The following is a 109971-nucleotide window of genomic DNA, read 5'->3' on the forward strand; positions in this document are numbered from 1 at the left end:
CGAGGCCGCCTGCCGGCACCTGGCCGACATCACCGGCCTGCCGCTCGTCACCGCGGTGGACCTGATCGAGGCCACCCAGGACGTCGGCGCCTTCGTGCACCTCTCCGGCGTGCTCAAGCGCGTCGCGGTGAAACTGTCCAAAATCTGCAACGACCTCCGGCTGCTTTCCTCCGGCCCGCGCGCCGGCTTCGGCGAAATCAACCTCCCCGCCGTGCAGTCCGGCTCCTCGATCATGCCCGGCAAGATCAACCCCGTCATCCCGGAAGTGGTCAGCCAAGTCGCCTACGAGGTCATCGGCAACGACGTCACCATCACCATGGCCGCCGAAGCCGGCCAGCTCCAGCTCAACGCCTTCGAACCGATCATCGTCCACAGCCTCCACAAGAGCATCTCCCACCTCGAAGCCGCCTGCCGCACCCTCACGGCCCGCTGCGTCCGGGGCATCACCGCCAACACCGAACACCTCCGCCTCACGGTGGAACAGTCAATCGGCCTCGTCACCGCCCTCAACCCGCACCTGGGCTACGCCACGGCCACGGCCATTGCCCAGGAAGCCCTCGCCACCGGCAAGGGCGTCGCGGAACTCGTCCTCGAACACGGGCTGCTCACCGCCGAGCAGCTCGCCGACCTCCTCAGCCCGCAGCGGCTGGCCAACCTGAGCAAATAGCGCGCCCTCGAACCCCGAAGGAACCCCATGACTTCTCCCGAAACTGCCCGCGCCCAAAATCAACCGGCCCAACAGCGGCCAGCCGTCTCCGACCACACCATTCCGGCGCATGCCCATGCCTCCGAGGCAGCGCTGCACGCCGAGGACCAGGGCTACCACAAGGGTCTGAAACCCCGGCAGGTCCAGATGATCGCAATCGGCGGCGCCATCGGCACCGGCCTGTTCATGGGCGCCGGCGGCCGTCTCGCCACGGCCGGCCCTGCCCTGATCATCAGCTATGCCGTCTGCGGGTTCTTTGCCTTCATGATCCTGCGGGCGCTCGGCGAACTCGTGATGCACCGGCCGTCGTCGGGCTCGTTCGTCTCCTACGCCCGCGAATTCTTCGGCGAAAAGGCCGCCTTCGTCACCGGCTGGCTGTACTGGCTGAACTGGGCCATGACGGCGATCGTGGACATCACTGCCGTCGCGCTGTACATGAACTTCTTCAAGAAGTACTGGGCGCCGATCGCTGACGTACCGCAGTGGGCGTGGGCCCTGGCCGCCCTGATCCTCGTTTTGGGTCTCAACCTCATCAGCGTGAAGGTGTTCGGCGAGCTCGAATTCTGGTTCGCGCTGATCAAGGTGGTGGCGCTCGTGTCCTTCCTGATCGTCGGCATCTACTTTGTCATCTTCGGCACCCCCGTCGCCGGCCAGGAGGTCGGGTTCAGCCTGATCGCGGACAACGGAGGCATGTTCCCCAACGGCCTGCTGCCCGCAGTCGTGGTGATGCAGGGTGTCGTGTTCGCCTACGCCTCGATCGAGCTGATCGGCACCGCCGCCGGCGAGACGGAAAACCCGGAAAAAATCATGCCTCGGGCCATCAACACGGTGATAGTCCGTATTGCGGTGTTCTACGTCGGCTCGCTGGTGCTGCTCTCGCTGCTGCTGCCCTATAGCTCCTACAAGGCGGGCGAAAGCCCGTTCGTGACGTTCTTCGGCTCTATCGGTGTCGACGGCGTGGACGCCATCATGAACCTCGTGGTCCTGACCGCGGCATTGTCCTCGCTCAACGCCGGCCTCTACTCCACCGGCCGGATCATGCGTTCCATGTCCGTTTCAGGTTCCGCGCCGAAATTCGCCGGCCGGATGAACAAGTCCGGTGTCCCTTACGGCGGCATCGCCCTCACCGCCGGCGTGGCGGGCCTGGGCGTCGTCCTCAACGCCCTGGTCCCTGCCGAGGCCTTCGAGATCGTCCTGAACGTCGCATCGCTGGGCATCATCTGCACCTGGGCCATGATCGTCCTGTGCCAGATGCAGCTTGCCCGGCTCGCAGCCCGCGGGGAACTGCTCCGGCCCACTTTCCGGATGCCCGGCGCTCCCGTCACGGGCTGGATCACGCTGGCCTTCCTCCTGGCGGTCCTGATCCTCATGGCATTCGACTCGCCCGTGGGAACGTGGACCATCGCGTCGGTCGTGGTCATTGTTCCGCTGCTGATGCTCGGCTGGCGGCTCTGCCGGCACCGCATCCTGGAAATCGCCGCCGTCCGCGACGGCTTCACCGGACCATACCCGCTCGCGGCCGCCCGGCCCGCCGGGAGTGCCGGCGGAGATCCGGAGTAGCCTTCCGGCACTCCGCGTCCCCGTAACGCTACGTCCGCGCAACCTCTCCCGGAGGCTGTTCGCATATGCTCAACGGACAGATTCACACTGGCTCAGCGACGAACCACCCGGGAGACACCTCATGACCAACTGGCGAATCAGGGATTTCCATTCCGCCGATCTCGACGGCATCCTGCACCTCTGGGAGTCCCTCAAGGCCACCAATGTCGAACCGGTCTACGCGCTCTCCGAGGTGCTGGCGTCCTGCGAAAAGGACCATGCCGTCGTCGCCGTGCAGGGCGACCAGGTCGTGGGCGCCGCCATCGGACGGGCCGCCCACGACCAGGGCTGGATCGTCTTCCTGGCCACCCTCCCCGAGTACCGGGGCCGCGGGATCGGCACCTCGCTGCTGGCCGCCGTCGAGAACCGGATGGCGCCGCACGGGCTGAACAAGCTCTCCGCGCTCATGCCGGAATCCGAGACCCGGGTGGAGGCGTTCCTGGGCCGAGGCTTTGTGCTCAAGAAGAACCTGCGCTATTTCGAACGGAAGATTCCGGTGCAGCGCCAGGAACTCGAACCGCTCAGCCAGCTCGGAGGCCGGATCCTGGCCCGCGACCTATGGGGGAACGTCGCCGGCATGCGGAACGAGAAGGAGCTCCTAGAGCGCCGCCTGGTCCTGCCGCTGGCCGAGGCCGACCTCGCCGACGAGTACGGTGTGGTGCCGCCGCGCGCCGTCGTCCTCTTTGGCCCTCCCGGCACCGGCAAGACCACGTTCGCGAAGGCGATTGCCTCCCGCCTTGAATGGCCGTTCGTGGAGGTCTTCCCCTCCCGGCTGGCCTCCGATCCCAAGGGCCTGGCAGGGGCGCTGCGCGAGACTTTCCTGGAGATCGCCGAGCTGGAACACGCCGTTGTGTTCATCGATGAGGTGGAGGAGATCGCCGCCCAGCGGTCCGGCGAGCCGCCGTCGCCGCTGCAGGGCGTCACCAACGAACTCCTCAAGATCATCCCGGCCTTCCGCGAACAACCCGGCCGGCTGCTGGTCTGCGCCACCAACTTCATCCGCGCCCTGGACACCGCGTTCCTGCGCCACGGCCGCTTCGACTACGTCATCCCCATCGGCCTGCCCGACCGACAGGCCCGTGAGGCCATGTGGCAGCGGTTCATTCCCGCTACCGTGGTGGACGACGTGGACGTGGAGCTGCTGGTGGACCGGACCGAAGGATTTTCCCCCGCGGACATCGAGTACGCGGCCCGGAGCGCGTCCCAGCGTGCGCTGGAGAAGGCGGTGTACGACGACGGCGGGCTGGCTTCCAGCGGCAGCGCCGTCCTCCGCGACGCGGTTCGGAAGGGTCCCGCGACACAGGACTACCTCGACGCGATCGCGGACACCCGGACCACGGTCAGCGACGAGGTCCACCAGCAGTTCCTCGAGGACATCGACGCCCTGGGCCGGGTCTAACCCCCTAAGGCAACGCGGGGTCACAGGCCGAATTCGCCGGAAGCGCACGAAGTCGCCGTAACGCAACGGCGAACCCGCACGTATCGCGCGGGCTGGCCGTGAGACGGCTAGGACGAGGAGGAAACCGTGATCTTGTTTCTCACGATCGTGAGCGGCCTCGCCTGGACCGCGGTGTACGTCGATGCCATCCGAATCGGGTTCCGGGACAGAAGCTACGCGATCCCGGCCGCGGCGCTCGGACTCAATTTCGCCTGGGAGACCATCCATGCCACCCGCTCCGTTGCGACCGGCATATCCACCCAGGGGGTCTTCAACATCGCGTGGGCACTCGCCGACGTCGTGATTGTGTATACCTTCCTCAGGTTCGGCCGCTCCGAGCTGCCAGCGTGGGTGACGCGGAGGCTTTTCATCGGCTGGGCGCTCCTGCTGGGCGCCACGGCGTTCGCGGTTCAACTGCTTTTCGTGGTGGAGTTCGGCTGGGAAGACGCGCCGCGTTACGCGGCGTTCCTGCAGAATCTGCTGATGTCCGGGCTGTTCATCGCCCTGTTTGCTGCCCGCCAGGGACCCCGCGGCCAGACACTGCTGATCGCAGTGGCCAAGTGGATCGGGACCCTTGCGCCCACCATTGTGTTCGGCTGGTACGGCAACTCGCCGCTGATTCTGGGCGTCGGCGTCCTCTGCAGCGTCTTCGATCTGGCCTATATCGGCCTGTTGTGGCGGGCGAGGTCCCCAGCCAACGGACCGCGGGGTCAGCTATCGCCCATGGTGGGAGGCGGGATGGGCTCGGCGTGATCCCCCGTTTGCTGTCAGAGGCCGACGGCGGACACGGCTTCGGAACCGACCGGCGCAGGCCGGGCGCAGGCTCAGGCCCGGTGCGGCTCGGACTCGGGGGCCGCGGCGTGGGTCTCGCCAGGTCCGGCCGCAGGCTCGGCCTCGGTCGTTTCCTCGCTGGTGTCCTCGGTGGTGTCCTCGTAGGAGAGATTCTCGTAGTCGGTGTTGTCCGCCTCGTCGAGCAGATCGTCGAGTTCCGCCAGCAGCCACGGGTTGATCCGGGCCAGGATCTTGCGGGTTTCCTCCACCGGAACCGCGGCATAGAGCACCGGTCGGGCCTCGTTGTAGCGGGTGACCGGCGGCTTGTCCGGCCATTTCTCGGCCAGTGCCCTGACCCGCTCCGGCAGGGAGTTGTGGGCGTTGTCCGCGATCTTCACCAGGGTGGCGTCGTGGTCCTCGGCGATGTAGCGGATGCCGGCCTGGTAGTCGTCCGGGTTCTCGTGCAGGCGCTTGGTGACACGCTCAATGATGTCCACGGCCCGCTCGGTGACGCCCATGTCCAGCAGCGCCTGCCGGGTCATCGGGGTGTCCTCGGCGATGTCGTGCAGGTAGCCAGCAATCCTGATGTCGTCGTCGAAGTCCGCCAGGGCATCCCCGACCGCGATCACGTGCTCGCGGTACGGCCGCTTGAGCTTGTCCTTCTGGCGGTTGTGGGCCACTTCGGCGAGGATCTTTGCTGTCTCGACGGTGAAACTCGGCTGCGGGGTGGTCGCTTCCCTGAACTCTGGTTCTGACATGCTTCCAGCCTACGCGTCCGGCCCGGCCATCCCGGGCCAGATCCACGGCGCCCGCGGCAGCGCGGGGGGCTCAAACACGGCGAGTGCCTGCTTCAGCGGACCGGCCGGCAGCCCCAGGGATGCCAGCAGCGCGTCGCGCACCTGGCCCACCGGAATACCGGCGGCCGAAAGGTCCGCGAGTGTGACTGCCCCGTCACGTTTGGCCAACCGGGCGCCGTCGGCGCTAAGAACCAGCGGAACATGCGCATATTCCGGAACAGGCATATTCAGCAGCGATGCAAGGTGGGCCTGCCGGGGTGTGGAGGGCAGCAGGTCGTCGCCGCGGACCACCTGGTCGATGCCCTGGGCTGCGTCGTCCACCACCACGGCGAGATTGTAGGCGGTCACGCCGTCATTGCGGCGGAGCACAAAGTCATCCACCACGCCGGTGTAGCTGCCGTGCAGCACGTCCTGCACCGTCGCCGCGGTCACGGCGGACCGGAGCCGGACCGCCGCGGGACGGGCGGCGCGCCTGACCGCGCGTTCGGCCTCAGACAAGTTCCGGCAGGTGCCCGGATAGGCCCCCTGCGGAGCGTGCGGGGCGGACGGCGCCTCCTGGATTTCGCGGCGGGTGCAGAAGCACTCATAGGTCAGGCCGGCCGCGGTCAACCCGGCGATCGCCTCGGCGTAGAGGGGCCCGCGGTCGGTCTGGCGGACGATTCCGCCGTCCCACGTGAGGCCGATCGCGGCGAGGTCACGGAGCTGCTCCGCCTCGGCGCCGGCCCGGGCCCGGTCCAGGTCCTCAACCCGCATCAGGAACCGCCTGCCGGTGGACCTGGCGAAGAGCCAGGCGAGGATCGCGGTGCGGAGGTTGCCGACATGCAGTTCGCCGGAGGGGCTGGGGGCGAAACGGCCGGCAGAGGTCATGGCTCCAGCCTATGCGCCGCCAGCACAAGAGCCCCTCAGCTACCGATGACTTCGGAAATCCGACGTCGGTGGCTCAGGGGCTCTTGCCGTGCCGGACCCGGGGCGTTGCTCCGGGCCATGGCACTGCGAATGCGGGGATTGGTGCGGAAAGACGTTGGTGTGAACAAGAGTCAATCAGCAGGCGGGTTCCTTGCGGGAAGCCTCATCCAAGGTCCGGGTGGTGTGCCGGGGTACTTGTAGCCGTTGGGATCCGGCGGTGGCCTTCGTCCCTTTGTTGTCACTATTTCAACAGAAGTCCTACAGTTGGTGCAACGGACATCGCCTGCACTGGTCAATCTGATCAACTGCGGCCGGGGCGACAAACAGGAAGTGGTCACTTTGCAGGAACTCGACGCGACCGACCGGCGAATCCTCCTCGCCCTCGACCAGGATCCCCGGCTGCCCATCATGGTGCTGGCCCAGAAACTGGGCCTGGCCCGCGGCACCGTGCAGTCACGCCTGGAGCGGATGACTCTCTCCGGTGCGCTCCGGCCGAACAGCAGCCGGGTGCTGCCCTCCGCGCTGGGCCGCGGCGTGGCGGCGTCGGTCAGTGCCGAGCTGGACCAGAGCCACCTGAACGAAGCGATCGCTGCGCTGCGGAACATCCCGGAGGTGCTCGAATGCCACGCACCGGCCGGCGAGACGGACCTGCTGATCCGCGTGGTGGCGAAAAGCCCGGACGACTTGTACCGCGTCTCGGAGGAAATCCGGCTCTGCCCCGGAATCGTGCGGACCTCCACCAGCATGTTCCTGCGCGAGGTCATCCCCTACCGGACCACGGGCCTGCTGGGCACCTGAGCGTCGGCTCCGCCGAGCTAGACGGGCGGACCCGTGTTGGATTTCAGGTTCTTCATCACCAGCGTCGACGTCAGCCGTTCGACGCCGGGCAGCGACGTCAGCTCGCTGTCGTAGAAGCGTTGGTAGGCGGGCAGGTCCTCGGCGATGACCTTGAGCAGGTAGTCGGGGGAACCGAACAGCCGCTGCGCCTCGACGATATTCGGGTTGTCCGCGACGCGGTTCTCGAAAATCTCCATCGTTGCCCGGTCCACCTGGCGCAGCGTGACGAAGACGATCGCTTCGAACCCGAGCCCGAGGGCCGAGGGATCGATGTCGGCCCGGTAGCCGCGGATCACGCCGGCGGCCTCCAGGTCACGGAGCCGCCGGTGGCAGGGCGCCACGGTCAATCCCACCTTCGCGGCGAGCGCCGTCGCAGTCATTCGGCCGTCCTCTTTGAGGTAGCGCAAAATACTTCTGTCCAAATGGTCTATCACGCAATAATCTTACCCTTCAGCGGCATTTCTCCGCGAAAAAGGGGAACACTTTTGGCGGTTATTTTCCTAGACTTTTCCTGTACCCAGACCTCAGGAGACCGCCTTGAACCCCCAGCTTTTCCTCGCCTTTCTGCTGGTCGCCGGCGCCCTGGCCTGCACGCCGGGGGTGGACTGGGCGTATTCCATCACCGCGGGCCTGAAGCAGCGCAGTTTCGTGCCCGCAGTGGCGGGACTCTGCGGGGGCTACGTGCTGCACACGGTGCTGCTGGTGGCCGGTCTGGCCGCCCTGCTCACCGGGGTCCCCGGCATGCTGGGCTGGCTGACCGTCGCCGGCGCGGCCTACCTCCTGTGGCTCGGGCTGACGACCATCCGGACGTGGCGCGGGGCGAGCTTCGGCAGCGCGGAGCTGCGGGCACCGGCAAACCAGTTCCGGACCTTCCTGCAGGGCATCGGAACCAGTGGCATCAACCCCAAGGGCCTCCTGTTCTATGTGGCCCTGGTGCCGCAGTTCGTCAGCCCCGAGGCCTCCCTGCCCGTGCCCGTGCAGTCCGGCCTCCTCGGCCTGACGTTCGTCCTCCTGGTCGCCGTGGTCTACAGCGCCGTTGCCTTGCTGGCGCGCCGGCTGCTGCACTCCCGACCGGGGGCGGCGCGGAAAGTGACGCTCGCCAGCGGCATCATCATGGTGGCCCTGGGCACCGTCCTGCTGTCCGAGCAGCTTGTGCCGCTCCTGGGCCAGGTCCTGTCCCGGGGCTGAACTCAGCCGGCCGCCGCGCGCGGCATGTACCACTCGGTGAACGCTGTGGCGCGGCCGTCGCCCGCGAGCTGGATGATCCAGAGGTTGTCATAGCTCCGGCTGTCGCCGCGGTAATCGGTGCGGCCCTGCACGAAGGCCCTTCCGCCGTCGACGCCGAGGAGATTCCACTTGAACGTCCAGTCCCCCGGCTCGTCATGGCTGGCGATCCAGCGCTCCACGATCTGCTCGCGCCCGGTCCACGGATCGGGATCATCCGGGCGGGTGGCGTAGACGGCGTCCTCAGTGAACAGCGCCCTGATGTCCTCCGGCTCGTTCGACGTCCAGGCAACGATGTAGTGCTGCATCCAGCGCGCTGCCGCATCTCTCATCCCTCGGTTGTACTCCCTGTTTCCGGGGCCCCGCAAGGGTCATTTCGCCCCGGTTCAGTCGTCGTCGGCCCGGCCGTATTCGCGGTCCCAGAGCTCGTGGAGTTCCGCGTCCTTGCGGATGGCCCGGACCGTCTCCAGGTCTGATGACTGGCGGTGCTGCCAGTCCAGCCGGTTCAGCGCCTTCCGTCCGTTGTCCAGCAGCAGGAGCGCCCGGTCCGTGAGGGCATCGCTGCGGAGCGTAAAGTCGGTCGCGCGTCGGCGCAGGACCTCCTGCAGGGCGGCACGGGCGGCCGCATTGGCACCAAATTTCCGCAGAGAGCGTGCCCGCACCAGGAGCAGCGCCGCCGAGAGGTCGTCCCCGTTGAGCAGCCCCTCAGTGTCAGCCACCACCTCCTCGTGCCGTCCCAGCGAGGCGGCCAGCGTGCAGCGCGCCAGGGCCATCGGCAACGACGGCGGCAGTCCGTTCAGCGCCGCGAGGGCAGTCTCCGTCTGGCCGGTCTCGCGCAGTGAGTGGGACAGCGCCAGGAACACCGCTTCCTCGCTGAAAAGGACCGGAACCTCGACCCGCTCGGCGACGGCCACCCGAGTGATAACCCGGGCCAGGTAGGTGGCGGCGTAGCGGTTCGCATCGTCGTCGTTCCTGGTCAGCATCCCGCGCTGGAGCAGTTCGGCAGCGCGCAGGTGGCCGCCCTGGGCGTAGCTCTGCAGCCCTGCCATCAGGTAGCACAGCCCGGCCCACCCGGGGTAGGTGTGCGCCAGGGCAATCAGCCGGTTTGGGTCGGAGCTGCCGAAGATCGCGGAGTGCACGGCCTTCGCTGCTTTGCCCGGGGCCCTGCCGCCAATCTTCCCGAGCCGGGGCGCGCCGCCCTCCACGGGCAGAGCGCCGCGGGTCCGCCCGGCCAGGACTCCGGAGACCGCGCCGCCCACGCCCTCGGCGAGGCCGCGGACAGGAGTCCGGATGACCGGCGTGCGGAACGGCGCCAGGTCGCGCATGTCACGGTACAGGGCTGGGCGGGGTGCGGATTGTCCTGGTCCGGCGCTCATACATCCATGCTAGTAGGCGCGGGGAGGCCGCGGGCAGACTAGGCCGCGGCCGAAACCCACAGGCCGATCACCCAGGTGCTGCCGGCGAGGCAGGCGAGTCCGAACTCGACGATCATGCCCAGCCCGGTGGCCTTCAAGGCGGCCCAGCTGGAGGCTGCGGCCGTGCCGATGGCTCGCGTGCGGTGTAGTTCGCTGAGCAGCAGACCGGCGGCGAAACCGACAAACAGGCCCACCACCGGAATGATGAACATCCCCACGACACCGAGGACCAGGCCTGCCACCACCGAGCGGCTGGGAATGCTGTGCTGTTTAAGTTTCCGGCCGGTCAGGACGGCGCTGGCGGCCATTCCGGCCAGGACGAAGACCATGCCAATCGCGAACACCACCCAGCCGGTGGTTCCGGCGCCGCCCCAGATGGCCCAGGCCAGCAGGCTCAGTCCGATCAGGAAGCTGCCGGGCAATACGGGGATGACGGTACCGGCCACGCCCACCAGGATGGCGAGGCCGCACAGGATCGTCACAACAGACTCGGGGTTCATCGCCCCAGTCTATGGCGCGGAGGCGCGTGGTTCCGGCTGGCCCGGCGCCCGGCCGGCCCCATAAAGACGACGACGGCACCGCATCCCCCAAGGAAGCGCCGCCGTCGTCGTCTGTGCTGCTGTGGCTACTCGGCTTCAACCGCCGCGGCGACGGCGGCGGACACTGCCGGCGCCACCCTCGGGTCCAGCGGGCTGGGGACGATGTAGTCGGCGGAAAGGTCCTCGTCGGCCAGGGCGGCGATGGCGCGGGCCGCAGCCAGCTTCATCGCCGGGGTGATCCGGCGGGCGCCGGCGTCGAGGGCTCCGCGGAAGATGCCGGGGAACGCGAGGACGTTGTTGATCTGGTTCGGGAAGTCGCTGCGGCCCGTGGCGACGACGGCGGCGTACCGGCGTGCGACCTCGGGCAGGACTTCGGGATCCGGGTTGGACAGGGCGAACACGATCGAGTCCTGGCTCATGAGCTTGAGGTGTTCCTCGGCCAGCTGGGAGGAGGAGACCCCGATGAACACGTCGGCGTCCAGCAGGGCGTCGGCGGGTCCGCCGGAGACGCCGCGCGGGTTGCCGCTCTTGGCCAGCTCGGCCTTCTTGCTGGCGGGATCGGCGGCGATGTCCGCACGCTCGCTGTTGATGACGCCGCGGGAGTCCAGCAGCACGATGTCGCTGATTCCGGCGGTGAGCAGCATCTGTGCGACGGCGATCCCGGCGGCACCGGCGCCCGAGACGACAACGCGCAGCTTCTCGAGCCCGCGTCCGGTCACCTTGGCGGCGCCGGTCAGGGCCGCGAGGACGACGACGGCGGTCCCGTGCTGGTCATCGTGCATCACGGGGCAGTCGAGGGCCTCGATGAGCTTTTCCTCGAGCTCGAAGCAGCGCGGCGCGGAGACGTCCTCAAGGTTGACGGCGCCGAAGCTCGGGCGGAGCCGGACGAGGGTCTCGACGATCTCGTCGACGTTGGTGGTGTTGAGCACCAGCGGGATGGAGTCGAGTTCGCCGAAGGCCTTGAACAAGGCTGACTTGCCCTCCATCACCGGGAGCGAGGCGCTAGCGCCGATGTCGCCAAGGCCGAGAACCGCCGTGCCGTCGCTGACGACGACAACGAGGCGCTGGGCCCAGGTCAGGGTCTTGGCCAATTCAGGGTTGGCCGCGATGGCGCGGCTGACCTGGGCGACGCCGGGCGTGTAGGCGATGGACAGATCACGCTTGCTGGCGAGAGGCACGGTGCTGGCAATCGAAAGCTTGCCGCCCTGGTGGGATGCGAAAATTTCTTCGTCGCTGAGCGCTGCTACGGGCTCGGGGGACGTGGCGTCGGCGGGGTTAATCGTTTCAATGGACACTTCGTTGTCTCCTGGGGCTCACCGTGGGCGTACGGCACATGGAAGCTCAAGCACAGGGATGCTCAAGATGGTCTGGAGCCTCGGCAGCGACCCAGGGTTGGTGGGTCCGCGGTGAAGCTCCGGGTACTGCAGGCGGCTGGGCCGCTCCGGTTCTGCAATGGTAAACAGATCTCGCCGGCCGTGACGTGTCGCGCGACATACCGGAGCGGTCGGTTAAACGTTTATCCCAGCGAATTTGTGGCCTGGAGCACGAAAAAGAGCCAATACCGGCCGGTAAATTATCAGATTGGTCTAGACCAGTTACGCCGACCGGCGGGTGCATGTCAGCAGAAAACACGCTTTTTTGAGGTCCTCCTCGGCTTCGAAGAGGGACAGCCGCCGGCATCGGACGGACTGGACCAGTCCAGTGACGGTCAGCAGCAGAACCCGGGAGATGGCGGCGTCGCCGCTTACGGCCGTGACGGCTTTCTTGGCCGCGGAGTCGATCTCGCGGAGCAGCTTCGTGGTGTCCGTGTCCTTGGCATAGACGGCCCTGTTCAGGCACTGCTCCACGGCGGGCTGCATGAGGCGCATGTGGAAGATTTCCATCACGACGCCGACGAGCGCGTGGGCCGGCACGTCGCCCCCGGCATTCCGTGCCGGGCCGCCGGCGTTCCCTGCGGGCGGCTTCGCGGTTCGACCCGGGGATTTCTTCGCGGGTGCGCCTGCATGCAGTTCCGTCAACTGCTTACGGTAAAGCGCCAGCACCAACTGGGTGGCAGAGGGGAAATACCGGTACAGGGTGCCCAGCGGAACGTCGGCCTTGGCCGCGACCTCGGAGAGCACCACTGAGTCCAGGCCCTTGCGGGCGAACCCGGCGGCGACGTCGAGGATCCGGGTGTAGCGGAGACGCTGCCTTGGCAGGGAGGGCGGAGGGGCCATCGGTGGAAGTTCTGAGTGAAATTCAGGCATCAGCAGCGTTCCGGGGTCGGTTTTCTCGGCAGCAGGAAGGGATCTCCCACAGCGCTGCCGCGGCAATTCCCGTCCACTATACGTCACGCTCCCGGGCCGGAATCCAGTCATAAGAAGTGCCGGCGGCGGCAGGCCGGAGCCACTCAGCGGCGCGTTCTGGCTTAGTCGACGCCCTTGATTTTGACCACAAAGACGGCCCCCAGCAGTCCGATCACCGCGGCCGCCACGTACAGCGAAACGTAGCCTCCCCACAGCGTCACGAAGGGGAAAGCGATGAGCGGGGCGAGGACCTGGGGTAGGGAATTGGCGACGTTGAGGACGCCCAGGTCCTTTCCGCGGCTCAGTGACGTCGGAAGCACCTGGGTGATAAGGGCGAAATCCACCGCAAGGTAGCAGCCGAAGCCGATTCCCAGCACCGAGGCGCCCAGCAGCGCCCCGGTCCAGTTCGGCGCGAACGCGAGGATCAGCGAGGCCGCCGCGATGATGACGGAGGAGATGATCACGAGCGGCTTCCGCTTCCCCATCCGGTCGCTCAGCCGGCCGCCGACCACACTGGTCACCATCACCATCACCGCGTAGAGGCCGGTCAGGATCAGTACACCGAACTCCGGTGCGATGCCCTGCGTCTCCTGAAGATGGACGGCGTCCTTGAGGAAGAAGAGCAGATAGAGGGTGACCATGTGGTTGCCGATGTTCACCAGGAGCCGGGTCAGCCAGGCCCAGGCGAAGTCCGGGTAACGCACCGGGGAAATCCAGAAGCCCTTGGCGAAGCCGGCCAGGCTGAACGGCGGGCGTGCCCCCGCGGGGAGCGGGACGTCGTCGTTCTTGAAGAAATACAGCACGACGCCGGCCAGCAGCGCCACGGCGCAGAACAGGTAGCCGACGGCGAAGTTCCCGGTTACCGCCGCGGCGATCACCGCGCCGATGAGGATGCCGACTGTCTGGCCCATGGCGGCCAGGCCTCCCACGGTGCCGCGCTGGACCACGGGGACACGGTCCGGGATGGCGGCGGTAACGGCGGCATAGGCCCCGTTGCAGCCGGCCTGGACGAGGCACCAGAGCAGCGCCATGATGGCAACGTTCGGCGCCCCGGCGAGCGCGATCAGGGCCGCGGCGCCGAGGATTGCCCCGAAGAGGACCCAGGGCACGCGGCGGCCCAGGCGTGAAGTGGTGCGGTCGCTGAACGCACCGAACAAGGGATTGGCAACGAGTGAGACCGCCGCACCGGCTCCGGTTACGAGGGCGAGAATGGCCTCCTTGTCAGCTTCGCTGAACGCGGCGGCCTGCTGACCGAGGAGCACTTGGAGCGGGCCGAAGAAGGCAGCGTTGATTCCCACGTTGACGAGGACGACGCCGGTGACCCAGACGGGGCGGACTGCTCGTTCAGGTTCGGCGAGCGCCACCGCCGTCGGGCTTCCCGCGTTAAGGCTGCCGCGGGCTGGGTCCGGCGTTGCTCCGGACAGATCGGACAGGCTCATGTAATTCAGTTCCCCCCGGAAACGGCTGACGCACGCTGAAAATCAGTGTGGAGCCAGACTATCGTGGGGATCACGATCCGCCCCCCTATTTCCAGTAAGAGGAGACCCGATGGCCGCGTCCGCCGTTAATACCGCCGATCTCTACGACGAGCGGGGGGAAGAACTCGACTCCGTGGCCCTGCAGTTCCAGTCGCTTGGCGGCAACACGCACTTCAGCGGCCCGGTCCGGACCATCCGCTGCTTCGAGGACAACGCCCTCGTCAAGTCCACCCTCGCCACCCCAGGGGACGGCGCCGTCCTGGTGGTGGACGGCGCCGGCTCGCTGCGCACGGCCCTGATGGGCGACCTGATCGCGGCAAGCGCCGTCGCGAACGGCTGGGCCGGCGTCGTGATTAACGGCGCCATCCGCGACCGGACCGCCATCGCCGGGCTGCCGCTCGGCGTGAAGGCGCTGGGCAGCAACCCGCGCAAGAGCGCCAAAGCGGGCGCGGGCGAGAGTGACGTGGAACTGGAGATCGACGGCGTCGTCCTCCGGCCCGGCGCGACGATCTGGTGCGACCCGGACGGGATCCTGGTCGAGCGGTAATGCGCCGAGGTGACACTTCGCGCCCATGATTGGCAACATCATGGGCGCGAAATCTCACTTCGGCGTCCATCCCCGGGACAGGAGCGCGCGCCGGACCCTGCCGACGACGGCCGGGCGCTCTCCCGTCAGGTCATCCTTCGAGACCCTCACCTCGACCCAGCCCAGCCGGTCCGTGGTCCGCGCACGGTGGATGTCGCGCTGATGCTGGCCGGCCTCACCATGGTGGATCCCGTCATACTGCAGCGAGACACCGAATGCCGGATAGGCTGCGTCCGGCCACAACTCCGGGGTTCCCGCCGGGCCCCAGACCACGTGGTTGAGCTTCGGTTCCGGCAGGCCGCCGCGGACGACGGCGAGGCGCAGATGCGTCTCCGGCGGGGAATCCGCACCGACGCGCACGAACCCAAGGGCTTCCCGCGCCCTCCGGATGTTCCGGGCTCCGGGGTGTTGGAACAGCATCCGGTTCAGCGCCTCGATGCTCGACAGGGCGTCCCGGGGCGAGGGAAACTCCGGGCCGTGCTCGGAGACCAGGGAATCCCCGGCGGCCACGAGGTCGTCCAACGACAGAACCGCAGCCAGGTCCAGGAAAGTGCGTTTGGGCGAGGTCACCCGGACGCCGTCGAGCATCACAACGTCCCCGGGCCGGAGCGCGAGGCGGTGTCCCGCCACGTTCGCCCGTTTCGGGATGCTGCCGCCCCGCGGCCGGGCAAGGTGGATCCGCCAGTCGGAGTCTGCCCACAGGGGGAGGCCTACGCGCCATATCCGCGCCGCGGTGACGTGGCAGAGCACGGTGCAGTCATCGAGTTGGCAGTAGGCCCTCAGCGCTGCGGCGCCCTGTGCGCTGCTGCCGGCCGGGACCCGGATACCGCGGGACACGGTGATCAGGTCCCGGGCCCGGGTCCGCTTCCGGGGAATCCCGGCCTCATCCGCGGCCAGCACGGAGAACGAGCCATCCGCCAGGGCTGGTGGGAGTTCAAGTCGACGCATTACCTCATCATGATGAGATCCGGCGCAGCGCGTTTAAGTTATCCCCAGCTTGCCTCCACCTGTCCTCAACAGCGCCCGGGCCGCTTCTGCCGAGGTGAGATTTCGCGCCCATGGCTGGCCCGGACATGGGCGCGAAATGTCACCTCGGCGGCGGTCGGCGGAGGCGTCCGCCCGCGGCGCCCGCCAAACTGTATGTTTCGTCTCACTTTTTGGCCGTGTGACATGCACCGCTCTGGCTCGGTGTAAGACTTGGTAGCTGCGGCCGCAGGCCGTGGAACGCGAATGCCGAGGGAGCCAGATGACAACCACCCAAGACCAGACCGTAGCCAAGATCCCCCAGCGGGTCATTTGGCTGGCCGTGGCGGGCGCCGTGGGCGGCTTCCTCTTCGGCTTCGACTCCTCGGTGGTCAACGGCGCCGTCGACGCCATCAAGGACGAGTTCGCGCTGAGCGAGGCCGTGACCGGCTTCGCCGTCGCCGTGGCCCTGCTTGGCTGCGCCGCGGGCGCCTACCTGGCCGGGAAGGTCGCTGACCGCTACGGCCGCATCCCTGCGATGAAGATCGGTGCGCTGCTGTTCCTGATCAGTGCCATCGGGACCGGCTTCGCCGTCAGCGTGTGGGACCTCATCTTCTGGCGCCTCGTCGGCGGACTGGGCATCGGCCTGGCCTCCGTGATCGCCCCGGCCTACATCTCCGAGATCTCCCCGCGCCACGTCCGCGGCCGCCTGGCGTCGCTCCAGCAGCTCGCCATCACCACGGGTATCTTCGCGGCCCTGCTCTCGGACGCCCTGTTCGCGAACTTCGCCGGCGGCGCCGGCGAGGTTCTCTGGTTCGGCATTGAGGCCTGGCGCTGGATGTTCCTCGCCGGCGCCGTACCTGCCGTCGTCTACGGCTGGATCGCGTACACCCTGCCCGAGTCGCCGCGGTTCCTGGTCTTCCAGGGCAAGGACGAGGAAGCCCTGAAAGTCTTCCAGTCCATCGCCCCGAACGAGGACACGGACCGCCACCTGCGCGACATCAAAAAGGCCATCGAGGAAGACAAGGTCGCGGGCCAGAAGGGCTCCCTGCGCGGCAAGGCGTTCGGCCTGCAGCCGGTGGTGTGGATCGGCATCATCCTGTCGGTGCTGCAGCAGTTCGTCGGCATCAACGTGATCTTCTACTACTCCACCACCTTGTGGAAGGCCGTCGGATTCCAGGAGAAGGACTCCCTGACGATCTCTGTGGCCACCGCCATTACCAACATCCTCGTGACCCTCGTGGCGATTGCCCTCGTGGACAGGATCGGCCGCCGGCCCATCATGCTGGCGGGTTCCATCGGCATGGCCGTCTCGCTGGGCACCATGGCCCTCGCCTTCGGGTCCGCCACCGGAACCGGCGACGCGATTTCTCTGCCCGGTGCGTGGGGCCCGGTCGCCCTGGTGGCCGCCAACGTCTTCGTGATCAGCTTCGGCGCCTCCTGGGGGCCGCTCGTGTGGGTGCTGCTGGGCGAGATCTTCCCGTCCCGGATCCGCGCCCGTGCGCTGGGCCTCGCCGCGGCCGCCCAGTGGATCGCCAACTTCGCCATCACCCTGAGCTTCCCGGCCATGGCGGCGGCCTCCCTGCCCCTGACCTACGCCATGTACGCGATGTTCGCGGCGGCCTCGTTCTTCTTCGTGAAGTTCAAGGTCCCGGAAACCAACGGAATGTCCCTGGAGCATGCCGAGACCCTCTTCGTCCCGAAGGGCTCCGCGAAGGACTCCGGCAAGGCCTGAGCGGGCGCACTCCAGCGCGCAGTCCCGCCCCGCGAGGTGACAGATAATGCCCACGTTTCGGGGAAGCATGGGCATTATCTGTCACCTCGGCCGGCACTGGGGCTACAGAACGAGCTTCATGCCCTCGTGGCTCGCCGCGAAGCCGAGCCGTTCGTAAAACCGGTGGGCGGCCGTGCGGGACTTGTCCGTGGTGAGCTGCATCAGTGAACAGCCGCGGAGCCGCGACTCGTCCATGGCCCATTCCACCATCGCCGCCCCGACGCTCTGGCCGCGCAGCTCGCTCCCCACCCGCACAGCCTCCAACTGGGCGCGCCATGAACCCCGGCGGGACAGCCCGGGCAGGAAGCTCAGCTGGAAGGTTGCCACCAGGCGGATACCGGGCCCGTCCGCGGTCGCCAGCTCCCCCACGAGCAGGAGATGGGCCGGATCGGCGTCGATCGCGGCAAACGCCTTCTCGCAGGGGGCCAGATCGGACGGGTCCTCGCGGCTTGACCCGAGCTGGTCGTCCGCCAGCAGCCGGAGAATGTCGGGCAGATCGGCGCGTTCGGCATGGCGCAGGCGGAAAGTCCCGGTGTCGACGTCGAGGGTCAGCAATGGGGTCCGGTCAGGGAGGTTCGAAGTCACCAGTCCAGCTTGCCCTACCGCCCCGCGAGGTGACAGATCAGGCCCATGTTTCCGGCAAACATGGGCGTGATCTGTCACCTCGGCGGGTGAACCCGCTGAAAACACAGACGCCGACGCCGGAACTCGGGTGAGTTCCGGCGTCGGCGGCTATGCTTTCGCGATATTGGAAACGGACTAGACGGCTTCCTTGGCCTCGTCGACCAGGGCGGACACAGCCGCGAACAGCGGGTGGTCCGGGGCGAGGCCGGTGATCTTCGCGGTGGCCTCGTCCGCGCTGGAGGATGCCACGATCTGCCTGAGCTCCACGGCCTCGGCGTCGGCCGGGTCGTTGAAACGCAGGGCTGCGGCGATCGCCCCGAGCAGTGACTCCGGCACGATTCCGCGTTCGGCGAGCTCCGCGGCCGGACCGATGAAGCGTTCGTGCCGGCTGAGCTTGCGCAACGGCGCCCGGCCCACCCGGTTCACAGTGTCCGGCAGGTGCGGGTTGGAGAAGCGGCCCAGGATTTTCTGGACGTAGGCCTCCTGCTCGTCACGGTTGAAGCCGTGCTTGGCCACCAGCAACTCTTTGGTTTCGTCCAGGACGGCGCGCACATCGGCGGCGACATCCTGATCGGCCATGGCCTCGGAAATCTTCCCGAGCCCGGCCTCGAAACCGAAATAGGCTGCCGCGGCGTGCCCGGTGTTCACGGTGAACAGTTTCCGCTCGATGTAGGGCTCCAGCTCATCCACGAACGTGGCACCCGGTATGACCGGTACCGCAGCGCCGAACGGTGTCCGGTCGATGACCCATTCGTAGAAGGTCTCCACCGTGACGTCCAGGCCCTGCCCGGCTTCCTGGTTGGGCACGATCCGGTCCACCGCCGTGTTCGCGAACACGGCGGCGGCGTCGAGGGATCCCGCGGCCGGGTCCCACTGCGCCGAGACCTCGGACTTCAGGATGTCCGTGGCGTTGATGGCGTTCTCACACGCCATCACCTGCAGCGGAGCGAGACCGGGGGCCCTGGCGGCGATCCCCCGGGCGATCACCGGGGCCACGAATTTGAGGATATGCGGCCCCACCGCGGTGGTGACCACGTCCGCCGTCGCGATCTCCGCGATGACCTCCGCTTCCTGGCCGCCGGAGTTGAGCGCGCGGAAGTTCTCCACGGTGCGGACGGTGGGGTGCTCCCCCACCTCGTGGACCCGGTAGCTGTCCGCGGCGGCCAGTTGGGTGATCAGGTCCTCCGCGACATCCGCGAACACCACCTCATACCCCGCCTCGTGCAGCAGCAGCCCCACGAATCCGCGCCCAATGTTCCCGGCTCCGAAATGAACAGCCTTCACTATGAATTGACCTTTCCGAACAGGTCGAGGACTTCCTCGACCGTGGTGGCCGCCTCAAGCTGTGCCACCTGTGCCTTGTTGGTGAAGACCTTGGCGATGGAGGACAGGATGTGGAGGTGCTCGTTGTTGATCCCGGCGACGCCGACGACGAACTTCACTTCCTTGCCGTTCCAGTCGATGCCGTTCGGGTAGCGGATCACGGAGACTGCGGACTTCATGATGTGGTCCTTGGCGGCATTGGTGCCGTGCGGAATCGCGAGGTAGCTGCCCATGTAGGTGGACACGGATTCCTCACGTTCGTGCATGGCGTCCAGGTAGCCGGCGTCGACGGCGCCGCGGTCCAGCAGGAGCCGGCCGGCCTCGTCGATGGCGGCATCGCGGGTGGTGGCCGTGCCGTTCAGGACAACGCTCTCCGCCACCAGGACGCCGGCGGGGCCGGTTTCCTCGGGAGCTTCGGGCGCTTCGGGCGTTGCGGCGCCGGCCGCAGTGCCAGCCGCAGGGGCGTCGGCTCCAATCTCGGTGTTGCTTGACCTGACCAGTTCCACGATCTCGTCGTACTTGGGGCTGTTCATGAAGTTATCGACCGAGACGTGCACGGCGCTGGCGGTCACCGGCGTGGCCCGTTCAGTCAGGTCCTGGTGCGTGATGACGACGTCGTAGGTGTCACTGAGGTTGGCGATCGCGGAGTTGGTGACCTTGACGTCCGGGAAGCCGGCAGCCTTGATCTTGTTCCGCAGCACCGAGGCGCCCATAGCGCTGGAGCCCATGCCGGCGTCGCACGCAAAGACGATGTTCTTGACCGGCCCGGCGAGGACTGCGACGCCGCCGGCGGCAGCACCGGAGCCCGTGAGCAGGGAGGACACCGAGCTCTTTTTGCCCTTCATTTCCTCCATCCGGACGGTGGCGGCGCCCAGGGCATCTTCCTCGCTGGCGCCCACCGGGGTCTTGCTGGCCTTCAGGATCACCGAGGCGATCAGGAAGGACACGGTGGTGGCGAACAGCACGGAGAGGGTCACGCCGACGTAGCTGTCGCGGGCGGTGGCGGCGTAGACGGCGATGATGCTGCCCGGCGCGGCGGGCGACCGGAGGCCGGCCCCGGTCACCACGAGGGTGAAGATGCCGGTCATGCCGCCGCCGATTGCGGCGAGGATCATGATGGGCTTCATAAGCACGTACGGGAAGTAGATCTCATGGATGCCGCCAACGAACTGGATCACCGCGGCGCCCGGCGCGGACGCCTTGGCCAGTCCCGTGCCGAAGATCGAGTAGGCGAGTAGGATGCCGAAGCCCGGACCGGGGTTGGCTTCGAGCAGGAAGAGGAGGGACTTGCCCTGCTCGAGCGCCTGCTGCGTGCCCAAAGGCGTGAGGATGCCGTGGTTAACGGCATTGTTCAGGAACAGAACCTTGGCTGGCTCGATGAAGATGCTGGTGAAAGGCAGCAAGCCGTTGATAACGAGGAACTCGACCACTGCGCTGGCACCGTCGCTAAAGGCCTTCACCACCGGACCGACTACGAGCATGCCGACGATCGCCATGATGGCGGCCAGGATGCCGGCCGAGAAGTTGTCGATCAGCATTTCGAAGCCCGGCTTGACCCGGCCTTCCCAGATCTTGTCCAGCTTCTTCATGAGCCAGGCCGTGAGCGGGCCGAGCATCATGGCGCCGATGAACATGGGGATGTCCGTGCCGACGATGACGCCAGTGGTGGCCACCGCGCCCACGACGCCGCCGCGCACGCCGTAGACCATCCGGCCGCCGGTGTAGCCGATCAGGAGCGGGAGCAGGTAGGTGATCATTGGCCCGACGAGCTTGGCGAGCTCCTCGTTGGGCAGGAAGCCCGCCGGGATGAAGAGCGCCGTGATGATGCCCCAGGCGATGAACGCGCCGATGTTGGGCATGATCATTCCGGACAGGAACGTCCCGAATTTCTGGACGCCGACCCGCACGCTGGTACGGGGTTTCGCAACTGTCTCTGTTGCCATGTGATTTCCTAACCGTCATTTCCTGCTGCACCGCAGGATGGTCCGATGAATTCGCGAAAGCTAGCTGGTGGAGCTGGTGGAGATCCGGTGGAGCCATTCGAGGAAGAGCTTGAGTTCCGAGCTGGAGAGCTGGTCGGAGTGCGATGCCTGCAGTGCCGCGTTCAGGGCGATCGCCGCCACAACCACTGACGATTTCCCGGATGCTTCAGGACCGTTCTCCTTGGCCTGTTCCGAGGACACCGCAAAGATCATGGCGTCCCGGGTCATGGTGGACAGCTCGAGGTTGCGCTCGGGCGCCTTTTCCGTGATCAGCATGAGTGTCACCCCGACGTTGGCAGCCAGGATACTCCTGGCCGCTTCCCGCGGAGGGACGTTAATTTGGCCGGCGACGGCGGCCTTGTTCAGCATTTCCTCCATCAGGCCCTCGGCGTCGGCGACGACAGCCGGGCGGCTCTCCGGGCGGATATTGCCGAACATGACCAGGTACAGTTCCGGCTGGTTGAGTCCGAACTGCACGTGGTTGTCCCACATCCGCCGGATATCTTCCAGCGGATGTCCGGACGGCGCGAAGTCGCGTTCGCCCGCCACATACTCCTCAAAACCTGCCGCGACAACCGCGTCGAACAGCCCTTCCTTGTCACCGAAGTGGTGATAGAGGGTCGGCGCGGTGACGCCGGCCCGCTGGGTGATCTGGCGGGTGGAAACCGGGCCACCGGCGGAGTTGGCCAGCAACTCAGCCGCCGCACGCAGCAGCCGCGTCTTTGGCGGAAGCTGGCCATCGAAACTCATAACCGCTACCCTAGCACCTATAGCAACGCTATATGAAGTGCATCACATACAATTTTTTCAGGTACCGGATCCGCCCGCCGACGTAGCTGTCGGCAGGCCGGGCCGACCGTCCGATCCAGAAATCCGGGCCGGATCGTCCGGCCCGGATCGGACGACCGGCTCCGGCGGTACCTGACTCACCGGCTTACCGGCCCACGGCAGAGAATGAGGACCTTCAGTGCAGAACTTCCCAGGAGTAGGCGTCAGCCCCGGCCGCATCATCGGAACCATCCGGCAGATGCCCAAACCCGTCAGCGAACCGCCCGCCGGGGAGCAATTGCCGGCCGGCGTCACGGCCGAGGAGGCGACCGCGGCACTGAAGACGGCGGCGAAGGCCGTCCACGATGAGCTGAAGGCCCGGGCCGAGACGGTCAGCGGCGACGGCAAGGCCGTCCTGGAAGCCACGGCCCTGATGGCGACGGACACGATGCTCCTGAAGTCCGCCGCCAAACTGATCGGCCGCGGAGCCTCCGGCCAGCGTGCCATCTGGGAGGCCGGCGCCTCCGTCTCGGAAATGCTGCACAACCTGGGCGGCTACATGGCGGAGCGGGCCACCGACGTCCTGGACGTCCGGGCCCGGATCGTGGCCGAACTGCGCGGCGTCCCGGCCCCGGGCATCCCCTCCTCCCCTACCCCGTTCATCCTGATCGCCGAGGATCTCGCCCCGGCGGACACCGCCACCCTGGATCCGGAGAAGATCCTGGCGCTGCTCACCGCCGGCGGCGGACCGCAGTCCCACACCGCGATCATTGCCCGCTCACTGGGCCTCCCCGCCGTCGTGGCCGCGACCGGCGTCGACCAGGTTCCGGACGGAACCGAGGTCTATGTGGACGGCGCCGCCGGCCTGATCACCGTGGACCCGGATGACTCGCAGCGCGCCGCCGCCGAACACTGGGCCGCAACGGCCTCGCTGCTGGCGGACTTTGACGGCACCGGCGCGACGGCGGACGGCCACCTTGTACCGCTGCTCGCCAACGTCGGCGGGGGCAAGGATGCCGTGGCCGCAGCCAAGCTGAACGCGCAGGGGGTGGGGCTGTTCCGGACCGAGTTCTGTTTCCTGGAGCGGGACACCGAGCCCACCGTGGACGAACAGGCCGCCGCCTACAAGGGCGTCTTCGACGCGTTCCCGGGCAAGAAGGTGGTGCTTCGGACGCTCGACGCCGGCGCGGACAAGCCGCTGCCCTTCCTCACCGACGCCACGGAACCCAACCCCGCCCTCGGGGTCCGCGGGTACCGCACCGATTTCACCACGCCGGGTGTGCTGGAACGCCAGCTGCAGGCCATCGCCCGGGCCGAGCAGGAGTCCGAGGCGGACGTCTGGGTGATGGCGCCGATGATTTCCACCGCGGAGGAGGCTGCCCGCTTCGCCACCCTGTGCGCCGAGGCCGGGATCAAGACCCCCGGCGTCATGGTGGAGGTCCCGTCCGCGGCACTCACGGCCGAGGCCATCCTCCGGGAGGTGGCGTTCGCGAGCCTTGGCACCAACGACCTCACCCAGTACGCCATGGCCGCCGACCGCCAGCTCGGCCCGCTCGCGGCGCTGAACACCCCGTGGCAGCCCGCCGTGCTCCGGCTCGTCGGCCTGACCGTGGAGGGTTCCGTCGCGGAGGGCCACGACAAACCGGTCGGTGTCTGCGGCGAGGCCGCCGCGGATCCGGCCCTCGCCGTCGTTCTCACCGGGCTCGGCGTCTCGACCCTATCCATGACGGCCCGGTCCCTCGCCGCCGTGGCGGCCGTGCTGAAGACCGTCACTCTGGCCGAGGCGCAGGAACTGGCCAAACTGGCCCTCTCCGCACCGAGCGCCACCGAGGCCCGCGCCTGGGTCCGGGCGAAGCTGCCGGTCCTCGAGGAGCTCGGTCTGTAGCGCCACAGCAGGCAGAGGTGGTGTGGGGCCGATCAGGGGGCGCTAGGATGCACTCCATGACACTGATTGCTCCCCGGGTGACGTCCGTCCTTCCGGCTGAGGACGCGCAGAAACTCCGGTACGCCCTGCAAGGCAGCGACGACATCACGGTGTTCGTCGACGGCACCGTCCACCGGTTGCCGCCCCAGGCGCGGGACGCCGTCGTGGACCTGCTGGCGCGCTTCAGCCGGGGCGAGGCGGTGTCGGTCAGCAGCGTCGAGGAAATGCTGACCACGTCCCGGGCGGCCGAGCTGGCCGGGATCTCGCACACCTACCTGCGGAACATGACGGACCGCGGCGAAATCCCGGTGGAATACCGTGGCACACACCGGCGGATCCGGCTCGCCGACGTCATAGCCTGGCTGGAAAAGCAGAAGAAGAACAGTACCGCGGACGGTGCTCCGGGCCACGGGGATGACGGTGCCGCGGATGCTTCGTGACGGCGTGATAAGGATCAAACAACGATCCCGGCCCTGCGCGGAAACGCGGAGAAGGCCGGGGTTACGCTTGGCTTGTGGGTAAGTTCAGAGGGTGGCACATCGTGGCTGGCATTGCCGCCATGGTGCTCACGGGCATTCTCGGAAACTCCATGGGGCTGAACAATACCGCGGCTTTTATGTCCAGCTGTGTTGTGTTTGTGGCCGTCTCCATGTGGATGGACAGCCGGATCACGCTCCGCAGGAGACAACGAGCGCGGGAAGGAGCGCTGGATACGGCGCGAGAAAGCGGGCGGGAAGCAGTGCGGGAGGCCGACGATGCCGGCTCCGCACCGGATCGGCGACTCGAGGCCGAGCAGCCCAAACGCGAGGGCCGCGGCACCTAAGCCAGCGGGCTCCTATATCCTGGGGCGCGCTGCCCAGCGCCGCGCCTTCAGCGCCGCGTGGAGTTCCAGCCGCACCATCCCCTTGAGCGGGTCGACGCCGAGCAGCTGGCGTATCCGGCCGAGCCGGTTGTAGATGCTGCTCCGGTGCAGGTGCAGCTTGTCCGCGACTTCCTGGACTGATCCGTCATTGTCATAGAACAGCTCCAGCACCGGCAGCAGCTCCTGGTTCCGGTCGTGGTCCTCCAGGAGGCGGAAATAGACCGAGCCCGCGTCCGCCCACGCCCCCGCACCGCCGCCGGCCGAGGCCAGCAGCTGGTAGATCCCGGTGGCGCGGCAGTCCACGAGTTCTCCCAGCTGGGGATCCACCGCAGCGGCCTGCGCGGCCTGCCGGGACTGCCGGTACGCGTCGGCAAGTTCCCGCGGCCGCGCGAAGCCCTCGGAGGTTCCCAGGATGATCCGGTGGACCGGACGGCCGGTCCGCTTGGCCAGCTCCAGCTGGTAATGGACCAGCACCTGGGCGTGGTTGGCGCGGCCGGTCGATTCCCTGAACAAGACGACGGCGTGGGTCTCCGTGCCGGCGCTGAACAGTGTGGCGTCCACGCCGATGGTGGCCTGCAGGGCGGCGGAGCGGTGGACCAGCGTGGAAGCGATCGGGTCCGAGCCTTCCGCCCAGCCGTCCGCATCCAGTACCGTCACCAGCTGCCAGGGTCCGCGCCCCTGGACTTCCTTCCAGCCGGCGACGGCCGCGACGGCGTTGGACTCGCCGCGGCAGGCGGCCAGGAATTCCTGTTCGCGGCGGCGGCGGAACTCGGATTCCGCGGTGTTGGACTCCAGCAGCAGGGCCGAGAGCTGCTCCAGCTCGCGGGCAACCTCGGGCAGCTGGGCGAGGACCGTTGTCGCGTTCGGCTCATCGGCGTCGAGCTGGACCCAGAGGTATCCCACCCGGAAGCCCCGCACCAGCAGGGGAACGCAGACCCGGCCCAGCATTCCGAGCTCCGCGTTGGCCGGCACGACCACCGGGCGGACCGCCGTCGCGATCCCGTGCGAGAGCTGCCAGGCGCTGACGTCCACCGGGACGCGCTTGCTGAGCAGGAAGTTCACCCGGACCCGGTCGGCGTGCGACTGGTTTGAGCTGTAGGCGAGCAGTTGGCCGTCGAGATCCTCGAGTGAGAGCCCGCGGCCCAGTTGCAGTGCGACTTGCTCCACAAGCTGTTCGACGTCCTGCTGCTGCATGCTGCAACACTACTGCCGATGCCACCTCCCCTGGAAACGCCGCGGCGAACACCGCCCCAACGGACAGCAGGCGACACCTGACGCTTGCCGGGTCGACAAATGTCCAGTCCGGTATTTGGAAAAGCCCGGAATTCCGCGGAAAGCGGCCGTTGCCGCGAGGCGGCGCCTGTCACGTGCCTCACAGCCGGATTTATTCTGGAAGTACGACTTCCCCGAATACGCAGGCCCACAAGGCCGCCAGCATTGGAGCCCATAAATGATCATCGGTGTCCCCAAAGAGATCAAGAACAATGAATTCCGCGTCGCCATCACGGCCGCCGGCGTGCACGAATTCCGCACCCACGGCCACTCGGTCCTCGTGGAGCGCGGCGCGGGCCTGGGCTCGGGCATCACGGACGAGGAATATGCCATCGCCGGGGCCGAGATCGTCGTCGAAGCCGATGACGTCTGGGCCCGCGCCGACATGGTCATGAAGGTCAAGGAGCCGGTCAAGGCCGAATACCACCGCTTCCGCAAGGGCCTGATCCTCTTCACCTACCTGCACCTGGCCGCCGAGCCGGAACTGACCCAGCAGCTCATCAACTCCGGCGTCACCGCCATCGCCTACGAGACTGTCCAGGAGGGCCGCACCCTGCCGCTGCTCGCCCCGATGTCCGAGGTTGCCGGCCGTCTCTCCGTCCAGGTCGGCGCCACCTCGTTGATGGCTCCGGCCGGCGGCAAAGGTGTGCTGCTCGGCGGCGTACCGGGCGTCCGCCCCGCCAAGGTCGTTGTCCTCGGCGCGGGTGTTGCCGGCACCAACGCCGCCGCCATGGCCCTCGGCCTCGGCGCCGACGTCACCATCCTGGACATCAACATCAACCGCCTCCGCGAACTGGACGCCCAGTACCAGGGCCGACTGAAGACCGTCGCGTCCAACGCGTACGAGATTGAGAAGTCGGTCGTCGACGCCGACCTGGTGATCGGCTCCGTGCTGATCCCGGGCGCCAAGGCCCCGAAACTGGTCACCAACGAGCTCGTTGCCCGGATGAAGCCGGGCTCCGTGCTGGTGGACATCGCGGTGGACCAGGGCGGCTGCTTCGAGGATACGCACCCCACCACGCACCAGGAACCGACGTACAAGGTCCACAGCACGATCTTCTACTGCGTGGCCAACATGCCGGGCGCTGTGCCGAACACTTCGACCTACGCGCTGACCAACGTCACCCTGCGCTACGCCGTCGCCCTGGCCAACCTGGGCGTCAAGGCCGCGTTTGAACGCGATGCCGCCCTCGCCGCCGGCCTCAACATCGCCGGTGGCAAGGTGGCGCACCGCTCGGTTTCCGAGGCGCACAACCTGCCCCTCGTCGCCGACTGGCACGAGCTGGTCTCCGCGTAACACCCGCCGATTCCGGCATAGCCAGAAACCGCATCGGCTGCTCCGTAACCGCCCTTTGGGACCCCCAAAACGGCGGTTACGGAGCAGCCGATCGCTGTTTAACCCGCTTTAGCCCAGCGCCCGGGCCTGCTCGATCAGCCGCAGCACCTCGACCGGACCTGCCGGATCGACCGGGACCGGCAGCGCCGAGGCCGCCCCGCCGTCGTGGATCTTCGCGGCCAGCAGCCGGTAGAACTCCGGGTAGGCGCCGCGTTCGGTGGGCAGCCGGTCCAGGTGGCCGTCCCGGCCGAGCAGCCCGGCCCAGTCCAGGTCTTCGACCCCATAGTCCGGGTCCAGCGGGCTGCCGCCGGCCACGATGAAGGGCTCCTGCGGGTCCACGCCGTTTTTGGTGAAGCCGCCCGCAGTGCCCAGCAGCCGGAACCGCGGCCCCTGCTGGGCGCAGAGCATGTTCATCCACAGGTGGCTCGTCACGCCGGATTCGTGCTCCAGGGCCAGGAACACGTCGTCGTCGGTCATCTCGCCGGGCCGCCGCGCAGCCAATTCCGCGTGGGTGACCGTGGCCGGACCGAACAGCTGCACCGTCTGGTCCAGCAGGTGGGTGCCGAGGTCGAAGAGCACGCCCCCGCCGTCGTCCGCCGTCGCGGCCGCCTTCCAGGCCTTGGCGACCTCCGGGGACCAGCGTTCGAAGCGGGATTCGAACCGCGTCACAGTGCCGAGCGCGCCGCTCTCCAGCAGGCCCTGGACGGTCAGGTAGTCGCCGTCCCAGCGCCGGTTCTGGAAGACCGTGAGCACGCGTCCCAGCCGGGCCGCGAGCTGGATGAGCTCCTCGCCTTCGGCGCTGCGCACGGTGAACGGTTTGTCGACGACGACGTCGAGTCCGGCTTCCAGTGCGGCTTTCGCGAGCGGGTAGTGGGTGGCCGGAGGGGTTCCCAGGACCAGCAGGTCCAGTTCGCCGGCGAGCTCGAGGATGTCCGCCGGGGTGCCCACCAGGCGGGCGCCGGGGTACCGGGTCGAGGCGGTGGCCTGCCGGCCGGCGTCGGAGGTGGAGATCGCCTCGACGGAAAACGCGGGGTCTGCGGCGAGCAGCGGGGCGTGGAAAACGCTGCCGGAGAGGCCGAAGCCGGCGACGGCCGTGCGGATAGGCCGGCTGGAGTCTGTTGTCATGGTCCCACGCTACCCCCGCATCCCCATTCGACGCTCGCTCAGATTTCGCAACAATTCAGGCGACGCTCCCTCGAAACGTGAGGGAGCGTCGCCCAAAATGCTGCCAAAGGTGAGGGAGCGTCGGAAGGGGGTGGTGTTACTTCTTTTCCCAGCCGATGGTGGTCCAGTCCGGAACCTGGGAGAGGCTCTTGAACAGGGACGGGCCGTAGTTGGCCAGGCCGGTGCGCACGAAGGAGATCTGCGGACCGTTCATCACAACACCCATGGAGAAGTACTTCTCCATGTGCTTCTTTTCAACTTCCATGGCTGCCTTGTTCCGCTCATCGTTGTCGGCGATGGTGGAGAGCTTCTTGATCTCGGCGTCCAGCTCGGCATCGCCCAGTTCGTTCTCGTTCGTCTTGGAATCGTAGAACTGCTTGACGGCGTCAGTCGCGTCGGCGCCCACGGTGTAGCCGGAGACGCTCATGAAGAAGTCGCGGCTGCCCAGGACCTTGCCGAAGTCGGCGGAAGCGCGCTGGTCAATGCCGACATCCATGCCGCCGGCCTTGAGCTGGCTCTGCAGGGTCTGCGCGAACGCCAGGGTGGTGGGATCGTCACCGAAGTTGCTGATCTTGAAGGCGGCGGGGACGCCGTCCTTTTCCATGATGCCCGCGGCGTTGGCCGTGTAGCCGGCGTCGGTCAGGACCTTCTTGGCGGCCTCGGCGCCGGTTTCCTTGACCGGGTAGTTGTCCTGGTAGTGCTTGGAGAACGGCAGCAGCATCATCGATCCGGAGCTGGTTTCTTCCCAGTTCAAGCCGTTGAAGCGAACCTTGCGCAGGGCTTCGCGGTCGACGGCGGTGAAGATCGCCTTGCGGATGGCGGCGTCGGTCATCGGCGCCTTCTGCGCGTTGAGGTTCAGTCCACCGGCGAAGAGGCGCTGGCCGCGGCGGATCTCGGAGTCCTTGGTGCCGTCGAGCTGCTTGTAGGGGGTGATGGTGTTGGCGGATACGCCGTCGATTTCACCGTTCTTGAAGGCGGCGATGGCGGCGCTGCTCTCCAGCTGGCGGAAGACCACCTTTTCCAGGACCGGCTTGGTGCCCCACCACTTGTCGTTCTGGGCGAGGGTGACCGTCTTGGCGGCACTGTCGTACTGGTCGAGCTTGAACGGCCCGGCCATCCATTCCGGGTGCATGTCGCCGGTGAAGCCTTCGTTGAAGATTTCCGGGGTGTTCACGGCCGGGTGGATCAGCCCGGTGAACAGGGAATCCAGCGGGTAGACCGGCTGGGTGGTGGTGACAACAACTTCCTTGTCGCTGGACCCGGCCGTGACGGACTCGACGAACTCGTACGAGCCGGAGCTGACGATGTCGATGTCCTTGTTCTCCCCCTTGAGCATGTTCCAGGTGTTTTCGAAGGCCTTGACGTCGATCGGGGTGCCGTCGTTATAGGTGGCCTTCTCGTTCACCTTGATGGTGATGGTCTGCTTGCCGTCCTTGACCTCGCTCTTGACGTCCTCGCAGAAGTCCTTGTTCGGCGTGGCGGTGCCGTCGAAGTCGAAGTTCCAGCAGCCCCACGTGCCGGCCTGGTCGATCGGGCGGTGCAGGGCGGTGTTGTCCGCGCTGTTGCCGTTGTTGGAGAACCCGTTGAAGTCCGGACCGATGTTGCCCAGCGGCAGGGTGACGGTGCCGCCCGGCTGCAGGTCCTTGGCTTCCTTCGCGTTGATGCTGACCAGCTTGGCCAGGTCACTTCCCGCGTCCTGGCCCTTGGCGGTCTCCGGGCCCTGTGCAGCGCCGCCGCCACCGCCACAAGCGGTCAGCGCAAGCGCTGCAACGACGGCGGTAACGCCGCCGATCTTGGTCAGATTCTTCATGTGTTCCCCTTCATTCCTTTTGGTGCGGGTTGTGATGCGTGTAGCTGGTGGGTCAGGTGGTCTCGTGGACAACAAGCATGTCCGCGTCCAGTTCGCCGTCGGGATAGAAACAGGCGAATTGCTGGTCTGTGCGAGCCGCCGGATGGCCGGGGGCGGCCGGGTGTCCGGGGGCTCCGGCGCCGACGGTTTCCAGGGAGTCCGTGACTGCCAGCAGCCCGGGCTCCAGGGACAGGCACTTCTCCTGCTTTGCCGGCGGCAGTGCCGCGAAGACCGGGCAGCGCGTGGCGAAGTTGCAGCCCGTCGGCGCCTCCAGCGGCGAGGGCAGATCGCCCTGCAGGATGATGCGTTCGCGGGTGCGTTCCAGGACCGGGTCGGGGACCGGAATCGCGGAGAGCAGGGCCCGGGTGTAGGGGTGGCGGGGATTGTCGAAGACCCTGTCCACGTCGCCGATCTCCACGATTTTGCCGAGGTACATCACGGCCACCCGGTTGGAGATGTGCCGGACTACGGACAGATCGTGGGCCACCATCAGGTAGCTCAGCCCGAGTTCCGCGCGGAGTTGGTCCAGCAGGTTGATGACGCCGGCCTGGACGGACACGTCCAGGGCGGACACCGGCTCGTCCAGGACCACCAGTTTGGGGTTCACGGCCAGGGCGCGGGCGATGCCGATCCGCTGGCGCTGGCCGCCGGAGAACTGGTTGGGGAAGCGGTTGACGTGGTCCGGCTGGAGGCCTACGAGCTCCATCAGCTCCATGATCCGCTTCCGGATCTGGGGCTTGGCCATGCCCGCGTTCTCGAGCGGCTCGGACAGCACTTCAAAGACGGTGAAACGCGGGTCAAGGGCGCCGGTGGGGTCCTGGAAGACCATCTGGAGTTCCTTGCGCATGGCGCTCTTGGTTCTTGCGTCGGAGGCTTCCTTGTTGCTGAGGCCGCCGATGACCACCTCGCCGTCCTGGTCCTTGTGGAACTCCATGATTTCCAGCAGGGTGGTGGTTTTGCCGCAGCCGGACTCGCCGACGATCGAGAAGCACTCGCCCTCGCGGATGTCGAAGCTCAGCCCGTCGACCGCCTTGACGGTGCCGATCCGGCGTTTGAGCAGGGCACCCTTCATCAGCGGGAAGTGCTTCTTGACGTCCCTGAGCTCCAGCACGGTCCGGCGTTCCGCGCGCGGGATCGCGTCAAAGCGTGACACCGGAACCGCCGGGGCCTTGAAGACCTCGCGGACGTCCACTTCCAGGCCGAGGGAGTCGGTCTTGATGCAGGCGGCCATATGCGGCAGGCCGCTGTCAGGGCTGGTCCCGGCAACGGGCCACAGCTCCGGCTCGCCCTGCAGGCAGGCGTTGCTGACCAGCGGGCAGCGCGGGGCGAAGGAACAGCCCGTCGGCGGGTGGATGAGGTTCGGCGGGATGCCCTCGATCGGCACCAGCGAGGACTTCTCGGCCACGTCAACGCGCGGCACCGCGCCGAGCAGGCCCATCGTGTAGGGCATCCGGGGGTTGTAGTAGATGTCGTCGACGCTGCCGGTCTCCACCGGCTTGCCGGCGTACATCACCATGATGTCGTCCGCCATGCCGGCGACGACGCCGAGGTCGTGCGTGATCATCACGACGGCGGCGCCGGTCTCCTCCTGCGCGGTGTGCAGCACCTCCAGGACCTGCGCCTGGATGGTGACGTCCAGCGCCGTCGTGGGCTCATCGGCGATCAGCACGCGCGGGTTGTTGGCAATCGCGATGGCAATCATGACGCGCTGGCGCATGCCGCCGGAGAACTCATGCGGGAAAGCCTTGAGCCGGTCCTTCGGACTGGGGATGCCCACCATGCCGAGAAGCTCGACGGCGCGCGCCTCCTTGGCCTGCTTGCTCATGGTGGGGTTGTGGACCGTGAGCGCCTCGATGATCTGGTTGCCGACCGTGTAGACCGGGGTCAGGGAGGACAGCGGATCCTGGAAGACCATGGCGATGTCGTTGCCGCGGTGCCGGCACATGGCCTTGTCGCTGAGTCCCAGCAGTTCCTTGCCCTGGAGCCGGACCGAACCGGTGACCTCCGCCGTCGGGGGCAACAGGCCCAGGATGGCCATGGAGGTGACGGACTTCCCGGAACCCGACTCGCCGACGATCCCCAGCGTCTTGCCTGCGCGGAGGTCGAAGTCGATGCCGCGGACGGCGTGGACCTCCCCGTTTTCCGTGTTGAAGCGGACGTTCAGGTCCCGGACGGAGAGCACCGCATCCGCCGGGGCATCACCTGCGGCGTGCAGCCCGGCGATGTGGAGGCGCTCGACGGCGGAGAGGTCGGCAGCTTCGGTGCTGGCGGTCATTTCGTGGCTCATGTGGTCTTCTTCTGTACGGACTTCCGTGCCTTGCCGGACTGACTCTTCGCGGGGCCGCTCTTCTTGGCGCGGCCCACGGAGCTGGAGCTGGGATCGAACGCGTCACGCAGGCCGTCGTTCATCATGGCCAGCGACCCGGTCAGGAGGAACATCACGGTCAGCGGGACCCAGAACATCCACGGGAAGGTGGAGACCTGGGAGGTGGCCTGGCCGATCAGCACGCCCAGGCTGACGTCGGGGACCTTGATGCCGATCCCGATGAAGGAGAATGCCACCTCGGCCAGGATCGCGCCGGTGATGCCGCGGGTGATGTCCAGGACCAGCAGCGAGCCGATGTTCGGGACCAGGTGCCGCCAGACGATGCGCCGCGGCGGGATTCCCATGTACTGGGCCGCTTTGACGAAGTCGCGCGACATGAGGGACATCGAGAGCGAGCGGATGAGCCGGGCCGTGCCCATCCAGCTGAAGACCAGCAGCACGATGATCAGCAGGAGCCAGCTGGGCAGGGACTTTTGCAGGCCGTTGCCGCCGCCGCTCGTGGCCACGGCGACGACCAGCAGGGCCGGCATCATGATCAGGGCTTCGAGGACGAACAGCATGACCTTGTCCACCTTCCCGCCGAAGTAGGCCATGGTGCAGCCGTACACCGCGGCGATCAGGACCGAGACCAGCCCCACGACGAGGCCGATCAGGATCGAGATCCGGGTGCCCTCCACGGTCAGGGCGTAAAGGTCGATCCCGGCCTGGGAGGTGCCCAGCAGGTGCTCGGCCGACGGCGGCATGCCGATGTTGAACGGGTCGATCGTCTCCTTGTCCCAGCTGGTGAAGAGGCCGCCGACAAAGGAGAACAGGGTCAGGGCCAGGAAGATGACCAGCCCGACGACGGCTGTCTTGTTACGCAGGAAGCGGCGGAGGATGATCGAGGACTTCGCGATGACGACGTCGTTGTTCTCGATTTTCGCCTCGCCGGCGACGGCGGCCGGGTCGATGGTGTTGAGGTTTGTCATGGTTACTGCACCCGCACTCTCGGGTCGACCAGCGTGGTGGCGAAGTCCGCGAGGATCGCGCCGATCGCGAAGATCACGGAACCGTAGGCGAGGGTCGCCGTCGCGGCGTTGACGTCCTGCAGGGCGATCGCGTCAATGCTCCAGGAGCCGACGCCGTGCCAGGCGAAGATCTTCTCGGCGAAGAAGCCGCCGGCGAAGATCGCAGGGATGGTGAAGGCGATGCTTTGCGCGACGGGGATGAAGGACACCCGCAGTGCGTGGCGGCTGATGGCTTGGTTCCGGGTCAGTCCCTTGGCCCGCGCCGTCCGGACGAAGTCGGCGTTGACGTTGTCCAGGAGGTACTGGCGTTGGGCGATCTGGTAGGTGCCCCACCCCACGATCGTGATCGCGAAGGTCGGCACCGCGTAGTGCGCCAGCATGTCCACGAACTGCACCCAGCCGCCTCCCTCCAGCCCTGGCGTGGAGATGCCGGTGACAAAGAAAATGCGTTCCCCGACCGTCTCGTTGATGTTGATGGCACCGAGCTGCACCAGGAAGTAGGCGATCGGCGCGGGCACGATGTAGACGAGGTAGCTGTAGGAGGTGATGACCCGGTCCGATGCCTTGTACTGCCGCGCTGCCGTGTACACACCCAGGGCGACGCCGATGATCAGGGTCAGGATGATAGAGGCCAGGAACAGCCGGGTCGAGATCCAGACCCGGTCGCCGAATTCGGCGTTGATGAACGCGCCGTTGGGGCTGCGTCCCCAGTCCCAGCGGGTGACGATCGCCGTGAGCCACTCAACGTAGCGCTCCCACGCGCTGAGCTCCGGGTCGAGGCCCTTGAGCCGGAACGAGTTGGCCACCTGCTCGGGGGTGGGCCGCGGGATCCGCTCCTGCTCCAGCAGCGCCGGCTGCAGGGTGTTCACGGCCAGGAAGTACCCGGCGGTGGTCGTCAGGAAGATCATGAAGACATACGTGACGGCACGTTTGGCGAGGTATCGGAGCATGGGGCGGCTAGTTCTGGGTCGCCGTTGTGTGTGCGGGCGCTGCCGCCGCCGGAACGGTGTTCTCTGCCTCGGCGTGCGCAGGATTCCTGACAAGATTCACAACTGATCCTTCCGTAGTCCCCATCCGGCAGGGGGTCACCGCTGCCGATCCGGGATCTTGGCCAGCGGGTATCCGGCCCACCCGCAGGCCTTTCGGCAAGTCCTGGTGGACTATGTTGCGGGTCACATTCCAGAGGAAACTATCACATGCACACCGCCGCCGAACGCGTACGAACCCGGCATTCCGCGAGTCAGGTATCAGATCGTTATGAATAATTCCGGGGAATTGATTTGCTGGGCCCCGGCCGGAATCCGGGTGCGCCTAGGCCCCGCGGACCACGCGCGAGACGAGCTCGCGCCAGGATGCGGCGAGGCGCTCCGGGGCAATCTGGTGCACGCGGACGGAGTGCAGGATCCGTTCCGGTTCCAGGACGGCACTCAGTGAGGTGGCCATCAGCCAGGGGTCGGCCGTCAGGCCCGCTTCGCGCAGCAGCATCTCCAGATGCCGGTGCCAGAGCACGGCCGCCGGTACGTCGAACCGGTTGTAGGCCGACACGTCCGCGGCCCGGGCCAGCTCGCCGAATTCCAGCACCCAGGCGATCCGCTCCTCGCCGAAGGCGACGAGCCTGTCCAGCGGCGGAGCGCCGGGGCCCAGCGGCGGCGGGCCGAACATGAACCTCCCCTGGAACCCGGCCTCCGCGTCGCTGAGCAGGGTCATCATCAGCCCGGCCCTGCTGCCAAACCGGCGAAACACCGTCCCCTTGCCCACACCGGCCCGCTGCGCCAGCGTGCCCATGGTCAGGCCGTCCGCCCCGCATTCCTCGATGAGCTCGCGGGCAGCCCGGAGCAGCAGCTCGCGGTTGCGGGCTGCGTCGCGGCGTTCAGGCTCCAGGCCCGGGCGGATTGGGATCAGGCTCACAACGCACATTCTAGTCCCGGGGAATAGAAGCGGACCGCAGTCCGTTTTGATCTGTGAAGGCCAGAATGGCCTCCATCATCAGCCAGCCGCAGCATCACGCGGCGCGACACCTAGGAGTTCACATGTCCAAGAACACCGTTCTCACCCTGGTCGGCAGCCTTCGCGCCGATTCCACCAACCAGAAGCTGGCTGAGGCCATCCAGCTGAATGCCCCGGAGCAGGTGGAGGTTCTCATCCACGACAGCCTCGGCAACATCCCGTTCTACAACGAGGACATCGACATTGAAGGCCAGGTTCCCGCCGCCGCAGCAGCCCTGCGCGCCGCCGCGAACGACGCCGACACCCTGCTCCTGGTCACTCCGGAGCACAACGGCACCGTGCCCGCCTCGCTCAAGAACGCCATCGACTGGCTGTCCCGCCCCTTCGGCGCCGGCGCCCTGAGCGGCAAGCCGACCGCCGTCGTCGGCACCGCCTTCGGCCAGTTCGGCGGAGTGTGGGCCCAGGACGAGGCTCGCAAGGCCGTCGGCATCGCCGGGGCCCGGGTGCTCGGGGACGTCAAGCTGGCCGTCCCGGGTTCCATGGTGCGCTTCGCCGAGGTCCACCCCAAGGACGACGCCGAGGTTGTGGAGCAGATCAAGGCCGTCTTCGAGGCGCTGGAAGTGTCCCGCATCGCCTCCGCAGCGTAGTTCACCGCTCCACTCCGGACACCCCCGGCCGCCCTCCGGCGGCCGGGGGTGTTTCGCGTCCGCGGACTCGTAGGGGCGGTGAAAACAAACGTTTCCCCTGTAGCAACAAGGGTTGTATTCTGGGAGATGTGACCCACGAAACACTTGATGCCGCCGCAGAAGTACTCCCGGCCGAGGCAATTGACGCAATCGAACGTGCGGCTACGTCCGCCCACCGCCACGAGGACCTGTTCTCGGAGCGCGCAGCAAACATCAGGCAATCGGCAGTCCGCGATGTCTTCGACATCTCGATGCGCCCCGGCCTCGTCTCGCTGGCGGGCGGCAGCCCGTATCTCCAGTCCCTGCCACTGGAACGGCTGGGCCAGACTGCCGCAAAGATCATCGCCGAACAAGGGATGACCGCGCTGCAGTACGGCGGCGGCCAGGGCACCGAGGAACTCCGGACCCAGGTCTGCGAAGTCATGGCCGCGGAGGGAATCCTGGACGCCAAGCCCGAGAACGTCGTGATTACGGCGGGATCACAGTCCGCACAGGACGTGGCGACCAAGGTCTTCTGCAATCCCGGCGACGTGGTGCTCGTCGAGGATCCGACCTACGTCGGCGCGCTGAACACCTTTGAGGCGTACCAGGTCCAGGTTGCCACCGTCCCGATGGACGACGACGGCATCATCCCGGACCTCCTGGAGGCCAGGATTGCCGCCCTGCAGACTGCGGGCAAGAACATCAAATTCCTGTACACGATCCCGAGCTTCAACAACCCCTCCGGGATCACCCTGTCCGCCGAGCGGCGGCAGGAGGTGGTGGATATATGCCGAAATGCGAATATTCTGGTGCTGGAGGACAACCCCTACGGCCTGCTGCGCTTCGACGGCAAACCGCTCACCCCGCTGCGGGCCGCCAACCCGGACGACGTGATCTACATGGGGTCCTTTTCGAAGATCTTCGCGCCCGGGCTGCGGATCGGCTGGGCGCTCGTGCCGGCGCACCTCCAGCGCCGCTATTATCTGGCGTCGGAGGCTGTCACGTTGTGCCCGCCGACCCTCAACCAGATGCTCGTCTCCGCCTACCTCCGCGACTACGACTGGCGCGGCCAGATCGAGACGTACCGGGGGCTGTACAAGGAGCGCTGCGACGCGATGCTGGCCGCCCTCGACGAGTACCTGCCGCCGGGCCTGAGCTGGACCCGCCCGGAGGGCGGCTTCTTCGTCTGGGTCACGCTTCCCGATGGCGTGGACACCTATCCGCTGCTGAAGAAAGCGATCGACGCCGGGGTGGTCTTCATTCCGGGCGCGGCCTTTACCCATTCCGACGACCCGTCCAACAAGATCCGGCTGGCCTTCAGCGCCGTCCCGCCGGAGTCCATCCGCGAAGGGGTGCGCCGGCTGGCGCCGGTCCTGCGGGAAGCCATCGCCGCCCTGTAGCCTGAATCATCGGTGCACGGCCGAAGACTTTCGTTGACCCAAGGAGCACTTCATGACCGGAATTATTGTTGTCGGCGTCGACGGCAGCGAGACTGCCCTGAAGGCCGCGCACACCGCCCGTGACCTGGCCGCGTCGCTCGGGGCCACGCTGCATGTGGTCAGCGCGTTCGACAGCGACCGGACCGAGGTCTTCGGCAGCGGCAGTGACAAGTGGATCGTCTCCGACGCCGGGGAAGCCGAAAAGGTTGCCCGCCGCGTCGCCGACAGCCTTCGTACGCCCGCGGTTCACGTCACCTACGCCGCCGCCCGCGGCAAACCTGCCGAGGCCCTGATCGACGAAGCGGCCCGTTCCGGCGCCCAGCTTATTGTGGTCGGCAACCGGCGGATGAAGGGTCTGGGCCGCGTGCTCGGGAGCGTTGCCAACTCCGTCGCCCACAACGCCCCCTGCGACGTCTACATCGCCAAGACGGACGTGTCCGAATAGGCGCAAACCGCGACCGCAGGGCGGGAGTTCGCTGGCACTGATGACGGCATCCGGTCACCCCCAATGGTGATCGGCAGCCGCCGGGCCGGGAAATCCGTGTCGGCGGTCGCGGCGACCGCGTTACTGAAGCGGCGGGGTAAGGGACTCCGGGGCGGGGGAACGCGCCGTCTCGTCCGAGATGTGGGCCGCGGCAGCGCATTCCCGCACGGCTTCGACACCTTGCACCGCAGCGGCGATATCCGGGTAGGCCCGGGAGCGGGCCAGCACGGCCCCGTTCCCGTCGAGCATGCGGATGAGGAACCCGCCCCCGTCGACTCGCACAATTTCAAATTTGCCGGGCGCTGAGGGCCGGCGGACGTCAGCGGCCTTATGGCGGATGGTCCGCGCCGGGGTATGCGGCACAATTCGAATCGCGTGTTCGCGTTTGGCGGCAGAAGGCAGGACGGGGGAAATCTCTTGCACGGTAGCTCCACGATGGGGTTCCAATGGCCGCGTCCTGACCACTCCCAACTATACGCGGTAGGGGAAGGTGCCCCGGATTAGCTGCGTCACATTCGTTGGCCGGCGGATCGATTTGGCGTCAGCCGGGCGACGGGGCTTATCCGGTAGCTGCGCCCGCCGTCTTGAGCATCCGGCGCAGGATCTTGCCGGAGGATGACTTTGGCACCGCGTCAATGAACTCGACCCGGCGGATCTTCTTGAAGGGCGCCACCCTGGTCGCCACATAGTCCATCACCGCAGCCTCGTCGAGGCCTTCAGCGTCGTTCCCGGGCAGGCGCACAACAAACGCCATCGGCACCTCCTGGCCGTCTGCGTCGGGCGTTCCGATCACCGCGGCGTCGGCGATGCCGGGGTGGGTGAGGAGCAGCGCCTCAAGCTCCGCCGGGGCGATCTGGTAGCCCTTGTACTTGATCAGTTCCTTGAGCCGGTCCACGATCGTGACCACACCGTCGGCGCGGACGGTGGCGATGTCCCCCGTGTGCAGGAAGCCGTCGGCGTCGAGGGTGTCGGCCGTTTCCTCGGACCGGTTGAGGTAGCCGAGCATCACGTTCGGTCCGCGGCACAGCAGGTGTCCGGGCGCGCTGGAGCCCTCGGCCGGAATCTCGAGTTCTTCCCCGGTGGCAGGATCCAGCAGCCTGCAGTCCATATTGGGGACGGTGTAGCCGACCGAACTGACGGGCAGCTCCGTGGCGTCCACCGGGATCAGGTGGGACACGGGGCTCATCTCGGTCATGCCGTAGCCCTGCAGCACGCGGCAACCAAGGCGCACCGCCAGCCTGCCGCCCAGTTCGCCGTCGAGCGGTGCCGCGCCGGACAGGGTGGTGTGCACGGAGCTAAGGTCATAGTCGGCAACCATCGGGTGCTTGGACAGGGCCACGGCCACGGGCGGTGCGATGAACAGGTAGCTGCACTTCTGGTCCTGGATGATCCGCAGGAACTCGGCCAGCTCAAATTTCGGCATCGTGACCAGGCAGGCACGCTGGCGCAGGGCCAGGTTCAGCAGCACGGTCAGCCCGTAGATGTGGAAGAACGGGAGCAGGGCCAGCAGGCGGTCCTCCGGAGTGACCTTGAGCAGCCCGCGGGACTGCTCCGCGTTCGCCACGAGGTTGCGATGGCTGAGCATAACCCCCTTGGGCCGGCCGGTGGTCCCGGAGGAATAGGGCAGCACGGCCACGTGGGTGGCCGGATCGAAGCTGACGTCCGGCGCCGGGGCGCCCGCCGTCAGCAGGTCGCGCAGCGAGGGATGCCCGGCGGCGCCGTCGAGAACGACGAGCCGGTCGGCCGGGATCCCGGCCCGGCTGGCGGCCTCCCGGGCCGCGGGGAGCAGGGCGGAGACGGTAAACAGCCACTGAGCGCCGGCGTCGGCGAGCTGGAGGGCGATCTCGTCCGCCGTGTACAGGGAGTTGACGGTCGTGACAGTCGCGCCGGCCCGCAGCAGTCCGTGGAAGACGACGGCGAACGCCGGGACGTTGGGACACAGGATCGCCGCGACGCCGTGGACGCCCAGGCCCTGGGCCGCGACGGCTCCGGCCACGGCATCGATCTGCCCCACGAGGGCCCGGTAGCTGGTCTCAGCGCCGCTCGTACCGTCGACGACGGCGATCCGGTCCAGGTCCGCGTCCTCCAGACCGCCAAAAAGGTAGTCGTATAGGCTAACGTCGGGAATTTCCACATCGGGGAACGGGCTCGAAAACACGCAACATCTCCTTTGATCCGCGTCCGCCCCGCTGGCGGCGGCTGGTGCCACTCTAGTGCCGTCAGGCCCGCCTGGACAGAACCGCGGCAACGCCCGTCACAAGGCCCAGGGGGCAGGCTCACCCGGATTCCGGCCCGCCGCAGCCCGGTACCGGCGGTAAAATTGGAAGTTCCCCATCTCCCCCGGCCTGCGTATGCCCGAGACGACGCGGAGCGTCGTCGGCGAGGACTGGAAGCTATTTGCCGTGGTGACCGCGTGCACCACCGGCTGTGGGCCCGGAAAACAGCCGGATTCCGCGGGTGCGAGGCAGTGCGGGCTGCTACATCGGCTTCGGGACGTGCAGCGGCCTGAAGGAGCTGGAACCGGCGAACGAACCCCGTTCCGGGGCATCCCCGGAAACATTCCACCGGGCTCCCCCGACACAGCGTCCTGTCTGGTGGATCTCACCGCCGAAGAACAGGAGCGGCTCGCGCCCGGTGTTTTCCATGCCGATGACTTCGCCGACGACGATGATGTGGTCGCCGCCATCGTAGATGTTCCACGGCCGGCATTCGAGAGTGGCCGCGTTCTTCGCGAGCACCGGGGCGTTGCCGTCCAGGGTCCACGCCGGTTCCTCGTCGAGGACTTCGCCGTCGAAGTGCCGGGCCACGTCCATCTGTTCGATCGACAGGATGTTGATAGTGAACGGGGCAATTTCCAGATACCGGGCGGCCCGCGAGGTGCGGGGCAGGGTGACCTGGGCGAGCGGCGGATCGAGGGAAACGGCGGTGAAGGCGCTGGCGGTGGCGCCGTGCGGGACGCCGTCCTCGGTCAGGGTGGTAACCACGGCGACTCCGGCGGCGAACGCGCCGAAGACATGCCGCAACTCTCGGGTGCGAGCGGCCCCTACGATGTCCTGGGTCATCTGAGTCTCCTTTCGGGAGCGGTCCGCTCTCGGGGAGCGCTCGATTTTGGCCGAGTAGCTTCCCGGCGGGTGGCGGATGATGCTTGGGCCGGGCCGGGCTGAGCTACCCCAGGTCCCCGCCGCCCACGGGCAGCACCACGCCAGTGATGTAGCCGGCGTCGTCAGAGGCCATGAACAAAATCGGAGCGGCCTGCTCTTCCAATGTGCCGTAGCGCTTGAACAGGGTGCTTTCGGTGGTCTGGTCTACGATCTGCTGGTACCAGATCTCTTCCTGGGCGGACTGCGCGTTGGAGTTGCGCGGCACCTTCCTCGGCGGGGCCTCTGTGCCGCCGGGGGCGGTGGCCACGACGCGGATGCCCATTGGAGCGGCCTCGAATGCCAGCGACGCGGTCAGGGCGTTGACCCCACCCTTGGACGCCGCGTACGGCACGCGGTTGATGCTGCGCGTGGCTATCGAGGAGACGTTTACGATCACCCCTGCTGTCCGCTCGATCATGTGCGGCAGGACGGCGTGGCAACACCACAGGGTGGGGAAGAGTGAGCGCCGCACTTCAGCCTCGATCTCCTCCTCTTGGTAGTTCTCATAGGGCTTGGTCCAGATGGTGCCGCCAACATTGTTGATCAGGATGTCGATGCGTCCGAACTCCGCCACGGCGTAGGCCATCAGGTTCGCGGCGCCCGCATAGGTTTCCAGGTCGCAGAGATAATACCGGGCAGGCAGATTGCTGGCCGTGAGCTCCGCGCACACTTCACTGACCAGCTCGGACCGGTCCGCCAACACCACGGTGCCGCCCTCGGCGGCGATCTTTCGGGCGACGACGGCGCCAATCCCCTGGGCGGCGCCCGTCACCACTACAACCTTGTCATTAAAACGCATTGCTGTGCGTCCCTTCTTCCTGGGATCTTTCGGCCGGTTGCGGCCAATTTGTACACGGCAGGTGCCCGCGGCATCGGAGTGGGTCCCGGGGTTTACCCGTCCGTACCGCTGCCGCGGGCCCGGCCCGTCGTCTGTTGCCCTGTTAGCTGACGGTTTCGCGTTCCAATGGCGCCAAGGCCGTCGGGGCAGTCTCGTCTTGGGTTGCCGAGTTTCGCACCATCAGGGTGGCCAGGCCGGCCAGAACCAGCGGCACGGCGAGCGCCATGAAGTAGCCGGAGACGCCCAGCCCCATGAGGATGACCCCACCGAGGGCAGAGCCCACGATGGAACCGAGGCGGCCTATTCCGATGCCCCAGCCGGTAGCAGTGGCACGAAGTTGAGTGGGATAGGCGTTGGCGATCAGGTAATTCAGTGCCAACTGCTGGCCGCCAATGCCGAAGCCGGCCAGGCCGATCAGCACGAAGACCAGCGCGAAGTTGGAGCCGGCCAGCCCCAGACCCAGCGCGATGACGATCCCTGCGGCGAACATGACCAGCAGCAGTTTCCTGGGGTTAACCTTGGGCAGGATGATGGAGAGCGGGATGGCAAAGAGGATGAACGCGCCGTTGACGGTCACAGTTCCCATCGCGGCCTGGGAGCCGGCCAGCCCCAACATCTTGAGCGCGGTTGGCATCCACAGCAGCAGGAGGAACCAGGCGATCCAGTTGAGCAGGTAGGTGGCGAAGACCGCGATGGTGACCATCCGGTACCTGGCAGAGAAGAGCGCGGCGATGGAGCTGCGGCGGGCCTCGATTTTGTCATTTGTCACCAGTACGGCGTCCGGGCTGATCGGGCTGCCGGAGACGGCCGCCATGATCTGCCGCGCCTGTGTATCCGCCGCGGTGGTGCCCTTAGCCGCCAGGAAAATCGGTGATTCGGAGAGCATTCTGGCGCAGACCAACACCATGGCCAGCGGAAGCACGCCGCCGATCAGGAAAATGCCGCGCCAGCCCATTACGGGCAGCCATGCCGCGGCCACAAGCCCACCGATAAGCGCTCCGCCGGGCAGGCCCAGCAGCACCAATGTCATGAACGTGCCACGGCGGGATTTGGGGCTGAACTCCGCCGTCAGGGCGAGCAGCGCGGGGGTGGCCCCGCCCATTCCGAGGCCAATAAGGAAGCGCAAGACGACAATCTGCTCAAGCGATTGAGCGAAAGCACCGGCAAGGGAGAAGACGCCGAACAGGGTCAGGGCCAGCAGGATGGTCTTCTTGCGGCCAATCCGGTCCCCAAAGGTGCCAAGGGACATCGCACCCACGCACATGCCGACGGTGCTGGCGGTGATCACCCATGTCATGTCAGTGGCCTGTAAGCCAAAGTCCTCGGCGATCGCCGGTCCGATGAATGCAATGGACTGGGTGTCGAATCCGTCCAGCAGTGCGATCACGAAGCAGAGGACGATGATGGACCATCGTTTGACTCCCATGGGCGTGTTGTCGATAACGTCCTGGACGTTGTAGGTGGGTTTAGTCACCGGTAACTCACTTTCGTCTGAAGTTCTGACCCGATTGATCCGGGATCCTCGCTGGTGCGGCTTGCTTGGCTTCCTTTTGGGCAAGCGGCAGCACGGCGGGTGGTGGGGAAGATGTTTGGGCCTGGCCCGGGGCGGGCTGGGTGCCAGCCCCGGGCCCTGGATTGGAGGCTTAGTTCCGGGGGTCGAGAACGAAGTCGTAGGTAACTTCGCGGCCCTTGCCGTCGGCGCGCTCGGTGGGCGCGAGAATGAGTTCCGGCTTCACGGCCGAGGCGATGTCGTCGGCAACGTGCTCGTCACCCTGGAAATACAGCTGGGTGGTGATGAGCTGGTGCTCCGGGGCCGAGACCTTCAGGTGCAGGTGGGCCGGCCGCCAGGCGTGCCAGCCGGCCGCGGCGATGAGGGCACCGCAGGCGCCGTCGGTGGGGATCTGGTACGGCGCAGGCTGCATGGTGTTGATCTGGAAGTTGCCCTGGGCGTCGGCGATGATAGAGCCGCGGAGGTTCCATTCAGGCAGCCCGGGAGCGAACTGGGAATAGAAGCCGAGGTCGTCGGCGTGCCACAGTTCGATCAGGGCCCCGGCGAGCGGCTCGCCGCCAACGTTCGTGACCTGGCCCTGGAACAGCAGCGGGGTGCCGGGTTCGTCGTCGCGCATTGGCAGGGTGGCCGGGGTGTTCTGCGAGGGAGCGTCCGGGATGTAATACGGTCCTTCGATGCTTCCCTTGGAGCCGTGGCGGCTGGAGTTGGCGACCTCCTCGACGGAATGCTCCACCCAGACGTCCAGGAACAGCGGCCATTCGCCGTCTTCGCCGACCTGGATGAGCCAGGCCTTGAAGGCGTTGTATTCGTCGTAGGTGACCTTCTCGTCCAGGACGGTGTCGTTGATCGCCTTGATGACCCGGCCAGCGAGGATGCTGACGCGCTCCTGGCCCGTGTCGGCAGCGAATTGCTTGTTCGCCCGGAAGCGGGCGGTTGCCCCAGCGCCTGAGGAGGCTGCGGTGGCGTCGGTTTCCGTGGACATGGTGACTCCCTTGTCAAAAGAACGATCGTAAGAAACGGTTCTCGGTGGTTTCCGGACTGGCATTCTGCGCTGTGCGTCGTGCCGCGCATCACATCCGGTGTTGTTTCAACGGTAGGCCTGGAATTGATCGAGGGGAAATACCTATTTCCGGCTCATTGAAAGCTTTTGCATATGAATGCTCGAAGGTGCGGCCGGGCTATTCGACGGCGGAAGGGTGCTTGGCCAGCGGCGTCACCTTGATGTCCATGTACGGGAAGAGCGGCAGCCCGGAGAGCAGCGTGTGCAGCTCGTCGTTGTCCGCGACGTCGAACACCGAGTAGTTGGAGTACTCGCCGACGACCCGCCACAGATGGGCCCAGCGTCCGTCGCGCTGGAGCTGCTGGGAATACTCCCGCTCCTCCGCCTTGATGGCGTCGGCGCGCTCTTTGGGCATGTCCAGCGGAATATTGACGTCCATGCGGACCAGATACAACATGTGATTCTCCTTGTGGTGTGGGGTCTCGCTGAAGGCAGGATGCGGCCGGGTCAGGCCCGGTCCTGCCGGTATTTTTGCAGTTTGTCGGCGTCGATAGCCGCGCCGACGCCGGGGACCGCTCGGACCCGGATGGCGCCGTCGTGGATTTCGAGCGGCTCGGCGAGCAGGTCGTCCGTCATGTCCAGATAGTTGGAGAGCTCCCCGGCCCGGCGGGAGCTGGCCTCGAAGGCCGCGCCAAAGGTGACCGTCGCGAGGCTGCCGATCTGGGTGTCGATCTGGTTGCCCATCGTGACGTCCACGCCCAGGCCCTCGCAGAGGCCGAGGATCTGCTGGGCTTCGGTGAATCCGCTGCGCGCAGTCTTGATGCAGATCGCGTTGCTGCCGCCGGAGAGCAGTTCCCGGGAGACATCACCGAGGGTAGGGACGCTTTCGTCGCCCACGATCGGGATGCTGGAGCTCTGCACCAGCCGACGGCGGCCCAGGGCTTCTCCGGCGTCGCACGGCTCCTCCAGCATGGACAGGCCAAGGCCTTCGGTCCGGCGGAGGACCTCCATGGCCTCGTTGGCGGTCCAGCCGCGGTTGGCGTCGAGGTAGATCTCGGTGTCCGCACCGAGGCCTTCCCGCAGCACGTGGCATGCCTCGACGTCGAGGGAGAGCGGCCGCCGACCGGTCTTGAGCTTGAAGGTGTTGATGCCGAACGTTTCGCGGAAACGCAGCGCTTCGTCCAGTAGTTCGGCGGCAGGTTTGAACCCCAGCATGTGTGAGACCCGCATGCTGTCGGTGAAACCGCCCAGGAGTTTGTGCACCGGGGTGCCCAGGGAGATTCCGATGACGTCCCAGAGCGCAATGTCCAGGGCCCCCTTGGCCGTGGGGTTGTTGACCGTGCGGCGGAGCAGCTGCTGGACCTTGGCGCGGTCCAGTGGGTCCAGCCCGATGAGCTGCGGGGCAAAGACTTTGGTCACCACCGAGATAATCGAATCCTGGGTTTCGCCGTAGGTGTAGGGCCGCGGCGGGGTGTCAGCGACACCGCAGATGCCGGTGTCCGTGTAGATCCGGACCAGCACATGTTCAGCGGAGGTCACCTCGCCGCTGGCGAACTTCAGCGGCCGCGCGTACGGGATCGAATAGGGGATGGCCTCAATGCGTTCAATTTTCACGGCGGGATTCCTTTGTGGCGGCTGTGGGCTGTGACCCTGACGATGACTGTGCTGTTGGCTCCGCTGGTAGGAGCGGGTGTTGTGGCTTGCCGGGGCTCGACGCGGGCAAGGAGTCGAAGAGCCTGAGGAAGCTGCGCAACAGGGGTGTTTCGGCGCCGCGGATCCAGGCGACAGCGAGGTCGACGGGGGGCGGGTTGCGCAGCGGACGGAAGACCACGCCCTGGAAAGAGAACATCCGGGAGGTCATGGGTACCAGCGCGATCCCCATCCCGGCGGCAACGAGGGAGAGCAGGGTGGAGGTTTCCCTCGCTTCCTGGACGAGGTGTGGCTGGAACCCGGCTTTGCGGCAGGCGTCCACCAGGATGCTGCTCACGGCGGAGTAGCTGGGATAGCCGATGAAGTCCTGGCCCGCGAGCTCCGCCAGGTCCAGGGTGCCTTTGTCCGCCAGGGGTGAGTCCGCCGGGAGCGCTGCGACCAGCTGATCCTGTTCGAGCAGTTTGAGGGCCACGGTTCCGGCGCGGACCGGCGGCCGGAGGACGGCGACGTCGAGCCGGCCGTCCTCGAGCGCGGACTCCATCTGTGGCGTCAGCATCTCACCCTGGACGGTGATGCGGAGTCCGGGAAGGGTGCGGCGCGCGGCCTGGACGATGCTGGGCATTAGTCGGTACGTGGCGGTTCCGGTGAAGCCGACGCGGATGACGCCGCTGGCACCGGCGCCGACCTGCTGTACGTCTTCCTCGAGCGCTTCCAGTTCCTGCAGCAGCAGCCGTCCCCGGTCCAGCAGGAGCTGCCCGGCCGGGGTGATCTCCACCTTGCGTGTGGTGCGCAGCAGCAGGGGTGTGCCGAGCTGTTCCTCCAACTGTCGGATCTGCTGGGACAGCGGAGGCTGGGCCATGTGCAGGCGCTGGGCTGCCCGGCCAAAGTGGCGTTCCTCGGCGACGGCGATGAAGTACTTGAGGTGACGCGTCTCCATTGAAGCTCCCGGGCGGCTCGGAGCAGGCGAAATGCCGTGCTCAGTCCAGCTTAGGAGTGTTGATTAGTAAGGGGAAATACCTATTTCGCAGTTATTGGGACGTTCTGCATACCAATGCGCCTCAGGCTTCGGGTCAGTCCAGCAGGAGCGCTGGTTCTTCCAGGATCGACGCGACGTCGGCCATGAACCGTGCCGAGAGGTCGCCGTCCACCACGCGGTGGTCGAAGGAACCGCCGAGGGTGGTGATCCAGCGCGGGATCACCTCGCCGTCAAGGACCCAGGGCTTCTGCTTGATGGTGCCGAAGGCCACGATCGCCACCTCGCCGGGGTTGATGATCGGCGTGCCGGTATCGATCCCGAGGGCGCCGATATTGGTAACCGTCAGGGTGCCGCCCTGCATCTGGGCGGGCTGGGTCTTGCCGGCCCGTGCGGTCGTGGCAAGCTCGTTCAGGGCCAGGGCCAGTTCCTTGAGGGACAGGTCCTGGGCGTTCTTGATGTTCGGGACCATCAGGCCACGGGGCGTGGCGGCGGCGATACCGAGGTTCATAAAGTGCTTGACGTGGATCTCGGCGGAGTCGGTGCCGTCCGGGTTGTCCACCCAGGTCGCGTTAACGCTGGGGTTGCGGGCCGCGGCCCAGATGACCGCCTTGGCCAGGATCAGCAGGGGCGAGACCCTGATGCCCTCGAAGTCGCGGGAGGCCTTGAGCCGCTTGACGAACTCCATGGTCCGGCTCGCGTCGACGTCGACGAAAATGCTGACGTGCGGGGCGGAAAAGGCTGACTCGACCATTGCCTTGGCCGTGGCCTTGCGGACGCCCTTGACCGGGATCCGCTCGACGCGCTGTTCCTGCGGGCGGCCGGACTTGCCCCAGAACGTGTCCGCCTTATCCAGCTCTGCATCGCGCTGGGCCTGGTAGCTCACCAGGTCCTCGCGGGTCACTTCGCCGCGTGCCCCGGTGGGGACGACGTCGGCGAGGTCAATGCCGAGGTCACGCGCGATTTTGCGCACGGGGGGCTTGGCCAGGACCTTACTGACAAGGCCGCTGATGGCGCCGCCGAGCGTGGGGCGCGGGTCGATACCGTCGGCAGGGGCTGCGGGTTCCTCGCGTGAGGCAACTCGTGAGGCAACGTCCGGGCTGCTCCAGATGTCATGGCCCTCCCTGGGCTCGGCGGGGTGGGCCGGACCGGTGGCTGGGCCAGTTGTTCCCGCGCTGGGGCTGGCCGGGACAGCAGGCCGCGCTGCCCGAGCTGTGACGCGGGCGCGCCGCTTGACGGCGTCGGCCTTGGGACCGGAGCCCACCAGGGGACCGCCGGCCGGGCCTCCCGCCGATTCGCCAGAGTCGGAGGTGTCCGCTTCCAGCTTTCCGTACAGCGGAGCATCAGGTGCCGAGGCCGGAGCCGGGGCGGCCGGGCCGGAGGGCGCCGAGTCGCTCACGCTGATGATCGGGGTCCCGACGTCGACTGTCAGGCCCTCGGGGACGAGAAGCTCCGTGACGGTGCCGGCGAACGGCGAGGGCAGCTCGACGAGGGATTTTGCGGTCTCGATTTCGCACAGGACGTCGTTGATGGCCACCGTGTCGCCGGGTTTGACCTTCCAGGCGACGATCTCGGCCTCGGTCAGCCCTTCGCCCACATCGGGGAGGTTGAACTTGTGGAGTGTCATGTTGTCCTTGTTGGGAGAGGGCGCCTCGGCGGGAAGCGGTCAGTAGGAAAGGGCGCGGTCCAGTGCCTCAAGGATGCGGTCGATGTCCGGGAGGTAGTCTTCCTCCACCTTGGCCACCGGGTAGGGCATGTGGAAACCGCCGACGCGGATGACGGGCGCCTCGAGTGAGTGGAAGGCACGCTCGCTGATCCTGGCCGCGATTTCGCCGCCGATTCCGCCAAATGTCGGAGCCTCGTGGGCCACGACCAGCCGGCCCGTCTTCCTGACGGAGTCCGTGACGGTGTCGAAGTCGATCGGCGAGATGGAACGCAGGTCGATCACTTCGACGCTGCGTCCGTCCTCGGCGGCGGCGTTGGCAGCGGCCAGGGCAACCGGGACCAGGGGTCCGTAGACCACGACGGTGGCGTCTGTTCCCTCGCGGAGCACGTGGGCCTTAAACGGGTCCGCGGACGTTCCGGGCGATTCCGTGTCGACCTCTCCCTTGAGCCAGTAGCGTCGCTTCGGTTCGAAGACGATGACGGGGTCCTGGCAGTCGACGGCCTGCTGGATCATCCAGTAGGCGTCGTGCGGGTTGGACGGGGTGATGATGCGCAGGCCGGCCGTGTGGGCGAACAGCGCCTCCGGGGATTCCGAATGGTGCTCGATCGAGCCGATGCCGCCGCCGTAGGGTATCCGGATGACGACCGGCACGGTCAGGTTGCCGTTGCTGCGGGAGTGCATTTTCGCCAGCTGGGTGGTGATCTGGTTGAAGCCCGGGAACACAAAGCCGTCGAACTGGATTTCGCAGACGGGCAGGTATCCGCGCAGGGACAGTCCGATCGCGGTGCCGATGATGCCGGACTCCGCCAGCGGGGTATCCACCACGCGGTCGGCACCGAACTCGGCGATCAGGCCGTCGGTGACGCGGTACACGCCGCCCAGGGGTCCGATGTCCTCGCCCATGAGCAGGGCGCGGGGGTTGTTGTTCAGCGTCGCGCGGAGGCCTTCATTGATGGCTTTGGCAATGGTCATGATGGTCATCAGTTGGCCGCACCTTCTGCCCGGGCTGTCTCCGCGGGTTCTGCCTGGTCGGCGAAGCCCGCGCTGTACTCCTCGAACCAGGCCAGCTCCTCGGCCACCAGCGGGTGGGCCTCCACGTAGGTGTTGGCGAAGGCCGTCCGGATGTCGGGAGTTTCGAGATCGTAGGTGGTCTTGCGGACGTAGGCGGCGAGTTCGTCGCCGTCGGCCCTGACCTGCTCGAAGAAGGCGTCGTCGGCCATTCCCTCGGCGCGGAGGTACTTCTCCAGGCGCTCCAGCGGATCCTTGGCCCGCCACCGGCTTTCCTCGGCGGATTCCCGGTATTTAGTGGGATCGTCTGCGGTGGTGTGCGCACCGACGCGGTAGGTGAACGCCTCGATCAACACCGGGCCCTCGCCCTGGCGGGCACGTTCCAGCGCCCACTCAGTGACGGCATGGACGGCGATCACGTCGTTGCCGTCCACCCGGATGCCCGGGAAGCCGTAGCCCTTGGCCCGGTTGGCGAGCGGGATGCGGGTCTGCACGGAGCTGGGAACGGAGATCGCCCAGTGGTTGTTCTGGCAGAAGAACACCACCGGGGCCTTGTAGGAAGCCGCGAAGACCATGGACTCATGGACGTCGCCTTCGGAGCTGGCGCCGTCGCCGAAGTAGACCATAACGGCAGCCTTGGGCTCCGCGGCCTGGCCAGTTTGGCCCGCGAGTGCCGCCGACGCCGCGAACTTCTGGTCGCGCTGGATCCCCATCGCGTAGCCGACCGCATGCGGGGTCTGCGCCGCGAGGACCAGGGTGTAGAGGTGGAAGTTGGTGTCCTTAGGGTTCCAGCCGCCGTTGGAGACGCCGCGGAACTGGCGCAGCAGCTCGGCCAGGTCCACGTTGCGGGTCAGCGCGACGCCATGTTCGCGGTAGGTGGGAAAAATGTAGTCCTGCGGCTGGCTGGCCCGGCCGGATCCGATCTGGGCGGCCTCCTGACCGGTGAGCGGAACCCAAAGGGCCAGCTGGCCCTGCCGCTGCAGCGCGGTGGCCTCCACGTCGAAGCGGCGGATTTTCGCCATGTCGGCATAGAATCCGCGCAGTTTCCCGGCATCGAGCCGCTCGGCGTAGTCCGAGAACACGGGATCGGAGCCGAGCGTGCCATCGGGAGCGAGGAGCTGCACCATGGGCTCGGCCGGATCGCCCTGGCGGGCTTCGGCCTCCGCCTCGAGACGGTCCTCAATATCGCTTCCATCGAACTCGGTAGAGGGCAGATGTGTGGCGCCCATACCGTCTCCTTGCTTGCCGCATCCGAATGCGACGCAATCGCTGGGATATATGCCGGACCGGTAATACATTCCCGGTCCGGCATATATTTTGGCTTACTCGTCCCTACTGTATCCGCAGCCGGCTGGCGGCGGCCGTCATGTTAAGCGCTAGGAACGCAGCGGGGGTTTTGTATAGATCGCACAGAGTTCCAGGAAGCGGGTGTTGGCCTCGGTCTCGCCGATGCTGACCCGCACGCCCTCGTTGGCGAAGGCGCGTACGGAGAGGGCCCGCTCCCCCGCCAGGGCGGCGAATTCCCCACTGTCCGCACCGAGATTGAGCCAGACGAAGTTGCCCTGGGCCTCAGGCACGAACCAGCCAAGATCCCGCAGGCCGGCAGTGACGCGGTCCCGTTCGTCCACAAGGCTTTGTACCCTTTCTACAACCTCGCCGAAGTGCTCCAGCGAGGTCACCGCCGCGACTTCGGCGATCTGGGACACCGCGAAAGGGGTGGCCGCAACGCGCAGATGCTGCGTGAGGTCCGGTTGGGACACGCTGTAGCCGACCCGCAGCCCGGCCAGGCCATGGGCCTTGGAGAAGGTCCGCAGGACGACGACGTTGGGGTACTTCCGGTACATTTCGATCCCGTCGACGGCCTGCTCGTCGCGGACGAACTCCTGGTAGGCCTCATCGATGACCACGACGATGTCGGAGGGAACCCGTTTGATGAAACGCTCGGTTTCCTCGGTCGTGAGAATGGGTCCGGTGGGGTTGTTGGGCGTGCACAGCAGGATCATCCGGGTGCGCGCCGTTACCGCGGCGGCCATGGCGTCGAGATCGTGTCGGCCCTCGCCGGTCAGCGGGATCCGAACGCTCTCGGCCCCGGCCAGGCCAACGCAGATCGGGTACGCCTCGAAGGAGCGCCAGGCGTAGATGACCTCGTCGGGCTTGCCGTCGTCGTTCTGCCCGGCGAAGGTGGCCAGCAGCTGGTTCAGCGCGCCGAGGCTTCCGGCGCCGGTGACGATGTCCTCGGCGGGAACCGCCAGAAACTGGGAGAGCGCGCCGCGCAGCTTGCTGCTCAGCGGATCCGGGTAGCGGTTGAAGTCGGTCTGCGCCGCGATGGCCTGCTGCACTGCAGGGATCGGGGGAAGCGGGTTTTCGTTGGAGGAAAGCTTGTAGCTCACCAGCCCCTCGACGGGGACCGGCGGTTTGCCGGCCGCGTAGCGGGGAAGGAGGTCTACCACCGGACGGGGCCTGATGCCCCCGGCCGTGTTCTCTGATGAAGTCATGCCATCTAGCCTACTTCGGGCTGCCATAGGAGCTGCCACAAGAGGGGGACATGGTCCCTGCCGCTGCCGCCGGGCCTGTGACAGCATGGGCCCATGCGCCCCTTCATCGTACGAGTCATCGTCAACGGGCTGGCCCTGGCCATCGCGTGTTGGATCCTCACCGGCCTGGATATCTCCACTTCGGGCAACGGCACCGTCAGCACCATCCTGGGCTACCTGTTCATCGGCTTGATTTTCGGCCTCGTCAACGCCTTCGTCAAGCCGATCGTCAGCCTCCTGTCGCTGCCGATCACCATCCTCACCCTGGGACTTTTCACGGTTGTCATCAACGCGGGGATGCTATACCTGACGTCCTGGGTCAGCAGCTACACCACCGTGCACTTCACCCTTGACTCCTTTTTCTGGACGGCGGTGTTCGCCGCCCTCATTATCAGTGCGGTGTCACTCGTGGCGAGCTTTCTCCCCGCGCTCGACCGCTAGGGGACGCCGCCCGGAAACCCGGCGGGATCTGCCAGGACAGGGGGCGGGTGCTCGCTAGGCTGCGGGCTGCCGGGCGGAGTCCGGGGAACTTCCTCCCGGGCTGCGACGGGGCCCCGGGGCGACGGGCGCTCCCCGCTGGGACGGCATGGCTTCGCGCCGGAGCGAGAAGCGGGTCACCACGGCGGTTCCGCCCGTGCCGACCACGGCCGCGAGCGCGGCGGTCGAAGCCTGGAGTGATGGATCCCGGCTGGCAGCCACGTCCCGGGCGCCGTCGGCATAGCGGCCCAAGGCGTGGCCTGGCCCGATCCCCGGCTCCAGCCATTCGTGTCCGGGGATCGGAGTGGCCACAGTGACGGTCACCCGGTCCAACAGGTCCGGGTTGGGCGTCCCGTCCGCCCCCGGCACCCAGTCCTGCTCGTGCTCCAGGTGCAGGCTGCTGGTGCCTGGCCCGGGCTCGATCCCGCCCACCGGGGAACCTGCCGTGAGCACGAACTTCAGCTCGTAGTCGGCCAAAAATGCCTTGTCCCGGCCGAGGTTCATGGCGTGGATACCGCCCTGGCTGTAGCCGACGGCGGCCACCTGGTCGCCCGCCTCGGCGCCGGCCTCCGCCAGGGCCTGACGGATGGCCGCGGCGGTTTCGGCCGAGTCGTAGCCGAGGCCCTCCGCGATACCGGCGGCGTCGAAGGGGTTGGTGCCCTGCGGCAGCCCGTCCAGCTGCGTTCCGGGGATGATCACCGCCCAGGCGCGGGTGCCGGACTCCCCCAGCCGGAGGATCTCGATCTCGCCGCTGTTCCGGCCGACGTCCCCGGCCCGCAGCAGCATCCCGGCCGGTGAGACATCGGCCTCCTCCGTCCGGGTCTCCCGGCCCGCGATCCGGACGGGCCGGGGCCGCAGGAAGTCCAGACCCGGCGCGTCCGTCAATCCGCGGATCGCGGCCCGGACACCGCCCGCCGGTCCCCCTGCCGCTCCGGCGCCGGCCGGCAGGCCCAGCAGCAGCGCCAGCCTTCCGGGCGCCAGCGAGAACTCGTCCTCCACCGTGTCGCGGACGGTCAGCGGCGGCAGGCCAGCCAGACCCCACAGCGGCCCGTATCCGGGACCGGTCCGGCCGATCCGCAGGAGCAGGGTGTTCCTGGCTTCGGCGGACTCGTACTCCCGGTGGCTCGCCCGGACCTCACCGCAGAGACGCTCCAGCTCCGTCCGGACGCGGCCGAGGGCCCGGGCTACCTCCCCGACGGCGGTAATCGCAGCGTTGCCGGAGGAGTACGAGTCGGACTGGTAGGGGAACAGGGCGCGGCGCACCCGTTCTGCCTCCACCTCCGCCTCCGCCAGTTCCCGGACGAGCCCGTCCAGGACCGAGGCTCCTGCCAGCAGCTCCTCGAACGAGAAACTAAGGCCGCCCACTCCGCCCCGGATCCGCAGCATCCCATCCACCGGGGCGGCGGGGACGGGCACTGCCCCGGAGCCAGCTGGCGAAACCTCCGCCATCAGGGCCCCGGCCACCCCGGGGACAGTGCCACGTTCCGGGCGTGCCGGAGTACCGCGGCAGCGGCCTCCTGCAGGGCTGCCCGGCTGCGGCGCAGGGACGCGGCCTGCAGGGACACCGCCGTCCGGTAGGCCCGGCCCGCCGGTGATTGCCAGCTCTGCAGTTCCACACTGACCAGGCCAGCCAGCACGGCGTCGGTGTGGTCGGCGCAGGCGGCCACCCGGGCAGCAAGCTGCTGGACCTCGTGGCTGCGCGAGGCGCAGGCCGCGGCATCAGAGGCCAGGACACCGTCCGCGGACGCCCCGCCGCCCACGGGGTCGTTGCCGGCGCTGATGCTGGTGTGGGCGCCGGGGAGTGCGCTGATGCTCGTCATAACACCGACGTTAGAGGCTACGGCGCGCGGGCTGAAGCTCCCCGCCCGGCCATGTGGACAAGTGCCGGTGGCACTGCAGGGAGCCCCGGGAAACCCGGCGGAAAGTCACACGGATCAGCGCGCTTAAGGCCCGGCGGGACTTCGTGAAAGAATCGGGGCATGCCTGAAACTGCCGCCACAGCCGATACCCGCACGCCGTCCGGACGCCTCGCCCTTGCCGCGTCCTCACAACAGATCGCGCTCGGCCCCCTGGACGGCCGGTACCAGTCCGCCGTCGCGCCGCTGGTCGACTATCTCTCCGAAGCCGCCCTCAACCGCGACCGGGTCGCCGTCGAGGTTGAATGGCTCATCCACCTGACCGGCAACAACGTGCTCCCCGGCGCCGGACCGCTGACCGCCGAGCAGCAGGAGAAGCTGCGCGCCATCGTCACCGAATTCGACGCCGGCTCGGTTGCCGAGCTGGCGGACATCGAAGCGGTCACCGTGCACGACGTCAAGGCCGTGGAGTACTATATCGGCCGCCGCCTGCCCGGGATCGGCATCGATCACCTGACCGCCATGGTGCACTTCGGCTGCACGTCCGAGGACATCAACAACCTCTCCTACGCCCTGGGCATCAAGGGCGCCGTGGAGGATGTCTGGCTACCCGCCGCCCGGAAGCTCGTTGCGCAGATCAGCGCCATGGCCGGGGACAACCGGGCCGTGCCGATGCTCTCTCGCACGCACGGCCAGCCGGCCACCCCCACCACGCTCGGCAAGGAACTGGCCGTCATCGCGCACCGCCTGACCCGCCAGCTGGACCGCATCGCCCGGACCGAATACCTCGGCAAGATCAACGGCGCCACGGGCACGTACGCGGCCCACGTGGCCTCCGTCCCCGGCGCCGACTGGGAGCACGTCGCCCAGGGCTTCGTTGAAGGCCTGGGCCTGAGCTGGAACCCGCTGACCACGCAGATCGAAAGCCACGACTGGCAAGCGGAGCTGTACGCCGACGTCGCACGGTTCAACCGGATCCTGCACAACGTCTGCACGGACATCTGGAGCTACATCTCGATCGGCTACTTCGTGCAGATCCCGGTCGCCGGCGCCACCGGTTCCTCCACCATGCCGCACAAGGTCAACCCGATCCGCTTCGAGAACGCCGAGGCCAACCTGGAGATCTCCTCCGGACTGCTGGATGTCCTGGGCTCCACCCTGGTCACCTCGCGCTGGCAGCGGGACCTCACCGATTCCTCCTCGCAGCGCAACATCGGCGTGGCCTTCGGCCACTCCCTGCTCGCCATCTCCAATGTGGCCAAGGGCCTGGACCGCCTTAAGGTGGCCGAGGACGTGCTGGCTGCGGACCTCGACACCAACTGGGAAGTCCTGGGCGAAGCCATCCAGATGGTCATGCGCGCCGAGGCCATCGCCGGCGTCGAAGGCATGGAAAACCCCTACGAGCGGCTCAAGGACCTGACCCGAGGGCAGCGCGTCGACGCCGCCAGAATGCAGGAATTCGTCCAGAGCCTGGGCCTGTCGGTGGACGCCGAAGCCCGGCTGCTGGCCCTGACCCCCGGGAAGTACACCGGCATCGCGGACAAGCTGGTGGACCACCTCGCATGAGGCTGCTGCTCATCCGCCATGGCCAGACGCCCGGCAACGTCCTGGGCCAGCTGGACACCGCCCACCCGGGCCCCGGGCTGACCGAGCTCGGCGAACGGCAGGCCGCCGCGCTGGCGCGGTCCCTGGCAAATGAGCAGATCGATCTTCTCTTCGCCTCCACACTGATCCGCACCCAGATCACGGCCGCGCCGCTTTCGACCGTCCGCGGTCTGGAGGTCGAGGTGCTGGAGGGTCTGCGGGAGATCGAAGCCGGGTCCCTGGAGAAGCACACCGACAAGGAATCGCACCTGCGCTACCTTGGCACCGTGTTCGGCTGGGCGGCCGGCGAACTGCACCGCAGGATGCCGGCCGGGCCCAGCGGGCACGACTTCTTCGAACGCTACGACGCCTCGATCACCCGGATCGCCGCCGCAGCCGCTGCGGCCGGCGACGCCGGGACGGTGGCCGTGGTCAGCCACGGCGCCGCGATCCGCGTCTGGGCTGGCCTTCGGGCCAGCAATGTGGAGGCGGGCTTCGCCGCCCGCCACGTCCTCGCGAACACGGGGATTGTGGCTTTGGAGGGGGATCCCGACGCCGGCTGGCGGCTGATCCACTGGGACGACAGTCCGGTCGGCGGCCTGGCACTGTTGGACCCGACTGCGGAGGACCCGACCGGCGGCACGCTGTAGCGGATTTCTCCGAACCCTAACGCGCAGGAAACACGGCCGAAACCGGCGGCGCCTAGCGTTGAACTGCATAACCCTTCGGCGAAGCGAGGCAGCCATGCAGACCAACCCGCGGCTCAACATCCGGCAGGTCACCTGGGCCAACCCGGTGGGCGCGGATCTCCGTGCCGCCCAGCAGGCCGAACTCGACGCCCGCTTCGGCACGAGCGACCACGAACCCGGCCCGCCGCCGTCGGAGTCCGACACGGCCGTGTTCCTCGTTGCCCACGACAAGGCCTCCGGCCAGCCCGTGGGCTGCGGCGGCCTGCGCATCCTCGACGCGCACACCGCCGAGATCAAGCGGCTCTATGTGCTCCCGTACACCCGCGGTTCCGGGGTGGCCAGCTCCATCCTCGCGGCCCTGGAAGCGCACGCGCACAGCATCGGCATCACGTCCATCACAGCGGAGGCCGGCTCGGTGCAGACTGACGGCCGGCAGTTCTACCAGAACTCCGGCTTTGTCGCGGTGCCGAACTTCGGGCCGTACATCGGGGTGGAGCACTCCTACTGCTACTCGAAAGCCATCGACTCGCACAGCGCCGCCCACACCGCCATGGCCTAGTCGGTCCCGCGTTCGGCCCGGTCAGCCGGCACCCGGTCGGCCGCGCCTGCCGGCAAGCCGCAGCACCCCGTCGCGCAGGGGCTGGGCACTCTCCGCGAGCGCCAGCCGTGCCATGGCCGAGGACGCCACGCGCAAGGCCTGGCTGCGCAGCAGCCTCCGCCGGTTGTACGCCCGCAGGGCCTCCGCGACCGGGCGGGAGTTGAGCAAATCCGCGAGCGTGACGGCGTCGATCAGCGCCTCGCAAGCGCCGCGCCCCAGATTCGGGGTCATGCCGTGCGCCGCATCCCCCACCAGCACCGCACCGCCGTGCCGGTAGCTGCCGGGGAAGGGCACCGTCCAAACCCGTTGAGCCAGCGTGTCCCGCGGCGTTGCGGCGGCCAGGACCCGGTCTATGCCCGCAGCCCGGCCGGACAGCCGCCCGCGCGTCAGCGCCAGGGCCTCCTCGACGTCGATGCCGCCGGGCCCCAGCACCGACCGGTAGGAGGCGTACCAGTAGGTCCGGCCACGGGACGCAGGCGTGATGCCAAACAGCTGGCCGCGCCCCCAGTATTCCCCGCCGCCGCCGGGCGGCAGCGGTTCGTCGATGATGCCGCGCAGCGCAAGATAGGGGCTGAGCCTGGCCCTGCTGCGCTCGCCCCAGAGCCTCCGGCGGACAATGCTATGCACCCCGTCGGCGCCCACCACCAGGCCCGAACGCGGCAGTGACGCCACCGGCCCGTAGGCTCTGGCCACCGAAGCCGGCACCGCCGCGTCCAGCAGCCGGAGCAGGTCCGCACGTGACACCCCGATGACGCCCGGTGCCCGCACCGTGAGCAGAGGGGTGCCGGATCCGTCCCGGAGTGCCATACCGCCAAAATCGGAGCCGACTGCACGGACGGCCGGGAGAATCCCCACCTCACCAAGGGCCTGCTGGGCTTCCGGCCACATGGCCAGGGACGTCTCCACCGACGGCGGCTCGTTCCGCCGCTCGTGGACGGTCACCTGAAAGCGGGTGGGGTCAAGGCATGCGGCCAGCGCCAGTCCCGCGATGCCGCCGCCGACGACCGAGAGAGCGTCCATGCCCCGAGTCTAGGGCCGCCGCCCGGCCCGGGGGATCCGTCATACTCCCGCAGGCCGCACCGCCGTCGGCTAATCTCGCACTATGGAACCGGCCGACATCACCTTCCGCACCCGCAAGTGGGTGCGGCCCGAAGACCTCAACGCGAACGGCACGCTATTCGGCGGAAGCCTGCTGAAATGGATCGACGAGGAAGCGGCGATCTACGCCATCCTGCAACTCGGCAACGGCCGGGCCGTCACCAAGTACATTTCCGAAATCAACTTCGTCAGCTCGGCCGTCCAGGGCGACCTGATCGAGATGGGGCTCACGGCCACCCGGTTCGGGCGGACCTCGCTCACTATGCGCGCCGAGGTCCGCAACATGATCACCCGGGAGAGCATCCTCACGATCGAGGAAATCGTCTTCGTGAACCTCGATCCGCACGGCAAGCCCGCACCGCACGGGTACACCGAGATCACCTATGACCGGGACCGGATCCCGACGCACCACCTGACCGAGACGCTCGAGGAGGACTAGGGCAGGCTCTGATTCCCGGTCCTGCTCCGGGCGGACACGGAGCGTCTCCTGCGTCCCTTTGCGGGCGGCACAGTTCGGTCAGGTCCAGAAGTCGTCGGCTTTGGCCGTGTCCTCGGAGAACTCCCGCCCTTCCGCGATCTTTCCCCCGCGGATCACAAACGCGATGACGGTGGCCAGGTCCAACGTTTTGCCGTTGCTTTCTCCGCGGGTTTGCTGGATCGCTACCGTGTGGTTTTCCCCGCCGACGATGTCCTGGACATCGGCCTGGAACGAACCCTGTGTGCGCGCTCCCAGTTCCCCGAAGTACGCCAGGACGGCATCACGCCCCTGTTTGGTCCCCGAAAGCACGCCACTTCCGGCAACGTGCCAGACGGCGTCCTCCGCGAACAGCTCGCTGAGGGTCGCCATATCGCCTGCGTTGAAGGCCTCGTACCCCCGCCGGACGAGTTCAGCATTTTCTGCGGTTCCCATGTCGGGCACCTCCGTCATCTTTGTCGGGTGTTGGGACGGATTAAGGCTATTCCTGGTCCCCGGGCATGTCGATGGATCCCGCTTACCGCCAGGAACGAGACCGGCGCATCGGCGGGGAAGCAGGGCGGACCCGGAAGTTCACCGCGTGTTGACACCGCGGGCGCCGGACGTTCACCCGGACGCAGGAGACTCGGGGGCCAAGGTCGGGCTATTTCATCGATTTGATAGCCATTACCGCTCAAACCGGCGCCGCCCGCTATAGGCTGGCCGGACAAATGCCATCTGGCCCCGTTCAGGAATGAGTCTCACTCGTGCGCAGATTGAAAACCATGGTTGCCGGCGCCGTCGCCGTCGCCCTTCTTTCCGGTTGCGGAGCGGGCGCCGCAGCCCCCGCCGCGTCCGAAGCAGCTACCGGACCCGCCGCCGTCGCCCCCTCGGGGCCGCCCTCCGGCGAGACACTGATCGTCTACACCAATTCCAACGGTGAAGGCCGTGGCGAGTGGCTGACGACGAAGGCGGCGGAAGCGGGCTTCAAGATCGAGATTGTCGGCGCCGGCGGCGCGGACGCCACCAACAAGCTGATCGCGGAGAAGAACAACCCGATCGCGGACGTCGCTTTCGGGCTCAACAACATGTACTTCGAGCAGGTCAAGGCAGCCGGTGCCATCGCACCGTACACCCCCGCCTGGTCCGGGGAAGTCGACACCGCCAAGGGCGACAAGTCGGACAGCAAAGCCTACTGGCCGCTGGTCCAGCAGGCCATCCTCCTCGGCTACAACACGGAGAAGTTCAGCAAGGACGAGGCCCCCAAGGACTGGACCGATCTGTGGGCCCAGGACAAGTTCAAGTCCCGCTACGAGCGCGTCACCGGCGTCGGAACCGCCACCGCACAGCTGGTCTTCGCCAGCATCCTGACGCGGTACAAGGACGACGGCGGCGATCTGGGCATCTCGGATGAAGGGTGGAAGCAGATCGAAGGCTACTTCAAGAACGGCACCCCCGCGGTGGCCAAGACCGATCTCTTCGCCCGCATCGCCTCGGGCGAGACGGACATGGGACAGATGCCCTCCTCGATCATTCTCGAGCGCGAAAAGTCGTTCAAGGTCAACGTCGAGACCGTCATGCCGTCCGTCGGCGTCCCACTGGCGATCGAGCAGGTGGCCCTGGTCAAGGGAACGGACAAGCAGGATGAGGCCCTGAAGTTCATCGACTGGTTCGGCAGCGCAAAGACCCAGGGCGAATGGGCGCAGCAGTTCAACTCCATGCCGGTGAACAAGGCAGCCGTGGCCACGGCCAAGCCCGAGGTCGTCGAATTCTTCAACACGCTCAAACAGCAGGACATCGACTGGAACTTCGTGCAGGAGAACATGGGCGCCTGGGTGGAAAAGATCGAACTGGAATACATGAGCTGACCCGCGCGGGGTGCAGCCGGCCGGCTGCACCCCGCGTCTTCCCGTTCGACACCCCGCTTCGCCGCCAGCACAGGACAGGTTGCCATGATCCGTTTCGAGAACATCGAAGTCACCTTCGGCGACTTCACCGCCATCCCCAACCTGGATCTCCAGGTGGAACCGGGGGAATTCTTCACGCTGCTGGGACCCTCGGGCTGCGGAAAAACAACCGCGCTCCGCACCCTGGCGGGATTCATTGAACCGTCCGCCGGCGAGGTCTACGTCGACGGCAAGCCCGTCACCCGGCTCCCGAGCGACAAACGCCAGGTCGGCATGGTGTTCCAGAACTATGCCCTGTTCCCCAGCATGAGCGTGTGGGAGAACATCGCCTTCGGCCTCCGCGTGCGCAAAGAGAAGCCGGCCGAAAGTGACCGCCTCGTCCGCGACATCGCCCGGCGGGTTGACCTGTCCGAGGACCAGCTGCGCAAAAACGTGGCGGAGCTGTCCGGCGGACAGCAGCAGCGCGTCGCCGTCGCCCGGGCGCTCGTGTTGCAGCCCAAGATCCTGCTGCTCGACGAGCCGCTCTCCAATTTGGACGCCAAGCTCCGCCACCAGCTCAGGCAGCAGCTGAAGGATCTCCAAAGCGAATTCGGCATCACCACCGTCTACGTCACCCATGACCAGGACGAGGCCCTGGCGATGAGTGACCGGGTGGCCGTCTTCAACAAGGGGGTGGTGGAGCAGATTGGCACTCCGCAGAGCATCTATGACGAATCCGCCACCGAGTTCGTCTGCAATTTCATCGGGGACAGTTCGCGCCTGACGGCCGGGTTCGTCGCGGAGCTGAACCGGCAGTCAAGCCACGTCCTCGATCCCACGGCGAACTCCTACCTTCGCGTGGAAAAGGCATCGCTGGATCCCGCCGGCGGCAACGGCTCGGCCGTCCCCGTGCAGGGAACCGTCGTCTCGAAGACCTATCACGGCCTGCACAGCCGGTTCATCGTCCGCTGCCACGGCGCCGATATCCGGCTGCTGGTCAAGGAGGACGGCGGGACCCATCCCGCCACGGGCAGCCAGGCCACGGTCTATGTCCAGCCCTCCCACGTCCTTCAGTACCATCCGGAATCAGGTGTCTCACTCAGGAACCGTCTGCAGGAAGTGACCAGCCTGTGAGTACAACGGGCGGCTCGAACGGCGCGAGCATCCGGAGCATGCTCCGCTCCCCCGCAGTCCTGATCGTCGGGGTCGTGCTGACCTGGTTCATTGCGGCTTTTCTCGTCTGGCCCAATGCCAATGTGCTGATCCAGACCTTCTTCCCGGACGGGAGCTTCTCCGGGCGCGCCGCCGAAAAGCTCTTCTCCTCCCAGCGGGCGATGAAATCCCTGGGCAACAGTTTCCTGCTGGCGGTCGCCCTGTCCATCACGGTCAATGTGGTGGGAATCTTCATTGTGCTGGTGACCCAGTACTTCAAGATCCGCGGCTCAAGGCTCCTGTTTCTCGGCTACGCCACCACGTTCATCTACGGCGGCATTGTGCTGGCGGCCGGCTACAAATTCATCTACGGGGACAAGGGCATCGTGACCGGTTTCCTGGTGGGACTGTTTCCCGGCATGGATCCCGGCTGGTTTTCCGGTTTCTTTGCCGTCCTGGTTGTCATGACGTTCGCCACCACGACGAACCACATGCTGTTCGTCACCAACGCGCTGAAGGGCGTGGATTATCAGACCATCGAGGCGGCCCGGAACATGGGCGCCTCCACCTGGGGCATCCTCCGGCGGGTCGTCCTGCCGATGCTTAAGCCCACGCTCTTCGCCGTCACGGTCCTCTCGTTCCTGACCGGGCTGGGAGCCCTCAGCGCACCGCAGGTCCTCGGCGGCCGGGAATTCCAGACCATCACGCCAATGATTCTCACCTTCAGCAACAGCCCGACGTCGAGGGACCTCGCCGCCCTGCTCGCCGTGATCCTCGGTGTGGCCACCATCCTGATGCTGGCAGTGATGACCCGGCTGGAAAAGGGCGGAACGTACTTCTCGGTGTCAAAAGTCTCTTCCGGACTGCAGAAGCAGCAAATCCGCAACCCCGTGGCCAACGCTGCCGTCCACACCGCCGCGTACCTGCTGTTCGCCGTCTATACGCTGCCCGTGGTGCTGATCGTGCTGTACTCCTTTGCCGACGGCGCCGCGATCCAGACCGGCCAGCTGCTGCCGGCGAGCCTGACCTTCGACAACTACATCCGGGTGCTCACCCAGCCCTCGGGCCTGCGGCCGTTCATCATCAGCATCGTCTACAGCGCGCTGGCCGCGCTGATCGCCGTCGGAGGCCTGCTCTTCGTGGCCCGGCTCCTGCAGAAATACCGCAACTGGGTGACGTCGGTGGTGGAGTACCTCCTCCACATCCCGTGGATTCTCCCTTCGGCCCTCCTCGCCCTGGGCCTGATCCTCAGCTACGACCATCCGAACCCGCTGGTGGGCGGCGCCGTCCTGACCGGGACCACGGTGATCCTGCTCATCGCCTTCGTGACCGTCAAGATCCCGTTCACCCTGCGGATGCTCAAGGCCTCCTTCACCTCGGTCAACTCCTCGCTCGAGGAAGCGGCCAACATCATGGGCGCCAAGACGCTGTACGTGTTCCGCCGGATCCTGCTGCCGATCGTCCTGCCGGCAGCCGCGGCGATCACGGCGCTCAACTTCAACAGCATGCTCGACGACTACGACACCGCCATCTTCCTGGCCCACCCGCTGTACCAGCCCCTGGGCCTGGTGATCAAGGCCAACACGGACGGCGCCGAGGGCGTCGACGGGGTCTCCAACACCTTTGTCTACACGGTGCTGCTGATGGTCATCACGGGTGTGACGATGTATCTGGTCTACGGCCGGGCGGGCCGGAAGTCCGCCAAAGCCGGGAGGGCCGGAACGGGCAAGGGGAGCACGACGCCGGTCCTGGTCGAAGCGGCGCCGGCGGAATCGGTGCGCGTCCCCTAGCCCGCCGGGCCCCCGGTGTCAGCTGGCGCCGGGCCAGCCGGTGTAGGCCTCGGCGAGGTAGGCCCGGCCGTGGCGGGAGGACACCACCGAGTTGAGCTCGCCGAGCTGGCGGGCGCGGGCGAACTCGTCGGCGTCGACCGGAGTGTGCAGCATGGATGTCATCCAATAGGAGAACTGCTGGGCCTTCCAGACCCGGTCCAGGGCGCGGTCGCTGTAGACATCCAGGAGCACGGTGTTTCCGGTCTTGTAGAAGCTGTCCAGGCCTTCAAAAAGCACCTTGACGTCGTGCAGTGCCAGGTTCAGGCCCTTGGCCCCGGTCGGCGGGACGGTGTGGGCCGCGTCGCCGGCGAGGAACAGCTTGCCGTGCCGCATCGGAGCGTGCACGAAGCTGCGGAACTTCAGCACCGTCTTGTCGATGACCGGCCCCTCCTTGAGCTCGAAGCCGTTGCCGTTGACCCGGCTGCGGAACGCGTCCCAGATCCGGTCCTCGCTCCAATTGTTGACGTCCTCGTTCGGGTCGCACTGGAAGTACATCCGCTGGACGGTTTCAGTCCGCTGGCTGATCAGGGCGAAGCCGGTCTCGGAGTTGGCGTAGATCAGTTCGTCGGAGCTGCGCGGGGCTTCTGCCAGGATCCCGAACCAGGCGAACGGGTACTCATGGAAGTACCACTTGCGCCGGGCTTCCGGGATCTGGAATCGGCTGTGGCTGCGCGAGCCGTCGGCGCCGGCGATGAAGTCCGCCTGCAGCTCCCACTCCACGCCGTCGGCGTCGGTGAACCAGACCTTCGGCGTGCCTTCGAGGTCATGGATGGTGGTGTCGGTGACGCTGTAGCGGACGTCGCCGCCGTCGGCCTGGCGCCGGGCGGCGAGATCGAGGAAGACGTCCGTCTGGGGGTAGAGCCAGACTGACTCGCCGACGAGGTCCTGGAAGTCGATCCGGTGGCTCTCGCCGTTGAAGCGCAGCTCGATGCCGTCGTGCCGGTCGCCGTCGCGCAGCACCCGGCCCGAGACGCCGCTGTCCACGAGCATGTTCACGGAACCGTGTTCCAGAATGCCGGCGCGGACGGTTTCCGAGATTTCCTGGTGGCTGCGGATCTCGATCACGGTGGATTCAATTCCCTGTCGGGCCAGCAGGTGGGAGAGCATCAGCCCTGCCGGACCGGCACCCATGATGGCGACCTGGGTAATGATGACTTTGCGGTTTGCCATAGTGTCCTCGCTTCGTTGCGGGGCCCGGACCGGTGGGCGTCGGGGGCCTGGTGGGTTCTCTGGCTCCAGTGTGCGCCCGGCTACGTGATGGGCGTTACACGGATTCCGCCGAATGGAATGCAGGCGGCGCCGCTGCCTGCAGCTGCCGGCCGATCCCGCGGGCAGCGGTCTGCAGGGCCGGAACCAGCGCCTGGAGCCGCATCTCGCGCAGGGGAACGACGACGCCGAGCGCCGCCACGGTGCGGTTTCTTGCGTCCCGCACGGGGACGGCAATCCCCCACGTGTCCGGGTCCACGACGCCGGCCAGCTGCGCGAAGCCGTGGTCGGCCGTCTCCTGGAGGAGGGTGCGGAGATCCTCCCGCCGGACCTTACCGGCCGGATCGTGGAACTGGTGCAGGTACTCCGCTTGGACCGGCGCCGGCTGGTTGGCCATCAGCGCCAGCCCGGCGGAGGACACGTGCACCGGCATCCGTCCGGCGATCTGGGCCCGGTTCGCCACGGACCCGCGGCGGGAAAGCCGCTCGACGAACAGGGCTTCCCAGCCCTCCAGCACGGCCAGGTTCACGTTCTGGTTCAGCACCTGCTGGATGTCCTCCATAAAGGGCATGGCCGCCTGGCGGAGCACCAGGGTGGGCGAATTCCGGTTGACCAGCTCCCACAGGCGCAGGCCCAGCCGGACGGATCCCCCGCTGCCCAGTTCCAGGAGCCCATGCCCGGCCAGCTGCCGGACGAGCCGGTGGGCGGTGCTCAGCGGCAGTCCGGCCCGGCCCGCGAGCTCGGAGAGGGGCAGCACGGTGACGCCCTCGGGGAACGCCGAGATCACCCGGACCACGCGGTCCACCACGGAGTCCCCGGTGCCCGAATTGGCCATCGCCTTCTCTCTTCCGTTGAATGGATCCTGTTTCCACTCTACGCCGCCGGCGCTCCGCCGGTCCGGGAGGAGGCGCGAGACTCGCCTCGGGGTCCGGCCGGGCGTCGGACAGGGACCTTAGACCCGGCGTGTCCCGACGTGCTGCTGGGGGCGGGCCGGACCGCGGCGGCGGGCGCGTAGCCGGCGCCCGGCTGTCGGGGCCAGCACGACGGCGATGCCGACGGCGGCTCCGATGACGGTGTCGAGGATCCGGTCGCGCAGCAGGATGCCGGGCGCCGCGGGAAGCACCAGCAGGGTCGAAATCAGGGCCAGCGGCGTAACGAAGATCTGCGCCAGGACGTACTGGCGGGCGATGAACATCTCCGCCCCGAACTGGCAGCCGGCGATCACGAGGACGGTTTGCCAGGGCGCGGGCTGCAGGAGCAGGATCCCCGCGAGCAGCACCAGCCCGAGTGCCGTGCCCACGACGCGTTGCAGCCCGCGGCTTACCCGGTGCCGCGTGGTGTGGCCCACGAGCGGGACGACGGCGGCCACCATCGCCCAGTAGTTGTGGCCGAAGCCCAGCCGTTGGCCAAGCAGCGTTGCCAGGGTTCCGGCCACTCCTGCCGCCACGAGGTAGCCGATACTCTCGAGCAGGGCCGTGCGCTTTTCGGCCGGCGTGAGTGGCGCGGCAGCAGGCAGCACCCACGGTGTCCGGCGGCTCCGGACCACGCGGGAGGACATGCCGACCAGCAGGGAGAAGACGACGGTCAGCACAGCCGCGAGCATGCCCTGCCAGAGCGGCGGCTGGTTCGGTATGGAGGCGATCGCGGCAAAGGCAAAGATGTGGAACAACGACCCGGCGGGACGGAGCCGCCACCAGGCGACGACCAGCGAGCAGCCTCCGGCCACCAGTGTGGTCGCGGCGACCTGGAGCCAGATGGTCTCCGCAGCCGGGAGTGCGAAGGCCGCCCCGGCTCGGGCGGTCAGGGCGGCGAGCAGCATCACCACCAGCATCAGCGCCCCGGCACGGACTTGGAGGCCGAAGCGCCTGGCGTGCGGCTCATTGCGGCCGTAGATCCCGGTGAAGGCGCCGAAGGAGGCAAAGATCGCCAGGTCCAGGCGGCCGAGCAGCACCAGGGCGATCAGCGGGACGAAAACACCGATGGCGCAGCGGGTGGCGACGTGGTGGTCCTTGTTGCCGGGAGCCATGGTGAACATCTCGGCAAGCATTTTCACAGGTGGAGGCGCCTTTCTTGGAGTCGGATTGTTACGACGGCGGCGCTGGCATCCAAGCCTAATTTTATGCCCGGAGCGGCGCGGGCCGGGCATCCTCATCCATTCAGCGGAACCGGCACCCGTCCGGACACAGGCGGCAGACAAGAAGCGAGACCAGGCCGCGGAAGTGATAGCGTCTAGCGGTTGATCCCGCGCCCGGGACCCGGCACACAGAACTACTTCAAGGCCCACCGGAGGACCCATGCTCAAAGGATTCAAGGACTTCATCCTGCGCGGCAACGTGATCGAACTGTCCATCGCGGTCGTTGTCGGCACCGCTTTCACCGCCCTGGTCGGCGCGTTCACCTCGAACATCGTCAACCCGATCATCGCGGCGGCCGGCGGGGTCGAGACCAACGGGCTGGGCTTCCCCATCTGGCCGGGGAACGATAAGACCTTCCTCAACTTCGGCGCGGTCATCACGGCCTTCGTCACATTCATGATCACGGCCGGGGTTGTTTACTTCATCTTCGTGGCGCCGATGAACCGGATCAACCATCTGGTCAAGAAGCGCCTCGCCACTGCGGAGCCGGAAGAGAAGCCGCTCCCGGCGGACACCGCGCTGCTGGCCGAAATCCGCGACCTGCTGGCCCAGCTCGCCGGGGCGGAACACGGGCGGCCGTCCGGCCCCGACCTGGCGCGGGACGGCGGACCGGCCGGTGACCGCCCGGGCGAGCAGACCGGCAAACGAACTGCCGAGGTGTCCGGCTGGCGCGGCCGCTAGTCTGAGCGGAATCGTCACCGGCCGGCAACGGGCCTGTAACAGCCGCCGGACATCATGGGACCCATGAAGCCCTCAGCCCGTGGCCAAAAACACGGTGGAACACAGGACCCGGCCGCCTCCGAACTGAGCTGCGAAGTCTGCGGCCAGATGCCCGAACCGACCAAAACCCGGCTGACCCTGGCCAACGTCGCGGTGATGCTGCCGATCGAGCTGGCTGTGCATGCCGCGGTGGTGGGGACGCACCTGTCCTATCTGGCGAAGGTCCTGGTCCTCACGCTGACTGCCACCGTCCTGGTTATCTGGGTCGCGGAACCGTCCGCGGCGCGGATGCTGCGGCGCTGGCTGCACGCACCTGCCCTGCGGCACCGCCGCCGCCTCGGCGCCGCACCGGCCCTGTGGCGGGCCCGCACCGTGCTGAAGGACCGGCCGGGGTCACTGCAGAAACTCACGCAGTCACTGGCCAGGCTGGACACCAACATCCTGAGCATCCACGTCCACCCGGTCGACGGCGGCGTGCTGGATGAGTTTGTGTTGTCCGCACCCGGCGAGCTGGGCGAAGCGGAACTGCTGAAGGCCCTGCACGACGGCGGCGGCACCGGCCCGCATGTCTGGCCCACCACGGCGCTGGCCATGGCTGACGGGCAGACCGGGGCGCTGAGCCTCGCGGCCAGGATCGCGGCCAACCCGGCGGAGCTACCGCTGGCGGTCGCTGAACTGCTGCGCGCACGGATCAAGGCCATGCCGGACACGGACGCCGCGGCCGCCTCCGGCAAACCGGGCACGGGGCCGGCGCCGGCCCCGGACGGAACCGTGCTGAGGATCCCGACCGCCTGGCACGGTCCCATCACCTTTGTCCGTCCCGGCGAACCGTTCACCCCGGCGGAATCCGCCCGGGCGCACCGGCTGGCCGAGCTCGCCGAGATCCTCGCGCACAGCCCGGCCGCCGGCCGGTGACAGCGGAGGCCTGATCGCCGGACGACCGCTAAGGGGTGGCGGAGGTCATCAGGATCTTCAGGGCGTCGCGCTCGACGGCCACCGCGAGATGCGTCCCGCTGCCGAGGTGATCACCGTCCAGCTGGAATTCCTGCTCGTGCTCCAGCGTGATCTCGGCCGATTTTCCCTGGAAGTACTCCACTGATTCGGTCTCGTTCTTGTTCCGGCCGAAAATCCCGGCAACAACCCCCAGCCAGCCGAGCCGGCCGCGCGGGGCCAGGACCAGCAGGTCCAGGACGCCGTCGTCGACCTTGGCGTCCGGGAAGATCTCGACTCCGCCCATGATCCGGCCGCAATTGCCGATCATGACGCTGCGGATCCTACGGCGGACGGGTTCCCCGCCGTCGACGCTGATCCTGGCCTTAACCGGTTTGCCGGGGAGTTTGCGGATGCCCGCCTCCACGTACGCGAGCCAGCCCATGCGGTCCTTGAGCAGATCGACGGTGTCGGCCATGATCGCGGCGTCGTAGCCGAGTCCGGCCATCACCAGGAACACCTGCTCCTCATCCGAGTGGTTCAGCCGCGCCTTGACAACGTCGATGGCCTGTTCGCTGCCGTTGAGCACGTCGTAGCAGGCCGAGACGGGATCGGTGATGTCCACGCCGAGGTTGCGGGCCAGGAGGTTTCCGGTGCCCAGCGGCACCAGGCCCATGGGGGTCCCGGTGCCGACGAGCACCTCGGCGACGCAACGCACGGTGCCGTCGCCGCCCGCGGCAATGACGACGTCGACCCCGGCCTCCAGGGCCTGACGCGCCTGGCCGGCGCCCGGGTCTTCGACCGTTGTTTCGAGCCAAAGCGGCTCGGCCCATCCCTGCGTTTCACACAGCCGGAGGATCGCGCCCTGGAGCGAGGGACCAACGGATTTGGCGGGGTTGATGACTACGGCGGCACGCCTAACCTGTGGGGTGCTGTCCGGCGCGGGATTGTTCTCTGGCATGGCGTCCTTCGGAGGCAAGGGGGCGTGGGGTGTCCCGGATTGAAATCCTAGCGGGATTCCGCACGTAACGTCGGCAGCCGGGGCGCGAAGCGTGGACGTCCGCGCGCCGGAGTCACTAGACTGGCCATGCTCAAGTACTGGAGCCTGCCGTCCCAAGCCATTTTGGGCCGGCTGCCTGTCCGGATCAGCCTGACAGGCCGCACTCCAGGGGCGGGAAGCGGGAGTACATGTCCGAAGCACACGAGAACTACTCGGCCGAGGCCGAAGCGTCCAGCACGGATCCCCACGACTGGGGCCGCGCCATGGCGCGGGCGGTCACGCGGCTGGCGGAGCAGATCGCGCCAGCGGACAGCGAGGACATCCACGCCGCCCTGGTGGGCAAGGACCTGCGCCTGTTGATCCGTGACGACGAAGCCGGGGTCACCATCACGGTCTCCACCGCACCGGCGGCGGACCCTTCCAGCTGAGCTGCCCTAACGCCCGGAGGACAGGTCCGCGGAAATGACTTCGGCGGCGGCCACCGTCGCCGCCCGCACCGAGTCGAGGTAGGCCGCCGGGTCCGGCCGGCTCGCGACCGACTGGGCCTGCAATGACACGTTGATGGCGGCCACCACTTTGGGGCCGTCATGGACCGGCGCGGCAATCGACATCAGCCCGAGCTCGAGTTCCTGGTTCAGCAGGCACCAGCCCTGCTCCCTCACCGTGGCCAGTTCGGCGAGCAGGCCCTCGCGCGTCCCGATGGCCAGCGGGGTCAGGGGCCGGATGTCTGTGCTGGCAAGGTAGTCCTGCAGCTGGTCAGGCGGCAGTGCCGCCAGCAGGACCCTGCCCATCGAGGTGGCGTACGCCGGAAACCGGGTGCCGACGGTGATGCCGACGGTCATGATCCGGCGCGTCGCCACGCGGGCGATGTAGGCGATGTCGGCGCCTTCCAGCACGGCGGCCGACGTCGACTCCCCCAGCTGGAGTGACAGCTCCTCGAGGTGGGGCTGGGCGAGCTGCGGCAGCGACAGCCCGGACAGGTAGGCGTAGCCGAGCTGCAGCACCTTGGCGGTCAGCGCGAAGATCTTGCCGTCGGTGCGGACATAGCCCAACTCCACGAGCGTGTACAGGAACCGCCGCGCCGTGGCCCGGGTGAGGTCCGTCCGGGCCGCCACCTCCGTCAGCGTCATCTTCGGATGGTCCGTGTCGAAGGCGCGGATCACCGACAGGCCCCGGGCCAGCGACTGCACGTACTGGTCACTGGCCGCCGGCGCGCCACCGGCCTTGGCGGCCTTTGCTGCGTCAATCATTTCCATGCCTCTCGGTCCCGCACCACTTTATCGGTGCGAGCGGATGCTCAGCTTCCGACGGCGGACGCAGCTGTCAGGGGGACGGGCACCAGTTCCCGGAGCTCTTCCAGCGTGCAGCCGAAGGTTTCCCGGACCCGGACGCCGTCGGGTCCGGTGAGGAAGACGGCCTTGTCGGTGTACACGCGGGTGACACAGCCGATGCCGGTGAGCGGGTAGCTGCAGGTCTCGACGAGTTTGGAGATCCCCTCGCGGGTCAGGAGGGTCATCATGACGAAGACGTCCTTGGCGCCGGTGGCGAGGTCCATGGCCCCGCCGACGGCCGGGATCGCGTCGGGTGCGCCGGTGTGCCAGTTGGCGAGATCGCCGGTCGCGGAGACCTGGAACGCGCCGAGCACGCAGATGTCCAGGTGACCGCCGCGCATGATCGCGAAGGAGTCGGCGTGGTGGAAGTAGGAGGCCCCCGCGAGTTCGGTCACCGGGATCTTGCCGGCATTGATGAGGTCGCCGTCGATCTGGTCTCCGGTGGCTTCAGGCCCCATGCCCAGCATGCCGTTCTCGGTGTGGAGCGTGATGTTCTGCTCCGGCTCGAGGTAGTTGGAGACCAGGGTGGGCTGGCCGATGCCCAGGTTCACGAAGGAGCCGGGCTTGATGTCCCGGGCCACCAGGCGGGCCAGGTCGTCGCGGCCCAGGGGCTTGTCGGAGGTCTGAATGCCGGCCGGGCTGTTGGTCTGGCTACTCATCTCAGGCCACCTTCACAATGCTGTTGACGAAGATTCCGGGGGTCACGATGGTCTCCGGGTCCAGGCCCCCGGTGGGGACGATCTCGGAGACCTGGACCACGGTGTGTTTGGCCGCGGCGGCCATGATCGGGCCGAAGTTCCGGGCCGTCTTGCGGTAGACGAGGTTGCCCTTGCCGTCTGCCGTGAGGGCCTTGATGAGCGCGATGTCGGCGTGGATGGGGGTCTCGAAGACCTGCCCGCGGCCGTCGAGGATGCGGGTTTCCTTGCCTTCGGCCAGCATGGTGCCATAGCCGGTGGGGGTGAAGAAGCCGCCGATCCCGGCGCCGGCGGCGCGGATCCGCTCGGCGAGGTTGCCCTGCGGGACGAGTTCGAGCTCGATCTCGCCAGCGCGGAACTTCGCGTCGAAGTGCCAGGAGTCGGACTGCCGCGGGAAGGAGCAGATCATCTTCTTCACGCGGCCTTCCTTGATCAGCAGCGCGAGTCCCTGGTCGCCCTGGCCGGCGTTGTTGTTGACCACGGTGAGGCCGGTGGCGCCGCAGTCCATCAGCGCGTCGATGAGTTCGAACGGCTGGCCGGCGTTGCCGAAGCCGCCGATCATGACGGTGGAGCCGTCCTTGATGCTGGCGATGGCCTCGCCGACGCTGTCTACAAATTCGAGCATGTCTAGCCCCTTCCGGTGCTGGTGGCTGTGCTGGATGAAGCGGTGACGTTTTCGAGGACGACGGCGAGGCCCTGGCCGACGCCGATGCAGATCGCGGCGACGCCCCAGCGTTCACCGGAGGCCTGCAGGGACCGGGCCAGGGTGCCGAGGATGCGGGCCCCGGAGGCGCCGAGGGGGTGGCCCATGGCGATCGCGCCGCCGTGCCGGTTCACGATGGCGGGGTCGATGCCCCAGGCGGTGATGCAGGCCAGGGACTGCGCGGCGAAGGCCTCGTTGAGTTCGACGGCGCCGACCTGGTCCCAGCCGATGCCGGCCTTGGCGAGGGCCTTGTTCGCGGCCTCCACCGGGGCGTAGCCGAAGTACTGCGGGTCGTTGGCGTGCGCGCCGCGCCCGGCGATGCGGGCCAGCGGCTCCAGGCCCAGGATCCCGGCGGCGTTCTCGGACCCGAGCCAGGCCGCGGAGGCGCCGTCGGAGAGCGGCGAGGCGTTCCCGGCGGTGACGGTGCCGTTCTCGGTCCGGAACACGGTCTTGAGCCCGGCGAGCTTCTCCGCCGAGGACCCGGGACGGATGCCCTCGTCCCGGACCAGGTCCGTGCCCGGGACCGGCGTGACGAGCCGGTCGTAGAAGCCCTCGTCCCAGGCCGCGGCGGCGAGGTTGTGGGAGTTGGCGGAGAATGCGTCCTGCGCCTGCCGGGTGATCCCGTATTTGTCGGCCAGCCGTTCGGTGGCCTCGCCCAGGGACACGGTCCAGTCCGGGCGCATGGCCTTATTCACCAGCCGCCAGCCCAGCGTGGTGGAGACCAGGGTCATGTCCCCGGCGGGGTAGGGCTTCTCCGTTTTGGGCAGCACCCACGGGGCGCGGGACATCGACTCGGCGCCGCCGACCAGCATCAGCTCCGCGTCGCCGGTGTTGACCTGGCGGGACGCGATGATGGCCGCGTCCAGCGAGGAGCCGCAGAGCCGGTTGACCGTGGTGCCGGGGATGGAGACCGGCAGGCCCGCCAGGAGGGTGCCCATCCGGGCGATGTTGCGGTTCTCCTCGCCCGCGCCGTTGGCGTTGCCGAACACAACCTCGTCGATGCGCTCGACGTCGAGCTTCGGCGCGCGCTTCACCGCTTCACCGATCACGTGCGCGGCAAGGTCATCCGGGCGGATACCGGTGAGCCCGCCGCCGAACTTCCCGAACGGGGTCCGCACCGCGTCGTACAGAAAAGCGTGATTCATGATTCCTCTAATTTCCGTCTGAGAATCCCAACTAGGTAGCAGATAAGGCCGTTCTGAGGGCTCAAAACGGCCCCAGCTGCCAGCTAGTTGGGAAGGGTGGCTGCGTCAAGCTCGGCAAAGACTTGCTGGGCTGTCTTGAAGGCGGTGTTGGCGGAGGGGACCCCGCAGTAGATGGCGGTCTGCAGCAGGATTTCCTTGATCTCGTCCCGGCTCAGGCCGTTGGTGACGGCGGCGCGGAGGTGCATGGCCAGTTCGTCCCAGTGGCCGTGGGCCACCATCGCGGTGATGGTGACCGCGGAGCGCATCTGCCGGGTCAGGCCCGGCCGGGTCCAGATGCCGCCCCAGGCGATCCGGGTGATCATGTCCTGGAAGTCCTCGGTGAAGGAATCCATGGTGGCGTTGGCGCGGTCGACATGCGCGGCTCCGAGCACCTCGCGCCGGACCGCCATGCCACCATCGTAGATTTCCTGGCTGGTGGCCTCCGGCTGGACGACGCCGTTGCGAGCTGGGCCGCTGAGATCGGGGCCGGAGGGCCGGGGGGCGCCTTGCCGGGGGTGGTTTTGCCGGGGGCGGTTTTTCTGCGGGTCAGTCACTTAGCTGCTCCGCTGGATTCGGTCCACGTGATGAGGCTCCGCAGCAGTTCGGCGATGTGGGCGGGTGCCTCAAATGGTGCCAGGTGTGCCACCCCTTCAAGGGTGACGGCACTCGCGGTGCCGCCTCCAGCGGTGATCCCTTCGGCGATCTCCGCGGCCAGCGACGGCGGGGCGGCGGTGTCCTGGGCGCCGGCGATGGCCTGCGTGGGGACCCGGATGCTGCCCAGTTCCTCCCTGACGTCATAGGCGGCGAGGGCGTCGCAGCAGAAGGCGTAACTGAAGCGGTCGGCGTCGCGGAGGGTATGCAGGAGGCGGCTGCTGCGCTCTGGCTCGCGCTCCATGAAGCCGCTGCCGAACCAGCGCTGCGCCGAGCCCTGGATCATCACGGGGGTGCCTTGGGTGCGGACGGTTTCGGCGCGTTCCAACCAGCCCTCCGGCGTGCCAATTTTGGCCCCGGTGCACTGCACGGACAGGCTCTTAAGCCGTTCGCCGTGCTTGATGCCCAACTGCAGGCCCGTGGCCCCGCCGAGGGAAACGCCGGCGTAGTGGAAGCTCGCACCGGGTGCGATCGAATCGACCAGCTCGACGACGGCGTCGGCCAGTTCGACGATGCTGAATGGTTCTGTCGCGGCCGGTGAGATCCCGTGGCCCGGCAGGTCCCAGGCGACGACGTCGACGTCGTCGCCGAGCAGGGCGCCGGCCTGGGCCCACAGCAACGTGGACGTGCCCAGCGAGGGGCCCACCACGAGGAGGGGTTTGCCGCCCAGCGGGCGCTGGGGCGATTGCAGTACTGCCTTGACTGTTGGTCTAGCCACGGGGGGCTCCGTTCAGCTCGGGTGTCGGTGATGTGGTGTGGGACGCGGCGACTGGGTCGGTGACGCTGACGCCGTACTCCGGGTAGGCGGCGAGGATGCGCCGGGATATTTCGGCGGCCTGGCCGAGGTAGTTGGCCGGATCGAGCAGCTCCTCCAGCCGGGCGTCCGAGAGCAGGTCCGCCGGGACGGCTGCGCGGAGCAGCCGCCGGTAGGTGGGGGCCTGGTCCGCGGCCGGGACCCGGAGGGTCTCGTCCACCACGGCCTGCAGCCGCTGCCTGCCGTCCGCGTTGTTCCTACCCGCGACGTTGCCGGACAGGAGCGGTGCAACGGCGGCCGTGACGTTCTCGCTGAGCAGCAGCGGGCCGGCGAGGTCCAGGTTCCGCCGCATGGCCTGGGGGAAGACCTGCAGGCCCGCGGCGAGTTCGCGGAGCTGCACGGCGGCGCCGAGGCCGAGGCGGAGAAGCTGGCGGAGCGCCGGCCATTCGCTGTGCCAGGCACCGTCGGGCCGTTCATCGTTGAAGTTGGCGGCGGCCAGGTGCAGCTGGGCGGCGTGGCCGGGCGCCTGCAGGGCTGCGCTGCGGACCAGCACGGACAGCACCGGGTTCTGCTTCTGCGGCATGGCCGAGGACCCTCCCCTGCCGGCGGCGCGGGGCTCGGCGAGCTCGGCGACCTCCGGGCGGCTGAGGAACAGCACGTCGGCGGCGATCTTGCCCGCGGCGTCGGTCACGGCGGCCAGGGCGTCACCGAGGGATGTTACGGCCAGCCGGTTCGTGTGCCAGGGCGCCGGGACCGCGGCGAGTCCGAGTTCGGCGGCCAGCCGGTCGGAGAGATCCAGGGGGCCGAGGCCGGAGCCCGCCGTCAGCACAGTGCCCGCGGCCAGGGTTCCGGCCGCTCCCCCGGTCTGCACGGGGAATTCCAGGGCCTCCAGGCGGCGGGCGGCGGCGGCGAGTCCGTGGAACCATTGGGCCGCCTTGAGGCCGAAGCTGAACGGCAGGGAGTGCTGGGTGAGGCTGCGGCCCACGCACAGGGTGTCCGCATGCTGCCCGGCGAGGGCGGCCAGTGCCGCCGTCGTTGCCGTGAGCTCGGCGAGCAGCCCGCGGACCGCCTCCCTGCATAGCAGCATGAGGGCACTGTCGAGGACGTCCTGGCTGGTCAGCGAGGTGTGCACGGCCTTTACGGCACCGATTCCCGCCGCGTCGAGGGCCTTGACCTGGCCGCGGAGATCCGCCAGCAGCGGGATCACCGGGTTGGCGCCGCCCTGGGCGCGCACGGCAAGGTCCGCGACGTCGTAGCGGCCCACCTCGGCGGCCGCGGCGACCACCGCTGCGGACCCGGCCGGGGCGAGTGCTGCCTGTTCCAGGACCGCGGCCCAGGCGGCCTCGACCCGGAGCATGGCGGCCAGCACGGCCCGGTCCCCGGTCAGCGCCGCCACAAAGGGCGACGCCGACACAGGACTCAGGAGGCCAAAATCCCCCTGCAGGCCGGCGTCGCCCCCGGTGGTTCCGCTGGTTTCGCGAGAGATCACTTTGAGGCGCCCTCGAAGTCGAGGAACACCGTCTCGCCCGGACCCTGGAGCCGGACGTCCCAGCTCAGGCCGCCGTCGGCGTCGCGGCGTGCGATCAGGGTCTTGCGGCGTTCCGGATCCAGCGAGGACAGCAGCGGATCCGCGGCCAGGGCTTCCGCGTTCTCCGGCAGGTAGATCCGGGTGAAAAGCCGGTTCATGAGGCCGCGGGCGAAGACCGCGACGGCGATGAACGGCGCTGCGCCGTCCCCGGCGGGGCCGGGGTTGACCGTGGTGAAGGTGAAGACGCCGGTGTTGCCCACGGCGCTGCGGCCGAAGCCGGTGAAGGTGTAGCCGTCGCGCACGAGCGAACCCGTGCGGTGCGGGATGTTGCCCTCGGCGTCCGCCTGCCAGATTTCCAGGATCGCGTCCGGGATCGGGTGTCCGGCGCCGTCGTAGACGGTGCCCTGGAGCCGGATGGAACCCGGGGAGCCCGGGGCCAGCAGCTCGCGGTCCTTGGTGTAGGGCAGCGCGTAGCCGTAGAAGGGGCCCACGGTCTGGCCAGGTGTGGGGGTGAGTTTACTCATGGTCGTCTCCTTCTGCTCCCAGGGCCTCGTTCTCTGTCCAGGTCCGCTTCGACCCGGTCAGGACGATGTCCCAGTTGTACGCCAGCGCCCACTCGGGTTTGGTCTGCTCGTGGTCGTACGTGGCCACGAGCCGGTCCCGGGCGTCCTGGTCGACAATCGACTGGTAGATCGGGTCCAGGGGGAACAGCTGGTCGCCGGGGAAGTACATCTGGGTGACGATCCGCTGGGTGAACTCCTGCCCGAACAGGGAGAAGTGGATGTGGGCCGGGCGCCAGGCGTTGAGGTGGTTCTTCCACGGGTAGGCGCCGGGCTTGATCGTGGTGAAGCTGTAGGAGCCGTCGGCGCCCGTAATGCAACGGCCGACGCCGGTGAAGTTGGGGTCCAGCGGTGCCGGGTGCTGGTCCCGCTTATGGATGTAGCGGCCGGCGGAGTTCGCCTGCCAGATCTCCACCAGCTGGCCGGCGACGGGACGGCCATCGCCGTCGAGCACGCGGCCGGAGACGATGATGCGTTCGCCCAGCGGCTCGCCGTTGTGCTGGATGGTCAGGTCCGCTTCGAGCGCGTGGACGTCCATGTGCCCGAAGGCCGGGGAGTAGAGCTCGATGGTTTCCGGGTCCGCGTGGTGCAGGTCCTTGGTCGGGTGGCGCAGGACGCTGCTGCGGTACGGTGCATAGTCCAGCCGCGGCTGGATCTCCGCCGGGGCGCCGTTCTTGAGCGCCTGCGCGTACGCGTCGCCGATGGCCTTCATCTCGGCGCTGAGGTCAGCCTGCGACATTGCGGCGTTGTCCCCGGCAGGGACAACACTCGCATACGTCTTCGGTGCGGCCTCCGTGGCTTCGTCGGACACGTCTTCGGTGAGCGGATCCGCGTTGTAGGTCTCAAGGTTGATTTCTTCAGGCACAGCAGCCTCCTTTCGTGGGGTGTTGGTATTGCTTGCTGGGGACGGTCAGGAAGTGGGGTACAGCTGGTGCAGGTGGTCGTACTGGACGGCGTGCCGCACGGGGGCGTTGGGCGCCCCGTAGCCGTCATAGCTTCCGCGGCGCTCCACGATTTCGAAGAACACGCTGCCGACGGTGGCGGTGTAGAAGTGCAGGAACTCGCCGTCGGCGTCGCGGTCGTAGAGCAGGTTGAGCTCGCGGAGAGTGGCCAGGAAGGACGGGTCCAGATCGAACCGCGCGTCGAGGTCCTCGTAGTAGTTTTCCGGGATCTGCAGGAAGTCAAGGCCCCTGGCCTTCGCGGCGCGGGCCGTCGCCACCAGGTCATCGACTGCGAAGGCGATGTGTTCCTGGTAGGTCCGGCGCTGGCCGGTGCCCGCCGCCTCCGCGCCGGGTGCGGCACCTTCGCGCTGGATCAGCGGGGCAAGGTTCAGCACCAGGCGGACGCCGCGGTCGCGGGTGAGCATTACCTGGGACCGGACCAGTCCGGTGGGGCTGGCGACTTCCGCGTACGGCTGCGGTTCGAGGGCCAGGGCGCTCGTGTAGAAGAGGACGGCCTCGTCGAAGTGCTGCCAGGGCTGCGCCAGGTTGACGTGGTCGATCACGGCGCTCCGCTCCGCGGCCCGGCCCGCGGCGGGGGCTTCCTTTCCCTCGCCGAATTCGCGGGTCCACACGGCGGTGCCGTCGGGGCTGCCCTGGCACAGGAAGATTTCGGTGGAGTCCGGGGCGGCGAAACCCTGGAAAATTTCCTCGTCGGCCTGGCTCTTGCGCGGCACGGCCGGGGCCTTGAGCTGCTGGGCCCGTGCCGCGGCAATCACGGGGGAATCGACGTCGAAGCCCAGGGCTGAGATTGCGGGCGCGCTGGCGGGCTGGGGGTCGAGGGATGCCTGGGAGGAGTCCTCATTGATGATCACGCGGGCGTGGCCCATGGTCCACAATTGCACATTCTTGGTCCGGTGGCGTCCGTTAAACGCGAACCCCAGCTGGCCCAGCACGGATTCGAGTGCGGCGGTGTCCGCGGCCCTGACCTCGGCAAAGTTGAAGCCGGCCGGTTCGGCCACCTGCGGAAGTGTGGCCAGTTCCATCGGGTAGCGGCGGCGGCCGGGCGGGCGGGTGCCGGCGCCGTTTTCGGCCGCCGGGGCGGCCTCCAGCCACTTGGCGCTCTGCTCCTCGAGCCAGATCAGCGACCGCATGGCATCCACGGCGGTGCGTTCGACGTCGGACTGGCGGAAGACGTCGTTGAAGACCTCCAGGGACACCGGGCCGGTGTAGCCGGCCCGGACCACGTGGCCGAGGAATTTCGCGAGTTCGAACTGCCCTTCGCCCGGGAACACCCGGTAGTGCCGGCTCCAGGACAGCACGTCCATGGACAGCTTGGGCGCGTCGGCCACCTGGACGAAGAAGATCTTCTCCGGGTTGAAGGATTCGATCGGGGCGGTGTCCCAGTCGCGGGAGAGGATGTGGAACGAGTCCAGGCAGGTGCCCAGGCTGGGGTGGTCCACGGCTTCCACGAGCCGGTGGGCGTGCTCGTAGTCGTTGACGTACTTTCCCCAGGCCAAGGCCTCGTAGGCCACCCTGACGCCTTGGTCCTGGGCGAGGGCGGCGAGGGCCGCGAGCTGTTCTGCCCTTAGCCCGTCGTCATCAATGCTGGCGGTGGCCACGTTTGAGCAGACCAGAATGGTGTCCATGCCGAGCCGGGACATCAGCCGGAACTTCGCTTCCGCCCGGCGCAGGTTGGCGGCGAGCAGTTCCTCCGGCACGCTGTCGAAGTCGCGGAACGGCTGGTAGAGGTCCAGGGTCAGGCCGAGGTCGGCGGCCATCTTCCGGACCTCCTCCGGGCTGAGCGGGGAAGTGACGAGGTCCTGTTCGAAGATTTCTATCCCGTCGAAGCCCGCAACGGCGCAGGCCTGCATCTTTTCCCGCAGGGTGCCCGAGAGACAGACGGTGGCGATTCCGGTGCGCATCAGGCGGCCACCTCTTCAGCGGCGACGAGTTCCAGGAAGTGGGCGCGCATCCGGTCCGGATCCGCTTCGCGGCCGGTGAAGATCCGGAAGGCGTCGGCGGCCTGTCCCACGGCCATCCGGCCGCCGTCGAGCACGTCGCAGCCCCTGGCGCGGGCCTCGCGGATAAGTTCGGTCTCGATCGGTCGGTAGACAATATCCGCGACCCAGTGCCGGGCTGCCACGAGGGACATGTCCAGCGGGACGCCGGGGTGGGCGGCCATTCCCACCGGGGTGCAGTGCACCAGGCCGTCCGCCAGCGGCATCAGCTGCGGCAGCTCCGCCGTCGTCCGGGCGGTGACCAGCTGGTCCGGGAAGAAGCCGGCGAGTTCGGCGGCGCGTGCCGAGCAGCGGGCGGGATCGGTGTCCACCAGGTCAAGTTCGCGGACCCCGGCGGTGAGCAGCGCGTAGGCGACGGCGGAGCCGGCACCGCCGGCGCCCAGCTGCACCACGCGGTTCAGTTTGGCTCCCGGCAGGCCCGCGGCGAGCGCGGCGGCGAAACCGGAGAAGTCGGTGTTGTGGCCGGTGAAGCGGCCGTCCCGGATGGTCACCGTGTTGACCGCACCGAGGCGCCGGGCATCCGGAGTGACCTCATCCAGGTGCTCCATGACCAGCTGCTTGCAGGGGTGGGTGATGTTCAGTCCGCTGAAGCCCAGACGGTAGGCCCCGGTGAGGAGCTCGCCGACACTCTGGCCGGGAAGTCCCAGCTCGGTCAGGTCGATGGGGCGGTAGAGGTACCGGAGGCCCTGCACATCGCCTTCGCGTTCGTGCATGGGGGGCGTGAGGGACGGCGTCACGCCATCACCAATCAGGCCCACAAGAAAGGACTCTGCTCGATTGCTCATCCGTATAGCTCCTTTGACAACGGCACTCGGCGGGCGGGGACGCACGGGGCGCCGGCCGCGGGCCGGGTGTTGGGGATTACAGTACAGCAAATGTTCATATGCTGCACTTTTGTTCTACTAGCGAACAAAACGGCGCGGCGCATGGCCTGGCGGGCCGCGGGACTCATTGCTGGGGCAGCCGGGCCGACAGCTCCGCTGCCGCCGCCTGGAGCAGCGGGACCAGGGCCACCAGGGCCTCCGCGCTCATCCGGAACACCGGGACCGCCGTGGCCAGCGCGGCGAAGGCGTGGCCCTGGGAGTTGAAGACCGGGACGGCAACAGCGCGCATGCCCAGTTCGTTTTCCTCGTCCATCAAGGCGTAGCCGCGCTTGCGGACCAGCTCGATCTCGGCCCGGAAAGCCTCCCGATCGGTAATGGAAAAGTCGGTCAGCGGCTCCAGCTCAAGGTCTTCGACGAGCTGGCTGCGGGCCGCGTCGTCGGCGAAGGCCACGAGCGCCTTGCCGACCGACGTGGTGTGCAGGGCACCCAGGTGCCCCGGGTCGCTTGTCACGCGGAACGTCTGCGGGCCGTCCACCTTGTTGACGGTGAGATGGTGGTTTCCGTCGCGCACCGAGAGGATGGTGGCCTCGCCCGTCTCCTCCGTGACACGCCGGAGGATCGGCAGGGCCGTGCCGGCGAATCCGTGGTGGTTGGACACCCGCTGGCCGAGCTGGAAAATGCGCAGGCCCAGGTGGTAACGGCGGCCGTCCGGCTCGTAGTCCACGAAGCCGTCGCGGGTCAAGGAACCCAGCAGTCGGTAAGTGGTGCTGAAGGGAAGCTCGGCCCGGCGGGACAGCTCTGCGGCACTCGCACCCCGCGGCTCGTCGCCGAGCAGGACCAGCAACCCCAGGGCCTTGCCGACCATGTCCGTCCGGGAGTCCTCCTTGCCCGCCTTGGCGCCAGCCTTTCCGCCGGCAGCTGCGCCGTTTCCTGTGGGGCCTGAAAGGGCAGCGGCGGCCGCGGCCGCGTCTGTGTCTTGATTCACACTCATGGCTCAATGCTCTCACATGGTGAGAGCTATTTCTAGATGGTGATTATTTTTGTTGACAAGTGATGACGCTCACAGTCATGATTGCTACATCGCACAAGTAGCTCCCACAATGTGGCTACTCGTCCGGGTCTTTCCACGAACCTCCGGCTGCCGCACACTTAAAGCCAGCAGCGGCCGAGAACTTCCTGATCCATCCGCGACAATGTCGTCACAAAAAAGGAACTCCATGAGCCAGACACTCCCGTCTACGACGCCGGGCACTGACGCACCGGCCGGGACACCGAAGAAGGCAGCCCTCGCCAGTTTCCTGGGCAGCGCCGTCGAGTACTACGACTTCTTTATCTTCGGATCCGCCGCAGCCCTGATCTTCCCCACGGTCTTCTTCCCCGACGCCGGGGCCAACGCGGCCATCATGTCCTTCGCGACGTTCGGCTTCGCCTACATTGCCCGGCCGATCGGCGCCGTCATCCTGGGCCACTTCGGTGACCGGGTGGGCCGCCGCAAGGTCCTCATGTTCACGCTCCTGCTGATGGGCGCCTCCACCTTCATGATCGGCTGCCTGCCGGACTTCAACACCATCGGCTGGTGGGCTCCGGCACTGCTGGTGCTGGCGCGTCTCTGCCAGGGCCTCTCCGCTGCCGGCGAGCAGGCCGGCGCCTCGTCGATGACGCTGGAGCACGCCCCGGACAACCGCCGCGCCTTCTTCACCTCCTGGACGCTGACCGGCACCCAGGGCGGACAGATCCTCGCGGCCCTCGTGTTCATCCCCGTCCTGGCCCTGCCGGATGAGATCAAGTACGGCATCGGCTGGCGTATCCCGTTCTGGCTCAGCGCCGTCGTGGTGATTGTTGCGTTCTTCATCCGCCGCACCCTGCACGAGCCCCCGGCCTTCGAGGAAGCCCAGAAGACCGCCCAGATTTCCAAGCTCCCCGTCGCCGACCTGCTCAAGCACCACTGGCGTGATGTCCTCCGCGTCGTTGCCTGCGCGTTCATCGCCGCCGTCTCCACCGTGTTCGGCACCCTGGCCATCGCCTATGCCAAGAACGTCGCCGGCGTGGACGGCACCACCACCCTCTGGCTCGTCGTTGGAGCCAACGTCGTCGCCCTCGGCACCCAGCCGCTGTTCGGCAAGCTCGCGGACCGGATCGGCCGCAAGCCGGTCTTCATCTACGGCGCCCTGGCCAGCGCGGTCCTGACGCCCGTGTTCCTGCTCAGCCTCGAGTCCGGCAACGTCCCGATGATGTTCCTGGCCGCGATCTGCTTCTTCTCCTTCGGCTACGCAGCCTCCAACGCCGTCTGGCCCGCCTTCTACGCCGAAATGTTCAGCACCAAGGTCCGCTTCTCCGGCCTGGCCATCGGCACCCAGCTGGGCTTCCTGATGGCAGGCTTCGCCCCGGCGATTGTCGCGGCCATGGGCGGCACCAAGCCCGGCGGCTGGGTCCAGATCAGCGTCTTCACCGCGATCATCTGCCTCATCTCCGCCGTCTCGGCCCTGACCGCCAAGGAATCCTTCAAGATTCCCACCAAGGAGCTGGGCCAGAAGTAACCCGTTCCCGCCCGGGACATCGGGCCGCAGCACCGGAAGCCCGGCGTGTCCACAGGGGACGCCGGGCTTTTCCCTGCCCCGGCTAATCAGTGCCGGTCGCCAGGACCGCGGCCAGGTCGTACCTGACCGGCTCCTCGAGCTGTTCGTAAGTGCAGGAACGCGGATCGCGGTCCGGGCGCCAGCGGACAAACTGCGCCGTGTGGCGGAACCGTTCGCCCTCCATGTGGTCGTATTTCACTTCCACCACGCGGTCCGGCCGGAGCGGCGTGAAGGATAGGTCCTTGCCGCCGCTCCACCGGCTGCCCTGGGCATTGCGCGGCGTCCGGGTCCCTTCCTCCTGCCGGGCCCAGTCCCAGGGGTGTTCCTCGAAGCTGGTCACGAGCGGCTGGAGCTCTTCGAAGAGCTCCTTGCGGCGCTGCATGGGGAAGGCCCCCACGACACCAACACTCGCGAGTCCGCCGGCGTCGTCGTAGAGCCCCAGCAGCAGCGAACCGATCCGGTCCGGCCCGGACGTGTGCACCCGGTACCCGGCGAGAACGCAGTCGGCGGTGCGTTCGTGCTTGATCTTGAACATGGAACGCTTGTCCGGCAGGTAGCGCCCGTCCAGCGGCTTGGCCACGATCCCGTCGAGCCCGGCCCCCTCGAACTGGTGGAACCACTCCTCGGCGGTGCCCTTCTCGCGCGTCGCGGCGGTGAGGTGGATCGGGGCAGCACTGTCGGCGAGCACGCGCTCCAGCGCCGCCCGCCGCTCGGCGAAGGGACGCGCGGTGAGGTCCTCGTCATCAAGCGCCAGCAGATCGAACGCGACGAAACTCGCCGGCGTCTGTTCTGCCAGCAGCCGGACCCTGCTCGCGGCGGGGTGGATCCGCTGTTGCAGGGTGTCGAAGTCGAGCCGGTCGCCGGAGCCGCCGACCAAGATGATCTCGCCGTCGAGCACGCAGCGCGGCGGGAGGTTTGCCTTCAGCGCCTCGACAAGTTCCGGGAAGTAGCGCGTCAGGGGCTTGCCGTTGCGGCTGCCGATCTCCACGTCCTCGCCGTCGCGGAAGATGATGGACCGGAACCCGTCCCACTTCGGTTCGAACATCAGCGCGCCGTCGGGCAGGGACGTCACGGCTTTGGCCAGCATGGGCGCGATCGGGGGCATGAGCGGCAGTTGCATAGGCCTATTGTGTCTGCGCCCCGCGCTGCCCGCCAGAGGCCCGGCCGGGCAGGATTTCCTCGACAACCGGCCGGGCCGACGGTAGACATGAACGATGGCTACCATTGGTTTCCACGCATCGCACGAACAGATCAGTCCCGGCCAGCTCCTCAAGGACGTTCAGCTGGCGGAGCAGGCGGGCTTCGACGCCGCCATGTGCTCGGATCACATCGAGCCCTGGTCCGCCCGGCAGGGACATTCCGGTTTCGCCTGGTCCTGGCTCGGGGCGGCTCTGGCCACCACCAAGCTGCGCCTGGGCGTCGTGACGGCGCCGGGCCAGCGCTACCACCCCGCCATCATCGCGCACGCTTCGGCGACGCTCGCGGACATGTTTCCCGGCCGGTTCTGGCTGGCGCCGGGCAGCGGCGAGTACATGAACGAGCACGTCACCGGGGACGCCTGGCCGGACAAGGCGACGCGGCAGCGGCGCCTCGAGGAAGCCGTGCAGATCATCCGCGAACTCCACGACGGCAAGGAGGTGACCCGGGACGGCCTGGTCACCGTCCAGCAGGCGAGGATCTGGGATGTGCCAGAGATCAAGCCGCCGCTGATTGCTCCGGCCGTCAGTGTGGAAACGGCGCGCCGCGGGGCCGCCTGGGCGGACGGGCTGGTGACGGTAAACCAGCCGCACGCGAAGCTGAAGGACATGCTCGCCGCCTACCGGGATGCCGGCGGCAGGGGCAATGCCGTGCTGCAGGTGCACCTGTCCTGGGCGCCGACGGAGCAGGAAGCGGTGGCGGTTGCCATGGACCAATGGCGCAGCAACGTGTTTGCCCCGCCCATCCCCTGGGATCTTCCGACAGCGGCCCACTTCGACGGCGTCAGCGCCGACGTCGGCGAGGAACAGGTCCGTAATGTCGTGAACATCTCCGCGGACACCGGGCAGCACGCGCAGTGGCTCGCCGAATACGTCGACCTCGGCTTCGATGAGCTGTACCTGCATTTCGTCGGGCAGGAGCAGTCTCCCTTCATCCACGCCTTCGCGGAACACGTGCTCCCGCAGCTCCGCGGGTCCGGGAACCCGCGCCAAGACCGGGAGGCGCTGCTGTGAGAATCGCCGAAACCTCCGACCTGTGGTGGAAGAACGCCGTCATCTACTGCCTGGATCCGGAGACGTTTTTCGACGGCGACGGCGACGGGACCGGGGATTTCGGCGGTCTGGTCGAGCGCGTGGACTACCTCGCGGCTTTGGGAGTGACGTGCATCTGGCTGATGCCGTTCTACCCCACCCCGGACAAGGACGACGGCTACGACGTTACGGATCTGTACGGCGTGGACCGTCGGCTGGGCAACCTGGGCGACGTCGTGGAGTTCATCCGGACCGCGAAGGACCGGGGCATGCGGGTGATCGCGGACTTTGTCCTCAACCACACCTCGGACAAGCACCCCTGGTTCGTGGAGTCGCGCAAGGCGGTGGACAACCCGTTCCGCGACTATTATGTCTGGCGCAAGGACACACCCCCGGACACCTCGGAACAGGTGGTGTTCCCCGGCGAGGAAACCTCCATCTGGACCCAGGACAAGGCCACCGGCGAGTGGTACCTGCACATGTTCGCCAAGCACCAGCCGGACCTGAATGTGGCGAACCCGAAGGTGCGGGACGAGATCGCCAAGTCCATGGGGTTCTGGCTGCAGCTGGGACTGGACGGCTTCCGGCTGGACGCGGTCCCGTTCTTCCTGGAGCTGCAGGGCACGTCCAAGGAGGACTCGGCACAGGTCGATCCGCACGACTACCTCAGCGCGCTTCGCAGCTTCCTCAACCGCCGCAACGGCAGCGGCCTGCTGCTGGGCGAGGTCAACGTGCCATACAAAGATCAGCTGACGTACTTCGGCGGGGCGGCAGGAAACGAGCTGAACATGCAGTTCGACTTCCTGTCCATGCAGAACCTGTACCTGTCCCTCGCCCGGGAAGACGCCCGGCCGCTGGCCAAGTCACTCAGCTCCCGCCCGAAGATCCACCCGGACAACCAGTGGGCCATGTTTGTCCGCAACCACGACGAGCTGACCCTGGACAAACTCAGCGACGCCGAACGCGAGGAAGTCTTTGCCGCGTTCGGACCGGACGAGGACATGCAGATGTACGGCCGCGGCCTGCGCCGCCGGCTGCCCACCATGCTCAACGGCGACCCCGCCCGGATCCGCATGGTCTACTCACTGATGTTCGCCCTGCCCGGAACTCCGGTGCTTTTCTATGGCGAGGAAATCGGCATGGGCGAGGACCTCACGGCGAAGGGCCGCTCGGCCGTGCGGTCCCCCATGCAATGGAATGACACCGAGAACGGCGGATTCTCGACCGCCCCCGCAAAGGACCTCGTGGCCCAGGTGGTGGACGGCTACTTCGGGCCGAAGAACGTCAACGCCGCTGCGGCGAAGCGGGACCCGGGGTCACTGTGGAACTTCATGGCCACCTTGATCCAGCGCTACCGGGAGAGCCCCGAACTGGGGTGGGGCGAATTCGAAGTCATCAAACAACCCACCGCGAAGGTGCTCCTGCACCGGTGCTCCTGGGGCGGTTCGACCGTCGTGCTGGCGCACAACTTCGGGGCGGAACCGACCTCGGTGGCCGCGAACCTGAGCTCCGCGGGGGACCCGGAGACGGGTTTCGAGGGCACCTACCTGCGGGACCTGCTGGAGGGCCAGGACATCGAACTGGCGGACGACGGCGGCTTCGAGCTGGAGCTGGGCCGGTACGGCTACCGGTGGTTCCGGATCCAGCGCCCGGGCGAACGCCACATCCCGTGAAACGGCCGCGGTTCTGAGGCTCCGGCAGCCGGCCCGCCCACGCCGGTAACTCCCCCGGCGTCGAACGCTTACCCACGTCTTACCGGGCCGAAACGCGGCGGCAACATTGGCGCAGGAGACTGGAAGCGCCGGCAAAGAGCAGGCACCACTCTCCAGTCCAGGAGGCCCCGCCATGTTGAAGGAAGCCACAGCCCATATAACCCGCATCCGTGCCCTGGATCAGCTGCACCGCGGCGACGAGATCGAGGCGCACCTCAGGGTCGGTCCGAATTACGACGACGTCGTAATCCGCCGCGGCAGCGTCCAGGAAACCGCGCCCGGAATCGGCGTGGTCTGGATCATGGACCGGCAGTCCGGCACCCGGAAAGCCGTCAATACGGACGAGTGCAGTCTCTGGCGGGTCGCCTGAGACCGCTAGCCCCCCGCGACGGACTGGATGATCAGGACCTCCTGGCCCGGGGAAACCTCGGTGGCCAGGCCCTGCAGGCGGCGAATCTCATTCCCGTTGACGTATATATTCACGTAGCGTCGGATCGCCCCGGTCTCATCCCGCAACCGCCTCGACAGCGCCGGATACTCCCCGGTCACCACGTCCAGTACCCCCTCCACCGTCACCGCCGTGTCAGCGGGCGCAGTCAGGAAGGACTGCCCGCCGGCCAGCGGCTGGAGCACACTGGGCAGCACCACACTGATCCCGGCCACGGGTCTCAGGCGCTCACGGCGGCGCCGGACCCGGCGGTACCGGAAACGTATGCCGGGGAGACGGCAGCGGCCCGCACGCACAGCACGTCCGGCAGGTGCGACGCCACCTCGGCGAAATGCTCGCCCTCGTCGGCACTGGCGTAGACGCTGCCGCCGCGCGTGCCGAAATACACGCCGGCCGGTGCCGCCGCGTCAACGCACGCCGCGTCCCGCAGCACGGAGTTGTATTCCGCTCCGGGCAGTCCGTCGTCCAGCCGCTTCCAGCTCGCCCCGGCGTCGTCGGTCCGGTGGACCGCCAGTCTGCCCTCCGGCGGGATCCTCTCGCCGTCGGCCTTGAGCGGGACCACCCAGGCGGTGCCGGCCCGGCGGGGATGCGTCAGCATCACAAAGCCGAAATCCGCTGGCAGGCCTTCCGCGATAGATTCCCAGCTCTCGGCGTCGTCGTCACTGCGGTAGACACCGTGGTGGTTCTGCGCGTAAAGCCGGCCATCGACAACAGAATCAGCCGCGATCTTGTGCACACACTGGCCGAATTCCGGGTTGGGGTCGGGCATGAAATAGGCCGAGATTCCCTTGTTGCGCGGTTCCCAGGAGCTCCCGCCGTCGAGCGAGCGGTAGACGCCGCCGGTGCTCATCGCGACGTGCACCTTCTCGCCGGTGTGGTCGACGACGATGGAGTGCGCCGCGGCGCCGCCGTAGCCGGCCCCCCATTCAGCGCGGTGCGGGTGGTCCCAGAGGCCGCGGTTAAGCTCGAAGTGTTCGCCGCCGTCCGTGGATTTCCAGACCGAAATCGGCTCGCAGCCGGCCCAGACGACTCCGGGTCGGGACTCGGCGTCGGGGTGGATCTGCCAGACGCGTTCCAGGGCGGCATCGGTGCCCGCGGGGAATCGGATGGCGCCCTCAACGGGTTCGTTCCACGTTTCGCCCAGGTCATCGGAGTGGAAGACGGTGGGGCCCCAGTGCTCGGAACGCACGCCGACCAGGATCCGGGTCCGGCCGTCGCGTGTGTCGATGCCGATACTGGGGACTTCACTCATCAGGAAGTGCGGGCCGGAAAGTGACCAGTCTCTGCGGTCGGGACTCGTGGCCAGCCAAAGGCCTTTTTTGGTGCCGATCGCCAGGACAAAACTCTCTGCTGTTGACATGCCCCTTATGCAACCATCACCAGAGGATGCCCGCAATGGTTTTTCGCAGACCGGATCGGTCCGGCCCCGCGCCTTCCGCGGTACTGACCGTCCGTCCTGTCCGCCGGACGCCGGGTCAGTCGACGAATTCGGACTGCGTCTCGATGAAGTCCCAGTCGGCGTCGCTCAGCACCCCGGACACGTCATCCGGGTGTGGGCCGCCGGCCTCGGCAATGCCCTGCAGTACGGTCAGCGGCAACTCGGCGGCACGCAGGTTCTCCCGCAGCCACTCCTTGCTCGCCAGATCCAGATCCAGCCACCACATGAAGATTTCCACGGCGGTCACCCTTTCCTGAGGTCTTCAACGTTAGGCCCAGCGCCGGAGGCGTTCAAGTGCCGCATGGCTCTAACGGCGCCTACAGGGCCGAGAGCACGTCCGCGGTGCGCTCCAGCGCGCCGGGGACCAGCGAGTAGTAGGCCCAGGTGCCCCGCTTTTCGCGGTGCAGCAGTCCCGCATCGACGAGGATCTTGAGGTGATGGGACACCGTGGGCTGACCAAGGTCCAGCGGTTCGGTGAGGTCGCAGACGCAGGCCTCACCGCCGGCGGACGCCTTGACGATGGACAACAGCCGCAAGCGGTTCGGATCGGCGAGGGCCTTGAAGAGCTGGGCCTTGCCCTGCGCCTCTTCCGCACCCAGGACCGGCATCCCCGACGGGGTGCAGCAGGCCTCCGCCGCCGCGGACTCAACAATCTGCAGTGTTGTCATGCCACCATTATGCACCCATATTGACAGTCATCGATATATAGGGAGATACTCGGCATATCGATCATCATCAATCAATCCGGAGAGAAGGCACTATGGACGTCGCCACCAGTCTTCCCGTTGCCGTCATCGGCGCAGGCCCGATCGGCCTCGCCGCGGCCGCCCACCTCCTGGAGCGCGGCCTTGAGCCGCTCATTTTTGAGGCCGGTCCGACGGCGGGCGCCGCCGTCGAGCAGTGGCGCCACATCCGCCTCTTCTCACCCTGGCGCTTCAACACTGACGCCGCCGCCGCGCGTCTGCTCGCAGCCTCCGGGTGGGAGGCGCCACGGCCCACGGCGCTGCCATTCGGCGGCGAGCTCGTCGATTCCTACCTCGCACCCCTCGCCGCGCTGCCGGCCCTGTCCTCCCGGCTGCACACCGGCGCCCGAGTAACGGCCGTGACGCGCCAGGGCATGGACAAGACCCACAACCGCGGCCGGGACACCACGCCGTTCCTGCTCACGGTCGAACACCCGGGCGGCGACGTCCGCGAGCACCGGGCAGCCGCTGTCATTGACGCCTCCGGCACCTGGGGCACCCGGAACCCCCTCGGTACGTCGGGACTGCCCGCTACCGGAGAAACCGCCGCGGCGGAGCGGATTTCCTCCGCACTGCCGGACGTCCTTGGCCGCGAGCGTGCACGGTTCGCCACCCGCCGCGTCCTCGTCGTGGGCGCGGGCCATTCCGCCGCCAACACCCTGATCAACCTCACCGAATTGGCGCGGCAGGAGCCGCGCACCAGGATCCTTTGGGCCGTGCGGGGCGCCTCGGCCGCAAAAGTCTACGGCGGCGGCGACGCCGACGGCCTGCCCGCCCGCGGCCAACTGGGCGGCCGGCTGCGCCGCCTGGTCGAGGCCGGCACCGTGGAACTGCACACCGGTTTCGGGATCACCACCCTCACGCCGGCGGCCGCGGGCGTCACGGTCACCTCCACCGACGGACGCAGCCTTGAAGCCGACATCGTGGTGCCCTGCACCGGCTTCCGGCCGGACCTGGACATCCTGCGGGAGCTCCGGCTGGAACTGGATCCGGCCGTCGAGGCCCCGCGCGAGCTGGGCCCGCTGATCGACCCTGAATTCCACTCCTGCGGCACCGTGGCACCGCACGGCGCCAGGCTGCTGGCGCACCCGGACCAGGACTTCTACATCGTGGGGATGAAATCCTACGGACGGACGCCCACCTTCCTGCTGGCCACGGGGTACGAGCAGGTCCGCTCCGTCGCTGCCGCCCTGGCCGGGGACCGCGAGGCCGCGGACACCGTCCAACTCGAACTCCCGGAGACCGGGGTCTGCTCCTCCGACGCCGACTCCGGCTGCGACGTCCCGGCCGCTCCGGCCGACCTGGTGTTCGAGACAGCCGGCGCCTGCTGCGGCACCCCCGAACCGGTCCTGGTGGGCTTCCCCACCGGGCTTGCGCACGGCCGCTCCAGCGGAGCCGCCGGGGAGTAAGCCCCTGTTCCTGACGCGGGGCGGGCGGCACAATTGAGTATGTCCGCCGAACGCACGAGTGGTCCGCCGCCCCTCGTGGTCGGCGTGCTTCCGGGACAACGCCCCGAAGTGCTGCAGACCGCCGCCTCCCTGGCCTCGAAACTCGCCGCGCCGCTGATCTGCGCCCACGTCGATGAGGCGAGTTATCTCGTGGAGTGGGATCCGGCGCGGTCCGCGCACCGGCTCTCACTGCACCCGGACACTGACAACGCCGAAATCCGGGCCGTGACCCAGGAGTTGCGGAACAGCATCGGCTCAGCCTGCGACGCCCTGGGCATCCACTGGACCCTGCGGACGCTGGCCGGGGACCCGGCCCGGGCGCTGGGCAGGCTGGCAGCCGAGGTCGGTGCCGCGATGATCATCGTGGGGACCCCGGAACCCGGCCTGGGTCACCGAATTTCCGCTGCCCTCAACGGTTCGGTGGCCGCGTGGCTCAGCCACCATCAGGACCATCCGATCCTCATCGTTCCGGTCCGGGGTGCGGTCCACCACCGGACCAGGCACAGCTCCTGACATGGTGCCTGACTGTGGGCCGGCGTGACCGTCCCGCTGGACCGGGAAGCCGTCGCTGCCGCGTATCGGCGCAACTGCGCTGAGCTCGAAGCGACTCTGGCAGCCGCCTCGCCCGACGCGCTCCACCGCCGCAGCGCGGGCACCCGCTGGACCAACGAGGAACTGCTGTACCACATGGTGTTCGGCTACGTCGTGGCGCTGGCCCTGCTGCCGTTGGTGCGGGTCTTCGGGCGGCTGCCTGTTTCCGTCAACCGCGGTTTCGCGTGGCTGCTGAACGCCGGCACCGCCCCGTTCGACGTCGTCAACTACTGGGGCTCCAGAGGGGGCGCACGGATCTTCCACCGCCGGCGGATGGCCGGCCGGCTGCGTCGGGTGACCTCGGCGCTGGAACGGCGGCTGTGGCGGGAGACGGAACCTGGCCTGGCCCGCCGGATGTACTTCCCGACGCGCTGGGACCCCTTCTTCAAAGAGGCCATGACCTTGGCGGACGTCTACGCGTACCCCGTGGCGCACTTCACCTTCCACGCCGCCCAACTATCCCTGGACGCGGCTCCGGGGGGCGCGGCAGGGCTCCCGAAAGTAAAGTGAATGTTGTTATTCAGGGTGCTGGCTTTCTCCGCCCACCGCCACGTAAGCTTGATTGCGTAGGCGAGAGAAAGACCGCCGACCCAAAGACGGCTCCGGAGTGCGTATCCCCCAATAACGCACTCCGGAGTTCTTTTTGTGTCCGGACCGTTTGGCCCAGGCGCCGGCCGCGGATACCCCCGCAGGGTACTTGCTTCATACCCCTAGGGGGTATATGTTGGGCTCATGAACGAGCCCGAAGTCCCCGCCATGGAACCCGCGGACGCCGAGCAGCATCAGCAGCACGGCTATTCCTCCAACAAGGACGCCTACCTCCTGCGGCTGAAACGCATCGAGGGCCAGGTGCGCGGCATCGCCCGGATGGTCGATGAGGACAAGTACTGCATCGACATCCTCACTCAGGTCGCCGCCGTCACCAAAGCCCTGCACGCCGTCAGCCTTGGACTGGTGGAGGAGCACATCGGCCATTGTGTCGTCGGCGCCGCCTCGGAACCGGATGCGAAGCTGCGGGCTGAAGCCATCGATTTCAAGGTAAAAGAGGCCACCGATGCCATCGGCCGCCTGCTGCGGTAGCGGCAACACCACCACCACACGTCTGGGCTAACGAACCACCAGCAGCCCACCCACTAGGAGCCAGCCATGAGCACCGTTTCCACCACCGTGAACGTTTCCGGAATGACCTGCGGCCACTGCGTGTCCTCCGTCAGCGAAGAGCTCGAATCCCTGGCCGGCGTCGAAGCAGTCGACGTCGACCTCAACTCCGGAGGCATCTCCACCGTCACCATCACCTCCACCGGCGCCCTGTCGACCGCCGAGATTGGCGAGGCCGTTGCCGAAGCGGGTTACCTGATCGTGTCCAACGCAACCTGAGCACCACGGCCAGGCACACCGCGCAGCACCAGGACAGGCAGGTAACACCGTGAGTAGCGAGCAACTGCTGGACCAACCCGGAAACCGGGTGATCGAGCTCGACATCGAGGGCATGACCTGCGCCTCCTGCGTCAGCCGCGTCGAACGCAAGCTCGGCAAGCTCGACGGCGTCACCGCCACGGTCAATCTGCCCCTGGAGTCGGCCCACGTCACCGTCCCCGCAGCCGTGACCGACGACCAGATCACCGGTACGGTAGCGGCCGCGGGCTACAAAGCCACGATCCGCACTCCCCTGCACCACCCAGCCACCCCGATCGAGCCGGTCAGCACGGCGATACTGACACAGCCAACCACCGCCGGTGACGTGTCCCCGAGCGGAGCCGCCGGGGACACGCGGAAGCGTGCGTCTAAGGTTGGGCCACGCCAGCAGGGTTCCGTGCTCCGCCCGCGCCTGACCGTCGCGGCCATCCTCACGGTCCCGGTGTTCCTGATTTCAATGTTCCCGGCCTTCCAGTTCGCCAATTGGGGCTGGGTCGCAGGAGCCCTGGCCCTGCCGGTGGTCACGTGGGCGGCCTGGCCGTTTCACCGCGCCGCAGCCGTCAACGCCCGGCACCTCGCGTCCACGATGGACACGCTCGTCTCCATCGGTGTGACCGCGGCCTACGCCTTCTCGGTCTGGCAGCTCTTTGCCGACCCGCGGATGACTGAGCATCCGGGGATGGACAGCATGGAAGGAATGGCCTCCGGCGGGCTGTACTTCGAGGTCGCCGCCGTTGTCACCACCTTCCTGCTGCTGGGCCGCTACCTGGAGGCCAATGCCAAGCAGCAGGCCGGGGACGCCCTCAAGGCGCTGCTGAACCTGGGCGCGAAGGATGCCACGGTCCTCCGCGGCGGCCAGGAGCAGCAGATCCCGGCCGATCAGCTGGGGGTGGGCGACGTCATGGTCGTCCGCCCCGGCGAGAAAATTGCGACCGACGGCGTCGTCGTCGAAGGGTCCTCCGCCGTCGACGCCTCCCTGGTGACGGGCGAGTCCGTCCCGGTGGAAGTCGGCCCGGACAGTCCGGTCACGGGCGCCACCATCAACACTTCCGGCCGGCTGCTGGTCCGCGCCACGCGCGTTGGCGCCGAAACCACCCTCGCCCAGATGGGCCGGCTGGTCTCCCAAGCCCAGACCGGCAAGGCGCCGATCGCGCGACTTGCGGACCGGATCAGCGCGGTGTTCGTGCCGGTGGTCCTGGCCATCGCCGCAGCCACCTTCGGCGCCTGGCTGCTGGCTGCCGCCCCGGACATCAGCGACTCCGAACTCCGCGCCGCGTTCACGGCCGCCGTCGCCGTGCTGGTCATCGCATGCCCGTGCGCCCTGGGCCTTGCCACCCCCGTGGGGCTGCTCACCGGAACCGGCCGGGGAGCGCAGTTGGGCATCCTGATCAAAGGGCCGCAGGTCCTTGAGGACACCCGGACCGTTGACACCATCCTGCTGGACAAGACCGGCACCGTGACCAGCGGACACCTGGCCGTCGACGGCACCGAGGCGTTCGGAACCTTCAGCCCGGCCGAGGTGCTGCGCCTCGCCGGCGCGGTCGAGGCCGCATCCGAGCATCCGATCGCCCGCGCCATCGCCGCGGACGCACTCTCGGTGGAGCGCCGCGACAACGACGCCGGCGCCCTTCCGGCCGTCGCCAGGTTCCGCTCCGCGCCCGGCGGCGGGGTGCGGGGAACGGTCGGGGGCCGACTCGTGACGGCCGGCCGCACGGGCTGGTTGCAGGAGGACGGCATCACCCCCACCGCGGCGCAGCTGGAGGCCCTGGGCAAAGCCGAGGGCTCCGGGGCCACCGCGGTCTGGCTCGCCGTGGACGGGGAGCCCGCCGGAATCATCAGCCTGCGGGACACGGTCAAGCCGGGCTCCGCAGCCGCGATCCTGCGGCTCCGGGGGCTCGGGCTCCGTCCGATCCTCCTGACCGGGGACAACGCCGCCGTCGCCGCGCAGGTGGCAGCCGCCGTCGGCATCGCCCCGGAGGACGTGTACGCCGGGGTGCTGCCGGAGGGCAAGGTCGAGGCCGTGCGGAAACTGCAGGCCACCGGCGCCACGGTGGCCATGGCCGGCGACGGTGTGAACGACGCCGCGGCGCTGGCCCAGGCAGACCTCGGCATCGCCATGGGCTCCGGCACTGACGTCGCCATCGAGGCTGCCGACCTGACGGTCATGGGCAATGACCTGGGGCAGGTCGTCCAGGCGATCGAGCTGTCCCGCCGGACCCTGTCCACCATCAAGACGAACCTCTTTTGGGCCTTTTTCTACAACGCCGTCGGGATCCCGGTGGCGGCCCTGGGCCTGCTCAACCCGATGATCGCCGGCGCCGCAATGGCCGCCAGCTCCGTGCTGGTCGTGGCCAACTCGCTGCGGCTGCGCAGCTTCGGCAGGTAGGTCCCCCAGCGGGCGCCCCTCAGGCCGCGCCGAAGCGGACCGCAGCCCTGGCCCTCGCCTTGGCGGCTTCCTCCCCGCGGTCCCTTGCCGGGGCGTGGGTCACCAGGGCGTCGAGCAGGTGCTGGGTGGCGTGGGCAATTTCGTGCACCGCCCGGTTAAAGGCCTCTTCGTTGGCCTTGGACGGCTTGGTGCTGCCACTGATCTTGCGCACGTATTGCAGCGCGGCGGCTTCCACTTCGTCGGTGGTGGCGTGGGGTTCGAAATTGTGGAGGGTCCGGATATTTCGGCACATAACTCCATGCTAGGTGCCATTGCGCCAGGGATCGAGGGCATGGGGAGGGCTGCCCATCGACACTTTTCCGGCAGGCAGGATAGTTTGGGGGCATTGGATCTTCCGGAGCAGCCGGGATCCGCCGGGGGGCGCCTACAGGGCCCGGGTCCGGTTCTACCACTTGAGGAGATTTTTCGAATGGCTATTTGGGGTGCAGACATTGCTCAGCTCAAGACTCTTGGGACGAAGCTGCAGGCGGGATCGTCGGAGATCGACAAGCAGAAGTCGCTGCTGACCAAGGTGCTTGAGGGCACCGACTGGAAGGGTCCGGACGCCGACAAGTTCCGCAGCGAATGGAACGGCCAGCACGTTGCCGCGCTGGCGAAGGTCTCCCAGGCGCTGCAGGAGGCCGGCAAGCAGGCCAGCCGCAACGCCACCGAGCAGGAAAGCGCTTCGCGCTAGGCAGAAGCCCGCAGAATCGAACCGGCCCGGACGCAGCAGCGTCCGGGCCGGTTTCGTCGGTCCCTGCCTACGGCACGGGTTCGAGGTCGTTCGCATGGTCCGGCCCCGGACGGGATCCGGAGCTCGTCCAGCCGGACCAGGACGACGCCGCCGACAATCAGCAGCCCGCCCATGAGCTGGATGGGGCCCGGCAGTTCCCCCAGCAGCAGCCACGCCCAGACGACGGCGAACAGGACCTCGGTCAGCGAGACGAAGGATGCCACCTTGGAGCCGAGCGCGCGCGCCGCCACAATGCCGGACACATAGGCGAGCACGGTGGCCAGCACCACGAGGCCACCCAGGGCCACCCACCAGGGAGTCACCCAGGGGCCCAACCGGGTGTCCGCCGTGCTGAAGGCCATCGGCAGCAGGCCGGTTGCCGCGGCAACCCACATGGTGGCGGCTCCGACCAGGAGTCCTCCGGAGGCGAGGACGATCGGCGGGAGGGTGTCGTTTTCCTTGGCCGTGATGAAGAAGTAGATCGCCAGGCAGACAGCGGCCGCGAGCCCCCACAGCACGCCGATGAGGTCGATCTTGACGGCCCCGGTGAGATCCAGGACGAGGACCAGCCCGCCCAGGGACAGCAGCGTTCCGGCAATCGTCAGGGGGCGGGGGCGTTTGCGGCTGGCGGCCCAGAGCCACAGCACGATGATCACGGGAGCCAGGTACTCCAGCAGCAGGGCGACCCCTACCGACAGACGGGCGACCGCGTTGAAATAGAACAGCTGGCAGGCGGCGACCCCGATGAGGCCGAAGAGCAACACCGTGAGCCAGTTGTCCCTCAGCTGGTGCCAGCGTCCGCGCAGCGCCGGAATGGCGGGAACGGCCAGGATGATCGCCGCTCCGGTGAGGCGGGCGGTGACGGCAGCCCCGGGGGTCCAGCCGGTCTCCAGCAGCGCCTTGGCAAAGGAGCCCGAGAGACCGAACACGGCCGAGGAAAACAGGGCAACCCCCAGACCCGATGCCATGAAAGCAGATGCCGCACGGGGCTTGCCGGCACCGGGTTGTCCGGGGGTGCGTATTCCGGAATCGGTTGTGGCCGGTGCTTCGGCGGTGCGGCGTGCGGCAGACACGGGCTGCCTCCTGTCAGGAGTAAAGTAGGGTTATGCTCATGACAGTACGCCACGCCAACGTAAGGAGTCAAGATGCTTTTTGCCCCTGACACAGAGGTGGCCCTGCGGTCTGTGGTCAACCTGATCAACTCGTCGGCCAACGGGGATGAGCACCTGCCCACGACCGAGGACCTGGATCATTTTCTGGACGCGGAGGGATTCAGGGGTTCCCGGACCCTGGACGCGGCCGAGCTGGCCGGCGTAAAACGCCTCCGCGCGGAGCTTGCCACCCTCTGGCTCGCGGACGAGTCCGCCGCCGTGGACACCGTGAACCGGTTGTTGCGGGAGGCGCGCGCGCTCCCCCAGCTGGTCAAGCATGATAAATGGGACTGGCACCTGCACGCCACGACCCCGGACGCACCGCTGGCGGACCGGATGGGCACGGAAGCCGCGATGGCCCTTGTCGATGTCATCCGCAGCAAGGAAATGGACCGCATGCTGGTGTGCGCCGCCGAGGACTGCGACGCGGTCGTACTGGATCTCAGCCGGAACCGCTCCAAGCGCTACTGCGATACCGGGAACTGCGCGAACCGCGCGCACGTGGCGGCCTACCGGGCCCGGAAGGCAGCGTCCTGAGCGCGTCACAAAGCGCCTTTGCCGTGACCCGCACGGGCCCTGCCCGCGGGACCGGACGAATTTCCCCATAGACTGGATTAATTCGCACAGCCAGCAGGCCGGCGAAACCCAATCTAGGGACATCAGTACACATGGCACAGCGCCCACCGCTCAAAAACGTCACGGCAACACTGGGGATTACCGGAATTTTGGCAGTAGGGCTGGTTGCCTGTGGCGGGGGCGGCACCTCGCCTGCGACCATCAGTTCGCCCGAGTCCGCGGCCCCTGCCGGCAGCAGCGCCAGTGCCAGTGCCAGTGCCAGTGCCAGTGCCACGCCAAGCACGGCAGCGTCGACCGCAGCCGCGGCAGCAGTGCCCATGGACGGCACACTCACGGCGCCGGGAACCAAGCTCAAGGCCGGAGAACCTGCCGTCACCCACACCAATACGGGCAAGGACAAGGCCGACCCCAAGTACACGGAAGCCGTCTTCACCTCGACGCTGACGGGTGTCGTCGCGGGAACCCCGGACGACTTCGCCAAGTTCAAGGACGCCGCGAAGTTCGCCGGGCAGACGCCCTATTTCGTCTCGGTCAGCCACCGGATGGACAGCCTGAGCAAGGCATCCCTCGGCATCAGCGAGCCCCGGGTCACCGCCCAGCTCAAAGACGGCTCCGACGCGCAGTCACTCATCGTCTTCGGCGCCTTCGACCAATGCAACAGCACCCGATTTGCCACCACGGGCACCGGGGATTCTCTGACTCTGGTGGTCGGCAGCACCATGGTGTCCTGCCAGGTGTTCCTGGCGCCGGCCGGCGATGCAGTCACGACCGTCCAGTACACCGATTCCAAGTACGTCTACGCGAACTACAACGACAACCCGTACCTGAAGAATCCGATTTCCTGGACCAAGTAGGAACGTTCGCCGTGGCGCCTGAACGGGGGTGCGGGCGGGTCGGGCGGCGTTCGCGGACTTAGCGGACGTCGTCGCCCGACGCGCGGGGGCCGGCATCCGGGGTGCCGGCGTCCGGTCGGGGCTGCGCCGGGTGGCCGCCGTGGCCGGAGTGCCGGGAGCTCAGGTTGACGCCGGACCCCTTGCCGAGCTGTTCATCGTTGGGCTTGTGGCCCATCGCAAGCATGGCGAGGACCACCAGGATCACAATGAAGGCGATGCCGGCGGCGGTGAATGCCAGGTCAAAGCGCGGGGTCTTAGCGCTGCCGCCGGAAGCGAACATCAGGGTGGCAACGAAGGCCAGCACTGCCCAGAAGGCGGAGAACATGAGCGGTCCCTTGACCGAGGTGCGCAGCTTGCGCGGTTCTCCAGATTTCTGCTGTGCCAAGGTGCTTTCCTCCTGCAGCCGACGCCGCCAGGCGTGGCAGTTGTGATGCCGCGATCGTTCTACGCAAGGTAGAACCTGTCCGTACTAGTTTACGGCCTTCGCGGAATCGGCCCGTGCATCGTGCCGCAGGGTCAGCCCGGCCAGCATCCAGAGCACGCCGCTGATGATGGCACCACCGCCGGCGACGCCGAGCAGCGCATGCGGACCGAGGTCAATGAAGAACGGCAGCAGGCCGGCGGTGCCCACCCCGACGACGCCGGAGGCGACCCAGTCGCGGGCCAGCGCGGACCGGCCGCGGTTGGTGATACCGAGGTAGAGCTCTGCTGCGCCGGCCAGGCCCAGGCCCAGGGCGGCCAGGACCCCGAAGAGCAGGTTGCCGGACATGAAGCCGACCGCGGCGCCGGTTCCGGTCAGCACGGCGCCGGCGGCTGACAGGATCTTGCTGGACGCGGACCCGGCGCGGAGCCCGGTCCTGTTCACGCTCCAGAGCAGCACCACACCCGTGGCCAGCAGGTACATACCGCCGGCCCAGCCCATGCCCGCGGTGGAGGGCGCAGCCCAGAACACGGTCACAGCACCGAACCCCAGCGCCACGGCGGCCCGGACCAGCACGGGTTTCCAGAGATCGGCCGCGGCGGGCTGGGCGGTGGAGGCATCAGGGTCTGCGGGGAGAGTCACCCGACCAGTTTAGTGCGAAGCCGCACCGGCGCGTGCCGGTCTGCCGCGCGGGCCGGGGGTCATCCGGGAGGGCCGGTCGGCAGGACTCAGGGCGAGCCGAGCACCATCCACCGGTCCGTCCGCGCGCGGAGGCCCAGTGTCACAGCCCTTGCGGCCATGTAACCCAGCGAGAACGCCGCCCACAGCCAGAGCAGGCCCGCGCCGCCGTCGGCCCCGGACTGCCCGACGGCCAGCAGCAGCGGCAGATACACGGCGAGATTCACGACACCGGCCAGCGCCAGGTACTTCGCGTCCCCCGCGCCGATCAGCACGCCATCGAGGACAAAGACATAGCCGGCGAGCGGCTGCCCGGCGGCGAGCACCCACAGCGCCAGCGTCAGCGCGCCCCGGACCTCGGCGTCGGAGGTGAAGAGCAGGCCCGCCCACGGTGCCGCCCCGGCGAGCAGGATCCCGGCAAGTACGCCAACACCGAGGCCCCAGCGGACCATGGTTCCGGCGAGCTCCCGCACCGCCGCGGGGCGGGATGCACCGAGTTCCTTGCCAATGAGCGCCTGCGCGGCGATGGCAAGGGCGTCGAGGGCGAAGGCCAGGAAGGTGAAGATGGTCATGGCGAGTTGGTGGGCGGCCAGGTTGACCGGCCCCTGGGCCGTGGCCACCACTACCGTCGCGAGGATCGCGATGCGCAGGCTGAGCGTCCGCAGCATCAGCCACGAGCCCACCTTGGTCAGGGCACGGATGCCGCGCCAATCGGGCAGCAGGGACACGCCGTGGTTGCTGGCGTTGCGTTGGACCATGACCACGTAGACCAGGGCCATGGCCCATTGGGCGATGCTGGTGCCGATTGCGGAGCCGGTGACGGACAACTGCAGTCCATAGACCAGAATGAGGTTCAGCACGACGTTCAACGTGAAACCGGCGGCTGCGACGAACAGCGGCGTGCGGGTGTCCTGCAGGCCCCGCAGCACGCCGGTGCCGGCAAAGATGAGCAGCATCGCGACCAGCCCGGGCATCGACCAGCGCAGGTAGTCCACGGCAAATGTCCGCACGTCACCGGTGGCGCCCATCAGGTCCAGCAGCGGTTCGGCGGCGAGGAACCCGGCGGCGGCGAGGACGATTCCCAGCAGCAGGGCAAGCCAGACGCCGTCCCGCCCGGCGGCCAGGGCCTTGGGCAATTGACCGTTGCCGATCGCCCGCGCCACGGCCGGCGTGGTGGAGTAGGCCAGAAACACCATCAGGCCCACCACGGTATGCAGCACCGCGGACGCCAGTCCGACGCCGGCGAGCTGGGCCACGCCGAGGTGTCCGACGATTGCCGCATCCGCGAGGAGGAACAGCGGTTCGGCGATGAGTGCACCGAAGGCCGGGACTGCGAGGCGCAGAATTTCCCGCCGGCGGCCCGCCGCGGACGGGAGGGCTGCGGGAGTCGGGGCGGAGGCTGGCACGGAACCACCCTAGCGGCAGGGCCGGCGTCGCACAGCTTCGCATTAGTTGACATTTCAACTACGCACCGGAAGACTATAAGTTGAAACTTCAACTAAATCCCCTGCGGCCCGCCCCGCGGCGGCCCCTACGTCAGAACGGCATCCCCATGAACCAGCCCACACTCACCACCACGGCCCGCACCATCCTTCGCATCGTCACCGGATTCCTCTTCGCCGCGCACGGCTGGCAGAAATTCAACGAGTTCACCATTGCCGGCACCCAGGCCTCCTTCGCGCAGATGGGCGTTCCGGCCGCGAACCTCGTCGCCCCGGTCGTCGCCACGCTGGAACTTGTCGGCGGCATCGCCCTGATCCTCGGGGTGCTCACCCGCGTGTTCGCGGCCCTGCTCGCGGTAAATATGCTCGGCGCCCTGTTCCTGGTCCATGCCTCCGCGGGAGTCTTTGCCGCCACCGGCGGCTACGAACTGGTGCTGATCCTGGCCGCCGCCGCCCTGGCCGTGGCCCTGGTCGGCGCCGGCAAGGTCTCCGTGGACAAGGCCCTCTTCGGCCGCACCGGCTCCAGGCTCAGCGTCCTGGCCTAAGGAAGTCCCTGCGCCAGGCGGCGCGTGCCGGCGGGCGGCCACCAACAGGTGGCCGCCCGCCGTCGTGCCCTGTGTGGCGCTCCGGACGGCGTTTGTGTCCTCGCCCGCGACGCTTCAGCGCCCCGTCAGTAAACTCGCAGCATGAGTGAGACTGCCGCCAATGCCGTGACCCTGCGCTTCCTCGCCGCGCCCACCGACGTCGGCCACAGCGGTTCGGTCGACGCCGGCACCGTGCTTGAGTGGGTGGACAAGGCCGCCTACGCGGCCGCGGTCGGCTGGGCGAAGTCCTACTGTGTGACTGCCTACGTGGGGAACATCCACTTTGCGGACCCGGTCAACAGCGGGGACATGGTCGAGGTCACGGCCACGATTGTCTACACGGGCCGGTCCTCCATGCACATCCGCACCGTGGTGTCCTCGGGCGATCCGAAGGGCGGCCCGGCCACGATGCGCAGCCAGTGCATGGTCATCTTCGTGGCCGTCGGCGCGGACGGCAAGCCCATCCCCGTGCCGCAGTTTGAGCCGACGACGCCGGAGGAAATCGAACAGCGCGACCATGCGCTGGCGCGGATCAAGGTCCGCGAGGAAATTGTCCAGGCAATGAGCGGGCAGGAATATACCGACGCAGGAACCGCCGAAAACGTTGTCCTCCGCTTTGTGGCCGCACCCACGGACGTGAACTGGGGCGGCAAAGTGCACGGCGGCATCGTCATGAAATGGATCGACGAAGCGGCCTACGTCTGCGCCTCGCGGTACTGCGGTATGGACACGGTGGCCGTCTTCTCCGGCGGTGTGCGGTTCTACCGTCCGCTGCTCATTGGCCACGTGGTGGAGGTCGAGGCCCGGCTCGTCTACACGGGGACCAAGGGCATGCACATCGCGGTCCATGTCCGCTCGGGAGATCCCAAAGGACGCGAGCTGGACCTCACGACCTACTGCCTGACCGTGATGGTGGCACGCGACGAGCACGGCACGTCCGTCCCGATCCCGCAGTGGGAGCCGGTGTCCGAGGAAGACAAACGGCTGCACGCCCACGCCCGCGAACTGCTGGAGATCCGGGGCCGGGCACCGGGGAACCGGCTGCCCAACCACCTGCTTCGCGCCGGCGGCGAGTAGCCCCTAGAAGCCGCCGCCCCCGGCGTCGGCCGCCATGTTGGCGAACCGCGAGTAGTGGCCCTGGAAGGCGACCACGATGTCCTTGGTGGGCCCGTTGCGGTGCTTGGCGATGAGGATGTCCGCCTCGCCGGCACGCGGCGATTCCTTGTCGTAGACGTCTTCACGGTGCAGCAGGATGACCATGTCGGCGTCCTGCTCGATGGAGCCTGATTCGCGCAGGTCCGAGACCATCGGCCGCTTGTCCTGGCGCTGCTCGGAGCCACGGTTCAGCTGCGACAGGGCAATGACAGGGACCTGGAGCTCCTTGGCCAGCAGCTTCAGCGCACGGGAGAACTCGGACACCTCCTGCTGGCGGGACTCCACCTTCTTGCCGGAGCTCATCAGCTGGAGGTAGTCAAGGATGACGAGTTTGAGATCATGCTGCTGCTTCAGGCGCCGGCATTTGGCCCGGATTTCCATCAGCGACATGTTGGGGCTGTCGTCGATAAAGAGCGGGGCGTCATTCATCCGGCCCATCGTGGTGGCGATCTTGGACCACTGTTCGTCCTTGATCGTGCCCTTGCGCAGGTCCTGAAGGCCAATCGTGGCCTCCGCGGACAGCAAGCGCATGGCGATTTCGTTCCGGCCCATTTCCAGGGAGAACATCACGGTGGCGAGGTTGTTCTTGATGGCTGCGGAGCGGGCGAAGTCCAGCGCGAAGGTGGACTTACCGACGGCGGGGCGGGCAGCGATGACGATCATCTGGCCGGGGTGCAGGCCGTGCGTGAGCTCATCGAGTTCGTAGAAGCCGGTGGGAACGCCCGTCATTCCCTCCTCGCGGTGGCCGGACGCTTCGATCTCGTCCACCGTGGACTCCATCACGTCCTTCAGGACAACGTAATCTTCGGCGGTGCGGCGCTCCGCCACGGCGTAGATCTCGGCCTGCGCCTGGTTCACCAGGTCTTCGACCTCGCCGTCCTGGCCGTAGCCGAGCTGGACGATCTTGGTGCCGGCGTTGACCAGGCGGCGCAAAACCGCGCGTTCGCCCACGATTTCGGCGTAGTACCCGGCGTTGGCGGCGGTGGGAACAGTCTGGATGAGCTCGTGAAGGTAAGCCGGGCCGCCGATCCGGTTGATCTCCCCGCGCTTGGTCAGTTCATCCGAGACGGTGACGGCGTCGGCAGGTTCGCCGCGGCCGTAGAGGTCGATGATGGCTTCGTAGATCGTCTCGTGCGCAGGGCGGTAAAAGTCCACGCCGCGCAGGATTTCGACGACGTCGGCGATGGCGTCCTTGGACAGCATCATGCCGCCCAGCACGGATTGCTCGGCGGGAATGTCCTGTGGCGGCTTGCGGCTGCCTTCGGCTCCCCGCGTCCCCTCGACTGAATCCAGATGCGTAACTGACAAAACTGCCGTCCTCCATTGTGTGCCTCGGCGGATGTCCGTGCGCCGGCGACGCCTGTGCCATGGGCCTTTGGTGCCCGCTGGCGTAAGACCGACGGGTTAACTACTATCAGCGGGCCCAGACACTTTGGCCGCCTCCCGGGATTGCCGGTTTTCCACAGCCCGGATCCAGGCTGGGGGCCGGGGGCGGAAAAGGAAAGCCAGCATCGGATTTTGGTATCCGAGGCTCGATATCCAGCAACGTTATCTGCCGGAGGGGCAGGCACCAACCCGGCCGACATCCCCTCCTGTGGATAACCTGTGCACTACTGCCCCCTGCTTGTGCACAGCCTGTGGGAACACCTGTGGATAGAAAGTTTCTTTCCCCTGCAATCAGCCTCTGACGTGGGAAAACGCTAATATCACCGTGTGGACACAAAAGAATTTCCGGCCATGTTCATCCACAGCACCCGAGGAGTGGCTGGGGATAGTCGGCGGTCCGCGAGGGCACACAAGGCCGGAATATGCACATTTGGTGATGGTCCTCACTCGGTCAGTCCGGCATTGACGTCACCGGCGACGCACGGTATGCCGATCGCAGAATGTACTGTGGATAACTGTGATCTGGCATAAGCTCTTCACATGGGCGATGTACTGCTAGTCATACTGCCTGCCCTCATCCTGGCAGCAGTCCTCTGGGCGTTTGCCACGGCCCTCAGACCCCGCGATTTCGGCATGTCCGACGCGGAGCGCTATCAACAGGAACTGGCCGTCCGCTCCCAGGCCCACTACGCGGCCCAGGTCGAGGCCGCCACCGCCGCCCGGGCCCGCGTGGACGCCGTCACCCGTCCGAGCCAGAATGAACAGCAGCAGTCACAGCAGGTCGACCATGCCCGCAGGGCGTTGCGCGCCCAGGCGGGTACCGCACCTGCCGCCGGGCAGCCCGGGTATCAGGGGCACGTGCTCCCCGGCGGCCAACTGAACCCACAGTTCGCACTTCAACTCCAGACGATGGCAAGGAACGGCAAGAAGCTTCAGGCCATCAAGCTGCTGCGGCAGACGACCCATTCAGATCTTTTGACCGCCAAGAAATATGTAGATCGGCTGTAGTTTCATGGAATCCCTGCTTATCCCCCTGCTAATTCTGGCGCTCGTAGGTGCCGGTGTCCTGCTCGGCGCCCGCGCCCTCGGTCGCCGCGACAAGCAGTCACGGCGGGAAGCCGCCCCCCAGACGGGACGCGATCCGGTCGAACTTGCGCGCGCCGCCGCGGCCAAACTCAGCCAGGAGCAACACCGCCGGCTCTACGCGCTGATCGCCCAGGGGCAGGCCATGGCCGCGATCAAGCTGTACTTCGAGGCCACTGGAGACGGACTGCGGGCCTCACGGGACGCCGTGGGGGCCCTGGCCGCCCACCCGCAGCCCTTCCGGCCCGAGGCGCCCGAACAGGAGCCCGGGGAAGACGACGACGACGCGCCGCAGCGCTTTGCCTACCGTTACCGGGCGATCGCCAGCAAGGGCGATGTCACCCGCGAGGTCAGCAGCAACATGCTCAACGACGAGATCTACGGCAGGATCCGCACCCTGGCCAGAAGCGGCCAAACCGAGGCGGCAGCGGAGGCCCTCACCCGCCACTCGGACATCTCCATCAAGCAGGCGCGCGAATTCATCGCCCTCCTCGAGGACTGACCCCCGGACCGTGGGGAACTAGAAACTGTGGGGATCTAGAAGTCGAACAGCTCCCCGAGCCAGCCTTCCTTCTTCTTGGGACGGCGGCGGTCGTCATAACGCGGCTGGTCATAGCGCGGCCGGTCGCGGCGGTCGTCATAGCGGCGGTCATCGGGGCGCCGGTCGTCGCGGCGCGGGTCCATGTTGTAGAGCGGCGGCGGAATGTGCGCAGGGGTCACCGGAGGCAGGGGCTGCGCCGAAACTCCCGGGCCCATGGTTTCCGCCGCGCGGTCCAGGATCTTGTCCAGCTCGCCCCGGTCCAGCCATACGCCGCGGCACTGGGGGCAGTAGTCGATCTCGACACCACCGCGTTCGCTCATGGTCAGGTCAATTGAATCCACCGGACATTTCATGTCCCGCACAACGAGCCGGGACCTCCATTCGTTCGCCGGCGCGCCGGAGCTGTCAGCGCCGGCCCGAAATGCCGGCCAGCAACTGTTCGAACGGCAGCGACTCCGGGGCGGCCTGCTTCTGCTGCGGCTGGGCTCCCTGCAGCAGCGCAACGAACTCGCCCGCGGCCCGGTCGATCCGCGTCGAGAGGGGTGAACCGCCGTCGTCGTTATTGCCCCAGTCCTGCGGGCCGGCGAAGACGGCAGTGCTGGCGATCCGGGTGCGGAGGTAGCTGAACAGGGGCCGCATGGCGAAGTCCAGGACCATCTGGTGCCGGTCGGTTCCGGCGGTGGCACCGAGCAGGACTGCCTTCCCCTCGAACGATTTGGGGTCCAGGACGTCGATGAAGGACTTGAAGAGGCCGCTGTAGGAGGCGCTGAAGACCGGGCTGACGGCGATAATGCCATCCGAGGCCTCGACTCCGGCGATCACTTCGGCCAGCTTCGGCGCGGCGTAGCCGGTCACAAAGTTGTTCGCGATATCCACGGCGAGGTCGCGCAGTTCCAGCACCTGGATATCGACGGCGTAGCCGGCCGCGGCCAGGTGGTGTTCGGCGGAGGCGGCCAGCTGGTCCGCCAGCAGGCGGCTCGACGACGGAACGCCGAGTCCGGCGGAGAGAACGGTGATGCGGCGGGATTCCACGGGAATGCTCCTCAAGTTGTGTCAGGCCACAAACGCTAATACATGCGTTTGCATCTAACTAGTAAAGGGCGGGTCCGTGCCGTTTATTCCCGCCCCCGTTGCGCTGTCACTTTTGGGCCCCAAACCGAGGCAATGGCAACTGGAACTGACAGGGCAACGCGGCTGGGCGGCCGGACGTTTTGGCCGCGGGCCCGCTCAGAGCAGGACAAACCCCGCGATGCAGCTCACCGAGCTCCCGCCAACCCAGATGTCGTCCGCCGCCGCGTCGATGTGCACGCGGCCGGAACGTCCCAGCACCGTTCCCTGCGCCGCAACATAGGACTCCGGGGCCCGGCCGCTGCGGATCAGCCACTGGGCCGCGCCGGCGTTGAAGCTGCCCGTGACGGCGTCCTCCGCCGCGGCGTCGCCCGGGATGAAGGTGCGCACCTCGAAGCCGACCTCCGATCCGGCGGCGTAAGGGCCGATCACGCCGACTTTCAGTCCCGCCATGGCTGTGTAGTCCGGCCTGATGGCCAGGACCAGCTCCGCCGACTCCAGCAGCACACCGATCCAATCCGGGCCGTTGACCAGCCAGGACGCGTCCAGCAGCGCCTCCCGCGGCAGTCTGAGGCCCGCGGCGACGCGGGCGAGGTCCCTCTCCGCCACCGGGCCCGAGCGGGTCATTGGCGGGGCCGCGAACGCCAGCCGGTCGCCGTCGCGCTTGACCCGCACGAGTCCGGCTCCGCACTCCTGCATCAGCATCCCGTCCTGCCGGGGGATGCCGCCAGCTTCAAGCCAGGCGTGTGCCGAGCCGAGGGTGGGGTGGCCGGCAAAGGGGAACTCTTCGCTGCCGGTGAAGATCCTGACCCTGTAGTCCGCCCGGCGGTCGGTGGGCGGCAGCAGGAACGTGGTTTCAGCAAGGTTGGTCCAGTTGGCGAACTGCTGCATCACCTCCGCTGTGAGGTCCCCGGCGTCGAGAACAACAGCAAGCGGGTTGCCCCGGTAGGGCTCGGCCGAGAAGACGTCCACCTGGGCGAAGGGGCGGAGGCGGGGCGGGGGTGGGGTATTTGAGGTCACCGCCGCAGGCTACCACCGGCGCCGGTGCGGCTGACAATGCTGCCTCGGTCTGCGAGACTTCCCGCATGGCTGTGAACAAGACCCAAACCAAATCGGAAAACAAGACCACGGCAACCGGTGCGCCGGTCGGGGAGTTCCTCGCCGCCGTTGAGCATCCCGTCCGGCACCGGGACGGGCTCCGGCTGCTGGCTCTTATGGCCGAGGCCACCGGGCAGCCGGCAGAAATGTGGGGCCCGACGATTGTCGGCTTCGGCCGCTACCACTACAAGTATGCGACCGGCCGGGAGGGAGACTCGCCCGCCGTCGGGTTCTCGCCGCGGAAGGCCAGCCTGTCCCTCTACGGGCTGACCTACGGACCGGAGTCGGCCGGGCTGCTGGCACGGCTGGGGAAGCACAAGACCGGCGCCGGGTGCGTCTATGTCAACAAGCTCGACGACGTCGACGAGGCGGTGCTCTCCGAGCTGATCCGGAACGGCTACCGGCATGCGACTACGGTCCTGCACCACGCCTAGGCTCGCTGTAGTTAAGGCAGAAGGCCCCCGCATCCGGTTCCGTAGAGGAGTCCGAAGGCGGGGGCCTTCCAGCAGTTCAGGACTGCGCAGCCGGTGGGGCTACTTGCCTGCGACTACGTCGAGTTCGATCACAGCGGCAACGTCAGCGTGAAGACGGACGTTGGCCTGGTAGGAACCAACCGACTTGATGTGCGTCGGCAGTTCAACCTTGCGCTTGTCGATGCGGCCAAGGCCAGCGGCCTCAACAGCGTCGGCCACGTCGCCCTGCTTGACGGTGCCGAACAGGCG

The 109971-nt window shown here is 67.6% G+C and carries 112 protein-coding genes and 1 pseudogene (2 of these 113 only partly in view); 44 read left to right on the forward strand and 69 right to left on the reverse strand.

Going from position 1 to position 109971, the window contains the following annotated elements; genetic code table 11:
- The 4 genes from ACZYZ5_RS06770 to ACZYZ5_RS06785 all read left to right on the forward strand — a co-directional run.
- Positions 1-667 carry the end of an aspartate ammonia-lyase gene (locus ACZYZ5_RS06770; RefSeq protein WP_463900686.1) on the forward strand. 749 nt of this gene lie to the left of the window's left edge, so only the last 667 of its 1416 coding nucleotides appear in the window; the start codon falls outside the window, past its left edge; it ends in the stop codon at positions 665-667.
- Positions 668-694: 27 nt separating this feature from the next.
- Positions 695-2266: an amino acid permease gene (locus tag ACZYZ5_RS06775; RefSeq protein WP_463900294.1), complete on the forward strand. Its 1572-nt coding sequence runs from the start codon at positions 695-697 to the stop codon at positions 2264-2266.
- A gap of 121 nt (positions 2267-2387) precedes the next feature.
- Entirely contained in the window at positions 2388-3704 is a 1317-nt protein-coding gene (locus ACZYZ5_RS06780; RefSeq protein WP_463900295.1) for an ATP-binding protein, read from the forward strand.
- A gap of 126 nt (positions 3705-3830) precedes the next feature.
- Positions 3831-4496, forward strand: a complete 666-nt coding sequence (locus ACZYZ5_RS06785; protein ID WP_463900296.1) for a transmembrane-type terpene cyclase — start codon at positions 3831-3833, stop codon at positions 4494-4496.
- Positions 4497-4567: 71 nt separating this feature from the next.
- Here the strand turns inward: ACZYZ5_RS06785 and ACZYZ5_RS06790 are convergent, their stop codons facing one another.
- Both ACZYZ5_RS06790 and gluQRS read right to left on the reverse strand, forming a co-directional pair.
- Positions 4568-5272, reverse strand: coding sequence for an HD domain-containing protein (locus tag ACZYZ5_RS06790; RefSeq protein WP_463900297.1), 705 nt, complete (start codon positions 5270-5272; stop codon positions 4568-4570).
- 9 nt (positions 5273-5281) lie between these two features.
- Complete coding sequence (gene gluQRS, locus ACZYZ5_RS06795; protein ID WP_463900299.1) at positions 5282-6178, reverse strand: tRNA glutamyl-Q(34) synthetase GluQRS; 897 nt, start codon at positions 6176-6178, stop codon at positions 5282-5284.
- Between the two features lie 378 nt (positions 6179-6556).
- Here gluQRS and ACZYZ5_RS06800 point away from each other — a divergent pair, with 378 nt between their 5' ends.
- Positions 6557-7015 (forward strand): Lrp/AsnC family transcriptional regulator, encoded by a 459-nt coding sequence (locus ACZYZ5_RS06800; RefSeq protein ID WP_463900688.1) that lies wholly within the window; start codon positions 6557-6559, stop codon positions 7013-7015.
- 17 nt (positions 7016-7032) lie between these two features.
- Here the strand turns inward: ACZYZ5_RS06800 and ACZYZ5_RS06805 are convergent, their stop codons facing one another.
- Positions 7033-7488 carry an Lrp/AsnC family transcriptional regulator gene (locus ACZYZ5_RS06805; RefSeq protein ID WP_463900301.1) on the reverse strand — a complete coding sequence of 152 codons (456 nt, stop codon included), beginning with the start codon at positions 7486-7488 and terminating at the stop codon, positions 7033-7035.
- Positions 7489-7591: 103 nt separating this feature from the next.
- Between ACZYZ5_RS06805 and ACZYZ5_RS06810 the strand changes: the two genes are divergently transcribed.
- Positions 7592-8242: a LysE family translocator gene (locus tag ACZYZ5_RS06810; RefSeq protein ID WP_463900303.1), complete on the forward strand. Its 651-nt coding sequence runs from the start codon at positions 7592-7594 to the stop codon at positions 8240-8242.
- Between the two features lie 2 nt (positions 8243-8244).
- Here ACZYZ5_RS06810 and ACZYZ5_RS06815 read toward each other — a convergent pair whose 3' ends face one another.
- The 6 genes from ACZYZ5_RS06815 to ACZYZ5_RS06840 form a co-directional block, all read right to left on the reverse strand.
- Positions 8245-8610, reverse strand: a complete 366-nt coding sequence (locus ACZYZ5_RS06815; RefSeq protein WP_463900305.1) for a nuclear transport factor 2 family protein — start codon at positions 8608-8610, stop codon at positions 8245-8247.
- A 54-nt stretch (positions 8611-8664) separates the two neighbouring features.
- The gene (locus ACZYZ5_RS06820) at positions 8665-9654 is read right to left on the reverse strand and encodes a hypothetical protein (RefSeq protein WP_463900306.1); all 990 of its coding nucleotides are present in this window, start codon (positions 9652-9654) and stop codon (positions 8665-8667) included.
- Between the two features lie 38 nt (positions 9655-9692).
- A complete protein-coding gene (locus tag ACZYZ5_RS06825; protein WP_463900308.1) occupies positions 9693-10193 on the reverse strand; it encodes a DUF456 domain-containing protein in 501 nt (166 codons plus the stop codon).
- Between the two features lie 125 nt (positions 10194-10318).
- Positions 10319-11527 carry an NAD(P)-dependent malic enzyme gene (locus tag ACZYZ5_RS06830; protein WP_463900310.1) on the reverse strand — a complete coding sequence of 403 codons (1209 nt, stop codon included), beginning with the start codon at positions 11525-11527 and terminating at the stop codon, positions 10319-10321.
- A 300-nt stretch (positions 11528-11827) separates the two neighbouring features.
- Positions 11828-12448: a TetR/AcrR family transcriptional regulator gene (locus ACZYZ5_RS06835; RefSeq protein WP_463900311.1), complete on the reverse strand. Its 621-nt coding sequence runs from the start codon at positions 12446-12448 to the stop codon at positions 11828-11830.
- Between the two features lie 191 nt (positions 12449-12639).
- Positions 12640-13956, reverse strand: coding sequence for an MFS transporter (locus tag ACZYZ5_RS06840; protein ID WP_463900314.1), 1317 nt, complete (start codon positions 13954-13956; stop codon positions 12640-12642).
- A 109-nt stretch (positions 13957-14065) separates the two neighbouring features.
- On the opposite strand from ACZYZ5_RS06840, the gene rraA reads away from it, so the two are divergent.
- Positions 14066-14542 carry a ribonuclease E activity regulator RraA gene (gene rraA / locus ACZYZ5_RS06845; protein ID WP_463900317.1) on the forward strand — a complete coding sequence of 159 codons (477 nt, stop codon included), beginning with the start codon at positions 14066-14068 and terminating at the stop codon, positions 14540-14542.
- 54 nt (positions 14543-14596) lie between these two features.
- On the opposite strand, the gene ACZYZ5_RS06850 is transcribed toward rraA, so the two are convergent.
- A complete protein-coding gene (locus ACZYZ5_RS06850; protein WP_463900319.1) occupies positions 14597-15529 on the reverse strand; it encodes a putative endonuclease domain-containing protein in 933 nt (310 codons plus the stop codon).
- 298 nt (positions 15530-15827) lie between these two features.
- Between ACZYZ5_RS06850 and ACZYZ5_RS06855 the strand changes: the two genes are divergently transcribed.
- Positions 15828-17279: a sugar porter family MFS transporter gene (locus ACZYZ5_RS06855; protein WP_463900321.1), complete on the forward strand. Its 1452-nt coding sequence runs from the start codon at positions 15828-15830 to the stop codon at positions 17277-17279.
- 102 nt (positions 17280-17381) lie between these two features.
- Here ACZYZ5_RS06855 and ACZYZ5_RS06860 read toward each other — a convergent pair whose 3' ends face one another.
- From ACZYZ5_RS06860 to ACZYZ5_RS06875, 4 genes are all read right to left on the reverse strand, one after another.
- Positions 17382-17903 carry a GNAT family N-acetyltransferase gene (locus tag ACZYZ5_RS06860; RefSeq protein WP_463900322.1) on the reverse strand — a complete coding sequence of 174 codons (522 nt, stop codon included), beginning with the start codon at positions 17901-17903 and terminating at the stop codon, positions 17382-17384.
- 174 nt (positions 17904-18077) lie between these two features.
- Positions 18078-19226 (reverse strand): mannitol-1-phosphate 5-dehydrogenase, encoded by a 1149-nt coding sequence (locus ACZYZ5_RS06865; protein WP_463900324.1) that lies wholly within the window; start codon positions 19224-19226, stop codon positions 18078-18080.
- Positions 19226-21208, reverse strand: coding sequence for a PTS mannitol transporter subunit IICBA (locus ACZYZ5_RS06870; RefSeq protein ID WP_463900325.1), 1983 nt, complete (start codon positions 21206-21208; stop codon positions 19226-19228). The genes ACZYZ5_RS06865 and ACZYZ5_RS06870 overlap by 1 nt, the downstream gene beginning before the upstream one ends.
- 60 nt (positions 21209-21268) lie before the next feature.
- The gene (locus tag ACZYZ5_RS06875) at positions 21269-21997 is read right to left on the reverse strand and encodes a TetR/AcrR family transcriptional regulator (RefSeq protein ID WP_463900327.1); all 729 of its coding nucleotides are present in this window, start codon (positions 21995-21997) and stop codon (positions 21269-21271) included.
- 217 nt (positions 21998-22214) lie between these two features.
- Between ACZYZ5_RS06875 and ptsP the strand changes: the two genes are divergently transcribed.
- From ptsP to ACZYZ5_RS06890, 3 genes are all read left to right on the forward strand, one after another.
- A complete protein-coding gene (gene ptsP / locus ACZYZ5_RS06880; RefSeq protein WP_463900329.1) occupies positions 22215-23900 on the forward strand; it encodes a phosphoenolpyruvate--protein phosphotransferase in 1686 nt (561 codons plus the stop codon).
- Between the two features lie 56 nt (positions 23901-23956).
- Entirely contained in the window at positions 23957-24379 is a 423-nt protein-coding gene (locus ACZYZ5_RS06885; RefSeq protein WP_463900331.1) for a helix-turn-helix domain-containing protein, read from the forward strand.
- A gap of 101 nt (positions 24380-24480) precedes the next feature.
- On the forward strand, positions 24481-24762 hold the full coding sequence (locus ACZYZ5_RS06890) for a hypothetical protein (RefSeq protein WP_463900333.1): 282 nt from the start codon (positions 24481-24483) through the stop codon (positions 24760-24762).
- A gap of 12 nt (positions 24763-24774) precedes the next feature.
- Here ACZYZ5_RS06890 and ACZYZ5_RS06895 read toward each other — a convergent pair whose 3' ends face one another.
- The gene (locus ACZYZ5_RS06895; protein ID WP_463900335.1) at positions 24775-25995 is read right to left on the reverse strand and encodes a PucR family transcriptional regulator; all 1221 of its coding nucleotides are present in this window, start codon (positions 25993-25995) and stop codon (positions 24775-24777) included.
- Between the two features lie 256 nt (positions 25996-26251).
- Between ACZYZ5_RS06895 and ald the strand changes: the two genes are divergently transcribed.
- Positions 26252-27370: an alanine dehydrogenase gene (ald, locus tag ACZYZ5_RS06900; protein WP_463900338.1), complete on the forward strand. Its 1119-nt coding sequence runs from the start codon at positions 26252-26254 to the stop codon at positions 27368-27370.
- Positions 27371-27478: 108 nt separating this feature from the next.
- Here the strand turns inward: ald and ACZYZ5_RS06905 are convergent, their stop codons facing one another.
- From ACZYZ5_RS06905 to ACZYZ5_RS06930, 6 genes are all read right to left on the reverse strand, one after another.
- Entirely contained in the window at positions 27479-28534 is a 1056-nt protein-coding gene (locus tag ACZYZ5_RS06905) for a Gfo/Idh/MocA family protein (RefSeq protein ID WP_463900341.1), read from the reverse strand.
- 136 nt (positions 28535-28670) lie between these two features.
- On the reverse strand, positions 28671-30383 hold the full coding sequence (locus tag ACZYZ5_RS06910; RefSeq protein WP_463900344.1) for an ABC transporter family substrate-binding protein: 1713 nt from the start codon (positions 30381-30383) through the stop codon (positions 28671-28673).
- Between the two features lie 52 nt (positions 30384-30435).
- Entirely contained in the window at positions 30436-32709 is a 2274-nt protein-coding gene (locus tag ACZYZ5_RS06915; protein ID WP_463900347.1) for an ABC transporter ATP-binding protein, read from the reverse strand.
- Positions 32706-33716: an ABC transporter permease gene (locus ACZYZ5_RS06920; protein ID WP_463900349.1), complete on the reverse strand. Its 1011-nt coding sequence runs from the start codon at positions 33714-33716 to the stop codon at positions 32706-32708. Before ACZYZ5_RS06920 ends, ACZYZ5_RS06915 begins: the two co-directional genes overlap by 4 nt.
- A gap of 2 nt (positions 33717-33718) precedes the next feature.
- The gene (locus ACZYZ5_RS06925; RefSeq protein ID WP_463900351.1) at positions 33719-34705 is read right to left on the reverse strand and encodes an ABC transporter permease; all 987 of its coding nucleotides are present in this window, start codon (positions 34703-34705) and stop codon (positions 33719-33721) included.
- Between the two features lie 361 nt (positions 34706-35066).
- Complete coding sequence (locus tag ACZYZ5_RS06930) at positions 35067-35663, reverse strand: TetR/AcrR family transcriptional regulator (RefSeq protein WP_463900353.1); 597 nt, start codon at positions 35661-35663, stop codon at positions 35067-35069.
- 122 nt (positions 35664-35785) lie between these two features.
- On the opposite strand from ACZYZ5_RS06930, the gene ACZYZ5_RS06935 reads away from it, so the two are divergent.
- From ACZYZ5_RS06935 to ACZYZ5_RS06945, 3 genes are all read left to right on the forward strand, one after another.
- Complete coding sequence (locus ACZYZ5_RS06935) at positions 35786-36349, forward strand: NAD(P)H-dependent oxidoreductase (RefSeq protein WP_463900355.1); 564 nt, start codon at positions 35786-35788, stop codon at positions 36347-36349.
- A gap of 128 nt (positions 36350-36477) precedes the next feature.
- Positions 36478-37770, forward strand: coding sequence for an aminotransferase-like domain-containing protein (locus ACZYZ5_RS06940; protein ID WP_463900356.1), 1293 nt, complete (start codon positions 36478-36480; stop codon positions 37768-37770).
- 52 nt (positions 37771-37822) lie between these two features.
- Positions 37823-38254 (forward strand): universal stress protein, encoded by a 432-nt coding sequence (locus ACZYZ5_RS06945; protein ID WP_463900358.1) that lies wholly within the window; start codon positions 37823-37825, stop codon positions 38252-38254.
- A gap of 120 nt (positions 38255-38374) precedes the next feature.
- Here ACZYZ5_RS06945 and ACZYZ5_RS06950 read toward each other — a convergent pair whose 3' ends face one another.
- The 13 genes from ACZYZ5_RS06950 to ACZYZ5_RS07010 all read right to left on the reverse strand — a co-directional run bounded on the left by ACZYZ5_RS06950 (position 38375) and on the right by ACZYZ5_RS07010 (position 52573).
- Positions 38375-38716, reverse strand: a complete 342-nt coding sequence (locus ACZYZ5_RS06950; protein ID WP_463900361.1) for a YegP family protein — start codon at positions 38714-38716, stop codon at positions 38375-38377.
- 136 nt (positions 38717-38852) lie between these two features.
- Entirely contained in the window at positions 38853-40451 is a 1599-nt protein-coding gene (locus tag ACZYZ5_RS06955; RefSeq protein WP_463900362.1) for an AMP-binding protein, read from the reverse strand.
- Positions 40452-40770: 319 nt separating this feature from the next.
- On the reverse strand, positions 40771-41355 hold the full coding sequence (locus ACZYZ5_RS06960; protein ID WP_463900364.1) for a flavin reductase family protein: 585 nt from the start codon (positions 41353-41355) through the stop codon (positions 40771-40773).
- A 103-nt stretch (positions 41356-41458) separates the two neighbouring features.
- Positions 41459-42232, reverse strand: a complete 774-nt coding sequence (locus ACZYZ5_RS06965) for a 1,6-dihydroxycyclohexa-2,4-diene-1-carboxylate dehydrogenase (protein ID WP_463900367.1) — start codon at positions 42230-42232, stop codon at positions 41459-41461.
- A 142-nt stretch (positions 42233-42374) separates the two neighbouring features.
- Positions 42375-43745, reverse strand: coding sequence for an MFS transporter (locus ACZYZ5_RS06970; RefSeq protein WP_463900369.1), 1371 nt, complete (start codon positions 43743-43745; stop codon positions 42375-42377).
- A 169-nt stretch (positions 43746-43914) separates the two neighbouring features.
- A complete protein-coding gene (catA, locus tag ACZYZ5_RS06975) occupies positions 43915-44763 on the reverse strand; it encodes a catechol 1,2-dioxygenase (protein ID WP_463900371.1) in 849 nt (282 codons plus the stop codon).
- Positions 44764-44959: 196 nt separating this feature from the next.
- The gene (gene catC / locus ACZYZ5_RS06980; protein WP_463900373.1) at positions 44960-45238 is read right to left on the reverse strand and encodes a muconolactone Delta-isomerase; all 279 of its coding nucleotides are present in this window, start codon (positions 45236-45238) and stop codon (positions 44960-44962) included.
- Positions 45239-45288: 50 nt separating this feature from the next.
- The gene (locus ACZYZ5_RS06985; RefSeq protein ID WP_463900376.1) at positions 45289-46395 is read right to left on the reverse strand and encodes a mandelate racemase/muconate lactonizing enzyme family protein; all 1107 of its coding nucleotides are present in this window, start codon (positions 46393-46395) and stop codon (positions 45289-45291) included.
- Positions 46385-47368: a LysR substrate-binding domain-containing protein gene (locus tag ACZYZ5_RS06990; protein WP_463900378.1), complete on the reverse strand. Its 984-nt coding sequence runs from the start codon at positions 47366-47368 to the stop codon at positions 46385-46387. Before ACZYZ5_RS06990 ends, ACZYZ5_RS06985 begins: the two co-directional genes overlap by 11 nt.
- A gap of 133 nt (positions 47369-47501) precedes the next feature.
- Entirely contained in the window at positions 47502-49031 is a 1530-nt protein-coding gene (locus ACZYZ5_RS06995; protein ID WP_463900380.1) for a dihydrolipoamide acetyltransferase family protein, read from the reverse strand.
- Between the two features lie 39 nt (positions 49032-49070).
- On the reverse strand, positions 49071-50051 hold the full coding sequence (locus ACZYZ5_RS07000) for an alpha-ketoacid dehydrogenase subunit beta (RefSeq protein ID WP_463900382.1): 981 nt from the start codon (positions 50049-50051) through the stop codon (positions 49071-49073).
- Positions 50051-51307 (reverse strand): pyruvate dehydrogenase (acetyl-transferring) E1 component subunit alpha, encoded by a 1257-nt coding sequence (gene pdhA / locus ACZYZ5_RS07005; protein WP_463900384.1) that lies wholly within the window; start codon positions 51305-51307, stop codon positions 50051-50053. Before pdhA ends, ACZYZ5_RS07000 begins: the two co-directional genes overlap by 1 nt.
- A gap of 147 nt (positions 51308-51454) precedes the next feature.
- Positions 51455-52573 carry a histidinol-phosphate transaminase gene (locus tag ACZYZ5_RS07010; protein WP_463900387.1) on the reverse strand — a complete coding sequence of 373 codons (1119 nt, stop codon included), beginning with the start codon at positions 52571-52573 and terminating at the stop codon, positions 51455-51457.
- A gap of 93 nt (positions 52574-52666) precedes the next feature.
- Here ACZYZ5_RS07010 and ACZYZ5_RS07015 point away from each other — a divergent pair, with 93 nt between their 5' ends.
- A complete protein-coding gene (locus ACZYZ5_RS07015; protein ID WP_463900388.1) occupies positions 52667-53053 on the forward strand; it encodes a phage holin family protein in 387 nt (128 codons plus the stop codon).
- Between the two features lie 54 nt (positions 53054-53107).
- Here ACZYZ5_RS07015 and ACZYZ5_RS07020 read toward each other — a convergent pair whose 3' ends face one another.
- Together ACZYZ5_RS07020 and ACZYZ5_RS07025 are read right to left on the reverse strand one after the other, a co-directional pair.
- Positions 53108-54505 carry a hypothetical protein gene (locus ACZYZ5_RS07020; protein WP_463900389.1) on the reverse strand — a complete coding sequence of 466 codons (1398 nt, stop codon included), beginning with the start codon at positions 54503-54505 and terminating at the stop codon, positions 53108-53110.
- A 32-nt stretch (positions 54506-54537) separates the two neighbouring features.
- Entirely contained in the window at positions 54538-54909 is a 372-nt protein-coding gene (locus ACZYZ5_RS07025) for a hypothetical protein (RefSeq protein WP_463900391.1), read from the reverse strand.
- 159 nt (positions 54910-55068) lie between these two features.
- Here ACZYZ5_RS07025 and purB point away from each other — a divergent pair, with 159 nt between their 5' ends.
- From purB to ACZYZ5_RS07040, 3 genes are all read left to right on the forward strand, one after another.
- On the forward strand, positions 55069-56511 hold the full coding sequence (purB, locus tag ACZYZ5_RS07030) for an adenylosuccinate lyase (RefSeq protein ID WP_463900393.1): 1443 nt from the start codon (positions 55069-55071) through the stop codon (positions 56509-56511).
- Positions 56508-57179 carry a histidine phosphatase family protein gene (locus ACZYZ5_RS07035; RefSeq protein ID WP_463900395.1) on the forward strand — a complete coding sequence of 224 codons (672 nt, stop codon included), beginning with the start codon at positions 56508-56510 and terminating at the stop codon, positions 57177-57179. Before purB ends, ACZYZ5_RS07035 begins: the two co-directional genes overlap by 4 nt.
- 94 nt (positions 57180-57273) lie before the next feature.
- Complete coding sequence (locus tag ACZYZ5_RS07040) at positions 57274-57777, forward strand: GNAT family N-acetyltransferase (protein WP_463900396.1); 504 nt, start codon at positions 57274-57276, stop codon at positions 57775-57777.
- A gap of 21 nt (positions 57778-57798) precedes the next feature.
- Here the strand turns inward: ACZYZ5_RS07040 and ACZYZ5_RS07045 are convergent, their stop codons facing one another.
- A complete protein-coding gene (locus ACZYZ5_RS07045) occupies positions 57799-58836 on the reverse strand; it encodes an FAD-dependent monooxygenase (protein ID WP_463900398.1) in 1038 nt (345 codons plus the stop codon).
- An 82-nt stretch (positions 58837-58918) separates the two neighbouring features.
- Here ACZYZ5_RS07045 and ACZYZ5_RS07050 point away from each other — a divergent pair, with 82 nt between their 5' ends.
- Entirely contained in the window at positions 58919-59353 is a 435-nt protein-coding gene (locus ACZYZ5_RS07050; protein WP_463900400.1) for an acyl-CoA thioesterase, read from the forward strand.
- Between the two features lie 78 nt (positions 59354-59431).
- Here ACZYZ5_RS07050 and ACZYZ5_RS07055 read toward each other — a convergent pair whose 3' ends face one another.
- On the reverse strand, positions 59432-59824 hold the full coding sequence (locus tag ACZYZ5_RS07055) for a nuclear transport factor 2 family protein (protein WP_463900401.1): 393 nt from the start codon (positions 59822-59824) through the stop codon (positions 59432-59434).
- A 329-nt stretch (positions 59825-60153) separates the two neighbouring features.
- Between ACZYZ5_RS07055 and ACZYZ5_RS07060 the strand changes: the two genes are divergently transcribed.
- The 3 genes from ACZYZ5_RS07060 to ACZYZ5_RS07070 all read left to right on the forward strand — a co-directional run bounded on the left by ACZYZ5_RS07060 (position 60154) and on the right by ACZYZ5_RS07070 (position 64196).
- Entirely contained in the window at positions 60154-61236 is a 1083-nt protein-coding gene (locus tag ACZYZ5_RS07060; RefSeq protein WP_463900690.1) for an extracellular solute-binding protein, read from the forward strand.
- 84 nt (positions 61237-61320) lie between these two features.
- A complete protein-coding gene (locus tag ACZYZ5_RS07065) occupies positions 61321-62388 on the forward strand; it encodes an ABC transporter ATP-binding protein (protein ID WP_463900403.1) in 1068 nt (355 codons plus the stop codon).
- Positions 62389-62426: 38 nt separating this feature from the next.
- A complete protein-coding gene (locus ACZYZ5_RS07070; protein ID WP_463900692.1) occupies positions 62427-64196 on the forward strand; it encodes an ABC transporter permease in 1770 nt (589 codons plus the stop codon).
- An 18-nt stretch (positions 64197-64214) separates the two neighbouring features.
- On the opposite strand, the gene ACZYZ5_RS07075 is transcribed toward ACZYZ5_RS07070, so the two are convergent.
- The 3 genes from ACZYZ5_RS07075 to ACZYZ5_RS07085 form a co-directional block, all read right to left on the reverse strand.
- A complete protein-coding gene (locus tag ACZYZ5_RS07075) occupies positions 64215-65405 on the reverse strand; it encodes a 4-hydroxybenzoate 3-monooxygenase (protein WP_463900405.1) in 1191 nt (396 codons plus the stop codon).
- 94 nt (positions 65406-65499) lie between these two features.
- Positions 65500-66276 carry an IclR family transcriptional regulator gene (locus ACZYZ5_RS07080; protein ID WP_463900407.1) on the reverse strand — a complete coding sequence of 259 codons (777 nt, stop codon included), beginning with the start codon at positions 66274-66276 and terminating at the stop codon, positions 65500-65502.
- 117 nt (positions 66277-66393) lie between these two features.
- The gene (locus ACZYZ5_RS07085) at positions 66394-67494 is read right to left on the reverse strand and encodes an FUSC family protein (RefSeq protein ID WP_463900410.1); all 1101 of its coding nucleotides are present in this window, start codon (positions 67492-67494) and stop codon (positions 66394-66396) included.
- Between the two features lie 241 nt (positions 67495-67735).
- Between ACZYZ5_RS07085 and mscL the strand changes: the two genes are divergently transcribed.
- Positions 67736-68257, forward strand: coding sequence for a large conductance mechanosensitive channel protein MscL (gene mscL, locus ACZYZ5_RS07090; RefSeq protein WP_463900412.1), 522 nt, complete (start codon positions 67736-67738; stop codon positions 68255-68257).
- Between the two features lie 63 nt (positions 68258-68320).
- Positions 68321-69211, forward strand: a complete 891-nt coding sequence (locus ACZYZ5_RS07095) for an amino acid-binding protein (RefSeq protein WP_463900414.1) — start codon at positions 68321-68323, stop codon at positions 69209-69211.
- A 28-nt stretch (positions 69212-69239) separates the two neighbouring features.
- Here ACZYZ5_RS07095 and ACZYZ5_RS07100 read toward each other — a convergent pair whose 3' ends face one another.
- Positions 69240-70187 (reverse strand): diacylglycerol/lipid kinase family protein, encoded by a 948-nt coding sequence (locus tag ACZYZ5_RS07100; protein ID WP_463900416.1) that lies wholly within the window; start codon positions 70185-70187, stop codon positions 69240-69242.
- Between the two features lie 227 nt (positions 70188-70414).
- On the opposite strand from ACZYZ5_RS07100, the gene ACZYZ5_RS07105 reads away from it, so the two are divergent.
- On the forward strand, positions 70415-70654 hold the full coding sequence (locus tag ACZYZ5_RS07105; protein ID WP_463900418.1) for a hypothetical protein: 240 nt from the start codon (positions 70415-70417) through the stop codon (positions 70652-70654).
- Positions 70655-70660: 6 nt separating this feature from the next.
- Here ACZYZ5_RS07105 and ACZYZ5_RS07110 read toward each other — a convergent pair whose 3' ends face one another.
- From ACZYZ5_RS07110 to ACZYZ5_RS07165, 12 genes are all read right to left on the reverse strand, one after another.
- Complete coding sequence (locus tag ACZYZ5_RS07110) at positions 70661-71476, reverse strand: IclR family transcriptional regulator domain-containing protein (protein ID WP_463900419.1); 816 nt, start codon at positions 71474-71476, stop codon at positions 70661-70663.
- Positions 71477-71523: 47 nt separating this feature from the next.
- Complete coding sequence (locus ACZYZ5_RS07115; protein WP_463900421.1) at positions 71524-72216, reverse strand: 3-oxoacid CoA-transferase subunit B; 693 nt, start codon at positions 72214-72216, stop codon at positions 71524-71526.
- 1 nt (position 72217) lies between these two features.
- Positions 72218-72877: a 3-oxoacid CoA-transferase subunit A gene (locus tag ACZYZ5_RS07120; protein ID WP_463900422.1), complete on the reverse strand. Its 660-nt coding sequence runs from the start codon at positions 72875-72877 to the stop codon at positions 72218-72220.
- 2 nt (positions 72878-72879) lie between these two features.
- Entirely contained in the window at positions 72880-74100 is a 1221-nt protein-coding gene (locus tag ACZYZ5_RS07125) for a thiolase family protein (protein ID WP_463900424.1), read from the reverse strand.
- An 83-nt stretch (positions 74101-74183) separates the two neighbouring features.
- On the reverse strand, positions 74184-74564 hold the full coding sequence (gene pcaC / locus ACZYZ5_RS07130) for a 4-carboxymuconolactone decarboxylase (protein WP_463900694.1): 381 nt from the start codon (positions 74562-74564) through the stop codon (positions 74184-74186).
- Positions 74565-74689: 125 nt separating this feature from the next.
- The gene (locus tag ACZYZ5_RS07135; RefSeq protein WP_463900426.1) at positions 74690-75508 is read right to left on the reverse strand and encodes an alpha/beta fold hydrolase; all 819 of its coding nucleotides are present in this window, start codon (positions 75506-75508) and stop codon (positions 74690-74692) included.
- Complete coding sequence (locus ACZYZ5_RS07140) at positions 75501-77033, reverse strand: lyase family protein (protein WP_463900428.1); 1533 nt, start codon at positions 77031-77033, stop codon at positions 75501-75503. Before ACZYZ5_RS07140 ends, ACZYZ5_RS07135 begins: the two co-directional genes overlap by 8 nt.
- A complete protein-coding gene (gene pcaG / locus ACZYZ5_RS07145) occupies positions 77030-77596 on the reverse strand; it encodes a protocatechuate 3,4-dioxygenase subunit alpha (RefSeq protein WP_463900431.1) in 567 nt (188 codons plus the stop codon). Before pcaG ends, ACZYZ5_RS07140 begins: the two co-directional genes overlap by 4 nt.
- Positions 77589-78497: a protocatechuate 3,4-dioxygenase subunit beta gene (gene pcaH, locus ACZYZ5_RS07150; RefSeq protein WP_463900433.1), complete on the reverse strand. Its 909-nt coding sequence runs from the start codon at positions 78495-78497 to the stop codon at positions 77589-77591. The genes pcaG and pcaH overlap by 8 nt, the downstream gene beginning before the upstream one ends.
- 45 nt (positions 78498-78542) lie before the next feature.
- Entirely contained in the window at positions 78543-80495 is a 1953-nt protein-coding gene (locus tag ACZYZ5_RS07155; protein ID WP_463900435.1) for a bifunctional sugar phosphate isomerase/epimerase/4-hydroxyphenylpyruvate dioxygenase family protein, read from the reverse strand.
- Positions 80495-81376 carry a shikimate dehydrogenase gene (locus tag ACZYZ5_RS07160; RefSeq protein WP_463900437.1) on the reverse strand — a complete coding sequence of 294 codons (882 nt, stop codon included), beginning with the start codon at positions 81374-81376 and terminating at the stop codon, positions 80495-80497. The genes ACZYZ5_RS07155 and ACZYZ5_RS07160 overlap by 1 nt, the downstream gene beginning before the upstream one ends.
- A gap of 163 nt (positions 81377-81539) precedes the next feature.
- Complete coding sequence (locus ACZYZ5_RS07165; RefSeq protein ID WP_463900439.1) at positions 81540-82406, reverse strand: IclR family transcriptional regulator; 867 nt, start codon at positions 82404-82406, stop codon at positions 81540-81542.
- Positions 82407-82632: 226 nt separating this feature from the next.
- Here ACZYZ5_RS07165 and ACZYZ5_RS07170 point away from each other — a divergent pair, with 226 nt between their 5' ends.
- Positions 82633-83952: an MFS transporter gene (locus tag ACZYZ5_RS07170; RefSeq protein ID WP_463900441.1), complete on the forward strand. Its 1320-nt coding sequence runs from the start codon at positions 82633-82635 to the stop codon at positions 83950-83952.
- A gap of 82 nt (positions 83953-84034) precedes the next feature.
- Here the strand turns inward: ACZYZ5_RS07170 and ACZYZ5_RS07175 are convergent, their stop codons facing one another.
- A complete protein-coding gene (locus ACZYZ5_RS07175; RefSeq protein WP_463900443.1) occupies positions 84035-85111 on the reverse strand; it encodes an ATP-dependent DNA ligase in 1077 nt (358 codons plus the stop codon).
- 94 nt (positions 85112-85205) lie between these two features.
- Between ACZYZ5_RS07175 and ACZYZ5_RS07180 the strand changes: the two genes are divergently transcribed.
- From ACZYZ5_RS07180 to ACZYZ5_RS07190, 3 genes are all read left to right on the forward strand, one after another.
- Positions 85206-86201, forward strand: coding sequence for a TIGR03885 family FMN-dependent LLM class oxidoreductase (locus ACZYZ5_RS07180; protein ID WP_463900446.1), 996 nt, complete (start codon positions 85206-85208; stop codon positions 86199-86201).
- Complete coding sequence (locus ACZYZ5_RS07185; RefSeq protein WP_463900448.1) at positions 86198-87892, forward strand: alpha-amylase family protein; 1695 nt, start codon at positions 86198-86200, stop codon at positions 87890-87892. The genes ACZYZ5_RS07180 and ACZYZ5_RS07185 overlap by 4 nt, the downstream gene beginning before the upstream one ends.
- 172 nt (positions 87893-88064) lie before the next feature.
- Complete coding sequence (locus ACZYZ5_RS07190) at positions 88065-88301, forward strand: hypothetical protein (protein WP_463900450.1); 237 nt, start codon at positions 88065-88067, stop codon at positions 88299-88301.
- A 5-nt stretch (positions 88302-88306) separates the two neighbouring features.
- Here ACZYZ5_RS07190 and ACZYZ5_RS07195 read toward each other — a convergent pair whose 3' ends face one another.
- The 4 genes from ACZYZ5_RS07195 to ACZYZ5_RS07210 form a co-directional block, all read right to left on the reverse strand.
- Positions 88307-88594: a MoaD/ThiS family protein gene (locus ACZYZ5_RS07195; protein ID WP_463900452.1), complete on the reverse strand. Its 288-nt coding sequence runs from the start codon at positions 88592-88594 to the stop codon at positions 88307-88309.
- Between the two features lie 5 nt (positions 88595-88599).
- The gene (locus ACZYZ5_RS07200; protein ID WP_463900455.1) at positions 88600-89739 is read right to left on the reverse strand and encodes a WD40/YVTN/BNR-like repeat-containing protein; all 1140 of its coding nucleotides are present in this window, start codon (positions 89737-89739) and stop codon (positions 88600-88602) included.
- A 115-nt stretch (positions 89740-89854) separates the two neighbouring features.
- Entirely contained in the window at positions 89855-90055 is a 201-nt protein-coding gene (locus tag ACZYZ5_RS07205) for a hypothetical protein (protein WP_463900457.1), read from the reverse strand.
- A gap of 79 nt (positions 90056-90134) precedes the next feature.
- Positions 90135-90485: an ArsR/SmtB family transcription factor gene (locus ACZYZ5_RS07210; RefSeq protein WP_463900459.1), complete on the reverse strand. Its 351-nt coding sequence runs from the start codon at positions 90483-90485 to the stop codon at positions 90135-90137.
- Positions 90486-90577: 92 nt separating this feature from the next.
- Between ACZYZ5_RS07210 and ACZYZ5_RS07215 the strand changes: the two genes are divergently transcribed.
- From ACZYZ5_RS07215 to ACZYZ5_RS07240, 6 genes are all read left to right on the forward strand, one after another.
- Entirely contained in the window at positions 90578-91969 is a 1392-nt protein-coding gene (locus ACZYZ5_RS07215) for an FAD-dependent oxidoreductase (protein WP_463900461.1), read from the forward strand.
- A 39-nt stretch (positions 91970-92008) separates the two neighbouring features.
- Complete coding sequence (locus tag ACZYZ5_RS07220) at positions 92009-92521, forward strand: universal stress protein (protein WP_463900463.1); 513 nt, start codon at positions 92009-92011, stop codon at positions 92519-92521.
- Between the two features lie 24 nt (positions 92522-92545).
- Positions 92546-93109 (forward strand): DinB family protein, encoded by a 564-nt coding sequence (locus tag ACZYZ5_RS07225; RefSeq protein ID WP_463900465.1) that lies wholly within the window; start codon positions 92546-92548, stop codon positions 93107-93109.
- A gap of 222 nt (positions 93110-93331) precedes the next feature.
- Positions 93332-93679, forward strand: a complete 348-nt coding sequence (locus tag ACZYZ5_RS07230; RefSeq protein WP_463900466.1) for a metal-sensitive transcriptional regulator — start codon at positions 93332-93334, stop codon at positions 93677-93679.
- Positions 93680-93745: 66 nt separating this feature from the next.
- Complete coding sequence (locus ACZYZ5_RS07235) at positions 93746-93976, forward strand: heavy-metal-associated domain-containing protein (protein WP_463900469.1); 231 nt, start codon at positions 93746-93748, stop codon at positions 93974-93976.
- Between the two features lie 112 nt (positions 93977-94088).
- Positions 94089-96401, forward strand: coding sequence for a heavy metal translocating P-type ATPase (locus ACZYZ5_RS07240; protein WP_463900697.1), 2313 nt, complete (start codon positions 94089-94091; stop codon positions 96399-96401).
- 19 nt (positions 96402-96420) lie between these two features.
- Here the strand turns inward: ACZYZ5_RS07240 and ACZYZ5_RS07245 are convergent, their stop codons facing one another.
- Positions 96421-96693, reverse strand: a complete 273-nt coding sequence (locus ACZYZ5_RS07245; RefSeq protein ID WP_463900472.1) for a DUF2277 domain-containing protein — start codon at positions 96691-96693, stop codon at positions 96421-96423.
- A gap of 177 nt (positions 96694-96870) precedes the next feature.
- Between ACZYZ5_RS07245 and ACZYZ5_RS07250 the strand changes: the two genes are divergently transcribed.
- A complete protein-coding gene (locus ACZYZ5_RS07250) occupies positions 96871-97134 on the forward strand; it encodes a hypothetical protein (protein ID WP_056432770.1) in 264 nt (87 codons plus the stop codon).
- A gap of 67 nt (positions 97135-97201) precedes the next feature.
- Here the strand turns inward: ACZYZ5_RS07250 and ACZYZ5_RS07255 are convergent.
- A pseudogene (locus ACZYZ5_RS07255) lies at positions 97202-98141 on the reverse strand (EamA family transporter).
- A 177-nt stretch (positions 98142-98318) separates the two neighbouring features.
- On the opposite strand from ACZYZ5_RS07255, the gene ACZYZ5_RS07260 reads away from it, so the two are divergent.
- Entirely contained in the window at positions 98319-98861 is a 543-nt protein-coding gene (locus tag ACZYZ5_RS07260) for a CGNR zinc finger domain-containing protein (RefSeq protein WP_463900474.1), read from the forward strand.
- Between the two features lie 131 nt (positions 98862-98992).
- Positions 98993-99754: a hypothetical protein gene (locus tag ACZYZ5_RS07265; RefSeq protein WP_463900477.1), complete on the forward strand. Its 762-nt coding sequence runs from the start codon at positions 98993-98995 to the stop codon at positions 99752-99754.
- Between the two features lie 58 nt (positions 99755-99812).
- On the opposite strand, the gene ACZYZ5_RS07270 is transcribed toward ACZYZ5_RS07265, so the two are convergent.
- From ACZYZ5_RS07270 to ACZYZ5_RS07280, 3 genes are all read right to left on the reverse strand, one after another.
- Positions 99813-100178: a hypothetical protein gene (locus tag ACZYZ5_RS07270; protein WP_463900479.1), complete on the reverse strand. Its 366-nt coding sequence runs from the start codon at positions 100176-100178 to the stop codon at positions 99813-99815.
- 84 nt (positions 100179-100262) lie between these two features.
- Complete coding sequence (locus tag ACZYZ5_RS07275) at positions 100263-100856, reverse strand: hypothetical protein (RefSeq protein ID WP_463900481.1); 594 nt, start codon at positions 100854-100856, stop codon at positions 100263-100265.
- An 86-nt stretch (positions 100857-100942) separates the two neighbouring features.
- Complete coding sequence (locus tag ACZYZ5_RS07280; RefSeq protein WP_463900483.1) at positions 100943-102298, reverse strand: MATE family efflux transporter; 1356 nt, start codon at positions 102296-102298, stop codon at positions 100943-100945.
- Between the two features lie 146 nt (positions 102299-102444).
- Between ACZYZ5_RS07280 and ACZYZ5_RS07285 the strand changes: the two genes are divergently transcribed.
- Positions 102445-102879: a DoxX family protein gene (locus tag ACZYZ5_RS07285; RefSeq protein ID WP_463900486.1), complete on the forward strand. Its 435-nt coding sequence runs from the start codon at positions 102445-102447 to the stop codon at positions 102877-102879.
- Positions 102880-103020: 141 nt separating this feature from the next.
- The gene (locus ACZYZ5_RS07290; RefSeq protein ID WP_463900489.1) at positions 103021-103995 is read left to right on the forward strand and encodes an acyl-CoA thioesterase; all 975 of its coding nucleotides are present in this window, start codon (positions 103021-103023) and stop codon (positions 103993-103995) included.
- Positions 103996-103998: 3 nt separating this feature from the next.
- Here the strand turns inward: ACZYZ5_RS07290 and dnaB are convergent, their stop codons facing one another.
- Positions 103999-105381 (reverse strand): replicative DNA helicase, encoded by a 1383-nt coding sequence (gene dnaB, locus ACZYZ5_RS07295; RefSeq protein WP_024367946.1) that lies wholly within the window; start codon positions 105379-105381, stop codon positions 103999-104001.
- A gap of 618 nt (positions 105382-105999) precedes the next feature.
- Between dnaB and ACZYZ5_RS07300 the strand changes: the two genes are divergently transcribed.
- On the forward strand, positions 106000-106467 hold the full coding sequence (locus ACZYZ5_RS07300) for a hypothetical protein (protein ID WP_463900490.1): 468 nt from the start codon (positions 106000-106002) through the stop codon (positions 106465-106467).
- Between the two features lie 4 nt (positions 106468-106471).
- Complete coding sequence (locus ACZYZ5_RS07305; RefSeq protein WP_463900491.1) at positions 106472-107044, forward strand: hypothetical protein; 573 nt, start codon at positions 106472-106474, stop codon at positions 107042-107044.
- A 35-nt stretch (positions 107045-107079) separates the two neighbouring features.
- Here ACZYZ5_RS07305 and ACZYZ5_RS07310 read toward each other — a convergent pair whose 3' ends face one another.
- From ACZYZ5_RS07310 to ACZYZ5_RS07320, 3 genes are all read right to left on the reverse strand, one after another.
- The gene (locus ACZYZ5_RS07310) at positions 107080-107436 is read right to left on the reverse strand and encodes a TFIIB-type zinc ribbon-containing protein (protein ID WP_463900493.1); all 357 of its coding nucleotides are present in this window, start codon (positions 107434-107436) and stop codon (positions 107080-107082) included.
- 52 nt (positions 107437-107488) lie between these two features.
- Positions 107489-108115, reverse strand: a complete 627-nt coding sequence (locus tag ACZYZ5_RS07315; RefSeq protein ID WP_463900495.1) for an FMN reductase — start codon at positions 108113-108115, stop codon at positions 107489-107491.
- A 195-nt stretch (positions 108116-108310) separates the two neighbouring features.
- Positions 108311-109171: a PhzF family phenazine biosynthesis protein gene (locus ACZYZ5_RS07320; protein WP_463900497.1), complete on the reverse strand. Its 861-nt coding sequence runs from the start codon at positions 109169-109171 to the stop codon at positions 108311-108313.
- 65 nt (positions 109172-109236) lie between these two features.
- Here ACZYZ5_RS07320 and ACZYZ5_RS07325 point away from each other — a divergent pair, with 65 nt between their 5' ends.
- On the forward strand, positions 109237-109683 hold the full coding sequence (locus ACZYZ5_RS07325; RefSeq protein WP_463900499.1) for a DUF1801 domain-containing protein: 447 nt from the start codon (positions 109237-109239) through the stop codon (positions 109681-109683).
- 99 nt (positions 109684-109782) lie between these two features.
- Here the strand turns inward: ACZYZ5_RS07325 and rplI are convergent, their stop codons facing one another.
- On the reverse strand, positions 109783-109971 hold the final stretch of the coding sequence (gene rplI / locus ACZYZ5_RS07330; RefSeq protein WP_307457021.1) for a 50S ribosomal protein L9. Its footprint extends 264 nt past the window's final position; only the last 189 of its 453 coding nucleotides appear in the window; its start codon lies off the right edge, out of view; it ends in the stop codon at positions 109783-109785.

This window comes from Pseudarthrobacter ribosi, from assembly GCF_055412865.1.

What these genes read in the sequence shown, in the direction of transcription:
- ACZYZ5_RS07010 (WP_463900387.1), bottom strand. Translation starts at nt 52,573, where the DNA reads ATGACTTCATCAGAGAACACGGCCGGGGGCATCAGGCCCCGTCCGGTG.
- gluQRS (WP_463900299.1), bottom strand. Translation starts at nt 6,178, where the DNA reads ATGACCTCTGCCGGCCGTTTCGCCCCCAGCCCCTCCGGCGAACTGCAT.
- ACZYZ5_RS06815 (WP_463900305.1), bottom strand. Translation starts at nt 8,610, where the DNA reads ATGAGAGATGCGGCAGCGCGCTGGATGCAGCACTACATCGTTGCCTGG.
- ACZYZ5_RS06910 (WP_463900344.1), bottom strand. Translation starts at nt 30,383, where the DNA reads ATGAAGAATCTGACCAAGATCGGCGGCGTTACCGCCGTCGTTGCAGCG.
- ACZYZ5_RS07325 (WP_463900499.1), top strand. Translation starts at nt 109,237, where the DNA reads ATGGCTGTGAACAAGACCCAAACCAAATCGGAAAACAAGACCACGGCA.
- ACZYZ5_RS07265 (WP_463900477.1), top strand. Translation starts at nt 98,993, where the DNA reads ATGGCACAGCGCCCACCGCTCAAAAACGTCACGGCAACACTGGGGATT.
- ACZYZ5_RS07200 (WP_463900455.1), bottom strand. Translation starts at nt 89,739, where the DNA reads ATGTCAACAGCAGAGAGTTTTGTCCTGGCGATCGGCACCAAAAAAGGC.
- ACZYZ5_RS07065 (WP_463900403.1), top strand. Translation starts at nt 61,321, where the DNA reads ATGATCCGTTTCGAGAACATCGAAGTCACCTTCGGCGACTTCACCGCC.
- ACZYZ5_RS07165 (WP_463900439.1), bottom strand. Translation starts at nt 82,406, where the DNA reads ATGAGTGTGAATCAAGACACAGACGCGGCCGCGGCCGCCGCTGCCCTT.
- ACZYZ5_RS07045 (WP_463900398.1), bottom strand. Translation starts at nt 58,836, where the DNA reads ATGGACGCTCTCTCGGTCGTCGGCGGCGGCATCGCGGGACTGGCGCTG.
- ACZYZ5_RS07290 (WP_463900489.1), top strand. Translation starts at nt 103,021, where the DNA reads ATGAGTGAGACTGCCGCCAATGCCGTGACCCTGCGCTTCCTCGCCGCG.
- ACZYZ5_RS07060 (WP_463900690.1), top strand. Translation starts at nt 60,154, where the DNA reads ATGGTTGCCGGCGCCGTCGCCGTCGCCCTTCTTTCCGGTTGCGGAGCG.
- ACZYZ5_RS06915 (WP_463900347.1), bottom strand. Translation starts at nt 32,709, where the DNA reads ATGAGCCACGAAATGACCGCCAGCACCGAAGCTGCCGACCTCTCCGCC.
- ACZYZ5_RS06875 (WP_463900327.1), bottom strand. Translation starts at nt 21,997, where the DNA reads ATGAGTTTCGATGGCCAGCTTCCGCCAAAGACGCGGCTGCTGCGTGCG.
- purB (WP_463900393.1), top strand. Translation starts at nt 55,069, where the DNA reads ATGCCTGAAACTGCCGCCACAGCCGATACCCGCACGCCGTCCGGACGC.
- ACZYZ5_RS07240 (WP_463900697.1), top strand. Translation starts at nt 94,089, where the DNA reads ATGACCTGCGCCTCCTGCGTCAGCCGCGTCGAACGCAAGCTCGGCAAG.
- ACZYZ5_RS07100 (WP_463900416.1), bottom strand. Translation starts at nt 70,187, where the DNA reads ATGCCAGAGAACAATCCCGCGCCGGACAGCACCCCACAGGTTAGGCGT.
- ACZYZ5_RS06925 (WP_463900351.1), bottom strand. Translation starts at nt 34,705, where the DNA reads ATGCTCCGATACCTCGCCAAACGTGCCGTCACGTATGTCTTCATGATC.
- ACZYZ5_RS07310 (WP_463900493.1), bottom strand. Translation starts at nt 107,436, where the DNA reads ATGAAATGTCCGGTGGATTCAATTGACCTGACCATGAGCGAACGCGGT.
- rraA (WP_463900317.1), top strand. Translation starts at nt 14,066, where the DNA reads ATGGCCGCGTCCGCCGTTAATACCGCCGATCTCTACGACGAGCGGGGG.
- ACZYZ5_RS06870 (WP_463900325.1), bottom strand. Translation starts at nt 21,208, where the DNA reads ATGGCAACAGAGACAGTTGCGAAACCCCGTACCAGCGTGCGGGTCGGC.
- ACZYZ5_RS07180 (WP_463900446.1), top strand. Translation starts at nt 85,206, where the DNA reads ATGGCTACCATTGGTTTCCACGCATCGCACGAACAGATCAGTCCCGGC.
- ACZYZ5_RS06965 (WP_463900367.1), bottom strand. Translation starts at nt 42,232, where the DNA reads ATGCGTTTTAATGACAAGGTTGTAGTGGTGACGGGCGCCGCCCAGGGG.
- ACZYZ5_RS07175 (WP_463900443.1), bottom strand. Translation starts at nt 85,111, where the DNA reads ATGCAACTGCCGCTCATGCCCCCGATCGCGCCCATGCTGGCCAAAGCC.
- ACZYZ5_RS07105 (WP_463900418.1), top strand. Translation starts at nt 70,415, where the DNA reads ATGTCCGAAGCACACGAGAACTACTCGGCCGAGGCCGAAGCGTCCAGC.
- ACZYZ5_RS07250 (WP_056432770.1), top strand. Translation starts at nt 96,871, where the DNA reads ATGGCTATTTGGGGTGCAGACATTGCTCAGCTCAAGACTCTTGGGACG.
- ACZYZ5_RS06945 (WP_463900358.1), top strand. Translation starts at nt 37,823, where the DNA reads ATGACCGGAATTATTGTTGTCGGCGTCGACGGCAGCGAGACTGCCCTG.
- ACZYZ5_RS07215 (WP_463900461.1), top strand. Translation starts at nt 90,578, where the DNA reads ATGGACGTCGCCACCAGTCTTCCCGTTGCCGTCATCGGCGCAGGCCCG.
- ACZYZ5_RS07095 (WP_463900414.1), top strand. Translation starts at nt 68,321, where the DNA reads ATGAAGCCCTCAGCCCGTGGCCAAAAACACGGTGGAACACAGGACCCG.
- ACZYZ5_RS07230 (WP_463900466.1), top strand. Translation starts at nt 93,332, where the DNA reads ATGAACGAGCCCGAAGTCCCCGCCATGGAACCCGCGGACGCCGAGCAG.
- ACZYZ5_RS07235 (WP_463900469.1), top strand. Translation starts at nt 93,746, where the DNA reads ATGAGCACCGTTTCCACCACCGTGAACGTTTCCGGAATGACCTGCGGC.
- ACZYZ5_RS07220 (WP_463900463.1), top strand. Translation starts at nt 92,009, where the DNA reads ATGTCCGCCGAACGCACGAGTGGTCCGCCGCCCCTCGTGGTCGGCGTG.
- ACZYZ5_RS07050 (WP_463900400.1), top strand. Translation starts at nt 58,919, where the DNA reads ATGGAACCGGCCGACATCACCTTCCGCACCCGCAAGTGGGTGCGGCCC.
- ACZYZ5_RS06905 (WP_463900341.1), bottom strand. Translation starts at nt 28,534, where the DNA reads ATGACAACAGACTCCAGCCGGCCTATCCGCACGGCCGTCGCCGGCTTC.
- ACZYZ5_RS07110 (WP_463900419.1), bottom strand. Translation starts at nt 71,476, where the DNA reads ATGATTGACGCAGCAAAGGCCGCCAAGGCCGGTGGCGCGCCGGCGGCC.
- ACZYZ5_RS06895 (WP_463900335.1), bottom strand. Translation starts at nt 25,995, where the DNA reads ATGCAGCAGCAGGACGTCGAACAGCTTGTGGAGCAAGTCGCACTGCAA.
- ACZYZ5_RS06995 (WP_463900380.1), bottom strand. Translation starts at nt 49,031, where the DNA reads ATGACACTCCACAAGTTCAACCTCCCCGATGTGGGCGAAGGGCTGACC.
- ACZYZ5_RS07210 (WP_463900459.1), bottom strand. Translation starts at nt 90,485, where the DNA reads ATGACAACACTGCAGATTGTTGAGTCCGCGGCGGCGGAGGCCTGCTGC.
- catA (WP_463900371.1), bottom strand. Translation starts at nt 44,763, where the DNA reads ATGTCCACGGAAACCGACGCCACCGCAGCCTCCTCAGGCGCTGGGGCA.
- ACZYZ5_RS07055 (WP_463900401.1), bottom strand. Translation starts at nt 59,824, where the DNA reads ATGGGAACCGCAGAAAATGCTGAACTCGTCCGGCGGGGGTACGAGGCC.
- ACZYZ5_RS07035 (WP_463900395.1), top strand. Translation starts at nt 56,508, where the DNA reads ATGAGGCTGCTGCTCATCCGCCATGGCCAGACGCCCGGCAACGTCCTG.
- ACZYZ5_RS06990 (WP_463900378.1), bottom strand. Translation starts at nt 47,368, where the DNA reads ATGGAGACGCGTCACCTCAAGTACTTCATCGCCGTCGCCGAGGAACGC.
- ACZYZ5_RS06835 (WP_463900311.1), bottom strand. Translation starts at nt 12,448, where the DNA reads ATGGCCCCTCCGCCCTCCCTGCCAAGGCAGCGTCTCCGCTACACCCGG.
- ACZYZ5_RS07125 (WP_463900424.1), bottom strand. Translation starts at nt 74,100, where the DNA reads ATGAATCACGCTTTTCTGTACGACGCGGTGCGGACCCCGTTCGGGAAG.
- ACZYZ5_RS06855 (WP_463900321.1), top strand. Translation starts at nt 15,828, where the DNA reads ATGACAACCACCCAAGACCAGACCGTAGCCAAGATCCCCCAGCGGGTC.
- ACZYZ5_RS07170 (WP_463900441.1), top strand. Translation starts at nt 82,633, where the DNA reads ATGAGCCAGACACTCCCGTCTACGACGCCGGGCACTGACGCACCGGCC.
- ACZYZ5_RS06790 (WP_463900297.1), bottom strand. Translation starts at nt 5,272, where the DNA reads ATGTCAGAACCAGAGTTCAGGGAAGCGACCACCCCGCAGCCGAGTTTC.
- mscL (WP_463900412.1), top strand. Translation starts at nt 67,736, where the DNA reads ATGCTCAAAGGATTCAAGGACTTCATCCTGCGCGGCAACGTGATCGAA.
- ACZYZ5_RS07305 (WP_463900491.1), top strand. Translation starts at nt 106,472, where the DNA reads ATGGAATCCCTGCTTATCCCCCTGCTAATTCTGGCGCTCGTAGGTGCC.
- ACZYZ5_RS07070 (WP_463900692.1), top strand. Translation starts at nt 62,427, where the DNA reads ATGCTCCGCTCCCCCGCAGTCCTGATCGTCGGGGTCGTGCTGACCTGG.
- ACZYZ5_RS06820 (WP_463900306.1), bottom strand. Translation starts at nt 9,654, where the DNA reads ATGAGCGCCGGACCAGGACAATCCGCACCCCGCCCAGCCCTGTACCGT.
- pcaG (WP_463900431.1), bottom strand. Translation starts at nt 77,596, where the DNA reads ATGAGTAAACTCACCCCCACACCTGGCCAGACCGTGGGCCCCTTCTAC.
- ACZYZ5_RS07155 (WP_463900435.1), bottom strand. Translation starts at nt 80,495, where the DNA reads ATGCGCACCGGAATCGCCACCGTCTGTCTCTCGGGCACCCTGCGGGAA.
- ACZYZ5_RS07040 (WP_463900396.1), top strand. Translation starts at nt 57,274, where the DNA reads ATGCAGACCAACCCGCGGCTCAACATCCGGCAGGTCACCTGGGCCAAC.
- ACZYZ5_RS07075 (WP_463900405.1), bottom strand. Translation starts at nt 65,405, where the DNA reads ATGGCAAACCGCAAAGTCATCATTACCCAGGTCGCCATCATGGGTGCC.
- ACZYZ5_RS07015 (WP_463900388.1), top strand. Translation starts at nt 52,667, where the DNA reads ATGCGCCCCTTCATCGTACGAGTCATCGTCAACGGGCTGGCCCTGGCC.
- ACZYZ5_RS07025 (WP_463900391.1), bottom strand. Translation starts at nt 54,909, where the DNA reads ATGACGAGCATCAGCGCACTCCCCGGCGCCCACACCAGCATCAGCGCC.
- ACZYZ5_RS07300 (WP_463900490.1), top strand. Translation starts at nt 106,000, where the DNA reads ATGGGCGATGTACTGCTAGTCATACTGCCTGCCCTCATCCTGGCAGCA.
- ACZYZ5_RS07285 (WP_463900486.1), top strand. Translation starts at nt 102,445, where the DNA reads ATGAACCAGCCCACACTCACCACCACGGCCCGCACCATCCTTCGCATC.
- ACZYZ5_RS07160 (WP_463900437.1), bottom strand. Translation starts at nt 81,376, where the DNA reads ATGAGCAATCGAGCAGAGTCCTTTCTTGTGGGCCTGATTGGTGATGGC.
- ACZYZ5_RS06775 (WP_463900294.1), top strand. Translation starts at nt 695, where the DNA reads ATGACTTCTCCCGAAACTGCCCGCGCCCAAAATCAACCGGCCCAACAG.
- ACZYZ5_RS06840 (WP_463900314.1), bottom strand. Translation starts at nt 13,956, where the DNA reads ATGAGCCTGTCCGATCTGTCCGGAGCAACGCCGGACCCAGCCCGCGGC.
- ACZYZ5_RS06850 (WP_463900319.1), bottom strand. Translation starts at nt 15,529, where the DNA reads ATGCGTCGACTTGAACTCCCACCAGCCCTGGCGGATGGCTCGTTCTCC.
- ald (WP_463900338.1), top strand. Translation starts at nt 26,252, where the DNA reads ATGATCATCGGTGTCCCCAAAGAGATCAAGAACAATGAATTCCGCGTC.
- ACZYZ5_RS07080 (WP_463900407.1), bottom strand. Translation starts at nt 66,276, where the DNA reads ATGGCCAATTCGGGCACCGGGGACTCCGTGGTGGACCGCGTGGTCCGG.
- ACZYZ5_RS07120 (WP_463900422.1), bottom strand. Translation starts at nt 72,877, where the DNA reads ATGCTCGAATTTGTAGACAGCGTCGGCGAGGCCATCGCCAGCATCAAG.
- ACZYZ5_RS06920 (WP_463900349.1), bottom strand. Translation starts at nt 33,716, where the DNA reads ATGACAAACCTCAACACCATCGACCCGGCCGCCGTCGCCGGCGAGGCG.
- catC (WP_463900373.1), bottom strand. Translation starts at nt 45,238, where the DNA reads ATGTTGTATCTGGTCCGCATGGACGTCAATATTCCGCTGGACATGCCC.
- ACZYZ5_RS07190 (WP_463900450.1), top strand. Translation starts at nt 88,065, where the DNA reads ATGTTGAAGGAAGCCACAGCCCATATAACCCGCATCCGTGCCCTGGAT.
- ACZYZ5_RS06780 (WP_463900295.1), top strand. Translation starts at nt 2,388, where the DNA reads ATGACCAACTGGCGAATCAGGGATTTCCATTCCGCCGATCTCGACGGC.
- ACZYZ5_RS07000 (WP_463900382.1), bottom strand. Translation starts at nt 50,051, where the DNA reads ATGACCATCATGACCATTGCCAAAGCCATCAATGAAGGCCTCCGCGCG.
- ACZYZ5_RS06885 (WP_463900331.1), top strand. Translation starts at nt 23,957, where the DNA reads ATGACACTGATTGCTCCCCGGGTGACGTCCGTCCTTCCGGCTGAGGAC.
- ACZYZ5_RS06825 (WP_463900308.1), bottom strand. Translation starts at nt 10,193, where the DNA reads ATGAACCCCGAGTCTGTTGTGACGATCCTGTGCGGCCTCGCCATCCTG.
- ACZYZ5_RS07245 (WP_463900472.1), bottom strand. Translation starts at nt 96,693, where the DNA reads ATGTGCCGAAATATCCGGACCCTCCACAATTTCGAACCCCACGCCACC.
- pdhA (WP_463900384.1), bottom strand. Translation starts at nt 51,307, where the DNA reads ATGGGCGCCACACATCTGCCCTCTACCGAGTTCGATGGAAGCGATATT.
- ACZYZ5_RS06960 (WP_463900364.1), bottom strand. Translation starts at nt 41,355, where the DNA reads ATGACCCAGGACATCGTAGGGGCCGCTCGCACCCGAGAGTTGCGGCAT.
- ACZYZ5_RS07115 (WP_463900421.1), bottom strand. Translation starts at nt 72,216, where the DNA reads ATGAGTAGCCAGACCAACAGCCCGGCCGGCATTCAGACCTCCGACAAG.
- ACZYZ5_RS06935 (WP_463900355.1), top strand. Translation starts at nt 35,786, where the DNA reads ATGTCCAAGAACACCGTTCTCACCCTGGTCGGCAGCCTTCGCGCCGAT.
- ACZYZ5_RS07260 (WP_463900474.1), top strand. Translation starts at nt 98,319, where the DNA reads ATGCTTTTTGCCCCTGACACAGAGGTGGCCCTGCGGTCTGTGGTCAAC.